The organism is Pseudoclavibacter caeni, assembly GCF_008831125.1.
In the GTDB taxonomy this organism is placed as follows: Bacteria; Actinomycetota; Actinomycetes; order Actinomycetales; family Microbacteriaceae; genus Pseudoclavibacter_A; species Pseudoclavibacter_A caeni.
Genome location: NZ_WBKA01000006.1, coordinates 1 through 113,282 on the forward strand (window position 1 = coordinate 1; position 113,282 = coordinate 113,282).

Annotated in this window: 110 protein-coding genes and 4 tRNA genes (1 of these 114 running past the window's edge); 28 read left to right on the plus strand and 86 right to left on the minus strand. The window is 69.3% G+C overall.

Annotated features, from left to right (window positions below; genetic code table 11):
• The 10 genes from F8O02_RS07445 to F8O02_RS09250 all read right to left on the minus strand — a co-directional run.
• Positions 1-434, minus strand: a 434-nt coding sequence (locus tag F8O02_RS07445; protein ID WP_158036626.1) for a transposase family protein, incomplete at its 3' end; no start/stop codon positions are given.
• A gap of 216 nt (positions 435-650) precedes the next feature.
• Complete coding sequence (locus F8O02_RS07450) at positions 651-1,868, minus strand: EpsG family protein (RefSeq protein ID WP_158036627.1); 1,218 nt, start codon at positions 1,866-1,868, stop codon at positions 651-653.
• A gap of 11 nt (positions 1,869-1,879) precedes the next feature.
• Positions 1,880-3,358 (minus strand): lipopolysaccharide biosynthesis protein, encoded by a 1,479-nt coding sequence (locus tag F8O02_RS07455; RefSeq protein ID WP_158036628.1) that lies wholly within the window; start codon positions 3,356-3,358, stop codon positions 1,880-1,882.
• Entirely contained in the window at positions 3,348-4,361 is a 1,014-nt protein-coding gene (locus F8O02_RS07460) for a polysaccharide pyruvyl transferase family protein (RefSeq protein ID WP_158036629.1), read from the minus strand. Before F8O02_RS07460 ends, F8O02_RS07455 begins: the two co-directional genes overlap by 11 nt.
• Before the next feature lie 83 nt (positions 4,362-4,444).
• On the minus strand, positions 4,445-5,476 hold the full coding sequence (locus F8O02_RS07465; RefSeq protein WP_179416376.1) for a glycosyltransferase: 1,032 nt from the start codon (positions 5,474-5,476) through the stop codon (positions 4,445-4,447).
• Between the two features lie 5 nt (positions 5,477-5,481).
• The gene (locus F8O02_RS07470) at positions 5,482-6,312 is read right to left on the minus strand and encodes a glycosyltransferase (protein WP_158036631.1); all 831 of its coding nucleotides are present in this window, start codon (positions 6,310-6,312) and stop codon (positions 5,482-5,484) included.
• A gap of 1 nt (position 6,313) precedes the next feature.
• Positions 6,314-7,693, minus strand: coding sequence for a sugar transferase (locus F8O02_RS07475; RefSeq protein ID WP_179416378.1), 1,380 nt, complete (start codon positions 7,691-7,693; stop codon positions 6,314-6,316).
• A 146-nt stretch (positions 7,694-7,839) separates the two neighbouring features.
• A complete protein-coding gene (gene manA / locus F8O02_RS07480) occupies positions 7,840-9,087 on the minus strand; it encodes a mannose-6-phosphate isomerase, class I (RefSeq protein WP_158036633.1) in 1,248 nt (415 codons plus the stop codon).
• 282 nt (positions 9,088-9,369) lie between these two features.
• Positions 9,370-10,926, minus strand: coding sequence for a hypothetical protein (locus F8O02_RS07485; RefSeq protein WP_158036634.1), 1,557 nt, complete (start codon positions 10,924-10,926; stop codon positions 9,370-9,372).
• Positions 10,927-11,371: 445 nt separating this feature from the next.
• Complete coding sequence (locus tag F8O02_RS09250) at positions 11,372-12,715, minus strand: C40 family peptidase (protein ID WP_218859613.1); 1,344 nt, start codon at positions 12,713-12,715, stop codon at positions 11,372-11,374.
• A gap of 517 nt (positions 12,716-13,232) precedes the next feature.
• On the opposite strand from F8O02_RS09250, the gene F8O02_RS07495 reads away from it, so the two are divergent.
• Positions 13,233-14,822: a bZIP transcription factor gene (locus F8O02_RS07495; protein WP_158036635.1), complete on the plus strand. Its 1,590-nt coding sequence runs from the start codon at positions 13,233-13,235 to the stop codon at positions 14,820-14,822.
• A gap of 135 nt (positions 14,823-14,957) precedes the next feature.
• Here F8O02_RS07495 and glmM read toward each other — a convergent pair whose 3' ends face one another.
• The 3 genes from glmM to rplM are packed head-to-tail and all read right to left on the minus strand — an operon-like array spanning position 14,958 to position 17,343.
• On the minus strand, positions 14,958-16,334 hold the full coding sequence (gene glmM / locus F8O02_RS07500) for a phosphoglucosamine mutase (protein WP_158036636.1): 1,377 nt from the start codon (positions 16,332-16,334) through the stop codon (positions 14,958-14,960).
• Between the two features lie 50 nt (positions 16,335-16,384).
• Complete coding sequence (rpsI, locus tag F8O02_RS07505) at positions 16,385-16,870, minus strand: 30S ribosomal protein S9 (protein WP_404821185.1); 486 nt, start codon at positions 16,868-16,870, stop codon at positions 16,385-16,387.
• Positions 16,871-16,896: 26 nt separating this feature from the next.
• Positions 16,897-17,343 (minus strand): 50S ribosomal protein L13, encoded by a 447-nt coding sequence (gene rplM / locus F8O02_RS07510; protein WP_158036637.1) that lies wholly within the window; start codon positions 17,341-17,343, stop codon positions 16,897-16,899.
• A 441-nt stretch (positions 17,344-17,784) separates the two neighbouring features.
• Here rplM and F8O02_RS07515 point away from each other — a divergent pair, with 441 nt between their 5' ends.
• Positions 17,785-20,121, plus strand: coding sequence for a carbon starvation CstA family protein (locus F8O02_RS07515; RefSeq protein ID WP_158036638.1), 2,337 nt, complete (start codon positions 17,785-17,787; stop codon positions 20,119-20,121).
• On the plus strand, positions 20,118-20,366 hold the full coding sequence (locus tag F8O02_RS07520) for a YbdD/YjiX family protein (protein WP_158036639.1): 249 nt from the start codon (positions 20,118-20,120) through the stop codon (positions 20,364-20,366). Before F8O02_RS07515 ends, F8O02_RS07520 begins: the two co-directional genes overlap by 4 nt.
• A gap of 104 nt (positions 20,367-20,470) precedes the next feature.
• On the opposite strand, the gene F8O02_RS07525 is transcribed toward F8O02_RS07520, so the two are convergent.
• From F8O02_RS07525 to F8O02_RS07720, 40 genes are all read right to left on the minus strand, one after another.
• The gene (locus tag F8O02_RS07525; RefSeq protein WP_218859615.1) at positions 20,471-21,427 is read right to left on the minus strand and encodes a tRNA pseudouridine synthase A; all 957 of its coding nucleotides are present in this window, start codon (positions 21,425-21,427) and stop codon (positions 20,471-20,473) included.
• Between the two features lie 187 nt (positions 21,428-21,614).
• Positions 21,615-22,220, minus strand: coding sequence for a 50S ribosomal protein L17 (gene rplQ, locus F8O02_RS07530; protein WP_158036640.1), 606 nt, complete (start codon positions 22,218-22,220; stop codon positions 21,615-21,617).
• A 38-nt stretch (positions 22,221-22,258) separates the two neighbouring features.
• On the minus strand, positions 22,259-23,251 hold the full coding sequence (locus tag F8O02_RS07535; protein ID WP_158036641.1) for a DNA-directed RNA polymerase subunit alpha: 993 nt from the start codon (positions 23,249-23,251) through the stop codon (positions 22,259-22,261).
• A 144-nt stretch (positions 23,252-23,395) separates the two neighbouring features.
• A complete protein-coding gene (rpsK, locus tag F8O02_RS07540; protein WP_158036642.1) occupies positions 23,396-23,797 on the minus strand; it encodes a 30S ribosomal protein S11 in 402 nt (133 codons plus the stop codon).
• 30 nt (positions 23,798-23,827) lie between these two features.
• Positions 23,828-24,196, minus strand: coding sequence for a 30S ribosomal protein S13 (rpsM, locus tag F8O02_RS07545; RefSeq protein ID WP_158036643.1), 369 nt, complete (start codon positions 24,194-24,196; stop codon positions 23,828-23,830).
• Between the two features lie 133 nt (positions 24,197-24,329).
• A complete protein-coding gene (gene infA / locus F8O02_RS07550; protein ID WP_013770189.1) occupies positions 24,330-24,551 on the minus strand; it encodes a translation initiation factor IF-1 in 222 nt (73 codons plus the stop codon).
• A 264-nt stretch (positions 24,552-24,815) separates the two neighbouring features.
• Positions 24,816-25,649 (minus strand): type I methionyl aminopeptidase, encoded by an 834-nt coding sequence (gene map / locus F8O02_RS07555; RefSeq protein ID WP_158036644.1) that lies wholly within the window; start codon positions 25,647-25,649, stop codon positions 24,816-24,818.
• Positions 25,649-26,221 (minus strand): adenylate kinase, encoded by a 573-nt coding sequence (locus F8O02_RS07560; RefSeq protein WP_158036645.1) that lies wholly within the window; start codon positions 26,219-26,221, stop codon positions 25,649-25,651. The genes map and F8O02_RS07560 overlap by 1 nt, the downstream gene beginning before the upstream one ends.
• Positions 26,218-27,534, minus strand: coding sequence for a preprotein translocase subunit SecY (gene secY, locus F8O02_RS07565; RefSeq protein ID WP_158036646.1), 1,317 nt, complete (start codon positions 27,532-27,534; stop codon positions 26,218-26,220). The genes F8O02_RS07560 and secY overlap by 4 nt, the downstream gene beginning before the upstream one ends.
• Positions 27,535-27,607: 73 nt before the next feature.
• Positions 27,608-28,078 carry a 50S ribosomal protein L15 gene (rplO, locus tag F8O02_RS07570; protein WP_158036647.1) on the minus strand — a complete coding sequence of 157 codons (471 nt, stop codon included), beginning with the start codon at positions 28,076-28,078 and terminating at the stop codon, positions 27,608-27,610.
• 2 nt (positions 28,079-28,080) lie between these two features.
• Entirely contained in the window at positions 28,081-28,263 is a 183-nt protein-coding gene (gene rpmD, locus F8O02_RS07575) for a 50S ribosomal protein L30 (RefSeq protein ID WP_158036648.1), read from the minus strand.
• Complete coding sequence (rpsE, locus tag F8O02_RS07580; RefSeq protein WP_404821183.1) at positions 28,263-28,949, minus strand: 30S ribosomal protein S5; 687 nt, start codon at positions 28,947-28,949, stop codon at positions 28,263-28,265. Before rpsE ends, rpmD begins: the two co-directional genes overlap by 1 nt.
• Positions 28,946-29,311: a 50S ribosomal protein L18 gene (gene rplR / locus F8O02_RS07585; protein WP_158036649.1), complete on the minus strand. Its 366-nt coding sequence runs from the start codon at positions 29,309-29,311 to the stop codon at positions 28,946-28,948. Before rplR ends, rpsE begins: the two co-directional genes overlap by 4 nt.
• 2 nt (positions 29,312-29,313) lie before the next feature.
• The gene (gene rplF, locus F8O02_RS07590; protein ID WP_158036650.1) at positions 29,314-29,850 is read right to left on the minus strand and encodes a 50S ribosomal protein L6; all 537 of its coding nucleotides are present in this window, start codon (positions 29,848-29,850) and stop codon (positions 29,314-29,316) included.
• A 6-nt stretch (positions 29,851-29,856) separates the two neighbouring features.
• A complete protein-coding gene (gene rpsH, locus F8O02_RS07595; protein ID WP_158036651.1) occupies positions 29,857-30,255 on the minus strand; it encodes a 30S ribosomal protein S8 in 399 nt (132 codons plus the stop codon).
• A 70-nt stretch (positions 30,256-30,325) separates the two neighbouring features.
• Positions 30,326-30,901 (minus strand): 50S ribosomal protein L5, encoded by a 576-nt coding sequence (gene rplE, locus F8O02_RS07600; RefSeq protein WP_158036652.1) that lies wholly within the window; start codon positions 30,899-30,901, stop codon positions 30,326-30,328.
• Positions 30,901-31,251 carry a 50S ribosomal protein L24 gene (gene rplX, locus F8O02_RS07605; protein WP_158036653.1) on the minus strand — a complete coding sequence of 117 codons (351 nt, stop codon included), beginning with the start codon at positions 31,249-31,251 and terminating at the stop codon, positions 30,901-30,903. The genes rplE and rplX overlap by 1 nt, the downstream gene beginning before the upstream one ends.
• Position 31,252: 1 nt before the next feature.
• Positions 31,253-31,621 carry a 50S ribosomal protein L14 gene (rplN, locus tag F8O02_RS07610; protein WP_158036654.1) on the minus strand — a complete coding sequence of 123 codons (369 nt, stop codon included), beginning with the start codon at positions 31,619-31,621 and terminating at the stop codon, positions 31,253-31,255.
• A 27-nt stretch (positions 31,622-31,648) separates the two neighbouring features.
• The gene (rpsQ, locus tag F8O02_RS07615; RefSeq protein WP_158036655.1) at positions 31,649-31,933 is read right to left on the minus strand and encodes a 30S ribosomal protein S17; all 285 of its coding nucleotides are present in this window, start codon (positions 31,931-31,933) and stop codon (positions 31,649-31,651) included.
• Positions 31,930-32,235 (minus strand): 50S ribosomal protein L29, encoded by a 306-nt coding sequence (rpmC, locus tag F8O02_RS07620; RefSeq protein ID WP_158036656.1) that lies wholly within the window; start codon positions 32,233-32,235, stop codon positions 31,930-31,932. The genes rpsQ and rpmC overlap by 4 nt, the downstream gene beginning before the upstream one ends.
• The gene (gene rplP / locus F8O02_RS07625) at positions 32,235-32,654 is read right to left on the minus strand and encodes a 50S ribosomal protein L16 (protein WP_158036657.1); all 420 of its coding nucleotides are present in this window, start codon (positions 32,652-32,654) and stop codon (positions 32,235-32,237) included. Before rplP ends, rpmC begins: the two co-directional genes overlap by 1 nt.
• A 2-nt stretch (positions 32,655-32,656) precedes the next feature.
• On the minus strand, positions 32,657-33,418 hold the full coding sequence (gene rpsC, locus F8O02_RS07630) for a 30S ribosomal protein S3 (RefSeq protein ID WP_158036658.1): 762 nt from the start codon (positions 33,416-33,418) through the stop codon (positions 32,657-32,659).
• Positions 33,418-33,819 carry a 50S ribosomal protein L22 gene (gene rplV, locus F8O02_RS07635; RefSeq protein ID WP_158036727.1) on the minus strand — a complete coding sequence of 134 codons (402 nt, stop codon included), beginning with the start codon at positions 33,817-33,819 and terminating at the stop codon, positions 33,418-33,420. The genes rpsC and rplV overlap by 1 nt, the downstream gene beginning before the upstream one ends.
• 31 nt (positions 33,820-33,850) lie before the next feature.
• On the minus strand, positions 33,851-34,132 hold the full coding sequence (rpsS, locus tag F8O02_RS07640; RefSeq protein ID WP_158036659.1) for a 30S ribosomal protein S19: 282 nt from the start codon (positions 34,130-34,132) through the stop codon (positions 33,851-33,853).
• A gap of 12 nt (positions 34,133-34,144) precedes the next feature.
• Positions 34,145-34,984 carry a 50S ribosomal protein L2 gene (rplB, locus tag F8O02_RS07645; protein ID WP_158036660.1) on the minus strand — a complete coding sequence of 280 codons (840 nt, stop codon included), beginning with the start codon at positions 34,982-34,984 and terminating at the stop codon, positions 34,145-34,147.
• Between the two features lie 22 nt (positions 34,985-35,006).
• Positions 35,007-35,306, minus strand: a complete 300-nt coding sequence (gene rplW, locus F8O02_RS07650) for a 50S ribosomal protein L23 (RefSeq protein ID WP_158036661.1) — start codon at positions 35,304-35,306, stop codon at positions 35,007-35,009.
• On the minus strand, positions 35,303-35,953 hold the full coding sequence (gene rplD / locus F8O02_RS07655; RefSeq protein ID WP_158036662.1) for a 50S ribosomal protein L4: 651 nt from the start codon (positions 35,951-35,953) through the stop codon (positions 35,303-35,305). Before rplD ends, rplW begins: the two co-directional genes overlap by 4 nt.
• Positions 35,954-35,955: 2 nt before the next feature.
• The gene (rplC, locus tag F8O02_RS07660) at positions 35,956-36,609 is read right to left on the minus strand and encodes a 50S ribosomal protein L3 (RefSeq protein WP_158036663.1); all 654 of its coding nucleotides are present in this window, start codon (positions 36,607-36,609) and stop codon (positions 35,956-35,958) included.
• Positions 36,610-36,638: 29 nt separating this feature from the next.
• The gene (rpsJ, locus tag F8O02_RS07665) at positions 36,639-36,947 is read right to left on the minus strand and encodes a 30S ribosomal protein S10 (protein ID WP_010156393.1); all 309 of its coding nucleotides are present in this window, start codon (positions 36,945-36,947) and stop codon (positions 36,639-36,641) included.
• Positions 36,948-37,400: 453 nt separating this feature from the next.
• Positions 37,401-38,159 carry a hydrogen peroxide-dependent heme synthase gene (gene hemQ / locus F8O02_RS07670; protein WP_158036664.1) on the minus strand — a complete coding sequence of 253 codons (759 nt, stop codon included), beginning with the start codon at positions 38,157-38,159 and terminating at the stop codon, positions 37,401-37,403.
• Between the two features lie 145 nt (positions 38,160-38,304).
• Positions 38,305-39,429, minus strand: a complete 1,125-nt coding sequence (locus tag F8O02_RS07675) for a ferrochelatase (protein WP_225734216.1) — start codon at positions 39,427-39,429, stop codon at positions 38,305-38,307.
• A 328-nt stretch (positions 39,430-39,757) separates the two neighbouring features.
• Positions 39,758-40,948: an elongation factor Tu gene (gene tuf, locus F8O02_RS07680; protein WP_158036666.1), complete on the minus strand. Its 1,191-nt coding sequence runs from the start codon at positions 40,946-40,948 to the stop codon at positions 39,758-39,760.
• A gap of 141 nt (positions 40,949-41,089) precedes the next feature.
• Entirely contained in the window at positions 41,090-43,192 is a 2,103-nt protein-coding gene (gene fusA / locus F8O02_RS07685; RefSeq protein ID WP_158036667.1) for an elongation factor G, read from the minus strand.
• Between the two features lie 95 nt (positions 43,193-43,287).
• Positions 43,288-43,758 (minus strand): 30S ribosomal protein S7, encoded by a 471-nt coding sequence (rpsG, locus tag F8O02_RS07690; RefSeq protein WP_158036668.1) that lies wholly within the window; start codon positions 43,756-43,758, stop codon positions 43,288-43,290.
• The gene (gene rpsL / locus F8O02_RS07695; protein ID WP_158036669.1) at positions 43,758-44,132 is read right to left on the minus strand and encodes a 30S ribosomal protein S12; all 375 of its coding nucleotides are present in this window, start codon (positions 44,130-44,132) and stop codon (positions 43,758-43,760) included. Before rpsL ends, rpsG begins: the two co-directional genes overlap by 1 nt.
• 242 nt (positions 44,133-44,374) lie before the next feature.
• Positions 44,375-45,235, minus strand: a complete 861-nt coding sequence (ppk2, locus tag F8O02_RS07700) for a polyphosphate kinase 2 (RefSeq protein ID WP_158036670.1) — start codon at positions 45,233-45,235, stop codon at positions 44,375-44,377.
• Positions 45,236-45,406: 171 nt separating this feature from the next.
• Complete coding sequence (locus F8O02_RS07705; protein ID WP_179416379.1) at positions 45,407-47,314, minus strand: acyltransferase family protein; 1,908 nt, start codon at positions 47,312-47,314, stop codon at positions 45,407-45,409.
• A gap of 123 nt (positions 47,315-47,437) precedes the next feature.
• Complete coding sequence (locus tag F8O02_RS07710) at positions 47,438-51,310, minus strand: DNA-directed RNA polymerase subunit beta' (RefSeq protein ID WP_158036672.1); 3,873 nt, start codon at positions 51,308-51,310, stop codon at positions 47,438-47,440.
• 43 nt (positions 51,311-51,353) lie between these two features.
• Positions 51,354-54,848, minus strand: a complete 3,495-nt coding sequence (gene rpoB / locus F8O02_RS07715) for a DNA-directed RNA polymerase subunit beta (RefSeq protein ID WP_158036673.1) — start codon at positions 54,846-54,848, stop codon at positions 51,354-51,356.
• Between the two features lie 438 nt (positions 54,849-55,286).
• The gene (locus F8O02_RS07720; protein WP_158036674.1) at positions 55,287-55,868 is read right to left on the minus strand and encodes a DUF4916 domain-containing protein; all 582 of its coding nucleotides are present in this window, start codon (positions 55,866-55,868) and stop codon (positions 55,287-55,289) included.
• A gap of 101 nt (positions 55,869-55,969) precedes the next feature.
• On the opposite strand from F8O02_RS07720, the gene F8O02_RS07725 reads away from it, so the two are divergent.
• Positions 55,970-56,737, plus strand: coding sequence for a queuosine precursor transporter (locus tag F8O02_RS07725; protein ID WP_158036675.1), 768 nt, complete (start codon positions 55,970-55,972; stop codon positions 56,735-56,737).
• A gap of 16 nt (positions 56,738-56,753) precedes the next feature.
• Here the strand turns inward: F8O02_RS07725 and tgt are convergent, their stop codons facing one another.
• Positions 56,754-58,043 (minus strand): tRNA guanosine(34) transglycosylase Tgt, encoded by a 1,290-nt coding sequence (gene tgt / locus F8O02_RS07730; RefSeq protein ID WP_158036676.1) that lies wholly within the window; start codon positions 58,041-58,043, stop codon positions 56,754-56,756.
• Positions 58,044-58,271: 228 nt separating this feature from the next.
• On the opposite strand from tgt, the gene F8O02_RS07735 reads away from it, so the two are divergent.
• The 9 genes from F8O02_RS07735 to F8O02_RS07775 all read left to right on the plus strand — a co-directional run bounded on the left by F8O02_RS07735 (position 58,272) and on the right by F8O02_RS07775 (position 67,279).
• On the plus strand, positions 58,272-59,003 hold the full coding sequence (locus tag F8O02_RS07735; protein ID WP_158036677.1) for a glutamine amidotransferase: 732 nt from the start codon (positions 58,272-58,274) through the stop codon (positions 59,001-59,003).
• A gap of 210 nt (positions 59,004-59,213) precedes the next feature.
• The gene (locus tag F8O02_RS09030) at positions 59,214-59,669 is read left to right on the plus strand and encodes a hypothetical protein (RefSeq protein ID WP_179416380.1); all 456 of its coding nucleotides are present in this window, start codon (positions 59,214-59,216) and stop codon (positions 59,667-59,669) included.
• Complete coding sequence (locus tag F8O02_RS07745; RefSeq protein ID WP_158036678.1) at positions 59,669-61,045, plus strand: tripartite tricarboxylate transporter permease; 1,377 nt, start codon at positions 59,669-59,671, stop codon at positions 61,043-61,045. Before F8O02_RS09030 ends, F8O02_RS07745 begins: the two co-directional genes overlap by 1 nt.
• 58 nt (positions 61,046-61,103) lie before the next feature.
• Positions 61,104-62,081 carry a mevalonate kinase gene (gene mvk, locus F8O02_RS07750; RefSeq protein ID WP_218859617.1) on the plus strand — a complete coding sequence of 326 codons (978 nt, stop codon included), beginning with the start codon at positions 61,104-61,106 and terminating at the stop codon, positions 62,079-62,081.
• On the plus strand, positions 62,078-63,109 hold the full coding sequence (gene mvaD, locus F8O02_RS07755) for a diphosphomevalonate decarboxylase (RefSeq protein ID WP_158036679.1): 1,032 nt from the start codon (positions 62,078-62,080) through the stop codon (positions 63,107-63,109). The genes mvk and mvaD overlap by 4 nt, the downstream gene beginning before the upstream one ends.
• Positions 63,109-64,230: a phosphomevalonate kinase gene (locus tag F8O02_RS07760; RefSeq protein WP_158036680.1), complete on the plus strand. Its 1,122-nt coding sequence runs from the start codon at positions 63,109-63,111 to the stop codon at positions 64,228-64,230. The genes mvaD and F8O02_RS07760 overlap by 1 nt, the downstream gene beginning before the upstream one ends.
• 22 nt (positions 64,231-64,252) lie before the next feature.
• Positions 64,253-65,380, plus strand: coding sequence for a type 2 isopentenyl-diphosphate Delta-isomerase (gene fni, locus F8O02_RS07765; protein ID WP_158036681.1), 1,128 nt, complete (start codon positions 64,253-64,255; stop codon positions 65,378-65,380).
• Positions 65,377-66,654 carry an MFS transporter gene (locus F8O02_RS07770; RefSeq protein ID WP_158036682.1) on the plus strand — a complete coding sequence of 426 codons (1,278 nt, stop codon included), beginning with the start codon at positions 65,377-65,379 and terminating at the stop codon, positions 66,652-66,654. The genes fni and F8O02_RS07770 overlap by 4 nt, the downstream gene beginning before the upstream one ends.
• Positions 66,655-66,802: 148 nt before the next feature.
• A complete protein-coding gene (locus F8O02_RS07775) occupies positions 66,803-67,279 on the plus strand; it encodes a MarR family winged helix-turn-helix transcriptional regulator (RefSeq protein WP_158036683.1) in 477 nt (158 codons plus the stop codon).
• A gap of 126 nt (positions 67,280-67,405) precedes the next feature.
• Here F8O02_RS07775 and F8O02_RS07780 read toward each other — a convergent pair whose 3' ends face one another.
• The 4 genes from F8O02_RS07780 to F8O02_RS07795 all read right to left on the minus strand — a co-directional run bounded on the left by F8O02_RS07780 (position 67,406) and on the right by F8O02_RS07795 (position 71,559).
• Positions 67,406-68,260 carry a universal stress protein gene (locus tag F8O02_RS07780; protein WP_158036684.1) on the minus strand — a complete coding sequence of 285 codons (855 nt, stop codon included), beginning with the start codon at positions 68,258-68,260 and terminating at the stop codon, positions 67,406-67,408.
• 186 nt (positions 68,261-68,446) lie between these two features.
• Positions 68,447-68,668 carry a hypothetical protein gene (locus F8O02_RS07785; protein WP_158036685.1) on the minus strand — a complete coding sequence of 74 codons (222 nt, stop codon included), beginning with the start codon at positions 68,666-68,668 and terminating at the stop codon, positions 68,447-68,449.
• Positions 68,669-68,690: 22 nt separating this feature from the next.
• Positions 68,691-69,827 carry an inorganic phosphate transporter gene (locus F8O02_RS07790; protein ID WP_158036686.1) on the minus strand — a complete coding sequence of 379 codons (1,137 nt, stop codon included), beginning with the start codon at positions 69,825-69,827 and terminating at the stop codon, positions 68,691-68,693.
• Between the two features lie 160 nt (positions 69,828-69,987).
• Positions 69,988-71,559, minus strand: a complete 1,572-nt coding sequence (locus F8O02_RS07795; RefSeq protein WP_158036687.1) for an MFS transporter — start codon at positions 71,557-71,559, stop codon at positions 69,988-69,990.
• A gap of 143 nt (positions 71,560-71,702) precedes the next feature.
• Here F8O02_RS07795 and F8O02_RS07800 point away from each other — a divergent pair, with 143 nt between their 5' ends.
• Positions 71,703-72,314 (plus strand): TetR/AcrR family transcriptional regulator, encoded by a 612-nt coding sequence (locus F8O02_RS07800; protein ID WP_218859619.1) that lies wholly within the window; start codon positions 71,703-71,705, stop codon positions 72,312-72,314.
• Between the two features lie 411 nt (positions 72,315-72,725).
• Here F8O02_RS07800 and F8O02_RS07805 read toward each other — a convergent pair.
• A tRNA-Ser gene (locus F8O02_RS07805) sits at positions 72,726-72,813 on the minus strand.
• Positions 72,814-72,899: 86 nt separating this feature from the next.
• Between F8O02_RS07805 and radA the strand changes: the two genes are divergently transcribed.
• Positions 72,900-74,270, plus strand: coding sequence for a DNA repair protein RadA (radA, locus tag F8O02_RS07810; RefSeq protein WP_158036688.1), 1,371 nt, complete (start codon positions 72,900-72,902; stop codon positions 74,268-74,270).
• 21 nt (positions 74,271-74,291) lie between these two features.
• On the opposite strand, the gene F8O02_RS07815 is transcribed toward radA, so the two are convergent.
• From F8O02_RS07815 to tilS, 14 genes are all read right to left on the minus strand, one after another.
• On the minus strand, positions 74,292-74,927 hold the full coding sequence (locus F8O02_RS07815; RefSeq protein ID WP_158036689.1) for a hypothetical protein: 636 nt from the start codon (positions 74,925-74,927) through the stop codon (positions 74,292-74,294).
• 19 nt (positions 74,928-74,946) lie between these two features.
• Complete coding sequence (locus F8O02_RS07820; protein WP_158036690.1) at positions 74,947-75,498, minus strand: amino-acid N-acetyltransferase; 552 nt, start codon at positions 75,496-75,498, stop codon at positions 74,947-74,949.
• 86 nt (positions 75,499-75,584) lie between these two features.
• A complete protein-coding gene (locus F8O02_RS07825; RefSeq protein WP_158036691.1) occupies positions 75,585-78,083 on the minus strand; it encodes an ATP-dependent Clp protease ATP-binding subunit in 2,499 nt (832 codons plus the stop codon).
• A gap of 84 nt (positions 78,084-78,167) precedes the next feature.
• Positions 78,168-78,452 (minus strand): hypothetical protein, encoded by a 285-nt coding sequence (locus F8O02_RS07830; RefSeq protein ID WP_158036692.1) that lies wholly within the window; start codon positions 78,450-78,452, stop codon positions 78,168-78,170.
• Positions 78,453-78,462: 10 nt separating this feature from the next.
• Positions 78,463-80,028 carry a lysine--tRNA ligase gene (lysS, locus tag F8O02_RS07835; protein ID WP_158036693.1) on the minus strand — a complete coding sequence of 522 codons (1,566 nt, stop codon included), beginning with the start codon at positions 80,026-80,028 and terminating at the stop codon, positions 78,463-78,465.
• Between the two features lie 74 nt (positions 80,029-80,102).
• Positions 80,103-80,798: a DUF2520 domain-containing protein gene (locus tag F8O02_RS07840; protein WP_158036694.1), complete on the minus strand. Its 696-nt coding sequence runs from the start codon at positions 80,796-80,798 to the stop codon at positions 80,103-80,105.
• Complete coding sequence (locus F8O02_RS07845) at positions 80,795-81,403, minus strand: DUF3180 domain-containing protein (protein WP_158036695.1); 609 nt, start codon at positions 81,401-81,403, stop codon at positions 80,795-80,797. The genes F8O02_RS07840 and F8O02_RS07845 overlap by 4 nt, the downstream gene beginning before the upstream one ends.
• A complete protein-coding gene (gene folK, locus F8O02_RS07850) occupies positions 81,400-81,966 on the minus strand; it encodes a 2-amino-4-hydroxy-6-hydroxymethyldihydropteridine diphosphokinase (RefSeq protein ID WP_225734218.1) in 567 nt (188 codons plus the stop codon). The genes F8O02_RS07845 and folK overlap by 4 nt, the downstream gene beginning before the upstream one ends.
• Entirely contained in the window at positions 81,963-82,361 is a 399-nt protein-coding gene (gene folB / locus F8O02_RS07855; RefSeq protein WP_158036697.1) for a dihydroneopterin aldolase, read from the minus strand. The genes folK and folB overlap by 4 nt, the downstream gene beginning before the upstream one ends.
• Positions 82,358-83,263: a dihydropteroate synthase gene (gene folP / locus F8O02_RS07860; RefSeq protein WP_218859621.1), complete on the minus strand. Its 906-nt coding sequence runs from the start codon at positions 83,261-83,263 to the stop codon at positions 82,358-82,360. The genes folB and folP overlap by 4 nt, the downstream gene beginning before the upstream one ends.
• Positions 83,260-83,958, minus strand: a complete 699-nt coding sequence (folE, locus tag F8O02_RS07865; RefSeq protein WP_158036698.1) for a GTP cyclohydrolase I — start codon at positions 83,956-83,958, stop codon at positions 83,260-83,262. Before folE ends, folP begins: the two co-directional genes overlap by 4 nt.
• Positions 83,958-85,961 (minus strand): ATP-dependent zinc metalloprotease FtsH, encoded by a 2,004-nt coding sequence (gene ftsH / locus F8O02_RS07870; RefSeq protein ID WP_158036699.1) that lies wholly within the window; start codon positions 85,959-85,961, stop codon positions 83,958-83,960. The genes folE and ftsH overlap by 1 nt, the downstream gene beginning before the upstream one ends.
• Before the next feature lie 102 nt (positions 85,962-86,063).
• Complete coding sequence (hpt, locus tag F8O02_RS07875; protein ID WP_158036700.1) at positions 86,064-86,615, minus strand: hypoxanthine phosphoribosyltransferase; 552 nt, start codon at positions 86,613-86,615, stop codon at positions 86,064-86,066.
• Complete coding sequence (gene tilS, locus F8O02_RS07880) at positions 86,515-87,657, minus strand: tRNA lysidine(34) synthetase TilS (protein WP_158036701.1); 1,143 nt, start codon at positions 87,655-87,657, stop codon at positions 86,515-86,517. Before tilS ends, hpt begins: the two co-directional genes overlap by 101 nt.
• A 114-nt stretch (positions 87,658-87,771) precedes the next feature.
• Between tilS and F8O02_RS07885 the strand changes: the two genes are divergently transcribed.
• Positions 87,772-88,260, plus strand: coding sequence for an inorganic diphosphatase (locus tag F8O02_RS07885; RefSeq protein ID WP_158036702.1), 489 nt, complete (start codon positions 87,772-87,774; stop codon positions 88,258-88,260).
• A 186-nt stretch (positions 88,261-88,446) separates the two neighbouring features.
• Here F8O02_RS07885 and F8O02_RS07890 read toward each other — a convergent pair whose 3' ends face one another.
• Positions 88,447-89,769 (minus strand): M23 family metallopeptidase, encoded by a 1,323-nt coding sequence (locus F8O02_RS07890; protein ID WP_158036703.1) that lies wholly within the window; start codon positions 89,767-89,769, stop codon positions 88,447-88,449.
• 135 nt (positions 89,770-89,904) lie between these two features.
• Between F8O02_RS07890 and F8O02_RS07895 the strand changes: the two genes are divergently transcribed.
• From F8O02_RS07895 to F8O02_RS07915, 5 genes are all read left to right on the plus strand, one after another.
• Positions 89,905-90,702 carry a FadR/GntR family transcriptional regulator gene (locus F8O02_RS07895; RefSeq protein ID WP_158036704.1) on the plus strand — a complete coding sequence of 266 codons (798 nt, stop codon included), beginning with the start codon at positions 89,905-89,907 and terminating at the stop codon, positions 90,700-90,702.
• A gap of 94 nt (positions 90,703-90,796) precedes the next feature.
• Positions 90,797-90,869: transfer RNA gene (locus F8O02_RS07900), tRNA-Glu, on the plus strand.
• 38 nt (positions 90,870-90,907) lie between these two features.
• Positions 90,908-90,981: transfer RNA gene (locus F8O02_RS07905), tRNA-Asp, on the plus strand.
• A 58-nt stretch (positions 90,982-91,039) separates the two neighbouring features.
• Positions 91,040-91,112: transfer RNA gene (locus F8O02_RS07910), tRNA-Phe, on the plus strand.
• Positions 91,113-91,288: 176 nt separating this feature from the next.
• Positions 91,289-91,786, plus strand: coding sequence for a MarR family winged helix-turn-helix transcriptional regulator (locus F8O02_RS07915; RefSeq protein ID WP_179416381.1), 498 nt, complete (start codon positions 91,289-91,291; stop codon positions 91,784-91,786).
• 170 nt (positions 91,787-91,956) lie between these two features.
• Here F8O02_RS07915 and F8O02_RS07920 read toward each other — a convergent pair whose 3' ends face one another.
• The 3 genes from F8O02_RS07920 to F8O02_RS07930 all read right to left on the minus strand — a co-directional run bounded on the left by F8O02_RS07920 (position 91,957) and on the right by F8O02_RS07930 (position 96,729).
• Positions 91,957-92,160 carry a cold-shock protein gene (locus F8O02_RS07920; protein WP_158036706.1) on the minus strand — a complete coding sequence of 68 codons (204 nt, stop codon included), beginning with the start codon at positions 92,158-92,160 and terminating at the stop codon, positions 91,957-91,959.
• 206 nt (positions 92,161-92,366) lie between these two features.
• Positions 92,367-93,404, minus strand: coding sequence for an MsnO8 family LLM class oxidoreductase (locus F8O02_RS07925; protein ID WP_218859623.1), 1,038 nt, complete (start codon positions 93,402-93,404; stop codon positions 92,367-92,369).
• A gap of 49 nt (positions 93,405-93,453) precedes the next feature.
• Complete coding sequence (locus F8O02_RS07930) at positions 93,454-96,729, minus strand: efflux RND transporter permease subunit (protein WP_158036707.1); 3,276 nt, start codon at positions 96,727-96,729, stop codon at positions 93,454-93,456.
• Between the two features lie 226 nt (positions 96,730-96,955).
• Between F8O02_RS07930 and F8O02_RS07935 the strand changes: the two genes are divergently transcribed.
• Positions 96,956-97,147: a DUF3073 domain-containing protein gene (locus F8O02_RS07935; protein WP_158036708.1), complete on the plus strand. Its 192-nt coding sequence runs from the start codon at positions 96,956-96,958 to the stop codon at positions 97,145-97,147.
• A gap of 56 nt (positions 97,148-97,203) precedes the next feature.
• Here the strand turns inward: F8O02_RS07935 and purM are convergent, their stop codons facing one another.
• The 4 genes from purM to F8O02_RS07955 form a co-directional block, all read right to left on the minus strand.
• The gene (gene purM, locus F8O02_RS07940; protein ID WP_158036732.1) at positions 97,204-98,331 is read right to left on the minus strand and encodes a phosphoribosylformylglycinamidine cyclo-ligase; all 1,128 of its coding nucleotides are present in this window, start codon (positions 98,329-98,331) and stop codon (positions 97,204-97,206) included.
• Positions 98,332-98,399: 68 nt separating this feature from the next.
• The gene (gene purF / locus F8O02_RS07945) at positions 98,400-99,968 is read right to left on the minus strand and encodes an amidophosphoribosyltransferase (RefSeq protein ID WP_404821184.1); all 1,569 of its coding nucleotides are present in this window, start codon (positions 99,966-99,968) and stop codon (positions 98,400-98,402) included.
• Positions 99,955-100,422, minus strand: a complete 468-nt coding sequence (locus F8O02_RS07950; protein WP_158036709.1) for a hypothetical protein — start codon at positions 100,420-100,422, stop codon at positions 99,955-99,957. Before F8O02_RS07950 ends, purF begins: the two co-directional genes overlap by 14 nt.
• A gap of 30 nt (positions 100,423-100,452) precedes the next feature.
• A complete protein-coding gene (locus F8O02_RS07955) occupies positions 100,453-100,830 on the minus strand; it encodes a sterol carrier family protein (RefSeq protein ID WP_158036710.1) in 378 nt (125 codons plus the stop codon).
• A gap of 114 nt (positions 100,831-100,944) precedes the next feature.
• Here F8O02_RS07955 and purD point away from each other — a divergent pair, with 114 nt between their 5' ends.
• The 6 genes from purD (at position 100,945) to F8O02_RS07985 (ending at position 107,215) form a co-directional block, all read left to right on the plus strand.
• Positions 100,945-102,219 (plus strand): phosphoribosylamine--glycine ligase, encoded by a 1,275-nt coding sequence (gene purD, locus F8O02_RS07960; RefSeq protein ID WP_158036711.1) that lies wholly within the window; start codon positions 100,945-100,947, stop codon positions 102,217-102,219.
• 57 nt (positions 102,220-102,276) lie between these two features.
• Complete coding sequence (locus F8O02_RS07965; protein WP_158036712.1) at positions 102,277-103,155, plus strand: phosphoribosylaminoimidazolesuccinocarboxamide synthase; 879 nt, start codon at positions 102,277-102,279, stop codon at positions 103,153-103,155.
• Between the two features lie 105 nt (positions 103,156-103,260).
• Positions 103,261-103,512, plus strand: a complete 252-nt coding sequence (gene purS / locus F8O02_RS07970) for a phosphoribosylformylglycinamidine synthase subunit PurS (protein ID WP_158036713.1) — start codon at positions 103,261-103,263, stop codon at positions 103,510-103,512.
• A gap of 2 nt (positions 103,513-103,514) precedes the next feature.
• The gene (purQ, locus tag F8O02_RS07975) at positions 103,515-104,300 is read left to right on the plus strand and encodes a phosphoribosylformylglycinamidine synthase subunit PurQ (protein ID WP_158036714.1); all 786 of its coding nucleotides are present in this window, start codon (positions 103,515-103,517) and stop codon (positions 104,298-104,300) included.
• A 23-nt stretch (positions 104,301-104,323) separates the two neighbouring features.
• Entirely contained in the window at positions 104,324-106,633 is a 2,310-nt protein-coding gene (purL, locus tag F8O02_RS07980; RefSeq protein ID WP_158036715.1) for a phosphoribosylformylglycinamidine synthase subunit PurL, read from the plus strand.
• Positions 106,634-106,798: 165 nt separating this feature from the next.
• Positions 106,799-107,215 carry a GNAT family N-acetyltransferase gene (locus F8O02_RS07985; protein WP_158036716.1) on the plus strand — a complete coding sequence of 139 codons (417 nt, stop codon included), beginning with the start codon at positions 106,799-106,801 and terminating at the stop codon, positions 107,213-107,215.
• Between the two features lie 148 nt (positions 107,216-107,363).
• Here F8O02_RS07985 and F8O02_RS07990 read toward each other — a convergent pair whose 3' ends face one another.
• From F8O02_RS07990 to F8O02_RS08010, 5 genes are all read right to left on the minus strand, one after another.
• A complete protein-coding gene (locus F8O02_RS07990) occupies positions 107,364-107,714 on the minus strand; it encodes a hypothetical protein (protein ID WP_158036717.1) in 351 nt (116 codons plus the stop codon).
• A 92-nt stretch (positions 107,715-107,806) separates the two neighbouring features.
• Positions 107,807-108,472: an endonuclease III gene (gene nth, locus F8O02_RS07995; RefSeq protein ID WP_158036718.1), complete on the minus strand. Its 666-nt coding sequence runs from the start codon at positions 108,470-108,472 to the stop codon at positions 107,807-107,809.
• A gap of 45 nt (positions 108,473-108,517) precedes the next feature.
• Positions 108,518-109,807, minus strand: a complete 1,290-nt coding sequence (locus F8O02_RS08000) for an adenylosuccinate synthase (RefSeq protein WP_158036719.1) — start codon at positions 109,805-109,807, stop codon at positions 108,518-108,520.
• 108 nt (positions 109,808-109,915) lie between these two features.
• Entirely contained in the window at positions 109,916-111,703 is a 1,788-nt protein-coding gene (locus tag F8O02_RS08005) for a variant leucine-rich repeat-containing protein (RefSeq protein WP_158036720.1), read from the minus strand.
• A gap of 200 nt (positions 111,704-111,903) precedes the next feature.
• Positions 111,904-113,282 carry the 3' portion of a phosphoenolpyruvate carboxykinase (GTP) gene (locus tag F8O02_RS08010; protein WP_158036721.1) on the minus strand. It continues 439 nt past the right edge of the window, so 1,379 of the gene's 1,818 nt are visible here — the last part of the coding sequence; the start codon falls outside the window, past its right edge; it ends in the stop codon at positions 111,904-111,906.

A 113,282-nucleotide genomic window follows, 5' to 3' on the forward strand; every position in this document is an offset into this window, starting at 1 on the left:
GCGAGGATCGCGGTGTTCGCGGTATGCCACGACACCCCAAGACCTGCCGCGGCGCGGGACACGGTGAGATGGTCGACCACGATCGCCGTCAGCGCCCACCCGAGACCACCGCGGGAGATCTTCGCCCTCGGCGCCGCCGCCTTCGAAGTGTCCTGCCGCCAGATGCGGCGGCATTGCGCGCACCGGTACCGGCGCACCCGCACCAACAGCGTCGTCGGCCGATGCCCGAACGGCTCATGCGCCAGCGGACGCGTCACAGTGTCCCGCGGCACGCCCTCCGCGCCGCACTTTCGGCACCACGGGTCGTCGTCGAGGACACGACACTCCAACACAGCCCGATCAGGCTCGAGCAGCTGCCCAACGGCTTGAAGGCCGAGCTCGTCGAGGCGGCAGAACGTGGTCAGGTCAGGGGTCGCGAACGTAGGGTGGTGCATGTCGAGGTCTTCCGGCGGATGGGCAGCGTAGGAACTTCCATTCTGGAAGACCTCGACCTCTAACTGCGAACCGGCCGACGCCCCTCGCCTACACCTTCAACTGCGAAGAGCCTGGATACTTACGCCACGTCGCCCGCAGACTCACCAACAACAACTACCAACTCCACAAGCTCCTCGCGGCTCACGGCCCGCCCAACGCGAAATATGCAAAGGCATTTATATGGAGACGCTAATAATTGATGACAGAATATCTGAATGATATTGCAGGTCTGTCTGACCAAAGACTAAAAGATTTAAATACAAAAAATCGAAAACTAGTATTAAAAGAGGGAATATATTCAGTTTGTCTTTAAAACGCTTCGCAATAAAGGAGTAAGAAAAGGGTCTGAAGAACCCAAAGTAAAGTGGAATCCTATACAAAGGGTAGCTGATTAGACGGATTGGAAGTAAGATAGCCTCTATCAGGGAAATAACTAAAAATATTAAAGCCATTATGCGAGTCCCAACGTTCGAAGAAGAGGATTTAACATTTTGAAATTCTCCGAGCGAATCGGAGAATTGCAAATTTGCAAAAGGTTGTATTGGGCGTTTTGAGCGCATTGATAAGTATAAAAGAACAACAAACGGAATCCTATAAAGAGCGCCAAGACCTAAGGAGCGTCCTACTCCATAACTAGAGCTAGTATAGACCTGATATTTTGATTCTTCAAAGAAAGAAGAAAAGTTTTGAAATATTGTACCAAAACTAACAGACAATATGATAGAACCAATAACAACAACTAGAGCTACACGATGTTTGCGTTTCGACTTAATTAGCAAAAGAGCAATCAGCCATATTAGCAGACCGATAACTGCCGTCGCGTGAAAGAATATAGCCGAAATAACAATAAGCAAGGAAACAATCTTGCGCTTTGGATTTGCCAGCAATACGGAAACTGCCAGGAGAATCATCGCCATAGATATACTCTGACGGAGCAGGTTGAAAGTTTCAAAGTATATCGTAAGAAGATATGTTGACCAAAATATAAATGGAGAAAGATTCTTACGGATTAGATACCCGGCAGAAAAAATCAGCGAAGATATGGAGAAGGACAACAGACCATAGTATACATGTGGGTTGTCCGTAAAACGAGAAACAAGATAATTGATTAACAGATACCCTGATTCGATATCTAGATTATAGCCCTGAACTTGATTTACGAACTCTCCGTATGTTGAAGAGTTTGCAGCAAAGTCGAAAATGGGATTACCGTATACCAAGACATCAGTGCCGCCTGAGACATCAAGATTGCGGACTCCAGCGATAACTGAGACGATAGCAATAGCAATAAGGCCACAAAAGAACTTAAATACATAAGATGAAGCTATACGGTCCGAGAAAGAACAAGAGACGAGTATTGCAGAGATTGCAAAAGCAAGATATACGATATACATAATTCAGTCGCCTAGAAGCGCAAGTGACGTTTTGCTAATCCAAAACGGTGAATCAACCGTAGGAATAGCATAAAAGAAAGCAAAAGCCATAACGCTGAAAACGCAAACACTCCGACTAACTCATTGCCGAAGATATCAAATATATTAACAATTTGAGCTGCAAGGAACAATACGATGCCAATTAGAAACCATGAAAATGGAATTAAGATGTCATACAGGAAAACATCGCGGTAGGGTAAATGCAAAAAGCGCATAGCTATGAAAAGATATATGGGTTCAAGAACAATAATGGGAATAATAACCCCAAGCGCTACACCCGCCATGGATTCGAGTCGTTGGGCTAAGAGCCACGAAAGAGTTAATGCCGAAATCATCCAAATTGAGTGAAGAACCGCATAGGGGCGAGTTTGGCCGGTAGCAGTCAAAAGCGGAATGGCTATTAAATGCATACCATTAACAATTAATGATACAATGAGAATCTGAGCGGGTAAAACTGCTTCATGATAGGAGTCTCCGACCCATAACGATATCCAAGTCGACATGAACCCAATTGCTAAAACTGCAACGCTGTTCATAAGTAAATTTCCGATACCGGTAAATGCGATATAGATAATGCCATTAGAGCGTACATCACCATGTCCGATATTTTGGGCTGCATCAGGTAAGACGACAAATCCCAAAGAGTTTGTTACTTCTTTTACAAAGGTATAGACTTTTTGTGCAATATTGTACTGGCCTGCCGCTTGTGCACCGAATATAGATCCCGATATTAGACTTCCAGATTGCACGATAAGTGAGCCACTCACTTGTATAACTACGAGATTTATACTTGTAGTAAATAGCTCAGGAAGTATTTTGGATTCAAAGCCCCAGCATCTAGCCAAAGGGTAACGCTTATGGACCATAATGACGACCGAGGCTAAGTACAGAATGGAGACCAGAGCCTCAGCAACGCCAACCCCTAAAAGCCCATAGCCTGAAACTAAAGCATATACCATCAAAGAAATTCTAAAGACGTTTTGAGCTATCTGTAATAGATTTGAAGCTATTAGACTCCCCAAACCGATTAGTATTTGCCTGTAAGCTGAAACAACAAAAGAAACAATAACAACTATCGCATACAACGCAGAAAGTTGATATATTTGTTTATCTAGCAGATCATGGATTCCGAAGTTGTTTGAGAAAAAACTTAATATACAATAGTAGACGATTCCAGCCGTCAAGCCAAGTGAAGCAAATATAGATTTGGTCGTCTTGGCAACTGAACGTATAAGATCAGACTTGCCTGCTCCTTGTGCAATCCCCAGCAAGCGAATTGAGGAATTAGTCATCCCCATGTCTTGTTGGAGCATGACTGCCACAGTAGAAAAGATCACATAGAACCCGTAAACCTGAAGATCAGTTGACCATATAAACAGGGGAGCAATCGCAAGATTGACAACGAGCGCGACGAATCTCACGCTATAAGTTGATAACACTTTATTCAGCATGATGACGCAGCCTGTGCTTCACTTTATATTTAAATGTGTTCCAACTGTTCGTTATCATGAATGTTGATTCAATACGGTTGAAATAATCTGCTATTTCACGTCGATCATAAATATCTATCAAAAAATCGTTGACATCAGCGTATGGCCGTGGCTGGTTTCCAGTAAAACCTCTTACTCGTTCTATTAAATCATTCCGCAGTTTGATGTGTTGTACCGGATTAGTAAATTTGTCCAGATTTAGTTTTCCACTATGTATATCGCCCAGGAACGTTTGTGCACTTATATAAGTGTGACTCAAGTCAGTAAGCCCCTCAAGTCTTTTAGGTTCGAACATATTCCCACGTGGCACAAAAACCACAGGTGTACCGAGCGCAAGACATGGAAGCATGACGTGAATACGACTGGTTACAACGAACGATGCTGATTGATAAATCCCTAATAAGGTTCTAGCTATCCGCATCCTCCGCTGAGTATTTTTCATTGCAGGGACATTAGCCGATAAACGAATTACATCTTTTGAAGCACTTTGTGATATTGCATTTGCAACATCTTTGTCGACATCAACTGTTACGCCGAAGGGCTGCTTACGAAGCGTAGAAATCCTTTGCAGGGTCAAGGTCAAACATCCAGAGAAATATGCATTGAGCCCCAAACTCCGTAAATATTTTAGAGTAGATAGGTCTCTCGCTCCAAGCGCGCCTATACCTTTCACGTATTTTAAGCTTTGCTCTTTTTCAAATCGCTTTCGAACAATCGAATTCCCGTATTCAATATGCATTGCAATCGGTAAAAAATCATACTGTTGTGCAGGTGGCCAGCTGAACCTCTTTCCTCCATACCATGCGTTGCCTATCAATTTAATCTTATCCATATCAGATGACCAACCACCATCATTAGCGATTTCATCTCGATAAACGTATGTTTTTCCTGTACCCTCGGGGAGATATGCTTCAGCGGCGACGCTTTGAACGTCATCGCCTATATTTGTCGTATTGTATGCCATCACAGCAAAACTAGTCACAAGAGACCTATCTTCCTATTACGCACAGGGGGTTGTACACCCCCTAAACCCCTGGGATAGCTCCTTCAGATATTCACATACCTGAGTTTCTTTACTGTATCCACCCAAGAAACGAATTCTACTTCCTTGCGGCTTTCTTGACCCTTCGTGATAGCAGTGTTAATTGCCTTTCCTATATCCGCAGGTTCCACTTTTGCCACAACTGCTCTCGGGAATATGTTCAGGACACCGATGTCTTCTGTTACAACAGCAGGAATAGCAAAATACTCGGCTTCAGCGATAGGCAGCCCAAAACCTTCGTCACTCGAGGCTAGGACTATACAACTTGCCCATTTAACTAGTGAATGGTACTCGTCATCACTAACAAAGCCGGGGAAAATTACCCTATCGTGCACCCCCGCAACGGAAGCATACTTCTCCAAATATTTTAGATACTCACCTCGTGCACCGAGCACAACCAAGTTAAATTCTTTCGGGACACCTTTCCACGCATCAATCACAAGCTCAGGTCGCTTATTATTATGATGCCCATATGTAACTACATAATTCGGCCCAATTCCAGACAGGAAACTGTCGTCAAAATCCCACCGGCGTGCGTGATCCCAACCATTCGGGACAATCTTAGTTTTAGCTCCAGGCGCTATTTGATGAGTTTCATACTCCGCTTTTGACGAGATGCATGCGTTCAGCCCAGCCGTACGCGCTGAGAGTACCCACAGCTTCCGATACAACTTCTGCGAGGTTGAGAACTCCTCCGGCCGCCGGATGTGGCGCCAGTCGTGCTGAAAACAGATGCTTCGTGACTTCGGCACCAGGGGGGAGACGATAGGACTCAGCGAGATCACACGATCAGCACGTTGAAGCAGACCAATGAGAGGACTAACGAATAACTGCCCGACTGACCTTCCTGCAACGTGTTCATTGTTCCATACTATGAATTTGATGTCTGGAACTGATACCAGCTTCTGCTGCAGCGCTCTCCCCCCGACCACAGTCATCCTATCGGCAGGAAACTCTTCACGCCAGGTCCGGATGATCTCCATGGCGTGCAGCATCATCCCGCCAGAGAACCGTGTCGCCCCCAGCGCGTCAATCACTACTCTCATCTGACAGCCATTCCCCGTCTCCGTGCCTCCGGCCAAGGGCTTGTGAACACGAGCCGGGGATATCTCGCGTAAAACTTCACCATCGATGTGAACTCGCGCTTCCACGGCAGGAAACGGAACCCCGTCGTCTCTCGTGCCCATTCATGCACCCACCTGACGTCTCCCAGCACGACAGTGGGTATCCCCTTCGCGCGTGCCCGCAGACACACGTCCGAGTCCTCGTAATACAGGAAGAAGTGATCGTCCCACGGTCCATGAAGCTCATCAAATGTGCTTCGTTGCCCCAGAACAACAGCCCCAGTAGCCCAGACCACCTGCCGCAGTTCCCCGGGCTTGGCATACAGCCGGTAACGAGACGCCACAGCGCGAGGCAAGACTCTGTGCAGTATCTTGTCTGTCAGGAAGGGCCACCCTCGCCCGTTCGGCTGGAGCGAACTGTCCATGTTGACCAGTTGTGGGGCAGCTAGCACCCGTGGATGCCCATCCAGAAACTCAGCCATTCTGGCGAGGTCCTCGACCATGATCTCAACATCAGGGTTGACGAACGCAACGTGAGTCCCTCGGGATTCTCGATACCCGAGGTTATTCGCTGCACTGAAACCTTGGTTTACACGGTTCGCCACGACCTTCGCTCCGAGAGACTTCGCGACCTCGACAGTGTCATCTGTCGATGCATTGTCCACGACAATCCACTCGACATCACTTCTGTTGCCGAAATCTCCTGCCCAGTGCTTCTTGATTGCATCCGAACTGTTGTAAGTGACAGTGATCAGCGACCACATGGCTTTCTCCTTTGAGGGGAGCTCGCCCCCATCTTGTTCGACCAAGTCAATACGCCCCCTCAGGTTTGAACAGCACTTTCACCGTGCGGAAGAGGATCTGCATGTCGCCGATGAACGACCAGTTCTCCACGTAGTACAGATCAAGACGGATCGCCTGCTCCCATTCGAGATCAGACCGCCCACTGACCTGCCAGATGCCTGTGACACCGGGGCGCACGTTGAGGCGCCTGGCCGCAGCGTCGTCGTAGAGATCGACCTCCGCCTGCACCTGCGGTCTGGGCCCGACGAGGCTCATGTCGCCCCGCAGCACGTTGATGAACTGCGGCAGCTCGTCGAGTGAGTACATGCGGATGACGTGTCCGACCTTTGTGATGCGCGGGTCGTTCTCGATCTTGAACAGCGGCTTGTCCGTGGTGCCTTGCTTCTCAAGCAGCGACTTGAGCTCCTGATCGGCGTTCTGCCGCATCGAACGGAACTTGAACATCTCGAACGGCTCACCATCTTTGCCGATGCGCTTGTGTCTGAACAGCACCGGGCCCGGTGATGTCGTCTTCACGGCGATGGCCACAGCGAGCATCACGGGTGAGAGCACGATCAATGCCACCCCTGACGCCACGATGTCGAACGTGCGCTTGATCAGCAGCGTGCGGCCGTCGAACCGTGGGGTCTCCACATGGATGAGCGGCAGGTTCGCCACTGGACGGCTGTGGATGCGGGGGCCGGCCACGTCGACGAGACTTGGCGCCAAGACCAGGTGCCGCCGGCCGGGCTCCAGCGACCAGCTGAGCCGCCGCACCCGCTTCGGGGTCATGTGCCGTGACGCGGTGACGATGACGGTGTCGATGTCGTGTTCGGCGATGAGTCGTTTCGCGTCGTCAAGCCCACCGAGCACGGGCACCCCGGTGTCGCCGAGCATCTGCCCGGTCACTGAGTTCGCCGTGCATGCGCCCACGAGTGCGAACTCGGTATCGCCCCGACGGGTGAGCTCACGGGCGATCGCCGTGGCCGTGTCTGACCCGCCCACGATGAGCGCCGGCACCTTGAACCGCCCGAACGTGCGCTGCCGGTTGAGCCACCGCCGCCACAACCACCGTTCGATCAGCAGCAGAAGCAATCCCACCGGCAGCGCGATCAGGAAGTACCCACGAGCGAACTGCACCTTGAGCAGGTAGCTGCCGATCGCGAGCACCCCAAAATACACCAAGGTTGCTCCAGCCACCCGCTTGTACTCATCGGTGCCCGATCCCAGCCGGCTCTCGTCATAGGTGTGGTACGCGCCGAGCAGCAGCAGCCAAGCGAGGCCGCCCAGAATCGAGAACGGCAGGTAGCTGAGCGGCACCTGGCTGAACGCGCCGAAGACCGTCACGTCCTGATCCGCCGGACCGAAACGCACCAGGTGGGCGACGACCATGGCCAAGGTGATCACAGCCGCATCGGACCAGAACAGCGCGTGCACGTAATGGTGCAGGGCGCGGCGGGTGGTCGCCCGCTGTCGAGTCTCACACTGGCCAGCGACAGACGCTGTCTCGGGCGCCGCGGCCGGAGCATCCGGCTGTGAATGCACAGTGCCGCTCATGCCACGACCTCGGTAGCGCCGGCGACAAGCACCATCCCGTGCCCCTCGGCGTCGTCGGCGAACTCGGCACGGGCGACATCCACGAGCAGCGCCGCCTGCCCGGTGCCGAGGTGCTGCACGGTGCCATCGGTGTTCACGAGCGTGAGCGCGCCGCGCAGCACGTAGGCGATGTCGCCGTCGTGGAACGGCACGTCGATCGCCCCCTGTGCGTGTGCACGGGTGAAGGCGAGACGCAGGCCGGCGCCGGCGGCGTGGAAGACCGTCATCGGCCCCTTGTGATACTCGAACAGGCGCTCGGGCCCCTCGGCGTCGAAGTCGAGCACGCGCAGCAGCTCGGCGGCGTCCACGTGTTTCGAAGTGAGCCCCGCACGCAGCACGTTGTCACTCGGCCCCATGAGCTCCACGCCCACACCGCTGATGTAGAAGTGGGGAGTGCGGGGCCGCAGGTATGCGGCCTGGCCGCGCTGCAGCCGCTGGTGGTGCAGCAGCAGGCTGAACGCGGTGCCCGGGTCACCGGGGTACGTCTCGAGCAGCCGGGCCAGCAACGCGCCCCGCGTCTCATCGGGCAGGGCACCGGTGAGCCGACCCGCATCATGCAGGTGCTGCAGACGGGCTGTGGCCCGCCGGGCGCCAGCCCGGTCGGCGTCGAGCAGCCGGTGCGCGGCCGCCTCGATCGGCGCCTCGTCCGCGAGCGCGGCAAGCAGGCCAGACCAGGCTGGGTCGGTGTCGAGCGCGGCAAGTACCTCGACATCCGCGGCGATCTCCTCCGCAGGTCGGAACCCGGCGCACAGCTCGAACACATCACTCAGCACGAAGATCATCTCGGGCTTCGCATTGGGGTCGCGGTACTCGCGCTGTGGGGCGTCGATCGGCACCCCTGCGGCCTCCTCCCGGGCGAACCCGGCCCGGGCCTGAACGGCATCCGGGTGCACCTGCACGCTCAGCGGCCGCTCGATCGCCAGCAGCTTCAGCAGGAACCCCACGTCGACCGGCCGGCCCTCCGCCGCGAGCGCCGTGGGCAGCGACTGCCCGGCACGCGGCCCCTCCGCGACGACCGACGGCCAGGCCGGGTGCGTGCCCAGCCACAGCTCCGCCTCCGGGGCGTCTGCATCCGTGACCGGGAACACGCCGTCGATCGACGTGCCCGTGTGGAAGGCCCGGGAGACACTCCCGCGCAGCCTGCCGAGCGCCCCCGGCGCGCCCCAATCGTACGCGCGCGGCTCGTTGTCAATGACGAACGCCATGTCTCCCCTTGTCCCCGGTCACCGCCTGCCGGCACCGGCCGGACGTTCTCCCCACGATGACCCCACGAAAGTCTAGGGCATCCGTATGACACACAAAGTGTGGAACTCTAAACGGTCATCACAGCCGGCGTCGTGATTCACCCCCGGCTCGCCCTCAGGTCACCCGCCACGCTGGGATGAATCCCATGGGCCTGCCCAGCACCAGCGACGTCATGTGCCCCTTTGAGCCGCCCGGCACATGGGCTCATGCCCGATGTGTTCCGCCCGTTTCGGGCCAGGCGCCTAGAACTGCCCGAACTCGAGCTGCGGTGTGCCGTTCGCACCGACCGTGACGGCGACGACCGTGTGCCCGGAGAAGACGTTGTCGTCCACCGCGGTGTCACTCATCCAGTCCTGTTCCTCGGTGACCCGCCACTTGTAGTCGATGTGCAGGTCGCCACCGGAGACGACGACCGAACCGGTCAAACCGTTCTGTGCCAGATCCTCATCCGCCCACGCGTTCGACGAGCCGCTCCCGAAGCTGAACGATCCGGAGTTCGACGATGATGCGGTGTCCGCGCCATCCTTGAACGTCACCGTCGGGGCGCTCGACCACGTACGGGTGATGCCGGTGACGGCATAGCCGGGGTCATTCATCTTGAGATGTTTGCAACCGTCCGGCTCGAAATGGTCCGAGGCCAGACATCCACTGATGCGCTGGTTGACCGCGTTGACCGCGTATTGACGCCCCGCCTCTGTCCAGGACTGGCCGAACGCGACCGCCTGTGTGTCCGTGTCGCCGGGCACCACACTGATTGTGACCGGGTCGCCGAAGGTGATGTACTGGCTCGTCTTCTGCGGGGTGAAGGTGTACTTCCCCGGCAGCACCGGCATCTCGTCACCGCTGGAGAGCGAGACCGCGACGCCGTTGACGGTCGTGACCGATTCCGGAGACGCCACCTGGACGGAGCCGAGCCCGCCGTCCGTCAGCTGCCATGCGTCGAAGATCACGTCGGCGGTGCCGGTCTTGTGCAGGGTCAGTGTCATCGGGTACGACTTGCCGTCGAGGGTGACCGAGGCAGACACCGTCGCATCCGCGCCGGAGACGACGGTGTCATCGATCGAGAAGTCGCTCGGCCGCTTCGCCGACGCGGCGTAGATATCTTTGTTCAGCAGGGCGCGCGCGGCATTCGTGACATTCGGTGCCGCCATCGACACGACCGTGTCGACGTCACCATCCACCACCGCCTGCAGGTACTCTCGGGCCTTCGCCTCGGGCCCGTAGGTGGAGGTGTTCTTCACCGCACGGAAGATGAACCCGCCGCCCACGAGCAGCCCGAGCATCACGACGATCACGAGGGCGATGATCCACCCGCGCTTCGCCTGCGACTTCTGCGGCGTAGCGGCCTCCCACCCGAACATGTCACCAGGCGCTGTGCCGTACGGTGGCTGCCCGCCCGCGGGCGGCATCGGGATGTCGGCAGGCGGGTACGCCCCGGGCTGCGGAACCTGGCCTGAGTACACATCGGGCTGTGGGTACTGGGCATGTGCGGCCAGGCGTGAATTCGCATCAGGCTGCGGGATCTGGGCAGGGGCTGTCTGAGCCGGGTATGCATCCGGCTGCGGGATCTGGTCGGGTATCGCGTGTTGCGAGAAGACGCCTGCGGCTGCGTCCGAGCCGTTCACCGGGGCCTTGCTCGCCGCGGCCGACGACACCGGAGGCATGCCCTTGAACATGTTGGGAAACCCTGCGGGTGCGTTCTGACCGACCGACGTCGAATCCACCGACACCGCGTCGACGCGCTCCGGGTGCGACGACGCCCCAGCGTTCGACGTCCCGTTCGAGTCCTGCTCACTCATCGACTCATCCCTCCCCCTGAAGCGACCAGGACAAGGGTACCCTGACCGTCGCCGGACCAGCATGGGGAGAAACCCCCGAGCATGCCGGGTGGGAATCGAACATGAAAGTGCCCGGAGCTCCAGTCAGGGGGGGAAGACGCGGAACTCCGGGCAGTCACCAACAATAGCGACATTCATCGAGGAATGCATCCCCCGGATGCGACACGCCGCAGCGCACATGGAACACACAGCCGGTGACCTCGATCGGCAGGCGCCGAAGCGCCCGCGCCGAGGTCAGATCATCCGGCACTGAGCTGCCAGAGCAACTGGCTGGGAGCAGCGAGGTCGCACGAGGCCGCGGTCATCACGGCCGGCGCGGCAGGCACCCCTGCGGCGCCGGAGCATCCGCCATCGCAGTGACCATGACGCCGATCTACAGGAGGCCGGACATCACCAGGCCGCGAGGTCAGAACACGCGGCGCACGCCGTGGCTCGACCAGACGCTCAGCGGGGTGATCTTCACCACGTCGCCGGGCTTGGGCGAGTGGATAACCAGACCGCCGCCAATGTAGATGCCCACGTGGCCGCCGCCACTCATCCAGACGAGATCGCCCGGCTGCGCGGCAGAGTCGCTCACTGCGTACCCGACGTTCATCTGCGACTGCGAGACCCTGGGCAACGAGATGCCATTGTGTGCATAGACGTAGCTGGTGAACCCACTGCAGTCGAAGCCCGCCGGCGTGGTGCCACCCCACACATAGGGCGTGCCGATGAACTGCCTGGCATACGCGACGATCGCGGCGCCCCTGCTGCCGGTCGAGGCACTGCTGGAGCTGCTCGACGACGACGAGGAGGAGCTGTTCGAGGCCGGCTTCGACGTGGATGCCGCGGGCTTCGACGCGGAGCTGCTGCTCGACGACTGGGAGCTGTTCGAGGCCGCCCTCGACGAGCTCGTCGAGGGCGTGGCGACCACCGTCGGCGCCGCCTGCTGCACGGCAGGCACCGCGCCGGTCTGGTCGTCGGCCTCGTCGCCCGCCGAGACCGGCGCGATCTGCTGGGCCTGCTGCGTCCGCTCGGTCTGTGCCTGCTGCTTCGCCTGCTCGACGTCGCCGCCCTGCAGCTGCGCGAGCTGGGCCTTGAGCTGCACCACCTCGTCCGTCTGGCTCGTGAACAGGTCGTACGCCTGCTGCACCTTCGACTCCGCGTCCTGCGTCCGCTGGTCGTACTCGTCGGCGAGCTGCTGCAGCGCATCCTGCTGCTGCTGCATCTGGTCGCGCAACGAGGTGAGCGTGTTCGCATCCGCGATCGCCGCGTCCACCTGGGCACCGAGGTCGCCGCCGAGCTTGCCGAGCGAGCTCAGCCGGCTGAGCGCCTCGTCCGCCGACTCGACCCCCGCGACAGACGCGAGCTGCGCGCTGGTCGCCGAGCCGCCGCCGCGGCTGAGCTGGGCGGCGACCTGGCCGGCCCTCTTCTTCGAGGCGTCCGCCTGCGTCTGGGCGTCGTTGACCTGCTGCTGGAGATCGAGGAACGAGCCGATCGCATCGGTGAGCTGCTGCTGGACGCTCGCGCTCTGCGTCCTGGCGTCATCGCGAGCGCTCGCCGCCTGCTCGTACTTGCTCTCGAGGTCGTCGAGTGCGGCCTGCACGCGGTTGACGAGGGCGTCACGCTGGGTGGGGTCGTTGGCGGCGGCGTTGATCTCGTCCCACGAGGGCTCGTCGACCGGATCGGCCACCGCCGGCACTCCGCTCCACAGCACTGCCGCGAGCGTGAGCCCGATGGCACTGGCACCTGGAATGACGCGTGACTTCACAGTTCCTCCTCGTGCGTGACGTGGGCGACCCGGACTGCGGGCGACCGTGTCGGGGCGGGCCAGCGGCCTCGCCCCATCGACGCTGCGCTTTCGGAACCGGATCTCCATTAGTTTAAGTCGCAGCCGCGGCCAATCAGCATCGCGGCGTGTCTGAAAACTCAAGCTCAACTTGAAGCTGAATCGGGGGTGCGGGGGCTGCTGGCGGCCGGTTCGCACGCTCCGTGGAGGGCTACTCACCGTGGCGCGAGCGGGAAGTGGCTGAGGTGGCACGGGCGGGAGGGCATGGAGGTGTGCACACAGGGATGGCGTCGGGGCGGGAGTGAAGCCCGGTGATGCCACTGGCTACGTTGTGTGCTCGGCATCGCACGGGCGGGGATGCGGCTGACGGGACGCCTTAGCGTGACGCCCTCCGGCATCAACATGGCGCCGACCACCCACCGGGCGGCGTGCAGCATCCCTGCGGAGCCGGGCCACCGGGGCGGCCGGCTGTCGCACGCTCCGGGTACAGTTGAACGCGATGAGACCGCAGAAGACGAAGCCAGCCGACCCGAACGTGGTGTGCTACACCGATGCCTCGTTCGACCCGCGTGCGAAGCGCGGCGTGTACGGCTGGCTGCGGCCTTGCGCCGACGACGAGACCCCCGAGCACTGGATCGGCATGCGCAAGGCGCCCTCGGTCAACCAGCTCGAGGTGCTCGCCGCGATCGCCGCCGTGCTCGCCCATCGCGACGCCGAGCACATCGTGCTGCACACCGACAGCCACGCGGTGATCGTCGCGTTCGACAACGCCCGCCGGGGCGAGCCGGTCACCGGCATCCCCAGCGCCCGCGTGGCCGAACTGCACGACGTGCTCACCCGCGTCGACGTCGAGGTCAACAAGGTCGCCGCCCACCGCACCACCTACTGGAACAACGTCATCGACCGGGTCGTGCGCGCCGTGATGCGCCGGCTCGAGGAGAACGCCGGGCAGGTGCACCTGCCGAAGAAGGACGTCGTGCGCGCCGCTCTCGAGGAGGCCCGCCGCACCTCGACGCAGACCGCCCGGCAGGCCGAGCGGCTTGCCGCGGAGGAGGCCGCACACGCCGCCGCGAGCGAGGCCGAGGCGCACGAGAACGCCAAGCGCGAGCTCGGCACCATGGTGACCGACCTGCCTGCGCCTCGCTTCCCCGCGCTGGTGGGACTCGCGTCCTCGGCTGGTGGGGCTGACGGGGCTCGGTTCGGCGAGGCCGGGTCAGGGCGCCCATGGGGCGACGAGACTGAGTCGGGGCAGACCGAGTTCGACGAGACCGGGGTCGGCGAGCCCGGGTCAGGGCGGCCGGAGTCCGACGAGGCCGGGTTCAGCCAGCCCGGATCCGGCGGACCCGTATTCGGCCCGGCGGGGGCAGGCGAGCCGCTGTCACATGGTCACGTCGAGGTGCCCTTCGCTCCGCCGGCCCTGCCGGTGGACTCCCCGCTCGCGCCGACGTTCGGGATCGGGGCGCCGGCCGGGCAGACCGGAGCAGACATCATCTCGACCGAGGCCGCCGCGGGTGACCGTGGGGCCGGAGCTGACCGTGGGGCTGAGGCCGGAGTCATGGCCGGGGCTGGGGCTGCCGGGTTCGGGGCCAGTCTCGACGCGCACGTCGAAACGCCTCACCCGCTCACGCCATGGGATCTTCTCGCGACCGCCTCTGCCGTGGAACAGCCCGCCGTGCCGTTCGCGACGGCTGGCACCGCACCGTTCACGGGGGCAGACGCAGAGTCCCCGGCGGCCGGCGCAGATGAGACCACCGCCGATCTTGTGGCTCCTGCGGCAGGGCCGTCTGCAGCGTCCCCCACCACTGACCAGCTGTCCGGTGTGACGAGCGACCTCACCTTCGGCGCTGCAGATGCCATCGCCGTCACGCCGCGGATCGTCCCACCGGGAGGCGATGCGCTCTTCGGCCAGACGGAGGCCGCTCGACCGGCTCAGGTGGAGTCGGCAAAGAGCCGGCAGACGGCCGAGCAGCACTCCCTCGACGCGCTCACCGCCGAAAACGCCCGGCTGCGTCGGGAGATCTCTCGCCTGCAACACGAGCAGGAGGTGCTGCGCGAGGCGCTGGCGATCATGATGCGCGGAGCCCACTGAGCGACCATGCCCCGCTGAGCAGCGGAAGCGCTGCCAGCCAGTCGGGCCTGTGGCAGGTGGCCGCCGCACGCGCGGGCCGCTCGACCACCACCTCGGGTGAGGCCGCTCAACCCACGAGCACAGACGCGGCGAGCGTCACGCCACCGGCTCGAGCGCCGGCAGGCTCTCGCGCACCACGTCGGCGAGCCGTTCAGCCCACTCGCGAGCGGTGGTCTCGTCGCTCGCCTCGACCATCACGCGCACGAGCGGCTCGGTGCCGCTGGGGCGCAGCAGCACGCGGCCCTGGTCGCCGAGGGCATCCTCGGCCGTGGCGACGGCCGACTTGATCGTGGGGTCGCCGGCAAGCTTCGTCTTGTCCACCCCACGCACGTTGATGAGTGTCTGCGGGTAGACGGACATCGCCTCGTCGGCGAGCTGCGAGAGAGGCTTGCCGGTCGCCGCCATGACGCTCAGCAGCTGCAGACCGGTGAGAATACCGTCGCCGGTGGTGGCGAAGCGGCGGAAGATGACGTGCCCGGACTGCTCGCCGCCGAAGCCGAGTCCCGAGCGGTTGAGCTCCTCGAGCACGTACCGGTCGCCGACAGAGGTCTGTCGCACCTCGATGCCGGCGCGCTCCATCGCTCGGTGCAGGCCGAGATTGCTCATCACGGTGCACACGAGCGTGTCGCCGGGCAGCTGACCCCGTTCGTGCAGCGAGAGCGCGAGGATCGCCATGATCTGATCCCCGTCGATGATGCGGCCGTTCTCGTCGATCGCCTGGCAGCGGTCGGCGTCACCATCGTGCGCGATGCCGACCTGCGCGTGGTTGGCGACGACCGCGGCCTGCAGCCGCTCGAGGTGCGTCGACCCCACGCCGTCATTGATGTTCAGCCCGTCGGGGTCGGCGCCGATCAGCTCGACCACCTTCGCCCCCGCGTCGGTGAACGCCTGCGGCGACACTCCGGAGGAGGCCCCGTTGGCGCAGTCGAGCACCATGCGAATGCCGCCCAGCGCCGGTGCGGCCGGAGGCAGCGTGCTCAACAGGTGCAGCAGGTAGCGGTCCTCCGCATCGGCGAAGGCGCTGATGCGGCCGACCTCCCCGGCGATCGGGGCGAGCTTGGGCTGGTCGAGCTCGACCTCGATGGCGTCCTCCACCGCGTCGGGAAGCTTGAGCCCGCCGCGGGCGAAGAACTTGATGCCGTTGTCCGGCGCCGGGTTGTGCGACGCCGAGATCATCACGCCGAAGTCAGCGTCCGAGTCAGCGACGAGGAACGCGGTCGCGGGCGTCGGGATGACGCCGGCGTCCTGCACGTCGACGCCGCCGCTGGCGAGGCCTGCGGCGACGGCGGCGCCCAAGAACTGCCCGGAGATCCGAGGGTCACGCCCCAACACTGCACGGGGTCTGCGCCCCGCGGACCGTGCCTCCGCGCCGAGGACACGCGCACCCGCCTGAGCGAGGTGCAGCGCGAGATCGGCCGTAAGGTCGCGATTCGCGAGGCCGCGAACACCGTCGGTGCCGAAGAGTCGAGGCAAAGCAGCTCCAGTCCCTGGATTCCGTGTGAACGATTCCGGGTGGGCCGGGATCAGCGCTTCGAGTACTGCGGAGCCTTGCGGGCCTTCTTGAGACCGGCCTTCTTGCGCTCGACGGCGCGGTCGTCACGACGCAGGAACCCGGCCTTCTTCAGCTCGGGTCGGTTGTTGTCGCGGTCGATCTCGTTGAGGGCGCGAGCGATCGCGAGCCGCAGCGCGCCGGCCTGCCCCGAGGGGCCGCCGCCGTTGATGCGGGCGCTGATGTCGTACGCGGTCTCGAGGCCGAGCAGCGTCAGCGGATCCTTGATCAGCTGCTGGTGCAGCTTGTTCGGGAAGTACTCGTCGAGGGCACGGCCGTTGACCGTGAACTCGCCGCTGCCCGGGACGAGCCGCACGCGGGCGATGGCCTCCTTGCGGCGGCCGACGCCGGCGCCGGGCACGCTCATGTCGCGCGGGGCCCGCTCGACGGTCTCCTCGCCCTGGGTCTCCGGGGTCGACGTGCTGTACGAGGTGAGGGTTTCGGTGTTCTCTGCCACGATGTTCTCCTGAAGTCTCTCGGCGCCGCTCACTGGGCGATCTGGTCGAAGGTGTACGGAACCGGCTTCTGCGCGGCGTGCGGGTGCTCGGCGCCACGGTAGACCTTCAGCTTGGTGAACTGCTGCCGGCCCAGACGGTTCTTCGGGAGCATGCCGCGCACGGCCTTCTCGATGGCGCGCTCGGGGTTCTCCGCGAGCAGGTCGGTGTACTGCACCCCCCTGATGCCGCCCGGGTAGTTGGAGTGCCGCCAGGCGATCTTCTTCTGCGCCTTGCCATGCGCGAGCGCGACCTTCTCTGCGTTGATCACGATGACATAGTCGCCCGTGTCGATGTGGGGGGCGAACGTCGGCTTGTTCTTGCCGCGCAGGAGGTTGGCGACGTGGCTGGCCAGACGGCCGAGCACCACATCGGTGGCGTCGACGATGACCCAGTTGCGCTTGATTTCGCCGGCCTTCGGCGAGTACGTGCGTGTCACTAGCTGTCTCTCTCTCGATTTGAGGTGGTCGTGAATCCCGCTCCGATGCGATTCCCGTGAGTGAGGCCGCGGGGTCGACGCTCATGCGTCGGCCATCCGACCTGGCGGCATCCGCCGCCGACCGGACGACTCCGCAGCCGCTCCCCATGTGAATACAGACGGTGGAGGGCTCAAGTCGGGCAGCACGATCAGCCTGCGACGCCCAACCGCTCGACGCCGGCACACAGTCCGCGCATACCAACGCACAACTCTACCTGTTCCGCCATGACCGGGTCAATCCCGATCCCGCCCGCACCGCATCCTGCGCGCCGCAGCATGGCAGTCGTTGCTCCCGGGAATCAGGTGTGCCTACCATGATTCCCACCGCCGCCTCGCCGGCGCACGACCCATCCGTGCGAGGCCACGACGACGGCACGACCCGACATTCGAAGGAGAATGTGCATGTCAACGACGACATCCTCGGCCGCCGCGTCCGCAGCGAGACCCGAGACCCCGCCCACGGAGTGGGATGAGTCACAGCTCGTCTCCGACCCGAAGCTGCCGCCCACCGCGGTCGCCCCCGAACCGCTCGGCCACCCGCGCTGGACGGTTGGCAAGATCATCCTCTGGATCGCGATCGGTCTGATCGGCGCACTCGGCTGGTCGGTCATCGCGCTCAGCCGCGGCGAGTCCATCAACGGCATCTGGTTCGTGTTCGCGGGCATCGCCTCATACCTCATCGCCTACCGCTTCTACTCGAAGTACATCGAGCGGCACCTGCTGCGTCCGAACGACCGCCGCGCGACGCCGGCCGAGTACGCGGCCAACGGCCGTGACTTCGTCGCCACCGACCGGCGCGTCCTGTTCGGACACCACTTCGCGGCCATCGCCGGCGCCGGCCCGCTGGTCGGCCCCGTGCTCGCCGCCCAGATGGGCTACCTGCCCGGCACGCTGTGGATCATCCTCGGCGTCATCTTCGCCGGCGCGGTGCAGGACTACGTGGTCCTGTTCATCTCGATGCGGCGCGGCGGACGCTCCCTCGGCCAGATCGCCCGCGACGACCTGGGCCGTGTGGGCGGCGCGGCCGCCATCCTCGCGACGCTGTCGATCATGGTGATCATCGTCGCCATCCTCGCGCTCGTCGTGGTCAACGCGCTCAGCCAGAGCGCGTGGGGCGTGTTCAGCGTCGGCATGACGATCCCGATCGCCCTGTTCATGGGCGTGTACCTGCGCTATCTGCGGCCGGGACGCATCCTCGAGACCTCGATCATCGGATTCGTGCTACTGCTGGCGGCGATCGTGCTCGGCGGCCCCATCTCGACCTCGTCGTTCGGCCAGCAGTTCCTGCACCTGGACGGCGTCACCCTCGCCTGGGCGATCATCATCTACGGCTTCGTCGCCGCGATCCTGCCCGTGTGGCTGCTGCTGACCCCGCGCGACTACCTGTCGACGTTCATGAAGGTGGGCGTGATCCTGCTGCTCGCGGTCGCGATCGTCCTGGTGCGCCCGGATCTGCACGTGCCCGCGCTCAGCGAGTTCGCATCCCGCTCCGACGGGCCGGTGTTCAGCGGGCCGCTGTTCCCGTTCCTGTTCATCACGATCGCGTGCGGCGCCCTCTCCGGGTTCCACGCGCTCATCTCGTCGGGGACCACACCAAAGATGGTGCACAAGGAGCGCCAGACCCGCTTCATCGGTTACGGCGGCATGCTCATGGAATCGCTCGTCGCGCTGATGGCGTTCGTCGCAGCGCTCTCCATCGACCGGGGCATCTACTTCGCGATGAACTCCTCGGCCGCGGCCACAGGCGGCACCGTCGAGGGGGCGGCGGCCTTCGTCAACTCGCTGGGACTCACCGGCGTGCACGTCGAAGGCAGCGCGCTGCAGCAGGTCGCCGAGGGTGTGGGCGAGACCACCGTCGTCTCCCGCACCGGAGGCGCACCGACGCTGGCCGTCGGCATCTCCGAGATCATGCACAGCCTCACCCCGGGGTTCAAGGCGTTCTGGTACCACTTCGCGATCATGTTCGAGGCGCTGTTCATCCTCACCGCGGTGGACGCAGGAACACGCGTCGCCCGGTTCCAGCTGCAGGAGGCCGTGGGCAACCTCTGGCCCCGGTTCCACGACAGCAACTGGAAGCCCGGCATCTGGGTCTCCACCGCGATCATGGTCGCTGCGTGGGGGTACATCCTCGTGCTCGGCGTCACCGACCCGCTGGGTGGCATCAACACGTTCTACCCGCTGTTCGGCGTGGCCAACCAGCTTCTCGCCGCGGTGGCCCTGGCGGTGAGCGCCGCGGTGCTCGCCAAGCGGGGGCGGAAGATCTTCCGCTACCTGTGGATCGTCGTGGTTCCGCTGCTGTTCGACCTCGTGGTGACGCTCACCGGCTCCTGGTACAAGATCTTCAGCAGCGACCCGAAGATCGGCTACTGGGCGAACCACCTCGCCGCCCAGGCGAAGCTCGACGAGCTGCGCTCCTCCGGCACGGTCGCCGGCACGGCGATCGCCGATGACAAGATCGCCGCGCAGATCACCACGTTCGAGGCGACGATCCGCAACACCGCCGTGCAGGGCACGCTGTCGATCCTGTTCGCGCTGCTGACGATCACCGTCGTGGTGGCCGCGCTGGTGAAGATCGTGCAGGCCTGGCGGCACGACGGCCTGCCGACGACCGAGCCGCAGCCGGTGGCGAGCGAGACGTACGCGCCCAGCGGGCTCGTCCCCACGCCGGAGGAGCGCGCGCTCGAGAAGGCCTGGGCGAAGGTTCCGCCGGAGGATCTGAAAGTACAGGTCAGCGGATGAGCGGGAGGGGCTCACCAGCCGCCGGGGCCGCCGGCCATCACGACGGCCCGGTGCTCGACCGGTTGCGCGCTCTGGCCGCCTGGGTGCCCCGGATGCTGCGCGGCATGCTCGGCGCGAACGCGTACGAGAGCTACGTGGCGCATGAGCGGGCGCATCATCCGGGTCGCCCCGTCATGACCGAGCGCGAGTTCTGGCGGTGGCAGGCCGACGAGGAGGATCGCCACCCGAGCGCGCGCTGCTGCTGAGAGGGGTGCGGGCGGCGGCATCGCCCGCTGTGCAGTGCGGCCACCCGCTCTCGAGCGGACTCGACCTCGGAGAGCCCCTCGAGCCCCGGCCGTCTCGGCCCGGGTCAGTCCTCGAGCCCCGGCCGTCTCGCCCGTGTCTGCACCGCCCGTTCGGCGAGCCGCTCGGCCGGGGGATACCCCACCCCGGTCAGCACGAGCCCGGTGCCCGCGACCATCGCGTAGCTGTGCCCGCGCGGCCGCCCGTCGCGCATGGCCACGAGATCGGCGGCGGCGAGCCGCCCCTCCCCCACCGCGATCGTCGCGCCGACCAGACAGCGCACCATGTGGTGGCAGAACGCGTCGGCGCGCACGGTGGCGACGAGCGTGCCGTCCGCCTCCCTCCGCCACGTGAACCGGTGCAGCTGCCGGATCGTCGTCGCGCCCTCCCGTGGTCGGCAGTACGCGCGCCAGTCGTGCAGGCCCGGCAGCAGTCCGGCCGCCTCGTCCATCGCCTGCCCGTCCAGCGGACGCGGCCACAGCAGCACATGCCGCCGCAGCAGCGGGTTCCACGCCGCACGGTCGTCGCACACGCGGTAGGAGTACTCACGCCACAGCGGCGAGAACCGCGCGTCGAACCCCGGCGGCGCGATTGTGACGTGGTGCACGGCGAGATCCGGCGTGCGACCGAGCGCGTTGCGCAGCCGGGAGCCCAGCCGCTCGGCCGCCTCGCCCAGCTCGCCCGCCATGTCGTCCGGCGCTGCTGCGGCAGGATGCTGCGGTCGCTCCCGTCTCGCCGCGCCGCCACGGTGCGATGGCCGGTTCCGCAGCAGGTCGCGCAGTCGCCCGGCGGGCACGTCCGCGTGCACGACCTGCCCGGTCGCGTGCACGCCGGCGTCGGTGCGACCGGCGACCACCGTGCGCACGGGTACGCGCAGCACGAGCGCCAGGGCGTCCTCGAGGGTCCCCTGCACCGACCGGCGACCTGGCTGCCGAGCCCAGCCGGCGAAGTCGGTGCCGTCGTAGGCGAGGTCGATGCGCAGCCGCACCGCGGCGGTGTCAGCCTCATGCTCGATGCCCGTCATCCGTCCTCTTCTCCGTCGTCGTCATCGTGTGTGCGCCCGGCCGTGCCGGGCCGGCATCCCCGGCCACCCCTACGCGGGCGGCCGGCACGCCGTCCGGCGACCGGCCCCGGACAGCACGAACGGGCGGCCCGCCAGCGCGGACCGCCCGTTCATCGTCACCGGGAGCACCCGGAGTGTCAGCCTCGACTCACTTGTCGGACGTCTTCTCCTCGGCCTTGATCTCCTCATCGACCTGCTCGGCGGCGTCGGCGACCTCGGCCTCCGCCTCGGCCTCCGCCTCGATCTGCGTCTCCGAGCCCGCAGACTCGGTGTCGGGCTCGAGGGCGACGGTCTCGTCCTTGATCTCCTCGGCGACCTCGTCGGCGGGCTCGACGGCCTCATGCTCAGCAGCGGCCTTCGCCGCGGCAGCGGCGCCGGCAGGGGCCTTCTTCTGCACGGGCTCGAGCACAAGCTCGATGCGCGCCAGCGGCGCGTTGTCGCCCTTGCGGAACCCAAGCTTGATGATGCGGGTGTAGCCGCCCTCGCGGTCGGCCACCTGCGGGGCGATCTCGGCGAACAGCTTGTGCACGACGGACTTGTCACGGATGACGCGCTGGACGCGACGACGCGCGTGCAGGTCACCGCGCTTGGCGAACGTCACCAGACGCTCGGCGAACGGACGCAGGCGCTTCGCACGGGTCTCGGTGGTGGTGATCGCCTCGTGCTCGAACAGCTGCGTCGCGAGATTCGCGAGGATCAGCCGCTGATGCGCCGGGCTGCCTCCGAGACGCGGACCTTTTGCAGGCTTCGGCATGGTAGTGAGCTCCTTCTTCGGTCAGAGAGTGTGTGTGATCAGGCCTGGGTGTCGTCTTCGAAGCCCGTGTAGAAGTGGGCGCCGTCGAAGCCGGGCACCGAGTCCTTCAACGAGAGTCCGAGCTCCTCGAGCTTGTCCTTGACCTCGTCGACGGACTTCTGGCCGATGTTGCGGATGTTCATCAGCTGCTGCTCGCTCAGCGCGACCAGCTCGTTGACGTAGTTGATGTTCTCGCGCTTGAGGCAGTTGTACGAGCGGACCGAGAGATCGAGCTCCTCGATCGGCGTCGCCAGCTCGGTGGGCGCGGCCGCCTCGACCGGCGCGGGGCCGATCTCGATGCCCTCGGCCTCGTTGTTGAGGTCGCGGGCCAGACCGAACAGCTCGACGAGCGTGCTGCCCGCCGACGCCACCGCGTCACGCGGGGTGATGGACGGCTTGGTCTCCACGTCGATGACGAGGCGATCGAAGTCGGTACGCTCACCGGCGCGCGTGGCCTCCACCCGGTACGACACCTTGAGCACCGGCGAGTAGATCGAGTCGATCGGGATCTGCCCGACCTCCGCGTACTCGCTGCGGTTCTGCTGGGCGGTGACGTAGCCGCGACCGCGCTCGATGACGAGCTCGATGTCGAGCTTCGCGCTGTCGTTGAGCGTGGCGATGACCAGGTCGGGGTTGTACACCTCGACACCGGCCGGCACGGTGATGTCGGCGGCGGTCACCTCTCCGGCGCCCTGCTTGCGCAGGAACGCGGTGATCGGCTCGTCATGCTCGCTCGAGACCACGAGCTCCTTGATGTTCAGGATGATGTCCGAGACGTCCTCGACCACGCCGGGGACGGTCGTGAACTCGTGCAGCACGCCGTCGATGCGGATGCTGGTGACCGCCGCGCCGGGGATCGACGACAGCAGCGTGCGACGGAGCGAGTTGCCGAGCGTGTAGCCGAAGCCCGGCTCCAGGGGCTCGATGATGAACCGCGAGCGGTTCTCGGCGACGACTTCTTCAGAGAGTGTGGGTCGCTGTGCAATCAGCACGTGTGGTTCCTTTCGGCGAGACGACCGCCATATGACGCCTCGCGTGTTCTGGGTGGTCTCCCAGGACCTGGGTTCGAGTGGGATGACGCGACGCCGCCGGCAGCCCTAGGGCGCGAGCCGCCGGCGGGGCGAGCGTGCGATGATTCAGACCCGGCGACGCTTCGGCGGACGGCAGCCGTTGTGCGTCTGCGGGGTCACATCGTTGATCGACCCGACCTCGAGACCGGCGGCCTGCAGCGACCGGATGGCCGTCTCACGACCCGACCCGGGGCCCTTGACGAACACGTCGACCTTCTTCAGGCCGTGCTCCTGGGCGCGCTTGGCGGCCTGCTCGGCGGCCTGCTGGGCCGCGAACGGGGTCGACTTGCGGCTGCCCTTGTACCCGACCTCGCCGGCGGAGGCCCACGAGATGACCGCGCCGTTCTGATCGGTGATGGTGATGATGGTGTTGTTGAACGTCGACTTGATGTGCGCCTGGCCGACGGCGATGTTCTTGCGATCCTTGCGGCGCGGCTTGCGCGTCGCGGCTGCCTTGGGTGCTGCCATTTCTGTGCTCTGTCTCCTGAATCCTGTGGACTACTTCTTCTTGCCGGCGACGGTGCGCTTCGGACCCTTGCGCGTGCGCGCGTTGGTCTTGGTGCGCTGACCGTGCACGGGCAGCCCACGGCGATGACGGAGACCCTGGTAGCTGCCGATCTCGACCTTGCGGCGGATGTCGGCCGCGATCTCGCGGCGGAGGTCACCCTCGGTCTTGTAGTTGTGCTCGATGTGGTCGCGGAGGGCGACCAGCTGGTCATCGGTGAGATCCTTCACGCGGATGTCACCGGAGATCCCAGTGTCGGCCAGGATCTTGAGCGCGCTCGTGCGCCCGATGCCGAAGATGTAGGTGAGTGCGATCTCCACGCGCTTGTCGCGGGGAAGGTCGACGCCTGCCAGACGTGCCATGCGGCTTGCTCCTTATTGGGGTGCTGCGGAGGTTTCGGGCGGCGTCGCCCGGGCTCACGCCCGGCCCCGGCCTCCGTGTCCGGGGGTTTCAGGCCGTGTGACCGGCCCGATGACGCCACTTGGCTGTGTGGGTCTACTTATAGCGGTAGACGATGCGACCGCGGCTGAGATCGTAGGGGCTCAGCTCCACGACGACGCGGTCCTCTGGCAGGATGCGGATGTAGTGCTGACGCATCTTGCCCGAGATGTGCGCGAGAACCTTGTGACCATTAGTCAGCTCCACGCGGAACATGGCGTTCGGGAGAGCCTCGACGACAGATCCCTCGATCTCGATGACTCCGTCTTTCTTCGCCATGTACGCTGTACCGCCTCGTTCTCGGAATTCGGACACACCGGTGCCACAAGACACCAACTGAAGACTATAGAGCACACGCGGACGCTTGTACAGTCGGGCGTGTCGCATACGGCCGGGCCGCCCCGGCGTCCGCCCTGACCCGACGTCTCGGCGCGGGGCCAGGCCGGGCCGGCTCGGCCGGCGAGGCGGGCCCCGTGCGGTGGCCTGCCGTCGTCAGGGACGATCGGCACAGCCTGCTGCGGGACCAGCCCCGCCGACCACGGCTCAGGCCGCGACGGGCGCCGGGGTGATGCCGAACGGGGCCAGGCCGGCCGCGCCGCCGTCCTCGAGACTCAGCACCCAGATGCCACCCTCGGTCACCGCGACCTCGAGCTCCCAGTGGGCGCCGTCAGAGCCGTCCGCGGTCGAGACCGCCCAGCCGTCAGGCGCCTCGACCGTCTCCTCCGTGCCGTTGGTGAGCATCGGCTCGATGCAGATGACGAGCCCGGGCCGCACCTTCGCGCCCCGACCGGGGATGTGATAGTTGAACACGGGTGGGTCCTCGTGCATGCTGCGGCCAATGCCGTGGCCGACGTACTCGCGCAGGATGCCGAACTGCCCCTGGCTGAGCACGTAGTCCTCGATGGCCGTGCCGACCTCGTTGACGTGCGTGGCCGTGGCGAGGGCGGCGATGCCGGCCCACATCGACTGCTCGGTGACCGCGCTGAGCTCCTCGCGCCGGCGCCGGCGACGGTCGTCGCCGCCGGGCACCACGATCGAGACCGCGGAGTCGCCGTTCCAGCCGTGGAGCATCACACCGGCGTCGACCGACACCAGGTCGCCCGGCTCGATCACACGATCGCCGGGGATGCCGTGCACGATCTGCTCGTTGATCGACACACACAGCGCGTCGTCATAGTCATCCTCGAGTGCGAAGTTCGGCACCCCGCCGTCCGCCCGGGTGACCTCGACGGCGATGTCGTCGAGCTCACGGGTGGTCACGCCGGGGCGCACGGCGGCCGAGACCGCGTCGAGCACATGCCGGGTGGACATGCCCGCGGCCCGGAGCTTCAGGATCTGCTCGGGGGTCTTGTAGGAGAACGTGGGACGCCGGAACATCACTTGACGCCGAGGCCGGCGAGGATGCGCTCAGTCACCTCGTCCACAGCGCCGAGGCCGTCGACGGACACGAGCAGACCGCGATCACGGTAGATGTCGATCAGAGGCGCGGTCTGCTCCGCATACACCTCGAGGCGATGGCGGATGACGTCCTCGGTGTCGTCGGAGCGGCCCTGCTCCACCGCGCGGCGGTGGAGGCGGGCGACGAGCTCGTCGTGGTCGGCCTCGATGAGCACAACCGCGTCGAGCTGTGTGCCGGCGTCGGCGAGGATGCCGTCGAGCTCGACGACCTGATCCTTCGTGCGCGGGTAGCCGTCGAGCATGAACCCCTCGGCGGCGTCCGGCTCGCTCAGGCGCGAGCGCACGAGGGCGTTGGTGAGCTCGTCGGGCACGTACTCGCCGGCGTCCATGTACCGCTTGGCCTCCTTGCCCAGCGGCGTCTGGTTCTTCACGTTCTCGCGGAAGATGTCTCCCGTCGAGATCGCGGGGATGCCCAGCCGCTCGGTCAGACGAGCCGCCTGGGTGCCCTTGCCGGCCCCCGGCGGGCCGATGAGAAGCAGTCTCTTGCTCATTTCAGTAGCCCTTCATAGTGACGTTGCTGCAACTGCGAGTCTATCTGCTTGACGGTCTCGAGCCCGACACCGACCACGATGAGGATCGACGTGCCGCCGAAGGCGAAGTTCTGACTGACACTGAGCAGGCTGAGCACGATGAGCGGCAGCAACGCGACGATGCCCAGGTACAGCGAACCCGGGAAGGTGATGCGGGTCAGCACGTAGGTCAGGAAGTCGGCGGTGGGCCGACCGGCACGGATGCCCGGGATGAACCCGCCGTACTGCTTGAGGTTGTCGGCCTGCTCCTCCGGGTTGAACGTGATCGCCACGTAGAAGTAGGTGAAGCCGACGATGAGGAGGAAGTACAGCGCCATATACAGCGGGTGATCGCCGCGCGTCAGGTAGTTCGAGATGAACTGCACCCAGGCCGGCGGCTCGGTGGAGCCATCGCCCTGGTTGAACTGGGCGATGAGCGCCGGCAGGTACAGCAGCGACGAGGCGAAGATGACGGGTACGACGCCGGCCATGTTCACCTTGATGGGGATGTACGTCGTGTTGCCACCGTACGTGCGCCGCCCCACGACGCGCTTGGCGTACTGGACGGGGATGCGACGCTGCGACTGCTCGACGAACACGACCGCGACGACGAGCACGATCGCGAGCACCAGCACGAGCAGGAAGTTGCGCGGCCCGTTCGTGCCCTTCCAGATGGCGCCCATCTGGCTGGGGAACTGGGCGGCGATGGAGGTGAAGATGAGCAGCGACATGCCGTTGCCGACTCCGCGCTCGGTGATGAGCTCGCCGAGCCACATGATCAGGCCCGTTCCGGCGGTCATCGTGATGATCATCAGAACGACGGTGTACCAGTTGTCGTCCGCGAGCAGACTGCCCGTGCAGGCGGTGCCGTAGAGGGCACCGGTGCGGGCGACGGTGATGAGCGTGGTGGCCTGGAGCAGGCCGAGCCCGAGGGTCAGGTACCGGGTGTACTGGGTGAGCTTGGCCCGACCTGCCTCACCCTCCTTGTGCAGCGTCTCGAAGCGCGGGATGACCACACGCAGCAGCTGCACGATGATGGAGGCGGTGATGTAAGGCATGATGCCCATCGCGAAGACGGACAGCTGCAGAAGCGCGCCGCCGCTGAAGAGGTTCACCAACTCGTAGAGCCCCGAGGTCTCGGAGGTCTGGTTGATGCACTGCTTGACGTTCGTGTAGTCCACATAGGGGGCCGGCACGAACGAGCCGAGGCGGAACAGCACGATGATGAACAGCGTGAAGCCGATCTTGCGGCGAAGATCGGGGGTCTTCATGATGCGGACGACGGCGTTCGACAAACCTCAGGCTCCTGTCAGATGGATGCGCTCGGCCGCAGGGGACGATCCCCGCGGCCGAGCGCGTTCGACGTTGCTACTTTACCGACCCGCCGGCGGCGAGGACCTTCTCGCGTGCCGACACTGAGATGCGATCGACCTGGATGTCCAGCTTCACGCTGATCTCGCCGGTGCCGAGCACCTTGACCGGCTCGCCGGCGCGCACGACGCCCTTGGCGACCAGGTCGTCGACCGTCACCGTGCCGCCCTGAGGGTACAGGGCCGCCAGCCGCTCGAGGTTGACGACCTGGTACTCCACCCGCGCCGGGTTCTTGAACCCACGCAGCTTCGGCAGTCGCATGTGCAGCGGCATCTGGCCGCCCTCGAAGCCGGGCCGCACCTGGTAGCGGGCCTTGGTGCCCTTGGTGCCGCGGCCGGCGGTCTTGCCCTTGGACGCCTCACCGCGACCCACCCGGGTGCGGTCCTTCTTGGCGCCGGGAGCGGGCCGCAGGTGGTGGACCCTGAGCAGGTTCACCTTCTCCTCGGCGCCCTCGTTCGTCTCTGGCATGTTCAGATCTCCTCAACCTCGACCAGGTGACGCACGGCATGCACATAGCCGCGGTTCACCGGGTTGTCGTCCCTGACGACCGTCTGTCCGATGCGGTGCAGGCCCAGCGAGCGCAGCGTGGCGCGCTGCTCGGGACGAGCGCCGTACCGGCTGCGGACCTGGGTGACCTTCAGCTGGCTGGCCATCACTCGCTCACCTTCTCCTCGGCCGCGCGCAGCAGATGCGCGGGCGCGACCTCGTCGAGGGCGAGGCCACGACGCGCGGCCACGGCCTGCGGCTCCTCGAGTTGCTTGAGTGCGGTCACGGTGGCCCGCACGATGTTCAGGGTGTTCGACGAGCCGAGCGACTTACTCAGCACGTCGTGCACGCCGGCGCACTCGAGGACGGCGCGCACCGGCCCGCCCGCGATGACACCGGTGCCGGCGGCGGCCGGACGCAGCAGCACCACACCGGCCGAGTCCTCGCCCTGCACTGGATGCGGGATCGTCTTGCGCACGCGCGGCACGCGGAAGAAGTTCCGCTTGGCGTCCTCGACGCCCTTGGCGATCGCCGCGGGCACCTCCTTCGCCTTGCCATAGCCCACGCCGACGAGGCCGTCCCCGTCGCCCACGACGACGAGCGCCGTGAAGCTGAAGCGACGACCGCCCTTGACCACCTTGGCCACGCGGTTGATGTTCACCACGCGCTCGAGGAAGGGGCTCTCCTTGTCGCGGCCGCCGCGGCGGTCACGACCGCCCTGACGGTCACGGGAGCCGCGACGCCGATCACGCTCATTCGAGTCCGTGCCGTGCTGGCCCTTAGCCTGCCCCTCGGCTGCGGTTGCGCTCACCTGCTGCTCCTTCGATGCCTCGGTCTTGCTCTGCTCGCTCACAGTGACAGCCCGCCTTCCCGCGCACCGTCGGCCACGGCCGCGACACGTCCAGCGTACGCGTTCCCGCCGCGGTCGAACACGACCGTGTTCACCCCGGCCGCCTGGGCACGCTGTGCGACGAGCTCGCCGACCCGACGGGCCTTGGCGGTCTTGTCACCCTCCGCGACCCGCAGATCGGGCTCCATGGTCGACGCGCTCGCCACGGTCACGCCGCGGGTGTCGTCGACGACCTGCACGAAGATGTGACGGGCCGAACGGGTGACGACGAGACGAGGCCGCTCGGCGGTGCCGGTGATGTGCTTGCGGACCCGGGCGTGACGACGCTGACGCGCCGCCTGCCTGCTGTTGTTGCGTGAAGCCATGATTACTTACCAGCCTTTCCAGCCTTGCGACGCACCTGCTCGCCCTCGTAGCGCACACCCTTGCCCTTGTAGGGCTCGGGGAGACGCAGCTTGCGCAGCTTGGCGGCCACCTCGCCGACGGCCTGCTTGTCGATGCCCTGGACGATGACCTTGTTCTGGCCCTCGACCACGAAGGTGATGCCCTCCGGCGGCTCGACGGTGATGGTGTGGGAGTAGCCGAGCGAGAACTCGACCGCACTGCCCTTGGCAACGGCGCGGTAGCCAGTGCCGACGATCTGCAGGGCCTTGCTGTAACCCTTCGTCACGCCCTCGATGTCGTTGGCGATGAGCGTGCGGGTGAGCCCGTGGAGGGAGCGCGACGTGCGCTCGTCATCGGGCCGCGAGACGACGACCTGGTCACCGTCCACGGCGGCGGTGATCGGGGCGGCGACGGTCAGCTCGAGCTGACCCTTCGGGCCCTTCACCGTGACCTGCTGACCGTCGACGAGAACCTCCACGCCGGCGGGGATCTGAATGGGAAGCTTGCCGATTCGTGACATGTTCGATCACCACACGTAGGCGAGGACTTCCCCACCCACGCCCTTCGCCTTGGCCTCACGGTCGGTCAGCATGCCGGAGGATGTGGACAGGATCGCGATGCCCAGACCACCGAGCACGCTGGGCAGCTCGGTCGACTTCGCGTAGACGCGCAGACCGGGCTTTGAGACGCGCTTGATCCCCTGGATCGCGCGCTCGCGCTGCGGGCCGTACTTCAGGTCGATGACCAGGTTCTTGCCCACGCGTGCGGGCTCCTCCCCGACCTCGGCCACGTAGCCCTCGCGCTTGAGGATATCGGCGATCGCACGCTTCAGCTTGCTGTACGGGGCGACGACGCGAGCCTTGTGAGCGCTGTTCGCGTTGCGCACCCTCGTCAGCAGGTCGGCGACCGGATCTGACATTGTCATGGTGTGTGCTTCCTGTTCTTGCCCGGTATCCGCGTCCCGTTCACGGGACGCGGACCGGCGGCAATCGGTGTTACTTGGTGGTCTTGGTCTTGAACGGGAACCCGAGCGCCCGCAGCAGGGCCCGACCCTCATCATCGGTCTCGGCGGTGGTTACGACAGTGATGTCGAAGCCGCGCACGTGGTCGACCTTGTCCTGGTCGATCTCGTGGAAGACCGACTGCTCGGTGAGACCGAACGTGTAGTTGCCGTGACCGTCGAACTGGCGATCGCTCAGCCCGCGGAAGTCGCGGATGCGCGGCAGCGCCAGGCTGATCAGGCGGTCGAGGAACTCCCAGGCGCGGTCACCGCGGAGCGTGACGTTCGCACCGATCGCCTGCCCCTCGCGCAGCTTGAACTGCGCGATGGACTTGCGGGAGTGGTTGACCCGGGGCTTCTGCCCGGTGATCAGGGCCAGGTCGTGCACGGCGCCCTCGATGAGCTTGCCGTCACGGGCCGCCTCGCCGACGCCGGAGTTGACGACGACCTTGACGATCCGGGGCACCTGGTGGGCGTTCGTGTAACCGAACTGCTTCTCCAGGGCGGGGATGATCTCCTCGGCGTACTTCGTCTTCAGCCGCGGCTGGATCTTCTCAGCGGTCTCAGTCATCAGATGTCCTTACCCGACCTCTTTGCGTAGCGCACGCGGACCGTGCGCTTCACGCCGTTGGTCTCCACTTCCTCGACGCGGAATCCGACGCGGGTCGGCTTCTGCGTCTCGGGGTCGACGATGGCCACGTTCGACACGTGGATCGGCGCCTCCTCCTCGACGATGCCCCCGGGCTGGCCGTTGGCGCCCGCCCGACGATGCCGCTTGACAATGTTGACGCCCTCGACGACCACGCGGTCGCGCTCCGGGATCACACGGAGCACATGCCCCTGCCTGCCGCGGTCGCCGCCACGCTCCTGGCTGGCGCCGGTGATCACCTCGACGAGGTCTCCCTTGCGGATCTTCGCCATCTCAAATCACCTCCGGTGCCAGTGAAACGATCTTCATGAACTTCCTGTCGCGCAGCTCACGGCCGATGGGGCCGAAGATGCGGGTGCCACGGGGCTCGCCCTCCTTGGTCAGGATGACGGCGGCGTTCTCGTCGAACTTGATGTACGAGCCGTCCGAGCGCCGGGTCTCCTTGACGGTGCGGACGATGACGGCCTTGACGACCTCGCCCTTCTTCACCGCGCCGCCGGGGATGGCGTCCTTCACCGTCGCCACGATGGTGTCGCCCAGGCCCGCGTAGCGACGGTTGGAGCCGCCGAGCACGCGAATCGTCAGCAACTCCTTGGCGCCGGTGTTGTCGGCCACCTTCAGTCGCGATTCGTTCTGAATCATGTCAATACTCCTCGGGTCGGATCAGGCCTACTTGGCCTTCTCCAGAATCTCAACCAGGCGCCAGCGCTTGGTGGCGGAAAGCGGACGGGTCTCGGCGATCCGGACGAGGTCGCCCACGCCGGCCGTGTTCTCGGCGTCGTGGACGCGGACCTTCGAGGAGCGACGCATCACCTTGCCGTACAGCGGGTGCTTGACACGATCCTCGACGAGCACCGTGATGGTCTTGTCGCCCTTGTCGCTGACCACGTAGCCCTGACGGACCTTGCGGTACCCGCGCACCTGGACGGGCGACTCCTGCCTGTTCTCACTCATGCCTGAGCCTCCTCGTCAGCCTTGACGGCCTTCTTCTTCGACTTCGACGCCTTCGGAGCGGCGGACTCCTCCGCGTCGTGCTGGGTCCGGATGCCAAGCTCGCGCTCGCGGATGATCGTGTAGATCCGTGCGATGTCGCGCTTGACGGCGCGGACGCGGGCGTTCGAGGCGAGCTGGCCGGTGGCCGACTGGAAGCGCAGGTTGAACAGCTCCTCCTTGGCCTTCTTCAGCTCGGCGGTCAGGGCCGAGTCCTCAAGTTTCTCGAGCTTCTCGATGGCGAGGTCCTTGGATCCGATCGGCATTATGCGTCACCCTCCTCGCGCTTGATGATGCGCGCCTTGACGGGAAGTTTGTAGATGGCACGGGTCAGCGCCTCGTTGGCGATGTCGTCGGACACGCCGCTCAGCTCGAACAGCACACGCCCCGGCTTGACGTTCGCGACCCAGAACTCGGGCGAGCCCTTGCCGGATCCCATTCGGGTGCCGATGGGCTTCTGCGAGAGCGGACGGTCCGGGAAGATATTGATCCAGACCTTGCCGCCGCGCTTGATGTAGCGGGTCATCGCGATGCGGGCGGACTCGATCTGCCGGTTCGTGATGTACGCCGACGTCAGCGCCTGGACGCCGTACTCACCGAAGGCGAGCTCTGTGCCGCCCTTGGCGGCGCCACGACGCTTCGGGTGGTGCTGTTTGCGGTACTTGACCTTGCGTGGAATCAGCATGCTTACGCCTCCGCTCCTGCTGTGGCGGGCGCCGCCTGGGCCGGCTGGCCATGGTGGCCCCGACCGCCGCGACGCGCGCGATCACCGCGACCCGGCCGCGACGCTTCGAGCGACGCGAGCTCGCGATCGGTGATCTCGCCCTTGTAGATCCAGACCTTCACGCCGATGCGGCCGAAGGTCGTGCGTGCCTCATAGAAGCCGTAATCGATGTTCGCGCGGAGCGTGTGCAGCGGCACCCGGCCCTCGCGGTAGAACTCAGACCGGCTCATCTCAGCGCCGCCGAGACGCCCGGCGACCTGGATGCGCACGCCCTTGGCTCCGGCGCGCATGGCGCCCTGCAGGCCCTTGCGCATCGCGCGGCGGAAGGCCACGCGGGCGGCGAGCTGCTCGGCCACGCCCTGGGCGACCAGCTGAGCCGACGCGTCGGGGTTCTTCACCTCGAGGATGTTCAGCTGGATCTGCTTGCCGGTGAGCTTCTCGAGATCGGCGCGGATGCGCTCAGCCTCGGCGCCGCGGCGGCCGATCACGATGCCCGGACGGGCCGTGTGGATGTCCACGCGGACGCGGTCCTTCGTGCGCTCGAGGTTGATGCGGGCGATGCCGGCGCGGTCCAGGCTGTTCTGCAGGAAGCGGCGGATGCGCACATCCTCGGCCACGTAGTCCTTGTAGCGCTGGCCCGGCTTGTTCGAGTCGGAGAACCACCGCGACACGTGGTCAGTGGTGATCCCCAGACGGAAGCCGTACGGGTTTACTTTCTGACCCATCAGTTGCTCTCCTTCCTAGCTGATGCGGTGCTCGCCTCATCGGCCTCGTCGGCCGGGGTGGCGACGACCACGGTGATGTGACTGGTGCGCTTCAGCACGCGATACGCGCGGCCCTGGGCCCGCGGCCGGATGCGCTTGAGCGTCGGGCCCTCGTCGACGTACGCCTCTGCGATGTACAGCTCGTCCTCGTCAAGGTAGCTGTTGGCGGCCTCGGCCTTGACCCGGGCGTTGGCCACCGCGGATGCGACGAGCTTGTACACGGGCTCGGCCGCGCCCTGCGGGGCGAATTTCAGGATGCCCAGCGCCTCGTTGGCCTGCCTGCCGCGGATCAGGTTGACGACGCGACGGGCCTTCTGGGGCGTGATGCGGATATGACGCAGACGCGCGGTTGCTTCTACCATCATGACCTCTCTTCTCGGAGTCGTCGGCGCGTCAGCGCCGACGACCCTTCTTGTCGTCCTTCTCGTGACCGCGGAAGGTGCGCGTCGGCGCGAACTCGCCGAGCTTGTGGCCGACGAGCGACTCGGTGATGAAGACCGGGACGTGCTTGCGGCCGTCGTGGACGGCGATCGTGTGGCCGATGAAGGCGGGAACGATCAGCGAACGGCGAGACCAGGTCTTGATCACGTTCTTGGTGCCGGCCTCGTTCTGCGCGAGAACTTTGCGAAGCAGGTGCTCGTCGACGAAGGGGCCCTTTTTCAGACTGCGTGGCATGTGTCTTCTCTCCTACTTGCGCTTCTTGCCGGACGGGCGACGGCGGACGATGAGCCTATCGCTCGCCTTCTTCGGCTTGCGGGTGCGGCCCTCCGGCTGACCCCACGGGCTGACCGGGTGACGGCCACCCGAGGTGCGCCCCTCGCCACCACCGTGCGGGTGGTCGACGGGGTTCATCACCACGCCGCGGACGGTCGGGCGGATGCCGCGCCAGCGGTTGCGCCCGGCCTTGCCCCAGCTGATGTTCGACTGCTCTGCGTTGCCGACCTCGCCGACGGTGGCGCGGCAGCGCGCGTCGACGTTGCGGATCTCGCCGCTGGGCAGACGCAGCTGCGCATAGGGGCCGTCCTTGGCGACCAGGCGCACGCTCGCGCCAGCCGAGCGGGCCAGCTTCGCGCCGCCGCCGGGCCGCAGCTCGATCGCGTGCACCACGGTGCCGGTCGGGATGCTGCGCAGCGGCAGATTGTTGCCGGGCTTGATGTCGGCTTCGGCGCCGGACTCGAGCACGTCTCCCTGCTTCACCTTGTTCGGCGCCAGGATGTAGCGTTTCGTGCCGTCGGCGTAGTGCAGCAGCGCGATGCGCGCGGTGCGGTTGGGGTCGTACTCGATGTGCGCGACGCGGGCGAGCACGCCGTCCTTGTCGGCGCGACGGAAGTCGATCACGCGGTACTGGCGCTTGTGACCGCCGCCGTGATGGCGGGTCGTGATGCGACCGCTCGCGTTGCGACCGCCGGTCTTCGACAGCGGACGCAGCAGCGACTTCTCCGGCGTCGACCGGGTGATCTCGGCGAAATCAGCGACCGAGGAGCCGCGACGGCCCGGGGTCGTGGGCTTGTACTTGCGAATAGCCATGATGCTCTAGCCTTTCCCCGACTCAGTTCGCGGCCGAGAAGATGTCGATGGAGCCCGACTTCAGCGAGACGATGGCACGCTTGGTGTCCTTGCGCTTGCCGGTTCCGAAACGAGTGCGGCGGGTCTTGCCCTGACGGTTCAGCGTGCGGACCTTGTCGACCTGGACGTCGAAGATCGCCTCGACCGCCTGCTTGATCTCGGTCTTGTTGGCGTCGGTGGCCACCTCGAAGGTGTACTTGCCCTGGTCGATGAGCCCGTAGCTCTTCTCCGAGACGACGGGCTTGATCACCACGTCATGCGGATGCTTGTTCAGCTCGGTCATTCTGCGTCACCTTTCCGGACAGCGCGGCCGACGAACCCGTCGAAGGCCTCCTGCGTGAACACGACGTCGTCGGCGACCAGCACGTCATAGGCATTGAGCTGGCCGGGATCGATGACGTGCACCTCGGGGAGGTTGCGCACGCTCTTGATCGTGAGCTCGTCGGTGCGATCGACGACGAGGAGGACGCCGGCGCCCTGCGCGACCTGCGCGAGCGCGGCCTTCGCGGCCTTGGTCGAGGGAGCCTCGCCCGAGACCAGCCCGCTGACGACATGCAGCCGGCCGTTGCGAGCGCGATCGCTCAGCGCGCCGCGGAGCGCAGCCGCGATCATCTTCTTCGGGGTGCGCTGCGCGTAGCTGCGCGGCACCGGCCCGTGGACGACACCGCCGCCGGTCATGTGCGGGGCACGGATCGAGCCCTGACGCGCGTTGCCGGTGCCCTTCTGCTTGAAGGGCTTGCGGCCGGCGCCAGAGACCTCGCCACGGTTCTTCGCCTTGGCGCTGCCCTGCCGCGCGGCGGCGAGCTGCGCAACGACGACCTGGTGGATGAGCGGTATGTTCGGCTGGACGTCGAAGAGATCGGCGGGCAGCTCCACGCTGCCTGCGGCCTGACCCTCGGCGTTCAGCACATCGATCTTCGTGGCAGCCATCGTCAGGCCCCCTTCACAGCGTTGCGGACGAACACGACCTGACCCTTGGGGCCGGGGATCGCGCCCTTGATGAGCAGCAGGTTCTTCTCGGCGTCGACAGCCTGCACGCGGAGGTTCTGGGCGCTCACTCGGTTGTGACCCATGCGGCCGGCCATCTTCAGACCCTTGTAGACGCGCGACGGGGTCGAGGCCTCGCCGATCGAGCCGGGCTTGCGGTGGTTGCGGTGCGCGCCGTGCGAGGCGCTGACGCCCTGGAAGTTGTGCAGCTTCATGACACCCGCGAGGCCCTTGCCCTTGCTCGTGCCGACGACGTCGACGAGCTGGCCGGCCTCGAACTGCTCGACGGTGAGCTCCTGGCCGACCGTGTACTGATCGGCGTCATCGGTGCGCACCTCGGCGAGGTGACGACGCGGGGTGACCCCGGCCTTGGCGAAGTGCCCGGCGGCGGGACGGTTCACCTTCCGCGGGTCGATCTGGCCGTAGGCGATCTGCACGGCCTGGTAGCCGTCGCGCTCGAGGTCGCGGATCTGGGTCACGACGTTCGCCGTGGCCTCGACGACGGTGACGGGCACGAGGTTGTTGTCCTCGTCCCACACCTGGGTCATGCCGAGCTTGATGCCCAGCAGACCCCTGCGGGTCTTGGTCTGTGTAGTCATTCTCTCGTGTTCCTCTAGCTCTCTGCGGCTCAGAGCTTGATCTCGATGTTCACGTCGGCGGGGAGATCCAGACGCATCAGCGAGTCGACAGCCTTCGGCGTCGGATCGACGATGTCGATGAGACGCTTGTGGGTGCGCTTCTCGAAGTGCTCGCGGCTGTCCTTGTACTTGTGCGGCGAACGGATCACAGCGATCACGTTCTTCTCGGTCGGCAGCGGCACCGGGCCGATCACCGTGGCACCGGCACGGGTCACCGTGTCGACGATCTTGCGTGCCGAGGAATCGATCACCTCGTGGTCATACGACTTCAGTCGAATGCGGATCTTCTGTCCCGCCATCGCTGTCTCGCTTTCTTCATCGTTTCGGCATTGCTGCCGACCTTGCTTCCGAGGCCATCGTCCCAGACGTCTCCGCCAGGGGCGTTGACTCCGTCAGGACGCTCGTGAGCTCCCGCCCACCTCACGCACCGCTGTTCTTCTGTCAAAGCCTGTTCACTGCCGAGTGAACCCCGCGTACGATCCCCGCCCGGGCACGCGAATGCCCGAGACGCTGATCGATTGTTGTGTCGCGACCGACGCTCGCATCGACCCGATGCGATGATCGCGATGTCCGGCTGCCAGTGGCGGAGGCACTCCGCACAACCTGGCAGTGACCCGCGCGGGCGCGGGATTTGTGGAACTGGATCATCTTGCCACACGTCCGGGCATCCGTGCAACCCGGGCGTGTCGCGTCCGTCGCGGGCCGGCGACGGGGGTCAGAGGGGCGCCCTCGGGCCCACCGCCCGGGACGACTCAGCGCCCGGTGGCCACCAGGCGCGCCCAGTCGTGCAGGTCGACCCGCGGGCCAGTGAAGAACGGGGTCTCCTCGCGCACGTGCAGCCGGGCCTTCGTGCCGCGCATGTGCCGCATCAGGTCGACGATGCGATGCAGCTCGTCGGCCTCGAAAGCGAGGATCCACTCATAGTCGCCGAGCGCGAACGACGCGATCGTGTTCGCCCGCACATCCGGGTAGTCGACCGCGTACTGGCCGTGCTCGCGCAGGATCGCCGAGCGCTCCTCCGGCGGCAGCAGGTACCACTCGTAGGAGCGCACGAACGGGTACACGCACAGGTAGTCGTGCGCCCGCTCCCCGGCCAGGAACGCAGGGATGTGCCGCGGGTTGAACTCGGCCTGACGGTGCAGGGCCACATTCGACCAGTATGGGCGCAGATGCCGCCCCAGCCGGGTCGCCAGCAGCCGGTGGTAGGCCAGCTGCACGGTCTCCGGGCGTTCCGCGTACCACCAGGCCATCAGATCGGCCTCGGCCCGGAAGCCCGAGACATCGTAGAAGCCGCGGACGTTCAGCCCCTCGATCTCCGACAGCGCGGTGATCGCCTCGTCGACGATCGCGTCCCGCTCGGCGTCGTCGACCGGCAGATCGCGATCCACGGTGAACACCGCCCAGTGGCTGTAGGCGATCATCGCGTTGACCCGCGCCGCCTTCTCGTCAAAGCTCTCCGGCCGCTGGACGCTCGCCGCGGCCTGCCCCGTCGTCTCACCCTGCTCATTCATCCGTCCGACTCCTCCTCCATCTGCTGCTCGCCAGCCCGGTGGGCGACGAGTCCGACGCATCCGCGCCGGTCGATCCTGTCTGTCGCGGCCGTCGCGAGAGCTCGCGCCGCCCGCCGCCGCGGTGTTCCCGGCCCCGGGCCAGCGGTCAGTCCCGGTCACCGGCGGTCACGGGGATGCCGGTGACCACGCCATCCCGCTGCCGGCAGCTGCCCGCCGGGGCGACATCCGGGGCCATCGGCTGGTCGCCGACGACCGGCCGGCGCGGGGCTGCGGGATCGCGCTCCACCGCGGCCCGCTCGAGCACGAGCCCGGCCAGCGCGTCGATGAACTCGGGCCGATGCCCCGCCGTCGTCGCGCGGGCCACGGCGAGCCCCAGCTCGCGGGCATGGGCGCTCGCCTCGGTGTCGAGGTCGAAGGCGACCTCCATGTGGTCGGCGATGAAGCCAATCGGCGCTAGCACCACCGCGCGCTGCCCGGACGAGGCGAGCTCGTCGAGCCGTTCGTTCACATCCGGCTCGAGCCAGGGCTGGCGCGGGCTGCCGGAGCGGGAGCAGAACGACAGGGTCGTGCCGCTCAGCCGCTCGCCGAACCGGGCGCGCAGGCGCCGGTCGAGCTCCGCGGCGATGAGCCGATGCTGCTCGAGGTAAGTCGGGCCGGTCGCCCCGCTGGCGTCGTTCATCGTCTCGGGGATGCTGTGTGTGACGAACGCCACGTGGACGGGCCGGCCCTGCGGCAGCTCGGCCACGGCGTCGAGGATCGCCTGCTCGTTGGCGTCGATGAAGCCCGGATCGTTGTAGAAGGCGCGAAGCACGTCGACCTGCAGGCGCACCCCGGTCTCCGCAGCGAGGGCGTCCAGGACCGCGGCGAGGTGCTCGCGATACTGCCGCGAGCCGGAATAGGAGAGATAGGCCGCCGTGATCACGACGAGCACCCGGCGGCCGCCGTACGCGATCACGTCGCGCAGCGTGTCGACAGTGTGCGGATGCCAGTGCCGGTTCGCGAGCAGCACCGGGACGTCGGAGCCGCGTTCGTGGAGCGCCCGGCGCAGGTCGCGCGCGAGGGCGAGGTTCTCGTCGTTGATCGGGCTGCGCCCGCCGAAGAGCCGGTAGTGCGCCCCCACCACCTCGAGCCGCTCGTCCGGAACGCCCTTGCCCTCAACGACGTCGCGGAGGAAGGGCAGCACGTCCTGCTGTCTGTACGGGCCTCCATAGGAGAGGAGGACGATCGCGTCATAGGGCGCGGCTGGGGTTGCGGACAAGGAGACGGTCACGCGCTCGATCATATCATCAGACGTTCGTCATCATCCCCCATCCGGCCCCTCCGGGGCACAACCCCACGGACGTCCGCCCTGGTCCACGAGTCGATTGCCCGGCCTGACACGCTGGTGCCCGGCTGCGCCCGCCGCCAACGGGCTCGGCGTCGTCCCCGGGTGACCGGGTGTCTGACGACGATGCCGACGTGCTGCCCGCGTCGAACGGGCTCCCCAGACACGCAGAAAGGCCCCGGAGCGGATGCTCCGGGGCCCTCTCTGCTGTCCTGAGGATCGTCAGCAGTCGTGGACGTCAGCCGGCGTCATGCCGGCACCTCGTGCGACGTGACTACTTGATGACCTTCGTGACCGTGCCGGCGCCGACCGTGCGGCCACCCTCACGGATGGCGAAGCGGAGGCCGACCTCCATGGCGACGGGCTGGATCAGCTCAACGTGCAGCTCGGTGGTGTCACCGGGCATGACCATCTCGGTGCCCTCCGGCAGCGTGATGACGCCGGTGACATCCGTGGTGCGGAAGTAGAACTGCGGACGGTAGTTCGAGTAGAAGGGGTTGTGACGACCACCCTCGTCCTTGGTCAGGACGTAGACGTTGCCCTCGAACTCGGTGTGCGGGGTGACCGTGCCGGGCTTGGCCACGACCTGGCCGCGCTCGACCTCCTCGCGCTTCAGGCCACGCAGGAGCAGACCGACGTTCTCGCCGGCGCGCCCCTCGTCGAGCAGCTTGCGGAACATCTCGATGCCGGTGACCGTCGACTTCTCGATCTCCGGGCGGATGCCGACGATCTCGACGTCCTCGTTCATGTGGATGATGCCGCGCTCGATGCGTCCGGTGACGACCGTGCCACGGCCGGTGATCGTGAACACGTCCTCGATCGGCATCAGGAACGGCTTGTCGGTGTCACGAACCGGATCGGGGATGTACTCGTCGACCTTGTCCATGAGGTCCTCGACCGTCTTGGCCCACTTCTCGTCGCCCTCGAGCGCCTTCAGCGCCGAGACGCGCACGACGGGGGCGTCGCGGTCGTAGTCCTGGCTCTCGAGGAGGTCGCGGACCTCCTCCTCCACCAGCTCGAGGATCTCCTCGTCATCGACCATGTCGGTCTTGTTCAGCGCGACCAGGATCGACGGCACGCCCACCTGGCGGGCGAGCAGCACGTGCTCGCGGGTCTGGGGCATGGGGCCGTCGGTGGCGGCGACCACGAGGATCGCGCCGTCCATCTGCGCCGCACCGGTGATCATGTTCTTGATGTAGTCAGCGTGCCCCGGAGCGTCCACGTGGGCGTAGTGCCGCTTCTCGGTCTGATACTCGACATGCGAGATGTTGATCGTGATGCCGCGCTGACGCTCCTCGGGAGCGTTGTCGATCTGGTCGAACGGGGTGAACGGGTTCAGATCCGGGTACTTGTCGTGCAGCACCTTCGTGATCGCCGCGGTCAACGTGGTCTTGCCATGGTCGACGTGACCAAGGGTACCGATGTTGACGTGGGGCTTGGTCCGCTCGAACTTTGCCTTCGCCACTGTGGGTCCTCCTCAGGACTCTCATGTAGTTGGCTCGACCCGATTCTGACTCGGTGAGTTGCCTACGTGTTTGTTTCTTGCGTACTTATCTATCTTACAGCGCCGACGGGCGGCGATGAAACCGCCCATCGACGCCCCAAGTCACTCGCCCTTGGCCTTCTGGATGATCTCGTCGGCCACGGCGCGTGGCACCTCCGCGTACGTCTCGAAGCGCATCGAGTACATCGCACGCCCCTGGGTCTTCGACCGCAGGTCGCCCACGTACCCGAACATCTCCGACAGCGGGACGTTCGCCTTGATCACCTTCACGCCGGTCGCGTCCTCCATCGACTGGATCTGGCCGCGACGAGAGTTGAGATCGCCGATGACGTCGCCCATGTACTCCTCGGGCGTGCGCACCTCGACCGCCATGACCGGCTCCAGGAGCACGGGCTTGGCGAGCTTCGCCGCCTCGCGGAAGGCCATCGACCCGGCGATCTTGAAGGCCATCTCCGAGGAGTCGACCTCGTGATACTGACCGTCGAGCAGCGTCGCCCGCACACCGACCACGGGGTAGCCGGCGAGGATGCCGGACTCCATGGCGTCCTTGATACCCGCGTTGACCGAGGGGATGTACTCGCGCGGCACGCGGCCGCCGGTGACGGCGTCCACGAACTCGTACGTCTCATCACCCTCGACCGCCATCGGCTCGAGGCCGATGACGACCTTCGCGAACTGGCCGGAGCCGCCGGTCTGCTTCTTGTGCGTGTACTCGTACTTCGCGACGGGCTTGCGGATCGTCTCGCGGTACGCGACCTGGGGCGCGCCCACGTTCGCCTCGACCTTGAACTCCCGCTTCATGCGGTCGACCATGACGTCGAGGTGGAGCTCGCCCATGCCGCCGATCTCAGTCTGGCCCGTCTCCGGGTTGTTAGTGACGGTGAAGGTCGGATCCTCCTCGGCGAGCTTCTGGATCGCGATGCCGAGCTTCTCCTGGTCGGCCTTCGTCTTCGGCTCGATTGCCACGAAGATCACCGGATCCGGGAACGTCGTCGACTCGAAGGTGATCGGGTGGTCGATGTCGCACAGAGTATCACCGGTCGTGGTGTCCTTCAGCCCGATGGCCGCGTAGATGTGCCCCGCGGTGATCGAGTCGACCGGGTTCTCCTTGTTGGCGTGCATCTGGAAGAGCTTGCCGATGCGCTCCTTCTTGCCCTTCGTGGAGTTGAGCACCTGGGTGCCCGACTCGACGTGACCGGAGTACACGCGGATGTAGGTCAGCTTGCCGTAGAAGGGGTGCGATACCACCTTGAAGGCCAACGCCGCGAACGGCTCGTCGCGCGACGCGTGCCGCTCGAGCTTCTCGTCCTCGTGGCCGGGCACGTGGCCCTCCACCGCGGGCACGTCGAGCGGGCTCGGCAGGTAGTCGACGACGGCGTCGAGCAGGGGCTGCACACCCTTGTTCTTGAAGGCCGAGCCGGCGAGCACCGGGTAGGCCTCGCTGTTGACCGTCATGTGCCGGATGCCGGCCTTGATCTCGTCGACCGTGAGCTCCTCGCCGCCCAGGTACTTCTCGAGCAGCGCGTCATCGGTCTCGGCCACGGCCTCGACGAGCTCCTGACGGTACTGGGCCGCCTTCTCCTTGAGGTCGTCCGGGATCTCCTCGACCTCGTAGTGCGAGCCCATCTCGACATCGCCGCGCCAGGTCAGCGCCCGGTTCTCGACGAGGTCGACGACGCCCTCGAAGGTGCTCTCCGCGCCGATCGGCAGCTGGATGACGAGCGGCCGCGCGCCGAGGCGATCCTTGATCGTCTTCACCGAGAAGTAGAAGTCGGCGCCGAGCTTGTCCATCTTGTTGATGAAGCAGATGCGCGGCACGTCGTACTTGTCGGCCTGACGCCACACGGTCTCAGACTGCGGCTCCACGCCCTCCTTGCCGTCGAACACCGCGACGGCGCCATCGAGCACGCGCAGGGAGCGCTCCACCTCGACGGTGAAGTCGACGTGCCCGGGGGTGTCGATGATGTTGATCTGGTTGCCCTTCCAGAAGCACGTGGTGGCAGCCGAGGTGATGGTGATCCCGCGCTCCTGCTCCTGGGCCATCCAGTCCATCTGCGAGGCGCCGTCATGCGTCTCGCCGATCTTGTGGGTAATGCCCGTGTAGTACAGGATGCGTTCGGTCGTCGTGGTCTTGCCGGCATCGATGTGCGCCATGATGCCGATGTTGCGAACCTTCGTGAGATCCGTGAGCACTTCGTGCGCCACGTGGGTTCCTTCCGAGAGAGTGTCAGTGATGAGTTCGAGAGCGCGGACGCCGAGCGCGGACGCCCCGGCTCAGACCGGGGCGACCGCGGGGACGATCACCAGCGGTAGTGCGCGAAGGCCTTGTTCGACTCGGCCATCTTGTGCGTGTCCTCACGACGCTTCACCGCGGCGCCGAGGCCGTTGGACGCGTCGAGGATCTCATTCGTCAGCCGCTCCGTGATGGTCTTCTCACGACGCTGACGCGCGTACGTCACCAGCCAGCGCAGCGCGAGCGTGTTGGCGCGGTGCGGCTTGACCTCGACCGGCACCTGGTAGGTGGAGCCGCCGACGCGACGGGAACGCACCTCGAGCGACGGGCGGACGTTGTCCAGCGCCTTCTTCAGCGTCGCGACCGGATCCTCGCCGGTCTTCTCGCGCGCCCCCTCGAGGGCACCGTAGACGATGGTCTCCGCGAGGCTCTTCTTGCCATCGAGCAGGACCTTGTTGATGAGCTGGGTGACGACCGGCGCGCCGTACACGGGGTCGGCGACGACGGGGCGCTTGGGAGCGGGGCCCTTGCGTGGCATTACTTCTTCTCCTTCTTCGCGCCGTAGCGGCTGCGAGCCTGCTGGCGGTCCTTGACCGCCTGGGTGTCGAGCGCGCCGCGGACGATCTTGTAGCGCACGCCCGGGAGGTCCTTCACACGACCGCCACGGACGAGCACCATCGAGTGCTCCTGGAGGTTGTGGCCCTCGCCCGGGATGTACGCGGTGACCTCGATGCCGTTGCTGAGCTTCACGCGGGCCACCTTGCGCAGGGCCGAGTTCGGCTTCTTCGGGGTCGTCGTGTACACGCGGGTGCACACGCCGCGACGCTGGGGGTTGGACTTCAGCGCGGGGGCCTTGGTCTTCGTGACCTTCGGCTTGCGCCCCTTGCGAACCAACTGCTGGATTGTTGGCACAGCTTCTCCTTGTTTCTGCTCTGCGTTGAAGCGCCCGAGGGCGCGAACTCTGTCGAGTCGACATCACGGCGATGTCGCGAGTCCGGCATTTCACCGCAGACCTGCGCGAACATCGAACTCTCACGGCACACCACTAATGCGCCAAAGAGTAAGAATAGTCAATCACCCCGGACGCCGCAAATGCCCGTGTCACCCGCCGCCGAGCCGATCCACGGCCGGGCCGCCCGGGCGCGTCGACGCCGTCAGGCGTCCTGCCGTTTCGCCTTCGCCTTGCCGGACCGGCGCGACGCCTCCCGCTCGACGATCGTCTGCGCGTAGTCCGGCACGTAGATGTTCTCCTCCCGCGGCGGCCGCTCGTACCCCGAGCGGGCGGGCCGCTCCGGGATCGCGATCTCCGGCTGCTCCTGCACCCCGTAGGGGATGTGCGTGAGCAGGTGGTGGATCACGTTCAGCCGCGACCGCTTCTTATCCTCACTCTCGACGGTGTACCAGTGCGCCTCGGGGATGTCAGTGTGCACGAACATCTCGTCCTTCGCCCGCGAGTAGTCCTCCCAGCGGGTGATCGACTGCAGGTCCATGTCCGACAGCTTCCACCGCCGCATCGGGTCATTCAGCCGCGAGCGGAAGCGCCGCTCCTGCTCGACGTCGCTGACCGAGAACCAGTACTTGAACAGCAGGATGCCGTCCTCCACCAGCAGCCGCTCGAAGATGGGCGCCTGATGCAGGAACCGGCGGTACTCCTCCGGCGTGCAGAATCCCATGACCCGCTCCACACCGGCCCGGTTGTACCAGGAGCGGTCGAACAGCACGATCTCACCGGCGGCCGGCAGATGGGCGACGTAGCGCTGGAAGTACCACTGCGTGCGCTCGCGGGGGCTGGGCGCCGGCAGCGCGACGACCCGCGCCCAGCGCGGGTTGAGGTACTCCGTGATCCGCTTGATCGCCGATCCCTTGCCGGCGGCATCGCGCCCCTCGAAGAGGATGAGGACCCGCGCCCCGGTGTTGCGCACCCACTGCTGCAGGTTCACCAACTCCGCCTGCAGTCGGCGCAGCTCGGCTTCGTAGGCCTTCTTCGGCAGCTTCTGCGGATCGCCCTTACTCATCGTTCCCCTTGCTCCAGCTCGTCTCATGCCGGTGCGACGCCCGGTCGCGCGTCGGGGCGCGCCCGACCCGTCGACCGACCACGTCATCGGCGCACCCACCAGTATCCCACGCCGGAGCGGTCAGGGCCCGTCCCGCCCACGCGCACCGCTCAGTGGACGCCGCAAGCGGGATCAGCCGACGACCGTCACGCCGAGGCCGGCGAGCGCCTCGTCGACGGCCTGTACGTACCGCGCGGCCGCAGCGTCACCCGGGTGGATGCGATCCTGCGCCAGCTCATCGATGTGGTCCTGGATCGCGGCATGCCACTGCGCCACCGCGACGGTGTCGGGATGCTCGGCGGCGACCGCCGCGATCGCCTCGTTGTCCGCCTGCTCCCAGCGCCGCTCGGCGAACACGTCGACGATCACAACCCGGCGCGAGGGCCCCGCGTACGCGATGAGATTCTCCAGCGCCGGGGTGTCCATCGTCCCGTTCGTGCCCGCATGCAGCACGAGCACGCGGCGCTCGGGGTGCTCGGCCAGCAGCTGGCGGGCCGCGGCGAACGTGGCCGTGCTCTGTCGGGCCACCTGCGCGTCGATCAGGATGCCCGGGTGGCTCTGCGCGAGCCGAGCTGCGCTCGCCTGCATCACGGAGTCACCCGCGGCGAGCATGTCGGCCCCGCTGACCCGGCTGATCTCGGTGTCATCCGGCAGCAGCGGCTGAGGCGCGGGCGCGCCGGACGGCGGGGCGCCGACGGTGAGCCCCGGCGTCGTCGTCCCGGCCGCGACGGTGTAGGCGCTGCCGGCGGCCACGTACGACTCGGCCGTGCTGTGCTCCGGGGCGCTCAGAACCGAGATCAGGCACAGCACGCTCACCATGCCGCCGACGGCCAGCTGCGTCGCCCGCATCGGGAAGCGGCGGGTCAACAGCTGCCGGGAGAAGGCCCGTGCCGCGCCGAGGAACCCCAGCCGCATGATCGGCCGCTCGATCCAGCGGCTGCTGGCCGCAGCGGCGCCCAGGGAGATCACCACCACGAGGGCGGCCTCCAACGGCATCGCCCACGGCTCGTCGACGCCGCCGAGCCGGGTGGCGACGATCGCCGTGACCGGCCAGTGCCACAGATAGATGCCATACGAGAGCCGGCCGAGCCACCGCAGCGGGCGAGTGGAGAGCAGCCGGGTGATCAGCGAGCGACGGTCGCCGAGCGTCGCGATGCCCACGGTGGTCATCACCGCGACGAGCAGCATGCCGCCGCGGTAGGTGACCGTCAGCTGATCACCGAGCAGCGCGAAGCCGACCCCGACCAGGGCGAGGGCCCCGATGGCCACGACGTTCACGCCGACCGGGCCGAGCCGCGACCACCGCGGCAGGCCACGCCCGTACAACGGCGCGAGGAAGGCCAGCGCGGCACCGAGCATGAGCCCGAAGACGTGGGTGAAGGTGCCGAAGTAGACGGCGCTCGGATCGGCGCCCGGCACGTAGAGCAGCCCCATGGCGCCCGCCGACGCCAGGGCGAGCGCGACCGCCGTCACGGCGCGCCCCGCCCGGGGCAGCCGCAGCACCACGAACAGCAGCAGCGGCCACACCAGGTAGAACTGCTCCTCGATCGCCAGCGACCACAGGTGCACGAACACGATCGGGGTGCCCTCGGCGAAGTACGAGTCGTCGGCCATGATCGACAGCCAGTTGCTGGTCCAGGTGAACGCGCCGAGCAGCTGGCGGCCGAGCCCGGCGCGCAGATCCGAGGGCATCAGCGAGAGCGCGGCGGTGATCACGAGCGTCATCGTCCACAAGGCGGGGACGAGTCGGCGCAGCCGGCGCAGCCAGAAACGGCCGAGCCGGATGCCGTCACGGTCGTCGTGGTCGCGCACGAGCCCCGAGGTGATGAGATACCCGCTCAGCACGAAGAAGACGTCGACCCCGAGATACCCGCCCGGCAGCCAGGTGGGATCGAGGTGGTAGGCGACCACGGCCGCGACGGCGATCGCCCGCAGCCCGTCGAGAGCACCCACATGCCGCCGCGGGGCGCGCGGGGCAGCGGCGCCCTGGCTCGCCTCCGGCGTGGCGCCCGGTTCGGTCTGCACGGTCATCTGCGTCATGGTGGATCGCCTCAACGATAATCGCGCCCGCCGACATCCCGCCGACGCCACGCGCGGACGCCGCGAGGCCGCCATCCCCGATGAGGGGATGACGGCCTCGCCCAGACCGACCGGATGGCCGACCTAGTTGTACGTGCCCGGCTCGAAGTCGCCGAAGTCGTCCATGTCGGCGAACCCGAGGCCGCCCTGGCTGAAGTCGACGGAGTCGTTGAACAGGCGGTTCGGGTACCGCTCGGCCCGCGCCTCCTCGGTCGGCTCCACCTTGACGTTGCGGTAGACGTCGAGCCCGGTGCCGGCCGGGATCAGCTTGCCGATGATCACGTTCTCCTTCAGGCCCACCAGCGGATCGGCCTTGCCGTCCAACGCCGCCTGCGTGAGCACGCGGGTCGTCTCCTGGAACGACGCGGCCGACAGCCACGAGTCCGTCGCCAGCGAGGCCTTGGTGATGCCCATGACCTCGCGCCGACCGGTGGCCGGCTTCTTCTTCTGCGCCACGGTCTCGCGGTTGACCCGGTTGTACTGGTCCACGTCGACGACCTCGCCCGGCAGGAACGTGGTGTCGCCGTGGTCGACGACAGTCACCTTGCGCAGCATCTGCCGCACGATGACCTCGATGTGCTTGTCGTGGATCGGCACGCCCTGCGACCGGTACACGCCCTGCACACCCTCGACGAGCAGCCGCTGCACGGCCCGGATGCCGCTGACGCGCAGCACCTCCTTCGGGTCGAGCGCACCGGCCTGCAGCTGTTGTCCGAGCGAGACGTGCTGCCCCTCCTCGACGAGCAGGTTCGCGCGCTTGAGCACCGGGTAGACGAACTCCTCATCGCCGTTGTCGGGCGTGACGATGACCCGCCGGCCCTTCTCTGTGTCCTCGATGCGCACCCGGCCGTCGGCCTCGGAGATCGGCGAGGCGTTCTTCGGCGTGCGCGCCTCGAACAGCTCGGTGACACGGGGCAGACCCTGCGTGATGTCGTCCGACCCGGCGGTGCCGCCGGTGTGGAACGTGCGCATGGTCAGCTGGGTGCCGGGCTCGCCGATCGACTGCGCGGCGATGATGCCCACGGCCTCGCCGATGTCCGCGCGCTTGCCGCTGGCCAGCGAGCGCCCGTAGCAGGCCTGGCACACGCCGACCGCGGAGGCGCAGGTGAGCACCGAGCGCACCTTCACCCTCGTGATACCCGCGGCGATCAGCCGGTCGATCACCACGTCGCCGACGTCGTCGCCACGCCGGGCGACCACGGTGCCGTCGGCCGCCACCGCGTCCTCGGCCAGCGTGCGCGAGTACACCGAGTTCTCGACGTTCTCGTCACGGATGAGCTCGCCGTCGACCTCCTGGGCGATGACGACGTCGATGCCCTTCGTCGTCCCGCAGTCGGCCTCGCGGATGATGACGTCCTGCGCCACGTCGACCAGACGACGGGTCAGGTACCCCGAGTCGGCCGTGCGCAGCGCAGTGTCGGCCAGCCCCTTCCTGGCGCCGTGCGTGGCGATGAAGTACTCGAGATTCGACAGCCCCTCGCGGTAGCTCGAGATGATCGGCAGCGGGAAGATGTCGCCCTTCGCGTCGTTGACCAGACCGCGGATGCCCGTGATGTTGCGGATCTGCAGCCAGTTGCCACGGGCGCCCGAGGTGACCATGCGGAAGATGTTGTTCTCGCGCGGGAACGACTTCTTCATCGCGTCGGCCACCTTGTCGGTCGCCTCCGTCCAGACCTTGATGAGATCCTGACGGCGCTCGAGATCGGTCGTCAGACCCAGGTCGTACTGCTCCTGGACCTCGTCGGCCTTCTTCTGGTACTCCGCGATGATCGCGGGCTTCTCGGACGGCGTGACCATGTCGCTCATCGCGATCGTCACACCCGACCAGGTCGCCCAGTGGAAGCCGGCGTCCTTGATCGCATCGAGCGTCTCCGCCACGGTGACCTTCGGGTACCGCTCGGCGAGCGTGTTGACGATGTCGCCGAGCTCACCCTTGCCGGTCTGCGCCTCCACCCAGGGGTAGTCGGCCGGCAGCAACGTGTTGAACAGCGCGCGGCCGAGCGTCGTCTCCTTCAGGAACGGCTTCCCGGCCTCGTAGCCCTCCGGCGCCTTCCCCTCCTCGAAGACCACGCCGTCGAGACGGATGCGCACCTTCGCGTGCAGGTCCAGATCACCGGCGTCGTGCGCCATGATCGCCTCGGCGATCGACGAGTAGCTGCTGCCCTCGCCCTTCGCCCCCTCGATCAGGTCGGTCAGGCTGAACAGCCCCGTGATCATGTCCTTCGAGGGCAGGGTCACCGGGCGGCCGTCCGACGGCTTCAGGATGTTGTTGCTCGAGAGCATCAGCACCCGCGCCTCCGCCTGCGCCTCCACGCTCAGCGGCAGGTGCACGGCCATCTGGTCACCATCGAAGTCGGCGTTGAACGCCGCGCACACGAGCGGGTGCAGCTGGATCGCCTTGCCCTCGACGAGCAGCGGCTCGAACGCCTGGATGCCCAGACGGTGCAGCGTGGGCGCGCGGTTGAGCAGCACCGGGCGATCCTTGATGACCTCCTCGAGCACCCCCCACACGTCCGGGCTCGACCGCTCGACCTTGCGCTTGGCCGCCTTGATGTTCTGGGCGTAGCCGAGCTCGATGAGCCGCTTGATCACGAACGGCTTGAACAGCTCCAGCGCCATCTGCTTCGGCAGACCGCACTGGTGCAGCCGCAGCTGCGGACCGACCACGATGACCGAGCGGCCCGAGTAGTCGACGCGCTTGCCGAGCAGGTTCTGCCGGAAACGGCCCTGCTTGCCCTTGAGCATGTCGGACAGCGACTTGAGCGCCCGGTTGCCGGTGCCCGTGACGGGACGACCGCGGCGCCCGTTGTCGAACAACGCATCGACGGCCTCCTGCAGCATCCGCTTCTCGTTGTTCACGATGATCTCGGGAGCCCCGAGGTCGAGCAGACGCCGCAGCCGGTTGTTGCGGTTGATCACGCGCCGGTACAGGTCGTTCAGATCGCTGGTGGCGAAGCGGCCGCCATCGAGCTGCACCATCGGGCGCAGCTCCGGCGGGATCACCGGCACCACATCGAGCACCATCGCCGCCGGGGAGACCCCGGTGTGCAGGAAGGAGCTGACGACCTTCAGCCGCTTGATCGCGCGGATCTTCTTCTGGCCGCGCCCCTCCTCGATCTGCTGGCGCAGCTTCTCGGCCTCGCCCTCCAGATCGAACTCCTGGAGCCGGCGCTGCAGCGCCTCGGCGCCCATCCGCCCCTCGAAGTACTCGCCGAAGCGATCCTCGAGCTCATGGTAGACGGCGTCCTCCGGCAGCAGCTGGCCGACCTTGAGGGTGCGGAACACCTCCCAGGTCTGGTCGAGCCGCGACAGCTGGTCGTCATACGACTTGCGGATGCGGCCCAGATCCTTCTCGCCCGCGTCCTGCGTGCGACGGCGCGCGTCGGCCTTCGCCCCGGCCTCCTCCTGCGCGGCGAGATCCTGCTCCAGCTGCTGCTGGCGCTGCGCGAGCTCGGCGTCGCGCGCCTGCTCGATCTCCTGCGCCTCCAGCCGCACCTCGGCCTCGAGAGTGGCCAGGTCGTCGTGCCGGCCCTCCTCGTCGACCGAGATGATCATGTACGCGGCGAAGTAGATGACCTTCTCGAGGTCCTTCGGCGCCATGTCGAGCAGGTAGCCGAGCCGGCTCGGCACGCCCTTGAAGTACCAGATGTGCGTCACGGGGGCGGCGAGCTCGATGTGCCCCATGCGCTCGCGGCGCACGGAGCTCTTGGTCACCTCGACGCCGCAGCGCTCGCACACGACGCCCTTGTAGCGGATGCGCTTGTACTTGCCGCAGGCGCACTCGTAGTCCTTGGTCGGGCCGAAGATCCGCTCGCAGAACAGGCCGTCCTTCTCGGGCTTGAGCGTGCGGTAGTTGATCGTCTCGGGCTTCTTCACCTCGCCGTGGGACCAGTGGCGGATGTCATCGGAGGTCGCCAGGCCGATCTTGAGCTTGTCGAACTGCGTGGATTCGAGCACTTTCTCTCTCTCTCTGGAAGTCGTCTGTCGTCGATCAGCCGGGTCAGATCTCGTCGGTGGGGCCGCTCTCGAACTGCTTCGAGATGTTGATGCCGAGCTCCTCGACCGCGTCGTAGGCGTCCTCGTCGCTGTCACGCAGGCTCACCGGCCGGCCGTCGGCGCCGAGCACCTCGACGTTCAGGCACAGCGACTGCATCTCCTTGATGAGCACCTTGAACGACTCCGGCACGCCGGGCTCCTGGATGTTCTCGCCCTTGACGATCGCCTCGTACGCCTTCACGCGGCCGTTGACGTCGTCGGATTTGATCGTGAGCAGCTCCTGCAGCGCGTGCGCGGCGCCGTAGGCGTACAGCGCCCAGACCTCCATCTCGCCGAAGCGCTGGCCGCCGAACTGCGCCTTGCCGCCCAGCGGCTGCTGGGTGATCATCGAGTACGGGCCGGTCGAGCGGGCGTGGATCTTGTCGTCGACCAGGTGGTGCAGCTTCAGGATGTACATGTAACCGACCGAGACCGGGTCCGGGAACGGCTCGCCGCTGCGCCCGTCGAACAGCTGCACCTTGCCGGTGTGATCGATGAGCCGGTCGCCGTCGCGGTTCGGCAGCGTCGAGTCGAGCAGACCGGCGATCTCCTCCTCCGAGGCGCCGTCGAACACCGGGGTGGCCACCTTCGTGTTCGGCTCGGCCTGACGCGCCACGTCGGGCAGCTCGCGCGCCCACTCGGGATCGCCCTCGACCTTCCAGCCCTGCTTCGCCGCCCAGCCGAGGTGCAGCTCGAGCACCTGGCCGAAGTTCATGCGGCCAGGCACGCCCAGAGGGTTGAGGATGATGTCGACCGGGGTGCCGTCCGGCAGGAACGGCATGTCCTCGGCGGGCACGATCTTCGAGATGACGCCCTTGTTGCCGTGCCGGCCGGAGAGCTTGTCGCCCTCGGTGATCTTGCGCTTCTGGGCGATGTAGACGACCACGCGCTGGTTCACGCCGTTGCCGAGCTCGTCGTCGCCCTCCTCCGCGTCGAACACCTTCACGCCGATGACGGTGCCCTGCTCGCCGTGCGGCACCTTCAGCGACGTGTCGCGCACCTCGCGGCTCTTCTCGTTGAAGATCGCGCGCAGCAGGCGCTCCTCGGCCGAGAGCTCGGTCTCGCCCTTCGGCGTGACCTTGCCGACGAGGATGTCACCGGGACGCACCTCGGCGCCGATGCGGACGATGCCGCGCTCGTCGAGATCGGCGAGCATGTCCTGTGAGACGTTCGGCAGGTCGCGGGTGATCTCCTCCTTGCCGAGCTTCGTGTCGCGGGCGTCCACGTCGTACTCCTCGATGTGGATCGAGGTGAGCGTGTCGTTCTTGACGATGTTCTGGTTGAGGATGATCGCATCCTCGTAGTTCAGGCCCTCCCACGGCATGAAGGCGACCAGCAGGTTCTTGCCGAGTGCGAGCTCGCCGTTCTCGGTCGCCGGGCCGTCGGCGATGACCTGGCCGGCCTCGACCCGGTCGCCCTGGTGGACGATCACGCGGTTGTTGTAGCAGGTGCCCTGGTTGGCGCGCTCGAACTTGCGCGTCGGGTAGGTGTCCAGCTCCCCCTCGTCGTTCTCGACGACGATGAGGTCGGCCGACACCTCGGTGACCACGCCGCCGACACGGGCGACGATCGTGTCACCAGAGTCGACCGCGGTGTACGCCTCGAGACCGGTGCCGACGAGCGGGCTGTCGCTGCGCAGCAGCGGCACGGCCTGGCGCTGCATGTTCGCGCCCATGAGCGCGCGGTGCGCGTCGTCATGCTCGAGGAACGGGATGAGCGAGGTGCCCACCGAGACCATCTGCCGGGGCGAGACGTCGATGAAGTCGACCTGGTCGGCCGGGACCATCTCGACGTCGCCGCCCTTGAGGCGCACGAGCACGCGGTCCTGCGTGAAGTGGCCGTCGGCGTCGAGGTCGGCAGTGGCCTGCGCGACCACGTACTCGTCCTCGTCCGAGGCGGTCAGGTAGACGATCTCGTCGGTGACCCGGCCATCCACGACCCGACGGTACGGGGTCTCGATGAACCCGAACGAGTTGATCCGGGCGTACTGGGCCAGCGAGCCGATCAGACCGATGTTCGGCCCCTCAGGCGTCTCGATCGGGCACATGCGGCCGTAGTGCGAGGGGTGCACGTCGCGCACCTCGACGCCGGCGCGCTCGCGTGACAGGCCGCCGGGGCCCAGCGCGGAGAGGCGGCGCTTGTGCGTCACACCCGCCAGCGGGTTGTTCTGGTCCATGAACTGGGAGAGCTGGCTGGTGCCGAAGAACTCCTTGATCGCGGCGACGACCGGGCGGACGTTGATCAGCGTCTGCGGCGTGATCGCCTCGATGTCCTGGGTCGTCATGCGCTCGCGCACCACCCGCTCCATGCGGCTGAGGCCCGTGCGCACCTGGTTCTGGATGAGCTCGCCGACGGTGCGGATGCGGCGGTTGCCGAAGTGGTCGATGTCGTCGACGTCGACCGGCACCTCGATCGCCTGGCCGTCGCGCACGCCCTCGACCGTGGCCTCGCCCGCGTGCAGCGCGCAGAGGTACTTGATCGTCTTGACGATGTCCTCGACCGTCAGCGTCGACTGGGTGATCGGGGCGTCGAGACCGAGCTTGCGGTCGATCTTGTACCGGCCGACCTTCGCCAGGTCGTATCGCTTGTCATTGAAGTAGAAGTTCTCGAGCAGGGCGCGGGCGGCCTCGGCGGCCACCTGCTCGCCCGGGCGCAGCTTGCGGTAGATGTCGCGCAGGGCCTCGTCCTTGGTGACGATCGTGTCCTTCTCGAGCATCGCGAGCACCGACTCGTAGTCGGCGAACTCCGCCTGGATGTCCTCAGTGGTCAGGCCCAGCGCCTTGAGGAAGACCGTCACCGACTGCTTGCGCTTGCGGTCGATGCGCACGCCCACCTGGTCGCGCTTGTCGATCTCGAACTCGAGCCACGCGCCGCGGCTCGGGATCACACGGGCCGAGAAGACCTCCTTGTCGGAGTTCTTCTCGAACTGGCGCTCGAAGTACACACCCGGCGAGCGGACGAGCTGCGAGACGACGACGCGCTCGGAGCCGTTGACGATGAACGTGCCCTTCTCGGTCATCATCGGGAAGTTGCCCATGAAGACCGTCTGCGTCTTGATCTCGCCGGTCTCGTAGTTCATGAACTCGGCCTCGACGTACAGCGGGGCCTCGTAGGTCTTGCCGCGCTCCTTGCACTCGTCGATCGTGTAGCGCACGGGCTCGAGCGTGGGGTTGGCGAAGCTCAGATGCATCTTCTCGAGGTTGTCCTCGATCGGCGAGATCTCCTCGAACACGGCCTGCAGGCCGCTCTGCTCGGGCACGTCGTGGCGGCCGGCCGCGCGGTCGGCCTCGAGCCGGGCCCGCCAGGCGTCGGCGCCGATGAGCCAGTCGAAGCTCTCGGTCTGCAGCGCCAGCAGGTCGGGCACGCTGATGGGCTCGTGGATCTTGGCGAAGGAGAGGCGCTTGTAGTCGCGACCCTCGGTGTGGACGGTGGTGTTGGATGCGTTGCGCGCAGCAGCCAAGAGGTTCCTCCGGTCATGTGGCTCGTCGTTTCGGTGGATTCGACCGCGACCCGCCGGCGTCCAACACGATCCGACCTCGCCCGCCGGGCTACACTCGGCCCTCGGGCGACGTCGGATCCCACTGTGTGACCGCCATATGACACACCACCTGCCCACCGCCATATGCGGGCATGAGAAAACACCGACGAGCGCAAACATTCAGCATAGCGCCCATACCATGACCTGTCCACCCCTGCAAGCGGATGCCGCGGGACGAGGCCGGCCGGATGCCCAGGAACGACCGCAGCCCGGACTGCCCGACGTCAGGACCGGCCGGGCAGCCCGCCCAGGTCCACGACCGGGCGACGCCGGTTCCGGAGCCGGACCTCGGGCGCCCCACCGAACACCGCATCCCCGCTGTGCGAAGCGCCGCGAGCCGCAGCGCGGAAATCGCCACGCTCAGACACCGACCGCGGCGAGCAGCCGCTCGACGAGCACGCCCCGGTTGCCCTCGAGGTCGGCCAGCGTCCCGGGGCGACGCACCTGCTCCGGCGTCAGCCAGGTCAGCTCGAGCGCGTCCTGCCGCGGCTGGCAGGTGCCGGTGACGGGCACGACGTACGCGAGCGAGACGGCGTGCTGCCGCCCGTCGAACAGCTCCGCGGGGCTCGACGGCACCGGGAAGTACTCGCCGACCGCCAGCGGCAGCGGCGAAGCCGGCAGCTGCGGGAACGCGATCGGCCCCAGGTCGTTCTCGAGATGCCGCAGCAGCGCCTCGCGAAGGCTCTCGCCGAACCGCACCCGGCCCGAGACGATCGTGCGGGTGATCGACGCGGCGTCGCTCACCCGCAGCAGCAGGCCGACCTCAGTGACGCGTCCTCCCGACCCCACGCGCACGGGCAGCGCCTCGACGTACACCATCGGCACCTTGCGCCGGGCGAGGTCGAGCTCGACGTCGGTCAGCCACCCCGAGTCAGCCCCGCCGGACTGGCTGAGGACGTCGTCGTCGGGGTCCTGCGGATCCGGCGTGCCCACGATGCTCATGTCGAGCATTATCGCACCCGCCCCTGGTCAGCGACCCCGGCCGGGCCGGCCGCCGCCCCGGCCGGACGCCCGCGCGCCGACGCGCGGTAGAATCCCGGCACATGAGCCAGCCGCAGACCGATCCGCACGCCCCGAGCCGCCACGACGCCGCCGAGCCGTACGCCGACGGCCCGGCCCGCACCGCGTCCGCCACCCCCGTGGAGCGGCCGAGCTACCGCTTCTACCCCGTGATCGTGGCCGTGTTCGCCTCGCTGCTGCTCATCTCGAACATCGCGGCCACGCAAGGGGTCGTGTTCGGGCCGATCGCCGGGTTCCCGATCAACACCGACGGGGGCTTCCTGCTCTTCCCGCTCGCGTACGTGCTCGGCGACGTGCTCAGCGAGGTCTACGGGTTCCGGCGCACGCGGCTGGCGACGGTCATCGGGTTCGGCATCGCCCTGGGCGCGATGGTCTACTTCCAGTTCGTCATCGCGCTGCCGAAGTCGGAGGGCACGGACGCCGCCTCGTTCGACGCGCTGCTCGGGCTCAGCGCGCCGCAGATCCTGCTCGGGTCGCTGCTCGGCTTCCTCGTCGGGCAGACCCTCAACGCCTGGGTCGTCGTCGCGATGAAACGCCGCCGCCGCGACGAGCGCCAGCTCTGGGCGCGGCTGCTCGGGTCGACCGTGGCCGGCGAGCTCGCCGACACGCTCGTGTTCTGCCTGATCGCCGCCCCGGTGCTCGGCTTCACCTCGCTGAGCGACTTCGTGATCTACACCGTGCTCGGGTTCGTGTACAAGACCGCGGTCGAGGCGGTGCTGCTGCCCTTCACCTACCGCGTCATCGCCTGGGTGAAGCGGCACGAGCCCGACTACCGCCCGGTCGGCGCCTGAGGCATCCGCCCGCCGCTCAGCGCGCCGAGCCGTAGTACGCGCCCAGCACGTCCTCGCGGTATGCGTCGAAGTCGCCCGCCTCGATCGCCTGCCGGGCGTCGTCGACGAGCCGCACGATGAACCGCTCGTTGTGGATGCTGCAGAGCGTCGCCGCGTTCATCTCGTGCGCCTTGAAGAGATGGTGCAGGTACGCCCGCGTGTAGTGGGTGCAGGTGTGGCAGTCGCAGCCGGGGTCGATCGGGCCGAGGTCCATGCGGAAGCGGGCCTGCTTGAGGTTGTAACGGCCGTGTCGGGAGTACACCGCCGAGCTGCGCGCCACCCGTGTAGGCGACACGCAGTCGAACGTGTCCACGCCCGCCTCGATCGCGGCGAGGAGGTCGTCCGGCTCGCTGATGCCGAGCAGGTGGCGAGGACGGTCCTCCGGCAGCTCGTCGACCATCCACCCGATAATCTCGGCCATCCGGCTCTTCTCCAGCGCACCACCGAGCCCGAACCCGTCGAAGCGGCGCCCGTCGACCTCCATCGCGCCGAGGTCACGGGCCGCCTTGCGCCGCAGATCCTCGTGGTTGGCGCCCTGCAGCACGCCGAACAGCGCCTGGGGCGGCCGGTCGGCGCGCGCCTCGGCGAGGCGACCATGCTCGGCGAGGCAGCGCTCGGCCCAGCGTCGGGTGCGCTCCAGCGAGCGCTCCTGGTAGCCGCGGGTGTTCATGAGCGTGGTCAGCTCGTCGAAGGCGAACATCACATCGGCGCCGAGCTGATGCTGGATGCGCATCGACACCTCGGGTGTGAACCGGTGCATCGATCCGTCCAGGTGCGACTTGAACGTCACCCCGTCGTCGTCGACGTGTGCGAGCCGCTCCCTGCCAGGTGCGACCACCTCGTCCGACCGACGCCCCGCCATGTCCATCGCGAGCACCTTCTTGAACCCGACGCCGAGGCTCATCACCTGGAACCCGCCCGAGTCGGTGAACGTCGGCCCGGACCAGTTCATGAACCGGCCGAGCCCGCCGGCCGCGTCGAGCACCTCGGGGCCGGGCTGCAGGTACAGGTGGTATGCGTTGGCGAGCAGCGCCTGGGCGCCGAGGTCCGCCATCGCCTCCGGCAGCACAGCCTTCACCGCGGCCTGGGTTGCGACCGGGATGAACGCGGGCGTGCGGATGTCGCCATGCGGGGTGTGGATGACCCCGGTGCGGCCGCCCCGCCCGCCGCGCGCCCGTCCGGCGGACGCCGCCCGGGCACCGCCGGCCGCGTCGCCTCCCCCGCGGCGCGGTTCCAGTCTGGTCCTGATCTCGAAGCCGAAGGTCATCCGACCATCATGCCACCGGAACCCGGGCCAGGCACGGGGCCCGAGCGGTCAGGGCGCTGCCCGGCCACCGACACAGATTCAGCATCCCGACCCCGTCACAGCAGAGAATCCGCCCCACCCGCCGAATCCCCGCCGAGACGCTGACCGCATCACGGCATCCGCACCCAGACGCCGTCACACGTCGTCATCCGCGAGCGCCCGGGCCACGGGCTCGCCTAGGGTGAGTTCATGCGACCGTTCCTGCATCTGAGCGTGCGCGACGATGACCTCGCCACCGCCGAGGAGCACGCCGCGCTGCTGCGCTTCACCGGGCTCGCCGATGACGAGCTCGCCCATCGCCGCGTCGAGCGGGCGAGCCTCGCCGGGCTCGACCCGGCCGCGTTCTCCGGCATCATCCTGGGCGGCAGCCCGTACGACTGGACGGCGCCGGAGGCGGAGAAGGACGCCCTCCAGCGGCGCATCGAGACGGAGCTGACCGAGCTCGTGCGCCGGGTGATCGACGCCGACCTGCCCTTCCTCGGACTGTGCTACGGCGTCGGCGCGGTCGCGGCCGCCTGCGACGTGCCACTCACCCGCGCGCATCCCGAGGACGCTCGTCTCGCCCGCGTGGCCGTCACCCCGGCCGGCCGCGACGACCCGCTGCTGGCGGACGCGCCCGAACTGCTGCACGCGTTCGTCGGCCACCACGAGGGACTCGCCGCGACGCCGCGTGACGCCGCGCTGCTGGCCGTCGGCGACGTCGCCCCGGTGCAGATGCTGCGCGTGGGCAGCCGCGTCTACGCCACCCAGTTCCACCCGGAGCTCGACCAGTCGGGCTTCATCCGCCGCGCCGCCCGCTACGACGGCCACGGCTACTACCCGGACGGCCACCTCGACCGGGTGGACGAGGCCACCCGCGACGTCGACACGTCCGCCGCCCACGCCCTGCTGCGCCGGTTCACCGAGGTCGCCCGGCGGTGAGCGGCGCGGCGCGGCGATCCGCGTCAAGGCGGCCGCGAGCGCGCCGCTGACCGAGACGATCGTCTCCCGCCCGCGGGCTCGTCCGAGCCAGCCGCGTCGTCTGCCCCACGGCCCCACGCAGCCGCGGGCCAGGCGGCGGGGCTGGTCAGGCGGCGGGGCGTGCCAGCCGGCTCTTCCGCGCCATGACCGCACCGTCTACGATCGTTGGTCATGGATTCCACTGATCATCAGACGGATGATCGGAAGTACATCGAGGTGTGGAACGACCTGGTCTCGCCCAGAGACCTGACCTGGTCGCTCGTCATCTGCGGCGGCACCACCGCCGCCGCGCTTCTGATCTCGCAGGCTCTCGGACAGAGCGCCTTCTTCTGGGGCCTCGGCGGCTCCGTCGTCGGCTTCATCGTCACGACCCTGCTCATCACCCCGAAGCGGGTCGTCCGCCTGGTCGACGGGCCCTCCCGCGGCGTGGCCGGCCCGGCCGCCGCATCGGACGATCCTGACGCATCCGCGGGCACCGTGTCCCGCGCGGCGACGGACGCGGCCGGGGCGCCGAGCGGGCAGGGGCCAGGCCACGCGACGGTCGCGCCCTCTCCCGCGACCGATCACCGGGACGCCGCGGGCACCGCCGCACCCGGCACCACCGCCCCGGACGAGGAGGCCCGCTGATGGACGCCGCACTCCTGCTGCAGATGCTCGTCGCCGCGATCGGCGCGATCCTGCTGTACACGTTCATCGGGTTCATCCCGGGCACCGACGAGACGAGCGTGCTCGTGCCGGTCACCCTGGCCCTCGTGCTCGCCGGGGTGGCCCCCGCCGTGGTGCTCACGTTCTTCATCGCCGCGATCGTGACGCTCAATCTCACCAACGCGATCCCGACGGCCCTCGTGGGCCTGCCCGGCGGGGTGATGTCCACACCGATGATGGACCACGCCCTGCTGCTCAAGCGCCGCGGCCGGGCGGCCGAGACGATCCGGAAGATGGCCGCCGGCAGCGCGGTGGGCACCATCATCGCGATCCCCGTCAGCCTCGCGATCGCCACGGCGATCATGCCGCTGGCCGACCAGCTGCGCGCGTACGGCTCGCTGCTGTTCGTCATCGGCGCCGTGGTGCTCGCGCTGCTCGGCCGCAACCGTCTGCTGTCGCTCATCGCGATCATCCCGATGGCGCTGCTGTTCCAGGGCCTGCTCGCCCTGTACCGCCAGCAGGGCGTGCTGCCCGAGGGGAAGAGCGTGTCGGTGTCGTTCTTCCTCGGCATCACGATCGGCCCGCTGCTGGTGTCGCTGCTCGACCTGCTCAACCGCCGCCACCGTGACGCGCTGCCGCGCCGGGCACCGGCGCGGATCGACCTGTCGCGGCACGACCTGCGCGGCGGCTCGCTCGCCCCCAGCCGCATCCTCACGCGTGACGAGCTGGCCCGCACGAGCCTGTGGTCGCTCGTGACCACCCCGCTGTTCTTCCTCAGCCCGGTGGCACTGACCTTCCTGCTCGGCGAGACGGCCGCCGGCCCGGCCCGACGCTCCGCCGGCGAGCAGGGCGAGATCATCCGCGCGAACCGCGCCGTGAGCGCGATGAACGGCATCGCCCACGCTAGCTACCTCTCCGGCACGATCATCCCGCTGCTGGCGATCGGCCTGCCGCTGTCGCCGGTCGCGATCGGCCCCGCCCAGGCGCTGTTCAACGCCCCACCGGTGTTCACCACCGACCCGATGGTCAACATCCACACGCTGCTCGGCACCGGAGAGTTCATCGCCGCGGTCGTCGTGGGCGCCCTGCTGGCGCTCGTGCTCATGTACGTGATCGCCGTGCGGTACTCGTATGCGATCACCGACTTCGTGATGCGCCGCATCCCCCACGAGGCGGTGCTCGGGCTGTTCATCGCGTTCGTGCTGCTGCTGGCGTACCTGGACGCGGGCGTCGCCAACATCGCCGGCGTCCTGCTCGTCGGCGTCGCCTGCGGTACCCTGAACAGGATCGGCGTGAGCTATGGCGTGCAGTTCATGACGCTGTACGCCTCGCCATGGATCGTGCAGAACCTGCTCTGAACCCCCGTCCGAGCGACTCTGCGTCGGCGCCGTCGCGCCGGGAAAGGCTTCATCGATCGTGCAGGTCAGCGACCACTCCCCCGCGGATGCGCCCGCCCACACCGGCATGGGACAGACCGTCGCGAAGGTCATCCTCTTCGGCGAGCACTCAGTCGTCTACGGCTATCCCGCCATCGCGCTGCCCCTGGCGGGGCTGCGCATGACCGCCCGTGTCGAGCCCGCCGACGGCCCGGCGACGCTCACCTGCCTCGGGTGGTCGGGCCCGCTGCGGCAGGCGCCTGCACGCCTCGCGAGCGTCGTGCGCGCGGTGGACGCCGCCCTCGAGCACGTCGGCCGCCCCGACGCCCGCCTGCACGTCACCACCGTCGCCGACTTCCCGCCCGAGCGGGGCCTCGGTTCGTCGGCCGCGGCCGCCGGCGCCGTCATCCGAGCCGTGCTCGACGCGTTCGACACGCCCGCCGATGCCGAGGACCTCTTCGAGCTGACGCAGGCCGCCGAGCGGGTGGCCCACGGGCATCCGTCCGGTCTCGACGCCACCGCCACGGCTTCCACCGCGCCGATCCGCTTCGAGGCGGGCCGCACCGAGCCGATCGCGATCGACGTGCCCGCCTGGCTCGTCGTCGCTGACTCCGGCGTGCACGGCAGCACCCGCGAGACCGTCGGGCACATCCGCGAGCGCCACGAGATCGACCCGCAGGGCACCGACCCGCTGCTGGCCGACCTCGGCCGCATCGCCCGAGACGCCGAGACCGCCCTGCGCGACGGGGACGCCGCCGCGATCGGCGAGCTCATGGACGCGGCCCACGCGCGACTGGCCGCGCTCGGCGTGAGCGACACACACCTCGACGCGCTCGTGGCGACCGCCCGCGACGCCGGCGCGCTCGGCGCCAAGCTCACCGGCGGCGGCCGCGGCGGCTGCGTGATCGCGCTGGCCGAGAGCCGTCCCGCGGCGGAGCGGATCGCGCAGGCGCTGGAGGGCGCAGGCGCCCGACGCTCCTGGGTGCACGCCCCGCAGGCCCGGGAGGCTGCCGCATGAGCGCCGAGCCACTGCGCGAGCGCACCCGGACGGCGGCGACCGCCGTCGCCCACGCGAACATCGCGCTGATCAAGTACTGGGGCAAGGCCGACGAGGGGCTCATCATCCCGCACACATCGAGCCTGTCGCTCACCCTCGACGACCTGCACACGACGACCTCGGTCGTCTTCGACGAGGCCCTCGACACCGACGAGGCCGCGCTCGACGGCCGCCGACTCGCCGGCCGGGCGCTCGCCCGGGTGCGGGTCATGCTCGACCTCGTGCGCGCGCGGGCCGGGCTCGACGGGGTGTCCGCGCGCGTCCGCTCCCGCAACACCGTGCCCACCGCGGCGGGGCTCGCCAGCTCCGCGTCCGGGCTCGCCGCCCTCGCCGGCGCGGCCGCCGCGGCGGCGGGGCTCGACCTCGACGACCGGGATCTCTCCCGGCTCGCCCGCCGTGGGTCGGGGTCGGCGGCCCGCTCCGTGTTCGGCGGCCTCGCCCTGTGGCACGCCGGCCATGACGACGCCAGCTCGTATGCGGAGCCCGTGTCGAGTCCGCTGCGCCTCGCGATCGTGGTGATCGTCATCGACGCCGGCCCGAAGCCCGTCTCCAGCCGCGAGGCGATGCGCCGCACCGTCGCCACCTCGCCCGACTACCCCGCCTGGGTGCGCCGCAGCGCCGGTGACCTCGCCGAGGCGCTCGACGCCGTGCGCACCGGCGACCTGCCCCGGCTCGGGGACGTCGCCGAGGCGAACGCGTTCGGCATGCACGGCACGATGCTCTCGGCCACGCCCCCGGTGCGCTATCTCACCCCGGCCAGCCTCGCCGCCCTGCGCACGGTGTGGCGGGCCCGCCGCGACGGTCTGCCCGTCTGGGCGACGATGGACGCCGGCCCGAACGTCAAGGCGATCACGTCCGCCGCCGACGCGGAGGCCGTCGCCCGCCGGCTGCGCGCCGACCTGGCCGGGGTGGTGCCCGAGACGAATGTCATCGTGGCGCATGCCGGTCCGGGCATACAGGTGCGCCGGCATCCCGCGGAGGCCCGCTGATGGCGGTCGTCGCCCGGGCACCCGGCAAGCTCTACATCGCCGGTGAGTACGCGGTGGTCGAGCCCGGCCGCCCGGCCGTGCTCGTCGCCGTCGACCGGTACGTCACGGTCACCGTGACCCCGACGGAGGGCACCGGCCACATCATCTCCGACCAGACCGCACCCCGGGCGCTCGCCTGGCACCGGGTGGGCGACGACCTCGTCGTCGACCCAGAGCAGTCCCCCTCGCGCTTCGTACTCGCCGCGATCCAGACCGTCGAGGAGGTCGCCCGGTCACTCGGGGCGCCGCTCGGCGTGTACGACCTGCGCATCGACAGCGAGCTCGACGACGACTCGGGGCGCAAGTTCGGCCTCGGCTCCTCTGCGGCGGTGACGGTCGCGACCGTGCGCGCCCTGTGCGCGTTCCACCGGCTCGACCTGACCCGGATGGAACAGTTCAAGCTCGCCCTGCTCGCCACCCTGGCCGTGGAGCGCTCCGGCTCCGGCGGCGACGTCGCCGCCAGCCAGTTCGGCGGCTGGATCCGCTACACCGCGTTCGATCGCGAGCGCTTGCGTGCCGAGCGCGTCGCCCGCCCCGCCGTCGAGCTGCTGCGCGAGCCGTGGCCGGGGCTCGGTGTGGCCCGGGTCGTCCCGCCCGACCGGCTGCGCCTGCTGGTGGGCTGGACGGGATCGCCGGCGTCGACCGCCCGGCTCGTGGACGGCGTCCAGGCCCGCAAGCGCGACCGCGACGTGCGCTACCTGGCGTTCCTCGACGACAGCACGGCGTGCGTGGATGCCCTGGTGGCCGCGCTGGAGGCCGACGACGCGAGTGGCGTGCGCCGCGCCGTCCGCCGCAACCGCGAGCTGCTGCGCGGGCTCGGCGAGCACGCCGGCATCACGATCGAGACACCCGCGCTCACCCGGCTGATCGAGACAGCCGAGGCGTCCGGGGGCGCGGCGAAGACGAGCGGGGCCGGCGGCGGCGACTGCGGCATCGCGCTCATCGACCGTGACCGTGACATCGAGGCACTGCTGGCGGCCTGGGAGCGGGCCGACATCCGCCGGCTGAGCCTGCGCGTGCACCCGCCGGAGGGCGTCATCGACGACGCGGGCGACGCGACCGCCGGAGGAAGCCTGGCATGAACGACGGAGAGGTGAAGCGGGCATGAGCAGCGAGCGCAAGGACGAGCACGTCCGGCTGGCCGAGGAGCTGCACGACGAGTCCCGGCGGGGCGGCTTCGACGACGTGCGGTTCCTGCACCGGTCGTTCCCCGGGCTGGCCGTCGCCGACGTGTCGACCGGCACCCGGATCGCCGGGCGGGACTGGACGGCGCCCTTCTACATCAACGCGATGACGGGTGGCAGCGAGCGCACCGGCCGACTCAACGCGCAGCTCGCCCGCGCGGCGGCGGAGGCGGGGGTTGCGATAGCCAGCGGGTCGGTGAGCGCGGCGCTGCGCGAGCCGGCGCTCGAGCCGACGTTCCGGGTGATCCGCGAGCAGGCGCCCGAGGCGTTCGTGCTCGCGAACGTGAGCCCCGAGGCGACCCCGGAGCAGGCGCGGCACGCCGTCGCCCTGCTCAGCGCCGACGCCCTGCAGATCCACGTGAACGTGGCCCAGGAGCTCGTGATGCCCGAGGGCGACCGGGACTTCACCGGCTGGCTCGACCGCATCGCGGCGATCGTGGCCGCCAGCGACGTGCCAGTGGTGGTCAAGGAGGTCGGGTTCGGACTCGGCCGGGAGGCCGTCACCGCCCTCGTCGAGCACGGCGTGACCGCGGTGGACGTCTCCGGCCGGGGCGGCACCGACTTCATCGCGATCGAGAACCACCGACGGCTGCGCAGCGAGTACGGGTATCTGACCGGCTGGGGACAGACCGCCGTGGAGTGCCTGCTCGACGTGCTGCACCGCGCGCCCGAGCACGGCGGCCCGGTCGAGGGGGTCACCGTGCTCGCCTCCGGCGGCGTGCGCACGCCCCTCGACGTGCTGCGCGCCCTCGCCCTCGGCGCCCGCGCCGTGGGGGTCAGCGGGCACTTCCTGCACGTGCTCGTCTCGTCGGGGCTCGAGGCCCTGATCGCCGAGCTCGTCTCGTGGCGGCAGCAGCTGCGCACCCTGTTCGCCCTGGTCGGCGCCCGCGACCTCGCGGCGCTGCAGGAGGCGGACCTGCTCGTGACCGGCCCGACCGGCGAATTCGCCCGGCTGCGCGGCATCGATCTCGCCGCCCTCGCCACCCGGCGGGAGCGGGCCGCCCGGATAGCCCGGACGGCCCAGACCGGTCGGACCGGCGCGGCGTGACCGGGCCGGAGGCGACGACGCCCGGACAGCCCTCGAGCCGACGGGCCGCCGCCGTGTGGCTCGTGGGCCTCGCCGCCTACATCGTCGCGGTGTGCAACCGGTCGAGCCTCGGCGCCGTCACCCCGGACGCCGCCGACCGGTTCGTCGTGAGCGCCGGGCTGCTCGGCGGGTTCGCCGCGCTGCAGATGGGTGTGTATGCGGCCGGGCAGATCCCCGCCGGCCTCGCGCTCGACCGCTTCGGCGCCCGCCGCGTCCTCGTGGTCGGCATGACCTTGATGGCCGCCGGGCAGACCCTGTTGGCGCTGTCGACGGACATCGCGGCGGTCTTCACCGCCCGCGCGCTCGTCGGGCTCGGCGATGCCGGGGTGTTCATCTCGGTGCTGCGGGTGCTGCCGGAGTGGTTCCCCGCACGCCACGTGCCGATGGTCACCCAGCTGACCAGCATCCTCGGCCAGCTCGGCCAGATCATCAGCGCCGTGCCGTTCGTGCTGCTGCTGCACGCGGCAGGGTGGACGCCCGCGTTCCTGTCGTTCGCGGCGCTGAGCGTGCTCGCCCTCGTGCTCGTGGCCGTGCTGTTCGCCGACGCGCCCCATCCCCGCCGGCGCCCGCCGGCCACGGGGCTGCGGACGATGCTCGGCGACGTGGCCCGTACGTTCGCCATCCCCTCGACGCGACTGGGCATGTGGGTGCACGGCGCGACGCTCGGCGGAGTGAACGCGTTCGCGCTGATGTGGGGCGTGCCGTATCTCGTCGCCCTCGGCCACACCCGCGCCGAGGCGAGCGCCGCGCTCGTCGTCGTGACGCTCGCGGGCATCGCCGTGGGCCCCGTGATCGGGGCGCTGACCGCCTCGTTCCTGCACGGGCGGGTCATGCTCGTGCTCGGCGCCGTGGCGCTGGAGCTCGCCGGCTGGGCGCTGCTCGTGCTGCCACCCGCGGCGTCGCTGCTGACGATGGTGCCGGGTGTGGCACTCGTCGGTGTCGGCGGCCCGGCCAGCTCGATCGGCTTCGAGATCGTGCGGGCCGGCAACCCGCCCGAGCGGCAGGGGCTCGCGAGCGGGTTCGTCAACGTCGGCGGCTTCACCATGGCGCTCGTGCTGATGCTCGGCACGGGGCTCCTCCTCGACGAGCTCGCCCGGGTCACGGGGCGGCCGCTCTACGACCCCGCGTCGTTCCGGCTCGCGATGCTGCTCATGCCCGCGGGGATGCTGCTCGGCACGCTCGCCATGCTGCGTGCCCGGGCCCTCGAACGGCGGCAGGAGTCACCCGCGGCGTGACGCTCGGGTGGCCCAGGGCGGCAGCCGGGCAGGTCCCCGCCCACACCCCGCGAGGACCGTCGCGTGACCGGCCGCCGGGTGACGATCTCGCAACGATTCGTGACGCCGCTTGACTTCGCCGGGCGGAGGGGATTCACTGAGGAGCACCATGACCTCCCCTGACGAGACCGCCGTCCAGCCGCACATCGATGACCTGTGCTTCCGGCTGCACCAGGCCGCGACCCTCGTGGACCGTCTCGTCGACACCTGGCTGCGCGAGCACTGGGCGCTGCCCGCCGGGCAGTTCTGGACACTCGTCGCCGTGGGCCTGCGCGAGGAGAGCCCCAGCCAGCGCGAGATCGCCCGCGAGCTCGGCGTCTCCCGTGCCGCGGTGACCGCCCGCGTCCGCGCGCTCTCCCGCGCCGGACTCGTCACCGTCCACCACGCCCCCGGCGATCGGCGCACACAGCGGGTCGCGCTCACCGAGCGCGGCGCCCGGAGGCTCGCCGAGGCCTGGCAGGGGCTCGTCGCCTACCAGAACACGCTGCTGAGCGGCATCGACCAGCATGCGCTGGGCACCCGCATCGACCTGCTGGTGGACAACGCCGAGAGCGCCGAGCGGGCCCGGGCGGCCACGCGCGGCTGAGGTCGTCTCCTCCCGCCCGCACCGGCGGGGAGGCTCCACGCGACCGACACCGCGAGCTGAAACCGCGTCCCTCCGAGCCACACGACCGCGCCCGGGCGCCACTGGCCCACGCGCCAGGGCGCCGACTCAGGGCTGGGGGACGACGACGGTGGGCGTGTCCAGCTCGAGCAGCACCCCGTGGGTCACCGACCCGAACAACGCCCGGCCGAGCACCGTGCGCGAGTGCGTGCCGAGCACGAGCAGCCGGTGCCCGCGCGCCGCGGCGACGATCCCCGCGGCGGGCGAGGCGGCCTCCACGGCACGCCCGCGGACGTCGAGGCCCGGATGCGCGTCGTGCAACAGACGGACGCGCTCGTCGAGCCGGCTCTGGAACTCCACGCCGACGGGGGCCAGCCCGCCGCCCATCGCCTCGGCGGGACGGGAGAGCAGCGGCGGCAGCCCCCACGCTGAGACGAGCTCGAGCCGCTCGCCGGTCGCGAGCGCCTCGCCCACACCGAACGCGATCGCGTTCTCGCTGACCTGGTCGGGGCCGACCCCGACGACGATGCCGCTGCCCGGCCGGTCGGCATCCCAGTCCACAGGGACCACCACTGTCGGCACGGTCGTGGACACCGAGACGCGCAGGCCCTTCGCCCCGCCAACGGTCTCGCGCAGCGAGGCGCCGTGGTGTGAGCCGAGCACGATCAGGTCGTGACCCTCGGCGGCGTCGACCACCGCATCCACGATGCCGCCGGTGGCGATGCGGGTCGTCGCCTCGATCTGCGGGAACGCCACGGCGAGCTCGCGGGTGACGGCCTTCAGCAGGTTGTGCGCCGCGGTGTAGGCGACCTGCTCGGTCGCCCCGCTCTCCCGGGCCGCCCGGGGATCGATCACGGTCAGCAGCGTGAGCGTCGCGCCATCGCGCACCGCCCGCCGCGCCGCCCAGGCGAGCGCCCGCTCGCCTCTCGTGCTGCCATCGATGCCGACGAGGATGCTGGTCATCGTGCGTGCTCCTTCCGCCTGTGCGGCGTCTCGTGTCTGGATGTCATGCTCGGGATGCGGGGATGAGGGCAGGTGGCCCGTGACGACCGGTCGGTATCGTCGGCGACGCACCGAGGCGGGACGACGCCCCGATCACAGTGCGGGCGGCGCGACGATCCGGGCGGAGCGGACGCCGCGGCGCGCCGGTCAGTGGAACTGCGGGATCATGAGCCACAGCGCGAACAGCACGATCGCGACGCATGCGCTGAAGCACAGCACCGAGCCGGTGCGGGCCAGGAGGTTCGCGTTGCCGCGACTGTCCACCTCGCCGACCGCCCACAGGCGCAGCGCCGTCGCGTAGAGCGTGCTGACCGTCGCCGCGACTCCCACGGCGACCACGAGCACCAGGGTCAGATTCATGAGATTCATGCGCGTTGCCTCCCTCTGCCGTTCAGGCCGCCGCCACCGGGGCGGGGGCCGGCGTCGCGTTGACGTTTGCGGCGGTGACCGGGTTCCGCTTCGAGAGCCGGTAGATGCCCCAGATGATGGCCGCGGCGATGAGCGCGACCCCGAGCGTGCCCCAGATGTTGATCTTCGCGAGCGCGCAGGCCGCGGCGCCGACGACCCCCGCGGCGGGGAAGGTCACGATCCAGCCGACGACCATGCGCCCGGCGACGCCCCAGCGCACCGGCGAGCCCTTGCGGCCCAGGCCCGCGCCGACGATCGAGCCGGAGCACACCTGCGTCGTCGACAGGGCGAAGCCCAGATGCGATGAGACGAGGATCGTCGTCGCCGAGCTCACCTCGGAGGCGAACCCCTGCGGGGTGGTGATCTCGGTCAGCCCCTTGCCGAGCGTGCGGATGACCCGCCAGCCGCCGGAGTAGGTGCCGAGCGCGATCGCGAGCCCGCATGCGGCGACGACCCACAGCTCCGGGCCGGAGCCTGACTCCTGCATCCCCGCGGTGATGAGCGTGAGCGTGATGATACCCATCGTCTTCTGGGCGTCGTTGGTGCCGTGCGAGAGGGCGACGAGCAGGGCGGTGATCGTCTGCCCGTGGCGGAAGCCGTCCTCGACGCGCTTCCGGGACATCCCGCGGACGATCCAGAGGACGAGCCGCACCGCCAGCCAGGCGGCCAGACCGGCGACGAACGGCGAGATGAGCGCGGGCAGCAGCACCTTGTCGAGCACGGCCAGGAAGTTCACGCCGGAGAAGCCGGCACCCACGACGACCGCGCCGACCAGGCCGCCGAACAGCGCGTGCGAGGAGCTGGACGGCAGCCCCACGAGCCAGGTGAGCATGTTCCACACGATCGCGCCGATCAGCCCGGCGAAGATGAACTCGGGGCCGATGTGCACGGCGTCCTCGTTGATGATGCCGCCCGAGATGGTCTTGGCGACCTCGGTCGACAGGAACGCGCCGACGAGGTTCAGCGCGCCGGCGGCGATGACCGCGGTCTTCGGCTTCAGCGCGCCGGTGGCGATCGAGGTCGCCATCGCGTTCGCCGTGTCGTGGAATCCGTTCGTGAAGTCGAACGTCAGCGCGGTGGCGATGACGAGGACGACGATGACGATGGTGGTGGCGTCCATGCGCTGTGATGCGGTCCCTTCTGCGCGGCACATCCGATCCCACGGCCGTGGGGCAGGTTCTGACTCGCCGTCGTCCCCTTGCCCACACAGTGTGAGCCGGCAAGGTTACGAGAAGGCGAACGCCTGCTGTGGCTCCACCCGCACGTCGACCATGCACCACTCATTCTAGCCGTGCCCGGCGACGGTGGTCACTCCCGTCGGGCAGCACCCGCCAGGCGATCGCCGCCGCCGTCGCCATGAGCGCCGCGCCGATGGACGCGGTAACGACGACCCCGCCCTCGAACGCGTTCGTAGCCGCCTCCCACAGCGCCGCCCCTGTCTCCGGCGGCAGACCGAGCGCGGCCTCGCCGGCGCCGGCGAGGGTCTCGCGCGCCCGGGCCGCGGCGTCGGCGGGCACCCCGTCGGGGACCACGAGCGCGATGCGGTGGTGCGCCGTGAGCAGCCCGCCGAGCAGCGCCGTGCCGAGCACCGCGCCGACTTCGTAGGCGGTCTCGGAAATCGCGGAGGCCGCCCCGGCCCGCTCGGGCGGAGCGGCGGAGAGGATCAGGTCGTTCGACATCGTGTCTGCCGCGCCCACCCCGGCGCCGAGCAGGCAGAAGGCGACCGCGGTCAGCGTCCACCCGGACCCCGCGCCGGCGACCGCGACCAGGGCGTAGGCCGCCGCCGAGCACAGCAGCGCGCCCGCCATCAGTCCGCGCACCGACCGGGTGGCCGCCGGGCGGACGATCGCGAGCCCGGCGACGATCGACAGCAGGATGCCGGGCAGGAGCACCAGCGCCGCGTCGAGCGCGTCGAGCCCGAGCACGAGCTGCAGATGCTGGCTGGCGAAGTACAGGAAGCCCACCAGCGCGGTCACGCTGAGCAGGTTGATCACGACACTGCCGGCGAACCGGGGGTCGTGCAGCAGCGCGAGGTCGAGCAGCGGCCGCGTCGCCCGCCGCATCCGGCGCACGAACCACCACCCGGCCAGGCCGCTCGTCGCGATCGCGGCGACCGCGGGCACGACCGCCCCGCCCGCGGCGAGCTCCTTGACGCCGAGCACGAACCCGCCCAGGGTGGCCATCGAGGCGAGCATGCCCGGCACGTCCACCGGCCCGGGACGCGGGTCGCGCGACTCGGGCACGAGCAGCGGGGCGAGCGCGAGCAGCGGCACCAGCATCGGCACCGCGATGAGGAACACCGATCCCCAGGGCAGCCGCTCGAGCAGCAGCCCGCCGACCAGCGGCCCGGCAGCGGTGCCGGCCGAGAAACAGGCCGCCCATACCGCCACGGCGACGCGTCGACGCTCGCGGTCGGGGAACAGGTCGCGGATGAGCGCGAGCGTGGCGGGCATGAGCGTCGCCCCGAACACCCCGGTCGCCGCGCGCAGGGCGATGAGCCACCCGGCCGACGGGGCGAACGCGCTGGCGACCGAGCAGGCGGCGAACCCCACCGCCCCGACGAGCAGCAGCCGGCGGCGGCCGATGCGGTCGCCGAGTCCGCCCATGGTGACCAGCAGCCCGGCGAGGACGACCGAGTACGCGTCGAGGATCCACAGCTGCTGGGCGGCGTCCGGATGCAGGCTCCGCGCGATGTGCGGCAGCGCGAGGCTCAGCACGGTGGCGTCGATCGAGACGAGCAGCACCGGCAGCATGAGCACCGCGAGCGCCACCCACGCGCGGGCGGACGGCGTGGCGGCATGGACGCGCTCCGGAGCCCGTGCGGTGATGCTCGCTCGCCGCTCGACAGTCATGATGGCCCCGGTCCTCTCCGCTCGTGTCGTCCGGCCGCCGCGGCCTCCGCGCGCCGGCGGCGCCGCGGCACCGGCACAGCGCCGACCACACCGACTGTACCGTCTGGACGGTTCAGTCGCCACCCCGCGGATAGACTGGCCGCATGCCCGACGTCACCGCCCCCGCCGCTCGCCCCGCCCGCGAGCGCGTGCTCGACGCGTACACCGACCTGCTCGAGCGCCGGGGCGAGCGAGCGGCGACCCTCGACGCGGTGGCCCGCGCGGCCGGGGTCTCCAAGGGCGGCCTGCTCTACCACTTCGCCACGAAACATGCGCTGGAGGCCGGTCTGCTCGCCCGACTCGACACGCTCGTCACCGCCGATCTCGCCGCCATGCGCACCGCACCCGAGGGGCCGGTCGAGCACTTCCTGCGCTCGTCGGCCAGCGACGACACCCCGTTTGACCGCACGCTGCGCGCCGTCGCCCGACTGTCCCAGAGCAGCGACGCCGCCCGGCAGGCGCTCGCCGACGTCAACACCCGCTGGCTCGCCCAGATCCGCGACGCCGTGGGCGACGACGACCTCGCACGCACGATCCTGCTGATCAGCGACGGCATCTACTACGGCTCCGCCCTGCTGCGCGAGCAGGGGGACCCGACGGCCGGGCCCGGCGCGCGCGAGATCGACGCGGCCGTGCGCGTCATCCGTCGGCTTGCCGGCAACGAGGGAGACGGCGCCGACGGATCCCGGGGATCGCTCGCCGCCCGGGCCGACTGACACGGACGCGCTCCAGACCTGTTGGCACCGGCCGCGCACCAGATGATGGCAGGGAGCCTCAGGGCCTCACGAATCGCTCACTCCCCGGCCCCTCAGCAGTCCCCACGGCTCAGAGACGGCAGCGCCCGGTCTCCACGGCTTCCCGCTTCTGCGCGATGACATCACGCACCCGCTGATGGAGCACGCACCCGCTGATGGAGAAGGATATACGCGGCCCGGCCCGTGTCCATCCATGCCGCCATCCACTCGATACGGGCGAGATGCCCTTCCACGTCAGGACTCAACAGCTCGGCAGCTCATCCGGCCCTGGTCCAACGGTCAGACCGCCACCGACGTCGTCCTGAGCCCTGATGCAGAGACGACGAGAGCCCCGCTCCCCAGTGGACACATGGGGACCAGGGCCCTCGATCATGGCGGTGACGGCGGGATTTGAACCCGCGGTAGGTTGCCCTACACATCATTTCGAGTGATGCACTTTCGGCCGCTCAGACACGTCACCGGGAGAAGACAATACCCGATCCACCCGGGATGCGCAAAGCGGCTCCGGCCCGCGATCATGTCGGCGGCCGGCGCTACAGTGGCCGCATGGCACGAACCCCGAGCGCCCTCTACCACTGCACCGAGTGCGGCTACCAGTCGCCCAAGTGGGTCGGCCGCTGCCCCGAGTGCCAGGCGTGGGGCACCGTGGTCGAGGCAGGCACCCCGACCGGCATCGTGCCGGGCCGCTCCGGGCGGGGCGTGCGGATGGTCGAGCAGGCCCCGAGCGTCCCGACGCTGCCCGACGAGCGGCTCGCCCGTCCCATCACCGAGCTCGACGGCGATGCGAGCGACCACATGCCCACCGGCATCGGCGAGCTCGACCGGGTGCTCGGCGGGGGCATCGTGCCGGGGGCGGCGATCCTGCTCAGCGGCGAGCCCGGCGTGGGCAAGTCGACGCTGCTGCTCGAGGTCGCCGCGCGCTGGGCGGCCGCCGGGCGCACCGTCCTGTACCTCACCGCCGAGGAGTCCGCCGGCCAGGTCCGCCTGCGCGCGGAGCGCACGGGCGCCCTGCAGGAGCGGCTGCTGCTCGCGGCCGAGACCGACCTGACGGCCGCGCTCGCGCAGATCGCCCAGACCCGGCCGTCCCTGGTGATCGTCGACTCGGTGCAGACACTCACCGACGCCGGCACGGAGGGCATCCCGGGCGGCACCGCACAGGTGCGCACGGTCGCCCACGCCCTCACCCGCGCGGCGAAGCAGTGGGGCGTGCCGCTGCTGCTCGTCGGGCACGTCACCAAGGACGGCGCGATCGCCGGCCCCAGGCTGCTCGAGCACTTGGTGGACGTCGTCTGCCAGTTCGAGGGCGACCCGCAGACCGCCCTGCGGTTCCTGCGCGCCCGCAAGAACCGGTTCGGGTCGGTCGACGAGGTCGGCTGCTTCGAGATGGGCGCGAGCGGCATCGTCGAGGTGCCCGACCCATCCGGCCTGTTCCTCAGCCGCACCGCGAACGTGCCGGGCACCGCTGTGACGGTCGCCATGGAGGGCCGGCGCGCCCTGCCGGTCGAGATCCAGGCGCTCGTGGTCGACACCTCCGCGCCCCAGCCGCGGCGGGTGACCAGTGGGCTCGACCCGGCTCGGGTGGCGATGCTCATCGCCGTGCTCGCCCGCCGCGCGGGCATCGCGGTGACGAACCGCGAGGTGTACGTCTCGACGGTCGGCGGGGTGCGGGTGGACGACCCGGCGGCGGATCTGCCCATCGCCCTGGCGATCGCCTCGGCGGCGACGGGCCGCCCCGTCGTGCCGCACACCGTCGCGTTCGGCGAGATCAGCCTCGCCGGGCAGGTGCGCCGCGCCGCCCAGGCCGACCAGCGCCGCGAGGAGGGCCGCCGGCTCGGCTACGCGGACCACATCGACGACACCACCGCGCAGTCCCTGCACGAGGCGCTCGCCCTCGCGCTGCGTCGCCCCGCCCGCTGAGCACAGCCCCCGCACCGCCCGCTACTGCAGCACGAAACGGTACTGGTCGGAGGAGCGGTCCCCGATCGACGCCTGCACCCAGTAGGTGCCCTTCGTGCTGACGTGACGATCCTTGCTGCAGGTCGTCCCGTCGTTCATCGCGAGGTCCCAGGTGACCTTGCCACTGCGTGGCTGCCCCGGCTCGAGCACCACCGTCTGATCGGTCGGATTCTCCACACACGGGGTCGACTTCCACACCTCGGCCTGCCCCGACCCGACGACGACCTGCTGCTGGGTCGTGCCGACGTTGAGCGAGCAGGCCACCGAGGCCGTGCTCGTCACCTGATAGACGAACACCGGCTGCTGCGTGAACGAGTACTGCCCGGACTCGGTCTTCACCGAGACGGTGAACTCCCCCGGCTGGCAGGCCGACACCTGGTCGGGGTCAAGTGACGCAGACGGCGACGCGGACGCCGGCGCGGCGTCGGTCGAGTCGGCGGAGTCCGCCACGTCCGTGGCGACATCCGCGCCGGTGGTCTCCGTGGCGTCCCCGCCCCCGGTCGCGCAGCTGACCGCCCAGACGATCAGGGCGACGATGATCGCCAGCAGCAGGAGCACGGCGAGTCGACGACGCCGGTAGACCGCTGGAGAGTGACGACGACGGGGTGACGCGGACATGCCCCGATTGTAGCCGCGGTCAGACCTCCTCGGGACGCGCCGGGGCGTCGGTGACGAACGGGTCGTCAGCGTGGTCCAGGTGCAGGATCATCCGGGTGTTGCCCAGCGTGTTCTGCTTGACCCGCTGCAGCTCCAGGAACTCAGCGACGCCCTCGTCGGGCGAGCGGACCAGCTCGGCGTACGTGTCGCGATCCACCCCCGGATCGTGCATGACCGTGAACCCGTTGCGCTCAAAGAACGCCACCTCGAACGTCAGACAGAAGATCCGCCACACCCCCAGCCGGCGGCCGCGCTCGACGAGCGCCTGGACGAGCCGCCCGCCGACCCCGTGCCCCTGCGCCTCGGGGGAGACGACGAGCGTGCGGACCTCGGCGAGGTCCTCCCAGAAGACGTGCAGGGCGCCGGCGCCGACGACCCGCCCGTCGAGCTCGGCGACGAGGAACTCCTGCGTCGCCTCATACAGCACGACGAGCTCCTTGCCGAGCAGCACGCGCCGCTCCACATAGGGCTCGATGAGCGCGCTGATCGCGCGGATGTCCGGAGTGCGGGCGGGACGGACGACAAGGGGCATGCCCACCAGCGTACCGCTCGGGCGGGCATGCCCCTCTGCCGTGTCGGCCGTGACGCGTCGTCGGCGTCACGGCCCGGTCTCTCGGGTCACAGCACCTGCGTGGCCTCCACCTTCCCCTGCTCCGGCTGCGGGCCCTCACCGTCGATCACCGTGAACGTGAAGTGCCCGTCGTCGTCGACGTCGACCGAGATGCGCTGACCCGCCGTGACCTCGCCGCGCAGGATGCGCTCGGAGAGCTGGTCCTCGATCTCCACCGAGATCGCGCGCCGCAGCGGCCGGGCGCCGAGCGTCGGATCGTAGCCGATCTCGATGAGCTTTTCCTTGGCCGGCACACTCAGCTCGATGCTGAGATCCCGGTCGCCGAGCCGGTCGTTGAGCCGCCCGATGAACAGGTCGACGATCTGCAGCAGCTCCTCCTTCTTCAGCTGCGGGAACACGATGATGTCGTCGACACGGTTGAGGAACTCGGGCTTGAAGTGCTTCTTGAGCTCCTCGTTGACCTTGCCCTTCATCATGCCGTAACCGACCTCGGCGTTGTCCTCGACCTGGAAGCCGATCGGCCCGCCGGAGATCTGCTTCGACCCCAGGTTCGTCGTCATGATGATGACGGTGTTCTTGAAGTCGACCAGTCGCCCCTGCCCGTCGGTAAGCCGGCCCTCCTCGAGGATCTGCAGCAGCGAGTTGAAGATGTCCGGGTGGGCCTTCTCGATCTCGTCGAAGAGCACGACGCTGAACGGGTGCCGGCGCACCTTCTCGGTCAGCTGCCCGCCCTCCTCGAAGCCGACGAAGCCCGGAGGAGCACCAAACAGCCGCGAGACGGTGTGCTTCTCGCCGAACTCGCTCATGTCGAGCGAGATGAGCGCGTCCTCATCGTCGAACAGGAACTGGGCGAGCGCCTTGGCCAGCTCGGTCTTGCCGACGCCGGTCGGGCCGGCGAAGATGAACGACCCGCTCGGCCGCTTCGGATCCTTCAGCCCCGCCCGCGTGCGGCGGATGCTGCGGGAGAGCGCCTTGATGGCCTCCTTCTGCCCGATGACCCGCTGCCCGAGCTCCTCCTCCATGAACAGCAGCCGCGAGGACTCCTCCTCGGTCAGCTTGAACACGGGGATGCCGGTCGCCTGGGCGAGCACCTCCGCGATCAGCCCCTCGTCGACCTCGGCGTGCACCTCCTTGTCGCCCTTGCGCCACTCCTTCTCGGCGCGCAGACGCTCGCCGAGCAGCTTCTTCTCCTCGTCGCGCAGGCTGGCCGCCCTCTCGAAGTCCTGATCCTCGATCGCCTGCTCCTTCGCGGCGCGGACGGTGGTGATCCGGTCATCGAACTCGCGCAGCTCCGGCGGAGCCGAGAGCACGCTCAGCCGCAGCCGGGCCCCGGCCTCGTCGATCAGGTCGATCGCCTTGTCCGGCAGGTGCCGATCCTGGATGTACCGGGCCGAGAGGTTCACCGCCGCGACGATCGCCCCGTCGGTGATCTTCACCTTGTGGTGCTTCTCGTAGCGCTCCCGCAGCCCCTTGAGGATCTGGATGGAGTGCTGGATGCTGGGCTCGCGCACCTCGACCGCCTGGAACCGACGCGCCAGAGCGGCGTCCTTCTCGAAGTGCTTGCGGAACTCGTCGGTCGTCGTCGCGCCGATCGTCTGCAGCTCGCCGCGCGCGAGCATCGGCTTGAGGATGCTGGCCGCGTCGATCGCGCCCTCGGCCGCGCCCGCCCCGACGAGCGTGTGGATCTCGTCGATGAAGATGATGATGTCGCCGCGGTTCTTGATCTCCTTGAGCACCTTGCGCAGGCGCTCCTCGAAGTCGCCGCGGTAGCGGGAGCCGGCGATGAGCGCCGAGAGGTCGAGCGTGTACAGCTGCTTGTCCTTGAGCGTCTCGGGCACCTGGTCGGCGACGATCGCCTCGGCGAGCCCCTCGACGACCGAGGTCTTGCCGACCCCCGGCTCGCCGATGAGCACCGGGTTGTTCTTCGTGCGCCGGCTGAGCACCTGCATCACGCGCTCGATCTCGCGCTCGCGTCCGATGACCGGGTCGAGCCTGCCGTCGCGTGCCTTCTGCGTGAGGTTCTCGCCGAACTGGTCGAGCACCTGCGAGCCCTTCGTGCGGCCGCCGCCCTCGGCGCCGACGCCGGCAAGCTCGGCCTCCTTGCCGTTCTGGTAACCAGCCAGCTGCTGCACGACAATCTGCCGCAGCTGGCCGAGATCCACCCCGAGCTTGACGAGTACCTGCACGGCGACGCCCTCGCCCTCGCGGATGAGCCCGAGCAGGATGTGCTCGGTGCCCACATAGTTGTGGCCGAGCTGCAGCGCCTCGCGGAACGACAGCTCGAGCACCTTCTTGCCCCGTGGTGTGAAGGGGATGTGCCCGGTGGGCGGCTGCTGACCGACCCCGATGATGTCCTCGACCTGCTCGCGGGCCTCCTCGAGGGTCACGCCGACCTGCTCGAGCGACTTCGCGGCGACACCCTCACCCTCGTGCAGCAGCCCGAGCAGCAGGTGCTCCGAACCGATGTAGTTGTGGTTGAGCATCTTGGCCTCTTCCTGGGCCAGCACCACCACACGACGGGCTCGGTCGGTGAAACGTTCGAACATGGCACTCCTCCACGGTCAGCCGATGGTTCCATCAAAGCAGAGTCGGCGGCCGTGTCGGCCGGTGTTCGCCGTGGGCGGAGCCACTCAGACCAGGCGATGCGCGCCGTCGGGCCGGTCAGCGGGCGCATCCCCGGCCCCGTCGCCACGGGCGGACGCATCGGCACGGGCGGACGCGTCAGCGCTGTGGGGCGCCGAGCCGTACTCGCGCTCGAACCGGGCGCGCTCGACGGCCTCGGCCTCGGCGCGGGCGTGCCGCTCGCTGCGGTCAGCGCGCAGCACCGCCCGGAACACGAACACGAAGATCACGCCGACGAGCAGGGTGGGCGTGATCGCCCAGATCGCCGCGGTCATCCACTCCTGCGTCGTCATGACTCTCCTCTCACCGCACCAGCGGGAACAGCACCGTCTCACGGATGCCGAGACCGGTGAGCGCCATGAGCAGACGGTCGATGCCCATGCCCATGCCGCCGGCCGGGGGCATCCCGTACTCCATGGTCGTCAGGAAGTCCTCGTCGACCTGCATGGCCTCCGGGTCACCCTTCGCCGCGAGCAGCGACTGCTCCACGAATCGCTGCCGCTGGATGACCGGGTCGGCAAGCTCTGAGTAGCCGGTGGCCAGCTCGAAGCCGCGCACGTACAGGTCCCACTTCTCCACGAGACCCAGCCGGGAGCGGTGCGGGCGGGTCAGCGGCGAGGTGTCCTCCGGGAAGTCCATCACGAAGGTCGGCCGGGTGAGCCCCGGCTTCACGCACGCCTCCCACAGCTCCTCGACGTACTTGCCGTGCGTCGCGGTGGCCGGGTCGAGGGCGATGCCGTGCCTCTCGGCGAGCGGGGCGAGCTCGGCCACCGACGTCTCGACGGTGATCACGGGCGCGCGGCCGGGGCCGTCCCACGTGGCGGCGAGCGCCTCGTTGAGCGAGCCGTACAGGTCGATGCGGTCCCAGTCGCCGGAGAAGTCGTGCACGGTGCCGTCGGCCCACACCGCGGTCAGATCGCCGGTCGGGCTCGTCGCCCGCACCGCGTTCTGGATGAGCTCCCGGGTGAGGTCGGCGATGGTGTGGTAGTCACCGTACGCCTCGTAGGCCTCGAGCATCGCGAACTCGGGGCTGTGCGTGGAGTCGGCACCCTCGTTGCGGAAGTTGCGGTTGATCTCGAACACCCGGTCGATGCCGCCGACGAGCGCCCGCTTGAGGAACAGCTCGGGAGCGATGCGCAAGTAGAGGTCCCTGTCGAACGCGTTCGAGCGCGTCACGAACGGCCGGGCCGACGCCCCGCCATGCACCGTCTGCAGCATCGGGGTCTCGATCTCGACGAACCCATGCTCGGCGAACGTGCGCCGCAGCGAGGCGTTCGTGCGCGCGCGGGTGAGCACCATGTCCCGCGCACCCTGGCGCTGGATGAGGTCGAGAGCACGGTTGCGTACCCGGAACTCCTCGCTGAGCGGGCTGTGCATGTTCGGCAGCGGCCGGATCGCCTTCGCCGCGATGCGCCAGTCGTCGGCGAACACCGACAGCTCGCCGCGACGGGAGGCGATGACCCGCCCGTGCACGAAGAGCTGGTCGCCCAGATCGACAAGCTCCTTGAAGCGCTGCAGCGACTCGGCGCCGACCTCCTTCTGACTGAGCATCGCCTGCAGCTGAGTGCCGTCGCCGGCCTGCAGCATCACGAAGCACAGCCGCCCCGTGTTGCGCAGGTGCACGACCCGGCCGGCGACACCGACGACGTCGTCGGTCTCCTCGCCGGGCTGCAGATCGGCGTGCGCGGCACGCACCGACTGGATCGTCGTGGTCACAGGCACCGACACCGGGTAGGCCTCGCCCTCGGCGACGAGCCGCTCCCGCTTGGCCAGGCGGACGTCTCGCTGCTCGTTCGTCTCGGTCGCGAGCTGCTGCTCCGCGGTCGGCGTCGGCTCCGCCGCGTCGTCCTGGGGGGCCTGATCGGTCATGCGTTCTCCTTCGGGTCAGCCCGGATGCGACTCGCGAACCGCCGCGTCCCTCGCGGGGCGCCGGCCGGGTCCGCTCAGCCCGCCCGCTCGGCGCGATCGAGCGCCGCGTCGATCGAGGTGTGCAGCACCGGGCGCAGCAGCGCGGCGGGATCGTCCACGCCGATGCCGCGCAGCAGACCGGCCGACCGCTCGACGATGGCGTCAGCGTGCTCGGCGGCGGCCGCACGGGCTTCAGCATACACCGGCCGATCGGCGTCCCCGATCACCACCGGGTCGCCGCCCATCTCGATCACGAGCGCCTGCGCGATGGGCAGCACGGCCGGCGGGGCGGAGACCGCGAAGCGCGCCTCGCGCAGCCGGCCGGCATCGAGCCCGGTGCCCGTCGCGACGATCGCCGGGCTGATCGCCAGGGGGATCACGCCGATCGCGGCGAGCGGGTCGAGCACGCGCTCCCCGAAGCCCGGCGCGGTGTGCACGGCGAGCTGGCCGGGGCGCCACACGCCGGCCCGGGCGGTGCCGGCCGCGAACCCGGGCAGATCAGTCTCGGGGATGGCCAGCACGACGAGCTGCGCGCTGGCGATCACCTGCGCCTCGTCGACGATGGGGACCCCGGGCAGGGCCGCCTCGACCCGCTCGCGATGCACGGCGTCTGCGGTGGACACGGCGCGGATGCGATGCCCGGCCCCGGCGAGCGCGAGGGCGACCGCGGTGCCGATGGCGCCCGCGCCGACGACGCCGACGTCGAGGCGGGGCCGGCCGGCGACGCTCATCGTCCGCCCCGATCCGCGCCGCGGCCCGACGCCGTCTCGCGCCGTGCCGGACGGACGCTGCGGGCGGCGCCGCCCTCGGCCGTGGCGTCGCCGGTGTTCGCGGGGCCCGCTCCGCTCCCGGCGGGGGCCTGCCCGTCGTCGCTCGGGGGCACGCGGCACCACAGCTCGGCGACGAGCCCGCACACGCCGAGCACGATCGCCGCGACGAGCGATCCGCCCTCCGGGGCGATGACCGCCTGCACCGGCGTCGCCGGGGGCAGCAGCGCGTGGACGAGCAGGCCGAGCACCGTGCCGGCGAGCACCGCCGCGGTCACGCTGCTCGCCTTCGCCAGCAGCAGCACGCGGGTGGCGAAGAACGGGTCGACCGGCTCGGTCTCGGCCCGGCCGTGCTCGCGCCGCTCTCGGTCACGGCGATGCGTGCGGCTGCGCACCCGCCAGGCGAGCGCGAGCACGATCACGCCGATCGCGACGAGCACGCCGGCGAACGTCCACGGCGGCACGATGGCCGGCGCGCCGAGCCGGGCGAGCGTCGCCTGCAGTGCCCAGCCGACCCCGGTGAACAGCAGCACGATGACGACGAGCGCGGGGATGCGGGTGCGACTCATCGGCCGGTCTCCCGGTCTGCGGCGGGCGACGCCGGGTCGGCCAGGGCGGCCGCACCTGCCGAGCCCGCCGAGACGGCGAGCGTGCGGGCGGCGTCGGGCAGCGCGTCCAGCAGCCGACGCAGCGGCACGCCGCCGAGCGTCGCGGCCGGGTCGGCCTCGAGCCACGGCACGAGCACGAAGTCGCGCTCGGCGGCGCGGGGATGCGGCACGACGAGGCGCGGGGTGTCGAGCACGACGCCCGGGATGTCCACGATGTCAAGGTCGAGCGTGCGGTCGCCCCAGCGCCGGTCGCGGCGGCGCCGGTGCTGCTGCTCGATCGCCTGCAGCGCGTCCAGCAGCGGCACCGGGTCGAGCGTGGTGTCGACGAGCACGACGGTGTTCGCGAACCGGGGGCGATCCCGGTCGAGCCCGTCGAGCGAGACGGCGATCGTCTCGTGCACGGGGGCGACCTGCACGACGGTGACGCCCGGGGTCGCCGCGAGATCCGCGACCGCGGCCCGCAGCGTCCCCCGGGTGTCGCCGAGATTCGACCCCAGCGCGATGACCGCCCGCCGCGCGCTCACCGGGATCCGCCTCCCGCGCCCGACTCGGCCGCCCGCTCCCGCCGGATCGTGACGGACACGTCGGCGAACGGCACCTCGATCGGGGCCTCGGGCTTGTGCACGACGACCTCGACAGCGTCGACGCGCGGCAGGGCGAGCAGGTCGGCGGCGATGAGCCCGGCGAGCCGCTCGATGAGGTCGACCGGATCGCCGGCGATGCGGTCGACGATGCGGCGGGCGGCCTGCGCATAGTCGACCGTGGCGGAGAGATCGTCGGTGCGGGCGGCCGCACGGGTGTCGAGCTCGAGGGTCGCGTCAACGACAAAGCGCTGCCCGTCGCGGCGCTCGTGGGCGAGCACCCCATGGTGGCCGCGGGCGGTGACCCCGGTCAGGCGGATGCGATCCGGCGTCGTCATGCCCGCTCCCCCGTGCGCCCCGCCGGCTCGTGCCCGGCCGCCGCGGCCTCCCGGGCCCGTCGTGCCTCGGCGAGCCGCCGGCCCACCTCGAGCGCCGCCCGGGCCGCGGCGGCGTCATGGACGCGGAAGCCCCACACCCCGCTCTCCGCCAGCAGCGCGGCGATCGCGGCCGTCGCGGCATCCCGCGCGTGCAGGGCCGTCTCGGCCCGGGCCTCCGCGGCGCGCAGCGCACTGGGCAGCGTCTCGGCGATGAAGCGCTTGCGGCTGGTGCCGAGCAGCACGGGCAGCCCGAAGGAGCGCAGCCGATCGACCGCGGCCAGCAGCGCCCAGTTGTGTCCCCCGTTCTTGCTGAAGCCGAGTCCGGGGTCGACGACGAGCCGCTCGTCGCCGATGCCGGCGGCGCGGGCGGCGTCGAGGCGCTGGCCGATCTCGGAGACGACCTCCTCGACCACGTCGTCGTAACGGGCCGGCGGACTGTCCGGGGTGAGCAGCCCGCGCCAGTGCGAGACGATGAACACGGCGTCGCCGTCGGCGACGGTGTCGAGCATGTCGGGGTCGGCGAGGCCGGCGGAGACGTCGTTGACGTACCGGGCGCCCAGCTCGACCGTGCGCCGGGCGGTGTCGGCGTTCATCGTGTCGATGCTCAGCACGACGCCCTCGCCCGCGAGGCGCTCGACGACGGGCAGGATGCGCCGCTGCTCCTCCGCCATCGGCACGCGGACGCTGCCGGGCCGGGTCGACTCCCCGCCGACGTCGACGAGATCGGCCCCGTCGACGACGAGGTCCAGGCCGTGCCGCACCGCGGCGTCGTGGTCGTGCCAGCGTCCCCCGTCGCTGAACGAGTCGGGGGTGACGTTGAGCACACCCATGACGAGCGGACGGGCGGACGAGTCGGTGGTCATGCGGTCTCCTCTCCTGCCGACGCGGGGCGCGGCCGGGGCGCGGCCGGGGTCGGGACGCCGGCCCCCGCGTCACGTGACGCGGCGCCGGCCGGCCGGTCGACGGGGCATGATGGCGCGACGGCATCCGGCCCGCCGGCCGCGTCGGGCCAGATGCCCGCCGGATCGACCCCGACACCGGCGGGGCCCGCGAGCGACCCCCGGGCGGAGATGCTCGTCGTGCGGGCGTCGTCCTGCCGCGCGCCGCGCGCGCTCACGCAGTCCTGGTGCAGGCGCAGCCGCACGATCGCGCCGCGGGCACCGAGCCCGACCATGAGCGCGTCGGCGATCTGGGCGGCGAGCCGCTCCTGCAGCTGAGGCCGCGCGGCGAGCACGCCGACGAGCCGGGGCAGGGCGCCGAGCCCGGCGATCCGCTCCCCCGGGACGTAGGCGAGGTCTGCGGTGCCGTAGACGGGCAGCAGGTGGTGGGCGCACAGCGAGCGCACCCGGATGCCGGACATGGCGACCAGGTCGTGCGCGGGCGCGGGCAACGTCTCGCCGAGCACCTCGAGCGGGTCGCTCCCCACACCGGCGAACAGCTCGCGCGCGGCGTCGGCCACCCGCGCCGGGGTGTCGACGAGCTCCGTGTCGTCGGGGTCGAGCCCGCAGGCGACGAGGAGCTCCCGCACGGCTGCCCGCACGGCCGGCACGTCGACCATCACTCGCCTTCCGAGGCGCCGTCCTCCGGCGTCCGGCCGGGGTCGCTCGTGCCACCGGCCTGTGCCTCGGCGGTCAGCTCCGTGTCGGCCTTCGCCTTCGGTGGCACCGGGACCGGCGGCTGGCTCGAGACGGGGCGGTCGACGCTGGAGAGCCACTGCGAGCGCTCCGGCAGCTTCGAGACGTCAGCGAAGATCTCGGCGATGTCTTTCTCGTTGAGCGTCTCGCGCTCGAGCAGTTCTGTGGCGAGCCGGTCGAGCACCGCGCGGTTCGTGGTGAGCGCCCGCCAGGCCTCGTCGTTGGCGGCGTCAAGCAATCGGCGCACCTCGAGGTCGATCTGCTCGGCGACGCCCTCGGAGTAGTCACGGCTCGAGCCCATGCCCGCGCCGAGGAACGGCTCACCCTCGTCGTCGCCGAGCTTCACGGTGCCGAGTCGGGAGCTCATGCCGTACTTGGTGACCATCTTCCGAGCCGTCTCGGTGGCCTTCTCGATGTCATTGGAGGCGCCGCTGGTGGGGTCGTGGAAGACGATCTCCTCGGCGACGCGTCCGCCCATCGCGTACGACAGCTGGTCGAGCAGCTCGTTGCGGGTCACAGAGTACTTGTCGTCGCTCGGCAGCACCATCGTGTAGCCGAGGGCCCGGCCGCGGGGCAGGATGGTGATCTTCGTCACCGGGTCGGTGTGGTTGAGCGACGCGGCGACGAGCGCGTGCCCGCCCTCGTGGTAGGCGGTGACGAGCCGCTCGTGGTCGCGCATCACGCGCGAGCGCTTCTGCGGCCCGGCGATGACCCGGTCGATCGCCTCGTCGAGGGCACGGTTGTCGATGATCTGCGCGTTCGAGCGGGCGGTGAGCAGCGCAGCCTCGTTGAGCACGTTCGCCAGGTCGGCACCCGTGAAGCCCGGCGTGCGCTTGGCCACGAGCCCCAGATCGACGTCGTCGGCCAGCGGCTTGTTGCGCGCGTGCACCTCGAGGATGCGCCTGCGGCCCTCGAGGTCGGGCGCGCCGACCTCCACCTGGCGGTCGAAGCGGCCGGGGCGCAGCAGCGCGGGGTCGAGGATGTCGGGCCGGTTCGTCGCGGCGATGAGGATAACGTTCGTGTTCGGGTCGAAGCCGTCCATCTCGACGAGCAACTGGTTGAGCGTCTGCTCGCGCTCGTCGTGCCCGCCGCCCATGCCGGCGCCGCGGTGGCGGCCGACCGCGTCGATCTCGTCGATGAAGATGATCGCCGGGGCATTCTCCTTCGCCTGCTCGAACAGGTCGCGCACGCGGGAGGCGCCGACGCCGACGAACATCTCGACGAAGTCCGACCCGGAGATCGAGAAGAACGGCACCCCGGCCTCGCCGGCCACGGCGCGGGCGAGCAGCGTCTTGCCGGTTCCGGGCGGGCCGTACAGCAGCACGCCCTTCGGGATGCGTGCGCCGACCCGGCGGAACTTCTCCGGCTCGCGCAGGAAGTCCTTGATCTCCTCCAGCTCGCCGAGCGCCTCGTCCACGCCCGCGACGTCCTTGAACGTCACCTGCGGATGGTCCTTGGTGATCATCTTCGCCTTGGACTTGCCGAAGTTCATCACCCCGCCGGCGCCGCCCTGCATGCGGCTGAGCAGGAACCAGAAGATCACGCCGATGAGGATGAACGGGATGAGCGTCACCAGCATGTTCGTGAACACGTTGGGCTGCGTGACCGTGTCGTCATAGCCGTCGCTGAGATCGGCGTCGTCGATCGCCTGGACGACGTCTCCGGCCCGGGCCGTGGCGTAGTAGAACTGCACCTGCCGCCCGTGCCCCTCGTAGTCCTCCGCGAGGGTGAGGTCCACCCGCTGGTCCGAGTCCTGGATGGTGGCCTCGGTCGCCTTCTTCTGCTGGATCAGCGACATGCCCTCGGCCGTGGTGACCTTCTGATAGCCGCCGAACATGCTGGCGACGTTCATGCCGATGAGGACGATGATGAGGGCGGCGATGATCCAGAAGATCGGCCCTTTGGTCACTCGTTTCAATGTGTTCATGAATGCAGGGGCGCGGCCCGAACCCTTTCGTGCGTGGTGGACAGTTCCTGATGCTACTGGAGGAGGCTGTGTCCTCCCTGCATGTTCGCTGTCAGCGGCAGGTCAGCTGTAGACCTCGGGCTTCAGGATGCCCACGCCGTCGACGTTGCGATAGCGCTCGTCATGGTCGAGCCCGTACCCGACGACGAAGTCGACGGGGATGTCGAAGCCGATGTAGCGCACGTCCAGATCGACGGCGAGCGCCTCAGGCTTGCGCAGCAGCGCGCAGATCTCCACCGAGCGCGCCCCGCGCGAGCGCAGGTTGCGCTGCAGCCACGAGAGGGTGAGCCCGGAGTCGATGACGTCCTCGACGATGAGCACGTCGCGGTCGTGGATGTCGGTGTCGAGATCCTTGAGGATGCGGACGACGCCCGACGAGCGGGTTCCGGACCCATAGGACGACACCGCCATGAAGTCCATCGTCACCGGCAGCGTGAGCGCCCGCGAGAGATCGGCCATCACCATGATCGCACCCTTGAGCACCCCGACGAGCAGCACATCACGGCCGGCGTAGTCATGCTCGATCGCCCGGGCGAGCTCCTGAATGCGGGTCTGGATCTGCTCGGGGGTGAGCAGGACCTCTTCGAGATCGTCCTTGATGTCGGCGAGTTTCATGGGGCGGCGGCTCCTCTGTGACCGGTTGCGCGGGAACCCTGCCAACTCTAGCGCGCCGCGGCCGACTCGGTGACGTCGCCGCCGCGACCCGGATCTCGTCGCCGACCCGGCGGGCCCGGCCGCCCGGCAGATCGATCGGCCCCTGGCCGTGCCAGGTGGTCGCGAGCCGCACGACGGCCTCGACATGCACCCGCTGCTGGGGCCGACCGAGCGCGGCCTCGACGACCCGCTTGACCGTGCGCGTCGCGAGCGGCCCCGGCAGGTCGCGCACGAGCGCGACGGGGAGCACCCCCGCCGCGCAGCTCGCCGCCCGCTCGGCGGCCATCGCGTCCAGCAGCGCCGTGTCCTCGCCCACGAGCGCCGCGGTGCGGGCCAGCGCCGCGGCGAACCCCGGGCCGAGCTCCCTCTCGAGCAGCGGCAGCACGCGGTCGCGCACCCGCACCCGGGCGAATCGGGGGTCGTGGTTCTGCGGGTCGTCCCAGACCGGGATGCCCCGGGCCCGGCACGACGCCCGGGTGACGCAGCGGCGCAGGCCCAGCAGCGGTCGGACGATCCGCCCGGCCACGGGGCGCATCCCGCCGACCGCCCGGGGCCCGGACCCGCGGGCGAGGCCGAGCAGCACCGTCTCCGCCTGGTCATCGAGGGTGTGCGCGAGCAGGACGAGATCGGCGCCCTGCGCGCACCGGGCCCGTTCCAGCGCGGCCAGGCGCGCCCGCCGGGCCGCCGCCTCCATGCCGCCGGACCCGGTGACCCGCACCCGCTCGACGGCGGCCGGGTCGGCGCCGAGCGCGGCGCAGCGCCGGGCTGCCGTCGCGGCGACCGCGGCGCTGCCAGCCTGCAGACCGTGGTCGACGGTGAGCGTCCCCCAGCCGATGCCGAGCCGGGGGGCCACGTGCGCGACCGCGGCGGCCAGGGCCAGCGAGTCGGCGCCGCCGCTGACACCCACGAGCACACGGCCCGGGCGCAGCGCCGCGAGACACTCGCGCACCGCGTGACGCACCGCCGCCGTGGCGGCGTCGAGCGACGGACGACGCTGGGACATGTGCACTAATCTAGTGCGCGGAGCGGGACCGCCCGCGGCGCGAGCCGCCGGTGGCGGCACGCCGCAGCACCCGGCCTGCGCGATCGCCAGGCCTGAACCAAGGAGAGAGAACACATGGCCATCCACGACGCAGTCATCGAGATCCCCGCGGGCTCGCGCAACAAGTACGAGGTCGACCACGAGACCGGTCGCGTCTTCCTCGATCGCGTCCTGTTCACGAACTTCGTCTACCCCACCGACTACGGCTTCTTCGAGAACACCCTCGGGCTCGACGGCGACCCGCTCGACGTGCTCGTGCTCACCGAGATCCCCGTGTTCCCGGGCGTGGGCGTGAAGGTGCGCCCGGTGGGCCTGCTCAACATGAAGGACGAGGCGGGCATCGACACGAAGATCGTCGCCGTGCCCGACGACCCGCGCTTCGATCGCATCCAGGACATCGACGACGTGCCCCAGGAGCTGCGCGACCGCATCGAGCACTTCTTCGCGCACTACAAGGATCTGGAGAAGGGCAAGGAGGTCGCTCTCGACGGCTGGGAGGGAGCCGAGGCCGCCGAGCAGCAGATCCAGGCCGCCGAGCAGCGGCTCGCCGACACGCAGGAGTGAGGCCCGACGCGGCCCGGCCGCGTCACATCGCGTCGATCGAGGGGCGCCGGGCCCGTCACCATGACGGGGTCGGCGCCCCTCGTCGTCCCCGGGGCCGGGCCCGGCCCCGCGATGGGACGGGCCGCCACGCGGGATGCGGCCGACGCGTCGGTCAGGACCTCGGCCGTCGGCGCACCGGCCGACGCGTCAGTGACTGGCCAGCCACACGGCGGGGTTGACCGTGTTGCCCGCAGTCTTCCACAGCGGGCTGCCGAACCCGACCGAGCCGATGTGGATCTCGAAGTGCAGGTGCGGCCCGGTTGCCGCCCCGGTGCTGCCGGACAGCCCGATCTGCTGCCCTTTCGACACCCGCTGCCCGACCGAGACCTGCAGCCGGGAGAGGTGCAGCGACCGGGACACTATCGTCTGTCCGTCGACCACGTGGCGGATCTCCACATAGTTGCCCGCGCTGGAGTCGTAGCCGCCGCCCACGACCGTGCCATCGGCGATGGCGAGCACGGGCGTCCCCGTCGGAACGACGTAGTCGGTGCCGTAGTGGAAGCGGTACTCATGATGGATGGGATGGAACCGCATCCCGTACCCGCTGGAGGAGGTCAGATACGGCAGCGGATAGCCGACCGCGCCACCGCTCGGCGCCCTGGTCGTCGTCGAGGCGGAGGACGACGGCGCCCGGTAGGAGCCGTCGGAGTCGCTCGAGCCGGAACCGGAGCCAGAGCTCGCGGCCGCCGCCGCGGCAGCCAGCGCCTTCGCCCTCGCGTCGGCCTCGGCCTTGACCCCCGCGGCGCGCTGCGCCTGCAGCTCGGCGGTCTCCCCCTGCAGCGAGGAGAGCTGGGCCTCGAGGTCTGCGGCGTGCTGCTGCTGCTCCGACACCGCGTCCTGCGCGGCCTGCGCCGCCTGCTGCGCCTGCTGCGCCTTTCCCGCGGCCTCGTCGGCGATGCGGGTGAGCTCGGCGTAGGCCGCGTCCGCCTGGTCCTCGAGGGACTTCGCCGTGTTGGCGTCGGCGACGGCCGACCGGTAGGCCTCGTCGCTGCGCTCACCCACCCGACCCATCATGCCCAGCTGGTAGAGCACGGTCTGCGCCTGGTCACCCGAGAGATAGATGTTCATGCTCGCGCTCGCGCCGCCACTGCGGTACAGCTGCGCGATCGAGCTGCCGGCCGCCTCCCGCGACTGGTCGGCCCGGGCCTGCGCGTCGACCCGCTGCACGGTGAGCTGGTCGAAGACGGCCTGCTGGTCGGCCACCCGCTGCAGGGCGTCGTCCGCGGCCTGCTGCGCGTCCTGCGCGGCCTGCTGCGCCTGGGTGTACTGACTGTCGAGATCAGCCAGCAGCCCCTTGACCCGTTGGATCTCGGCCTGCTTGTCCTGCTCGTTCTGCCTGGCCCGTTCGATGTCATCCCACGAGGGGTAGTCCGCCGCCTGGGTCGCGGGGACCGGCGCCCAGACGCCCTGACCCGCCATGAGCGCCGCACTCAGGGCCACTCCGATGACGAGGCGTCGCGCTGCTCGCATGAGCTCTCCTTCCGTGCCGCGTGTCAGCCTACACAGGCCGGGGTCTCGCGGCCACGAGCGACACCGGGCGGATTCCGCGCCCGGCGAGGCCCGGTCGTAGACTGGGAAGCAGGGCACATCATCGCAAGGAGCAGCATGGCCACAACCGGTTCCAGACGCGCAGCCAGAGTGATCAGCTGGCTGCGGCACCAGGTGACGAGCGGGGCCTGGCCGGTCGGCACCAAGATCCCCACCGAGCCGGAGCTGACCGAGCAGCTGCACGTCGGCCGCAGCACCGTCCGCGAGGCGGTGCGATCTCTGGCGAGCCTGGGCATCCTCGAGACCGCACCGGGACGCGGCACCTTCGTCCGCTCGGTCAGCCCGGTCAGCACCGTCCTCAACGACTACCTGGGCGAGAAGGCGGTCGGCGACGTGCTGAGCGTCCGCCGCACGCTCGAGATCGAGGCCGCCCGCCGTGCGGCCCTGGAGCTCACCCCGGAGCACCATCAGGCGCTGCGCGAGGCCCTCGCCGAGGAGCGCCGCCAGGTCGAGGCCGGTGCTCACGAGGTGCTCGACCCGCCCGGCCCCTTCCACATCGCCCTGGTGCGCGCGAGCGGCAACCCGCTGCTCACCGAGCTGTACGCGGGCCTCGCCCAGGCCGTCCGGCAGGCGATCCGGGACGGCCGGGTGCGCTCCGCCTCGCCCGCCGAGAAACTGCAGGACCACGAACGCATCCTGGCGGCGATCGAGAAGCACGACCTCGTCGAGGCCGTCCACGCCGCCAACGATCACGGCGACCGCGATCTCGTGGTCGTGCCCGACGCGACCGCAGCCCCCGTCGTGCACCAGGGCGACCTGCAGCCGGACACGAAGGTCGTCTACCGCCGGGTAGAGTCCCCGCACGGCGACCAGCCCGCCCCGGTCCGGGTCTTCCGCATCTCCCACGACGACTGAGCGACACCCCGACACGCTCGCGATTTGCACTCGTCGACGTGGTTCCGTAAAGTGTCTCTTCGGTACAGCGGGTTCGGGAAGTCACCAAGCGTGCGGCCCCATCGTCTAGTGGCCCAGGACACCGCCCTTTCACGGCGGTAACACGGGTTCGAATCCCGTTGGGGTCACGAGATGGTAGAGTCTCCTCTCGGCTGTTGTACTGCAAGGCCCTGTGGCGCAGTTGGTTAGCGCGCCGCCCTGTCACGGCGGAGGTCGCGGGTTCAAGTCCCGTCAGGGTCGCTTCGGCGAGGAGCCCTTCCAATGGAGGGGCTCCTTCTCCGATCGGGCATCACGCCCCGGCTCTGTAGCTCAGTTGGTAGAGCGCACGACTGAAAATCGTGAGGTCAGCGGATCGATGCCGCTCGGAGCCACTTCACACCAGGATCATGCGGGACGGCTGGAGTTCTCAGACGGTCACTCCGCATCGACTCCGTGGACTCATCGCGCAACGCTGGCAGCGCCCGGGCCGCTTCACAGCTCCCCGCTGCCCGGCCAGGAGCGCGTTCCGCGCAATCGGCGGACCACCTCGGATGATAGAGTTCACCCCATGTGCTCCGCTGACGACGCCTGTCCGCTCTCCGATCGGGAGATGCGCGCCTGGGCTCGGCTCGAGGCCGTCGTCGAGCTGCTGCCCGGAGCCCTCGACTCGCAGCTGCAGCGTGACGCGCAGCTGACCCACTTCGACTACCTCGTGCTCGCCAAGCTCGCCGACCATGACGAGCACGCCATGCGCATGACCCAGCTCGCCTCCTCGACGAACGCGACGCTGCCCCGGCTCTCCCACGTCGTCACCCGGCTCGAGCACCGCGGATTCGTCGAGCGCACCACCTGCAGCTCCGACCGTCGCGTCACGATCGCCCGGCTGACCGATGACGGCCTCGCCAAGGTCGTCTCCTCGACCCCTGGACACGTGCGCAACGTGCGCGACATCGTCATCGACCAGCTCACCGCCGAGCAGGTCGGCCAGCTCTCCGAGATCTGCAACCGACTGCTCCACCGCCTCGACCCCGAGAACCGGCTCGAGGTCTGCCGCGGTCACGACTGACCGTCAGTCGCCACGTCTCGTCTGTGCCGTCCCGCCCCGCTGTCAGGCCGGGCCCGACCTCGCGCCGCCCCGAGCCGGGCCACAGCACTCCCTCGGATGACGGCCCCACAGACGGAGGCGGCCCCGCATCCTGGTGGATGCGGGGCCGCCTCGTGTCAGTGCGTCTGCACTCAGATCGCGCGGATGTTCTCCGCCTGCAGGCCCTTCGGGCCCTTCACGACGTCGAACTCCACACGCTGGTTCTCGTTCAGCGTGCGGAAGCCGTCGGCGACGATGTTCTTGTAATGGGCGAACACGTCCTCGCCGCCGTCCTCGGGCGAGATGAACCCGAAGCCCTTGTCGGAGCTGAACCACTTCACGGTACCGGTTGCCATCGTCTTGCTTCTTCCTACTGCTGCGCCGCGACTCTCACGACGACTTCTGTGTGCGGTGTCGCTTCGCACCCCGATCGAACGACGGAACCGAGCTCGGAAGCCCTGCTGCGTGTCTGCTGCGGCGAAAGTCACTTACCGTGGTGACAGTCTAGGCCCGGGAGCGCCCACGGCACCACCCGGTCGTCACGAGTCCACCCGACGGCGTGTCACCCGTCCTGCGGCAGCCGCTCCACGAGCAGCCGGAGCGTCCGCTCCCGCTGGGGCGCGGCGTCCAGCGGCTCCCCCTCGTGCGCGCCGGCGACCGGCTGGACGATCACCTCGCCGACCCCGTGCCGTGCGGCGAACGTGGTCAGCCGGTCGGCCACCTCGTCCGACGTGCCGATCGTCCAGGCGGCGGCCATGCGGTCAACGAGCGCCCGCTGCTCCGCGGTCAGCGTCATCCGGGCCGCCTCCTCCACGGTCAGCCGTGGCCCCACCCGGCCGACCAGATGCCGCTGCGCCATCCCGATCAGGGCCGGCAGGGCGAGCTCGCGCGCCTCCGCCGCGGTGTCGGCGACGACGACGTTGGCGGTCGTGATCACCGGTGCGCCCGCGCCGCGCTCCCGGCGGTACTCGGCGAGCGCCTCCGCCGTGCCCCGTCCGGTGAAGTGGCTGGCGAAGACGTAGTCGATCCCCAGCCGGCCGGCCAGCCGGGCCGAGTAGCGGGACGACCCCAGCAGCCACAGGTGCGGCCCCGGGCCCGCCGGGGCCGGCGTCGCCGCCACGGGCACCCGTCGCCCGTCGGCGAGCTCCACGGAGAACTCGCCGGCGAGCAGCTCGACGAGCTCCTCGACGCGCTCAGGATAGGCCGACTCCTGCTCGTGCGCGCTCTGGCCCGGTCGCAGCACGTAGGTCGTGACCGGGTCGGTGCCCGGCGCCCGTCCGATGCCGAGGTCGACCCGGCCGCCCAGCGCCGCGTCGAGCAGGGCGAACTGCTCGGCGACCACGATCGGCTGGTGGTTGAGCAGCATGACGCCGCCGGACCCCACCCGGATGCGCTCGGTGGCCGCACCGAGCAGGGCGACGAGCACCGGCGGCGCCGTCGACGCCACATCCCGCATGTTGTGGTGCTCGGCCACCCAGTACCGGTGCAGACCGAGCCGGTCGGCCAGCCTGGCCAGCCGCACCGTCGCCGCGACCGCCTGCGCCGTCGTCTGGCCGGTGCGCACCGGGATCAGGTCCAACACCGAGAGCCTCACGCCCATCTCCGCTCCTCACCTCTCCTGCCGCTCCCGCGGCACCTGGCCGTCCTCGTCACTCGGGGTCGGCCGTCCCCGTCTCCGCCGAGTCGACCGGGCCGGCGGACGCGGCGTGCCGGGCGGCCCGCCGCTCCGCATGCCCCTCGACGAGCCAGTACAGCGCCGGCAGCACCGCGAGCGTCAGCAGGGTCGACGAGACCAGACCGCCGATGACCACGAGCGCCAGCGGCTGCGAGATGAACCCGCCGTGGCCGGTGATGCCGAGCGCCATCGGCAGCAGCGCGAACACCGTGGCCGCCGCGGTCATCAGGATCGGCCGCAGTCGACGCGAGGCACCCTCCAGGAGCGCGGTGTGCACGGCCATCCCCCGGGCGCGGAACTGGTTGACCAGGTCGATGAGCACGATCGCGTTGGTCACCACGATGCCGACGAGCATGAGCAGGCCCACGAGCGAGGCCGCACCGAGCGGGGTGCCGGTGATCAGCAGGGCGGCCAGCGCCCCGGTCGCGGCGAACGGGATCGACACCAGCAGCAGCAGCGGCTGGCGCAGCGACCGGAACGTGGCCACCATGATGACGTACACGATCAGAATCGCGGCCAGCAGCGCGAGGCCCAGGCTGCGGAACGCGGAGCTCTGCTCGCTGAGCACCCCGCCCACAGCCGCGTCGGCCCCGGCAGGCAGCTCGGTCTCGTCGAGCACGCGGCTGACCCCGGCGGAGACGGTGTTGAGGCTCTCGCCCGCCGGGGTGATCGTGATCGTCGCCGACCGCCGCCCCCGCTCGCTGGAGATCGAGCGGGGCACCTGCTCCATCGTCACGTCGGCGAGCGTGTCGAGCCGCACGTCGCCGGTCGGGGTGGTGATCGTCAGCGCGCGCAGCGCGTCGACATCCTGCGGCTGGTCGGCCTCGCGCACGACGATCGAGACGTCCGTCGAGTCGATCTGCGCAGTCGCGGCCTGCTGGGGGTTCATCACCGCGGAGACGGCGCCGATGATCTGCGCCTCGGTCATGCCGTGCTCGGCGGCGACGTCGCGGCGCACCGCGACGTGCACCGTGTCGATGTCGCTGGCGAGGCTGCTCTCGATGCCGGCGACGTCGTCGACGTCCTGCAGCCCGGTCATGAGGACGTCGGTCGCCGCGGCGAGCCGCTCGTCATCCGGGGCGGTCACGTCGATCGTGACGTCGTTGGACACCCCGCTCGCGCCGGAGGTCGACAGACTCAGGTCGTCGGCGTCCGGCTGCGCGTTGAGCACGGCGCGCAGGTCCTGCTGCACCTGCTCCGCGTCGGCGTCGTCAGCGTAGGCGATCTGGAAGCTCGTCGAGTCGGCCCCACCGCCGCCCAGGAACGACGCGGCGGTCAGCCCGCCCGAGCTGCCGATCGTGGTGGCCACGGTCTCGACGCCCGCGACGTCGCGCAGGGCGCTCTCCAGCGGCTCAGCGCGGCGCTGGGCCGCCTCGAGGCTCGTGCCGGAGGGCAGCCGCTGAGTGACGGAGGCGGTGGTCTCGCCGCTGTCGCCGATGAAGTTCGTCTGCATGAGCGGGGTGAGAGCGAGGGTCGCGCCGAGCACAGCGACCGCGGCGATGACAGTGACCCACGGGTGCGCGAGCACCCCGCGCAGCACGGGCTCATACCCGCGCTGCAGCCGGGTGCGCTCCTCCCCGGCGAGCACGGCGGAATGGTCCCGCTCGCGGCGCGCGACCGGATCGGCGGATGCCGCCCGGCCCCCGGCGTCGGCCGCGACGGACGTGTCGTCGCCCCGGGCCCGCCCCGTGTCGGCCGCGTGGCGCCGCGCCCGCAGGAACCAGTAGGCAAGCACCGGCACGATCGTCAGGGCGACGAGCAGCGAGGCGAGCAGGGCGATGACCACGGTGAACGCGAACGGCCGGAACAGCTCGCCGACGACCCCGCCGACGAAGCCGACCGGCAAGAACACCGCCGCCGTGGTGAGCGTCGACGCGGTGATCGCGCCGGCCACCTCGCGCACGGCGCGCAGGATGACCCGGGCCCGGTCGCCATCCGGGTCGTGCTCCATGTGCCGGTTGATGTTCTCGATGACGACGATCGCGTCGTCGACGACGCGGCCGATCGCGATCGTGAGAGCACCCAGGGTGAGCACGTTGAGTGAGTAGCCGACCGCCTCGATGCCGATGAAGGTGATGAGCAGCGACAGCGGGATCGAGATCGCGGTGACGAGCGTCGAGCGCGCCGAGAGCAGGAAGACGAGGATGACGAGCACGGCGAAGACGAGGCCGAGCATGCCCTCCGTCGTCAGAGACGAGATCGACTGCTCGATCGAGGGCGCCTGGTCGTAGATGACCGACAGCGACACGTCGTCGCCCGCGTTCGCCTGCAACGTGGCCAGGTCGTCGGCGATCGCGCGCGAGACAGCGACGGTGTTGCCCTCCGCCTTCTTCGTCACCTGGATGGTGACGGCCGGCTCGCCGTCGACCCGGCTGATGCCCGTCTGGGGCGCCTGGACGAGCTCCACCGCGGCCACGTCACCGAGCCGCACGGGCGCCACGGCGGCGGATGTCGCGGTCGCCCCCGCCTGGGACACGCTCGACGCGCTCGTGGTCGCGCTCGTCGCGGCGGGCAGCAGCGGCAGGTCCGCCACGTCATCCGTGGAGGTGTAGCGGCTGCCGACACGCACGGAGAGGTCGAGGTCGCCATCGGTGACCTGGCCGGCGCCGGCGACCACGCCGTCTGCCTGCAGCGCCTGAGTGATCGAGGCCGCGGTGAGGCCGTGCGCCTGCAGCGCCTCGGGGTCCGGGGTGACACGGATCTCGCGGCTGCCGCCGCCCATCACCGTCGCCTGGGCCACCCCGTCGAGGCGCTCGATGTCGGCGGTGACGTTCTCGCGCACCCGGTCGGCGACGTCCACGGGGTCAAGCGTGGACGACGAGGCGGCGAGCATCACCACGGGCATGTCCGAGGTGGAGCCGCTGGCGATGACGGGGTCGAGCCCGTCCGGCAGCTGCGCGGAGATGCGGCTGACCGCCTGACGCACCTTCTGCTCGGCATCGACGCGGTCGGTGCCGAACGCGAACTCGACGGTGACCGTGGACGAACCGGTCGTGGAGGTCGAGGACGTGGACTCGATGCCCTCGACGCTCTGCACCGCCGTCTCGATCGGCGTGCTGATCTGGGTGTCGACCACATCCGGCGCGACCCCCGCCTCGGTCGACTGGACCACCACGATCGGCAGCTCGACGTCGGGCATGAGCTCCTGCCGGGCCCCGGTCATCGCCACGACGCCGAAGACCGCGGCGACGACGGTGATCAGGGCGATCAGCGCCCGGTTGCGCAGGCTCAGTCTGGTCAGTGCGGACATGGCGCTCCTCGCCTCTCACGGCTCGTGGCACGGCGCCCCGAGCAGTCTCGCCGACGTCCGCTCGACAGGCGGACGGAGATGACGCCATTCTTCCACAGCGCGGCGGGGCCGACCGACGGTTCCGGGACACATGCCACATGCGTGATAGACTGCCGCTCAGTCTGTGTCGGGTGCCCTCCGCGCCCGGGCACGCCAGCCGAGGAGATCATGACAGGAGGTCTCGTTCATGGGACGCGGCCGCCAGAAGGCGAAGCACACGAAAGTCGCCCGCCAGCTCAAGTACAACGTTCCCGCCACCGACTACGAGGCGCTGGAGCGCGAGCTGCGCAGCAGCGCGCATCACGACGAGTCGGCGGAGGAGGACTGGAACGCCTACCACTACCCCGCCGAGGATGATCGGGAGGACGACGAGCGCTGAGCGCCGCCCGTCCCGCGTGACGAACCGCCCCGCCTGAACCGCGGGGCGGTTTTCTCTCATTCCCCGGCGAACGTCCCGACCAGCCGCACGCCGCCCGCGTGCACGCCCTTCGCGCCGACGGTGAACCCGTCCGCGGCGAGATCCCGGGCCGCGTCCGACACCGTCCCCACTCGCCACGCGGGCACGCCCTGCGCGGTGAAGGCCGCGGCGACGGCGTCCGCGCGATCCGCGGCGACGACGGCGACCATGCCGATCCCGAGGTTCCAGGTGTCCTCGACCGCGCCAAGCTCGAACCCGCCGAGGTCGGCGAGCACCCGGAACACGACCGGCGGACACCACGTCGCCCGGTCGATCTCCACCCACGTGCCGGAGGGCAGCACGCGCGCCACGTTCGCCGCGATGCCGCCGCCGGTGATGTGGCTGAACATGTGGACCGCCCCCCGGGTCGCCGCGCCGTCGAGCACCCGCAGCACCGGGGTCGTGTACAGCCGGGTCGGCTCGAGCAGGGCCTCCCCGATCGGTCCGCCGAGCTCGTCGACCCGGTCACCGTAGCCCACACCCGCGTCTGCGAGCACGCGCCGCACGAGTGAGTAGCCGTTCGAGTGCAGGCCGCTGGAGGCCAGGGCGATCACCGCGTCCCCGGGCCGCACCCGGCTCGGGTCGAGTCGGGCGTCGAGATCCACCACGCCGGTCGCCGCACCAGCCACGTCGTAGTCGTCCGGGCCGAGCAGGTCAGGATGCTCCGCGACCTCGCCACCGACGAGCGCCGTGCCCGTCTCACCGCAGGCCCGGGCCACGCCGCCGACGATCTCGGCGATGCGCTCCGGCACCACGTGCCCGCAGGCGATGTAGTCGGTCATGAACAGCGGCCTGGCACCGATGACCACGATGTCGTCGACGACCATGCCGACGAGATCCTGGCCGATCGTGTCGTGCCGGTCGAGCGCCTGGGCGATCGCGACCTTCGTGCCCACGCCGTCCGTGGAGGTGGCGAGCACCGGGTGGTCGAGGCCCCTGAGCGCCGCGGCGTCGAACATGCCGGCGAAGCCGCCCACGCCTCCGATCACCTCGGGGCCGTGCGTGGCCTGCACCGCGGCCTTCATCAGCTCGACGGCGCGGTCGCCGGCGGCGGTGTCGACTCCGGACTCGGCGTACAGGCTCACGGGTTGTTCCTCGTCTCTCATGCTCATGCTGCTGTCTCGGGCGGACCGCCCGCCCGGCCACGCGCCGCGACGGCGCGCCGGTCGCCCCGTCATCGGCCCTCGGCCGCGGAGAGGCGGCCGTGGGTGATGCCGGGGCGGGCCCCGGCGGCGAGCCCGTCGAGCTCGGTGTCCGGCCCCGCCTGGCAGGCCGCGGGCGCCTCATGCTCGAGCAGGTCCTTGCCGAGCTCGTCCGAGGTCGGCAGCGGGATCGGGTACCGGCCGGTGAAGCACGCGGCGCACAGCTCGCCCTCCGGCTGCTCGGTCGCAGTGATCATCCCCTCGAGACTCAGGTACCCGAGGGTGTCGGCGCCGATCATGCGGCGGATCTCCTCGACGGTCGCGCCCGAGGCGATCAGCTCGGCCCGGGAGGCGAAGTCGATGCCGTAGAAGCACGGCCAGGTGATCGGCGGCGCGGAGATGCGCACGTGCACCTCGGCCGCGCCGGCCTCGCGCAGCATCGCCACGAGGGCACGCTGCGTGTTGCCGCGCACGATCGAGTCGTCGATGACGACGAGTCGCCGCCCGCGGATCACCTCGCGCAGCGGGTTGAGCTTCAGCCGGATGCCCTGCTGCCGGATCGTCTGCGACGGCTGGATGAACGTGCGGCCGACGTACGCGTTCTTCACGAGCCCCTGCCCGTACGGGATGCCCGACTCCTGCGAGTAGCCGATCGCCGCGGGGGTGCCGGACTCCGGTGTGGGGATGACGAGATCCGCGTCGACGGGGTACTCGCGGGCGAGGGCGCGGCCCATCTCAATGCGCGAGGCGTTGACCGAGCGGCCGTGGATCGTGGTGTCGGGCCGGGCCAGATAGACGTACTCGAACACGCAGCCGGCGCGGTGCGTCTCGGCGAAGCGCTGCGAGCGCACACCGTCCTCGTCGATCGCGATGAGCTCACCGGGCTCCACCTCGCGCACGAAGGACGCGCCGACGATGTCGAGCGCGGCAGTCTCACTGGCCACGACCCAACCGCGCTCGAGGCGGCCGAGCACGAGCGGGCGCACCCCCTGCGGGTCACGGGCCGCGTACAGCGTGTGCTCGTCCATGAACACGAGGCAGAACGCGCCGCGCACCTGCGGGAGGATCTCCATCGCGGTGGCCTCGAGCGTGTGGTCGGCGTCGCCGCTGAACAGAGCGGTGAGCACCGCCGTGTCGGTCGTGTTGCCGTGGGAGAGCTCGCCGAAGCGCTGGTCGGGGTGCAGCCGGTGCAGCAGCCGCACGAGCTCGGCGGTGTTGGTGAGGTTGCCGTTGTGTCCGAGGGCGACGGTGCCCTTGGCGGTGCGACCGAGCGTCGGCTGCGCGTTCGCCCAGGTGGAGCGCCCGGTCGTCGAGTAGCGGTTGTGGCCAACGGCGATGTGGCCGACGAGCGTGTTCAGCGACGACTCGTCGAACACCTGCGACACCAGGCCCATGTCCTTGTAGACCATGATCTGGTGCCCGTCGGAGGTGGCGATGCCCGCCGACTCCGTGCCACGGTGCTGCAGTGCGAACAGCCCGTAGTAGGTGAGCTTGGCGACCTCCTCGCCCGGCGCCCACACGCCGAACACGCCGCATTCGTCCTTCGGGGCGTGATCCGCCTCGAGACCGTCCGGGTCGAGCATGCGGTCACCGTACGTCACGGTCGCTCCTTGCGTCTTGGATGCGCTCGGGCGCGACGGCTCGAGGCCCTCGCACTCCCCTTGTCTCCAGTGTCTCACCGTGCGCCGCCTCGCGGCCAGCGCCGCCCTCGGCCGTCGCGGTGGCCCTGTCCGCGGGGGCGACCGGCGTCACCCGCTCGTGCACCGCGTCCACCAGGCGGGCCCGTCGGGCCGACACCCGGTCGATCACGAGCGCGATCACGAGCATCACGGCCACGCCCGCGAGCGCGAGCACGACGGCGAGCAGCCCGAAGGCCTGCATCGGGGAGAGCTGGCGGGTGGTCTGACTCTGGGCGTCATCAGCGGGCTGGGCCATCGCCACCAGCGACCACACGGCCGCCGCGACCACCCCGAGCACGGCGCCGAACACCGCGAACGGCAGCAGCTTCGGGGCCCGGCGCAGTCGCACCCGCACCTGTTCCGTCTGTCGCGTCACCCCGCCACCCTACCGCACACGGGGCGGGCCTCAGCGCCGCAGCCCGGGCACCGGCAGCATCCCGTCGAGATGCGCGCGCACGCCGGACGCGTCGATCGCACCCGCCGCGAGCGCGTCGGCCCAGCGCACCCGGCCGCTCGCAAGGCCGAGCCAGGTGACCGCGTCCGTCTCGATCACGTTCGGCGGGGTGCCGCGGGTGTGTCGGGGCCCGGCGATGCACTGCACCGCGCCGTATGGCGGCACCCGCACCTCGACCGCGTGGCCGGGATGCTCGTCGGCGAGCGCCTGCAGCGACCAGCGCACGGCCGTCGCGAGCACGGCCCGGGGCACGCCCTCCCCCGCCCGCTCCGCCGCGATCGCCGCGTCGAACGCGGCCAGACCCACCCGCTCGTCGATCCTGCGCACCATACCCGGGATCCTATCGCCGCGCCCGCGCCCCACCGCGCGGCGTTCACCGGACGGCCCGCGCGCCCCGGCCAGCTGCCCCGACCCGCGCCCGCCGCGTCCACTACGCTGGGGGCCGTGAAGATCCTCGTACTCGGCTCCGGCGCGCGCGAGCACGCCATCATCCGTCGCCTGCTCTCCGACCCCGTCGACCATGTGATCACGGCCGCGCCCGGCAACGCCGGCATCGCCCGCGACGTGCCGGTCGTCGACCTCGACCCGACCGACCCGGACGCGGTGGTCACGCAGGTCGAGCGGGATCACCCCGACCTCGTCGTGATCGGCCCCGAGGCGCCGCTCGTCGCGGGCGTCGCCGACGCGGTGCGCGCGGCGGGCGTGCCGGTGTTCGGCCCCGACCAGGCCGCGGCCCGCATCGAGGGCTCCAAGAGCTTCGCCAAGGACGTGATGGCCGCCGCCGGCGTGCCCACCGGCCGGGCCGTGCGCGCCGCCACGCTCGACGAGGCGGCCCGGGCGCTCGACGCGTTCGGCGCGCCCTACGTGGTCAAGGCCGACGGCCTCGCGGCCGGCAAGGGTGTGATCGTCACCGACGACCGGCGGGCCGCGCTCGCGCACGCCGAGCGGTTCATCGCACAGACCGTGCTCGTCGAGGAGTTCCTCTCCGGCCAGGAGGTCTCGCTGTTCTTCCTCGCCGACGGCGAGCGCGCGGTGCCGCTCAGCCCCGCGCAGGACTACAAGCGCATCGGCGACGGCGACACCGGGGCGAACACCGGCGGCATGGGCGCCTACTCCCCGCTGCCGTGGCTGTCGGAGGGGTTCGTCGCCGAGGTGCGCGACCGCGTCGCCCAGCCCACGGTCACCGAGCTCGCGCGCCGCGGCGCGCCCTTCCGCGGCCTGCTGTACTGCGGCCTCATCGTCACACCCGCGGGCGTGCGCGTGATCGAGTTCAACGCCCGCTTCGGCGACCCGGAGACGCAGGTGGTGCTGCCCCGGCTCGAGGACGATCTCTCCGCCCTGCTGCTCGCGGCCGCCGAGGGCCGGCTCGACACGGTGCCCGCGCCGGTGTTCGCCGACCGCTGCGCGATCACCGTCGTCGTCGCCAGCGAGGGCTACCCGGCGCACGCGATCACCGGCCGCGAGCTGACCGGGCTCGACGAGGCGGAGGCGCTGCCCGGCGTGAGCGTCATCCATGCGGCGACGGCGCGCGAGGGTGACCGGCTGGTGGCCACGGGCGGCCGCGTCGTGGACGTCGTGGCGGTGGCCGACGACTTCGAGGCGGCCCGGGCCGCGGCGTATGCTGGCATCGGGTGCATCCGCCTGGAGGGCTCCCAGCATCGCTCCGACATCGCCGACGCGAGCCGGACGCGACCGAATCTGCTGAGCGCGGCCCACTGACCGTCGCCGTCGCCGACGGTGCGCCCGCACGACGAACACCGACCGCGAAAGGTGATCATGTCCCCGACCTCCATCGACCTGCCCGGCTGGCACCACGTCTACTCCGGCAAGGTCCGCGATCTCTACGTCCCGATCAGCGCCGGGTCGCTCGACACCGCCGACCAGGTGCTCATGGTCGCCTCCGACCGGGTCAGCGCGTTCGACCACATGCTCGAGCCGCCGATCCCCGGCAAGGGCCGGCTGCTCAACCAGCTCGCCCTGTGGTGGTTCGACCGGCTCGACTTCCCCAACCACCTGCTGAGCACCGACGTGCCCGACCCGGTGGCCGGCCGGGCGATCATCGCCAAGCGCCTGCGCATGTACCCGCTCGAGGCGGTCGTGCGCGGCTATGTCGCCGGCTCCGCCTGGGCCGAGTACCGGGATCACGGGTCGATCTGCGGCGTGGCGCTGCCCGCCGGGCTCGCGTTCGGCGACCGGCTGCCTGAGCCGATCTACACGCCCGCGTTCAAGGCCCCGGCCGGCCAGCACGACGAGAACATCACCTTCGAGCAGACGGTCGACCTGATCGGCGCCGAGCCCGCCGCGCAGGTGCGCGACGCCGCCCTGACCCTGTACCGGCAGGGTGCCGGGATCGCCGAGGAGCGCGGCCTGATCATCGCCGACACGAAGTTCGAGTTCGGCGACGACCTGGGCCACCTCACCCTCGCCGACGAGGTGCTCACCTCCGACTCCTCCCGTTACTGGAGCCGCGAGGCCTGGGAGCAGGGGAAGCGCCACGAGAGCTTCGACAAGCAGATCGTGCGCGACTGGCTCACCGAGCACTGGGATCGCGCCGGCGAGCCGCCGACGCTGCCGGCCGAGATCGTCGACCGCACCGCGCAGCGCTACCGCGAGCTGTTCGAGCGGCTCACCGGCGAGCCCGCGCCGCGGGGCTGACCGCGCCGCGTCCGCCCCGACGGCCGAGCCACTAGACTTGAGGGCGTCGGGCGACGCGTCAGACACCGACACATCACTCATTCACGCACGATAGGGCGAGTCCAAGTGGCCAAGATCATTGTCGAAATCATGCCCAAGCCGGAGATCCTCGATCCCCAGGGCAAGGCGGTCGCCGGGGTGCTCCAGCGCCTCGGCCACGAGCGGATCACCGGTGTGCGCATCGGCAAGCGCTTCGAGGTCGAGGTCGACGGCGAGGTCGACGACGCGCTGCTCGCGTCGATCGCCGAGGTCGCCGCCGACGTGTTCTCGAACCCCGTGATCGAGGACGTCGTCAGCGTCCGCGCCGAGGAGGCGTGACGGTGACCGCCGCGCCCGACCGCGTCGCCCGCATCGGCGTCGTCACCTTCCCCGGTACCCTCGACGACGGGGACGCCCGCCGCGCCGTGCGCTTCGCCGGCGCCGACCCCGTGGCCCTGTGGCACGCCGACCCCGACCTGCACGACGTGGACGCGATCGTGCTGCCCGGCGGGTTCAGCTACGGCGACTACCTGCGCGCCGGCGCGCTCGCCACGCAGTCGCCCATCATGCGCTCGATCATCGCGGCGGCCGAGGACGGCCTGCCCGTGCTCGGCATCTGCAACGGCTTCCAGGTGCTCACCGAGTCGCACCTGCTGCCCGGGGCGCTCGTGCGCAACGAGGGCATGCGCTTCATCCGCCGCGACCAGCCGCTGCGCATCGAGGCGACCGAGACCGCGTGGACGGGCGGGTACCGTCCGGGCCAGGAGATCGTCATCCCGATCAAGAACGCCGAGGGACGCTACATCGCCGACGAGGCCACGCTCGACGAGCTCGAGGGCTCCGGCCGCGTCGTCGCCCGTTACCTGGGCAACCCGAACGGTTCGCTGCACGACATCGCCGGCATCGCCAACGCGGCCGGCAACGTCGTCGGGCTGATGCCGCATCCAGAGCACGCGATCGTGCCCGGGTTCGGCCCGGACATCCCGGAGCGGATGCGCTCGGGGTCGGATGGCCTGACGTTCTTCACCTCCGTGCTCGCCCGGCTGGGCATCGCCCCGGCCGCGGACCGCGTGCCCGTCGAGCACGCCCCAGACCACCACACCGCCGACAGCGGCATCCGCGAGTGAGCAGCGAAGGAAGCACCGGTCACATGAGCGCCGATCAGCAGACCACCACCCCGGCGGCCGTCCCCCAGCCCGACAGCGTCGAGCACGCGGCCGCCACCCCCGACATCGTCCAGCCGTATGACCAGCTCGGCCTCACCGACGACGAGTACCAGCGCATCCGCGACATCCTCGGCCGCCGCCCCACCTCGGGCGAGCTGGCCATGTACTCGGTGATGTGGAGCGAGCACTGCTCCTACAAGTCGAGCAAGCGATACCTGCGCCAGTTCGGCGACACCACGGCCGAGCAGCGCGAGCGGATGCTCGTCGGCATCGGCGAGAACGCGGGCGTCATCGACATCGGCGAGGGCTGGGCGGTGACGTTCAAGGTCGAGAGCCACAACCACCCCAGCTTCGTCGAGCCATTCCAGGGCGCGGCGACCGGCGTGGGCGGCATCGTTCGAGACATCATCGCGATGGGCGCGCGCCCCGTCGCCGTGATGGACCAGCTGCGCTTCGGCGACGTGGAGCACCCCGACACCCGCCGGGTCGTCGACGGCGTCGTGCGCGGCATCTCCACGTACGCGAACAGCCTTGGCCTGCCGAACATCGGCGGCGAGACCGTCTTCGACGCCACCTACCAGACCAACCCGCTCGTCAACGCGCTCGCGCTCGGCGTGCTGCGCCACGACGACCTGCACCTGGCCAGCGCCCGCGGCGCCGGCAACAAGGTGGTGCTCTTCGGGGCGCGCACCGGCGGCGACGGCATCGGCGGCGCGTCGATCCTCGCCTCCGACACGTTCACCGAGGGCGGCCCGACGAAGCGGCCCGCCGTGCAGGTAGGCGACCCGTTCGCCGAGAAGCTGCTGATCGAGATGTGCATGGAGCTGTTCCGCGACGGACTCGTCGAGGGCATCCAGGATCTCGGCGCGGCCGGCATCTCGTGCGCGACGAGCGAGCTGGCCGCCAACGGCGACGGGGGCATGCGCATCGAGCTCGACGACGTGCTGCTGCGCGATCCCACGCTCACCGCCGAGGAGATCCTCATGAGCGAGTCACAGGAGCGCATGATGGCGATCGTACGTCCCGACCGGCTCGACGCGTTCCTGGCCGTCGCCGACCGCTGGAACGTCGAGGCCTCGGTCATCGGCGAGGTCACCGACGGCGACCGGCTCGTGATCAGCTGGCGCGGCCAGACGATCGTCGACGTGCCGCCGCGCACCGTCGCCGTCGACGGGCCGGTCTACGACCGCCCGGTGCGCCGCCCAGAGTGGCTCGACGGCCTGCAGGCCGACACCGCGAACGGCCTCGAGCGCGACGACAGCGGCGAGGGGCTCGGTGACGCGCTGCTGGCGATCGTGGCCAGCCCGGACGAGGCCGACAAGTCGCTCATCACCGACCAGTACGACTACTACGTGCTCGGCAACACCGCGTTCTCGTTCCCCGAGGACGCCGGGATGATCCGCGTCGACGAGGCCTCCGGTCTGGGCGTCGCCCTGGCCACGGACGCGAACGGCCGCTACGCGCAGCTCGATCCGCGCGCCGGCGCCCAGCTCGCCCTCGCCGAGGCGTACCGCAACGTCGCCGTCACAGGCGCCGTGCCCGCCGCGGTGACCGACTGTCTGAACTTCGGCAGCCCCGAGAACCCCGAGGTGATGTGGCAGTTCGCCGAGGCCACCGCGGGGCTCGCGGCCGGCTGCCGGGAGCTCGGCATCCCCGTCACCGGCGGCAACGTGAGCTTCTACAACCAGACGGGCGTCACCCCGATCCACCCGACCCCAGTGGTCGGCGTGCTCGGCATCATCGACGACGTGGCCCGGCGCGTGCCGAGCGGCTGGCAGGACGAGGGCCACAACCTCTACCTGCTCGGCACCACGTACGACGAGCTCGACGGCTCCGCATGGGCCGCCGTGGTGCACGACCACCTCGGCGGCGTGCCCCCGACGGTCGATATGGCCCAGGAGCGGCAGCTCGCCGGCATCCTCGCCTCCCTCGCCCGCGAGGGGCTGGTCACGTCCGCCCACGACCTCAGTGAGGGCGGCCTCGGCCTCGCCCTGGCCGAGGGGGTGCTGCGCTTCGGCGTCGGCGCCCGAGTGTGGCTCGACGAGATCCTGGAGCGCGACGAGATCGACGCGACGGCGGCGCTGTTCTCCGAGTCCACCGGCCGCGTGCTGGTGTCGGTCGCCCGAGAGGACCAAGTGCGCTTCGAGGGGATGCTCGCCGCCCGCGACTACCCGTGCCTGCGCATCGGCGTGACCGACAGCACCGCCGGCCTCGACGTGCAGGGCCTGTTCAGCATCTCGGTGGAAGCGTTGCGCGCGACGAGCCGCGGGACGCTGCCCCGGTACTTCGACTGAGCAGCCGAGGTCGCCCCGCGCCGGGCTCCCGCCCCGCGCGTCAGGCGGCCCGCCGCGATCACACGTCCGCCCCGTCGGGTCGCCTCATCGTCTGAGGCCCCGGCGGGGCGGACGTTCGTATACGGCTGCTGGCTCGCCCCGCCGGCGCCCGGTAGGCTGCGGCGCATGACCAGCCAGCCCCCGCATCCGACCGACGCCCGCACGCAGCCCGGCAGCCGGACCCCGGAGCGTATCCCTGTCGCCGAGAGGCTCGTGATCGAGCACCGCCCCGACGAGGAGGCGTTCGTGCTGCTCGAGCTCGCCGCCGACCCGACCGCGCCGGCGACGGCGCCCCGCGAGGTCGGTCGCATCGACTACGCCCGCGACGGGAGCGGCTGGGATCTCCTCCACACCGAGGTCGCCGCGACGCATGGCGGCCGCGGGCTCGCCGGCCGGCTCGTGCGCGCGGCCGCGGACCACGTGCTCGCCGAGGCGACCGCAAGCGGTGAGCCCGCGCTGCTGATGGCCTCCTGCTCCTACGCGAGCGGCTGGCTCGCACGGCACCCGGACGACTACCGCGCCGTGCTCTCACCGGCCGCCTGATCCTGCGGGCAGGCCGGTCACGACTGGAGGCCGACCCATCGGGCTGCTGCGGCGTCCCCGGGGCGGGTCGGGCCCGATCAGGCTGCGAGCGACGCCTGCCGCCGAGGCCCGGCCAGGCCGGTCAGCGCCACGACGCCGGGCCCCGCGGTCACTGCCAGAGCGCGGCGACGCCGATGTTGACGAGTGCGAGCCCGCCGACGGCGTGGGCGATGCCGACCGGCACCTGCTCGTCGCGCACGGCCCGCCCGTATCCGACGAACGCGGCGCCCGCGACAGCCACGGCGAGCACGAGCTTCACGGTGATCTTCACGTAGTTCACCGTCTCGTGGGTCGCCCCGAGGATGCCGACCAGAGCGAGCCCTGTGACGAGCTGCACGATCGCTCCGGCCAGCTGCCAGACGGTCACCGTCGGCGTCCTGAACGTGGCGAACCAGCCGCCGACGAGCGCGGCAGCGCCGACCAGATGCAGGAACACGAGCAGTGACATGAGGAAGGTCATGCGCCCCACTGTATCGAGACCGTGGAGGCGATGACAGGGAAGCGACGCTCAACTTCGTCGGACCACCCGGCGGTGACCCGGCCCGCTTCCGGTCAGGCCTCGAACGACGGGCACAGCCGGGCGAGCGGGCAGATGCCGCATTCAGGCCGATGGGCGTGGCAGATGCGGCGACCGTGCCAGATGAGCTCGTGCGACAGTCGTGTCCAGTCGCGGCGTGGGAAGAGCGCGGCGACCGCGAACTCGACCTTGACCGGGTCCTTCTCGCGCGTCCACCCGAAGCGGCGCACGAGCCGGCCGAAGTGCGTGTCGACCGTGAGCCCCGGCACGCCGAACGCGTTGCCGAGCACGACGTTGGCCGTCTTCCGGCCGACCCCCGGCAGGGTCACCAGATCGTCGAGCGTGCGCGGGATCTCACCGCCGAACCTCTCGGTGACCGTCCGGGCCATGCCGATGAGGTTGCGGGCCTTCGCCCGGAAGAACCCGGTGGAGCGGATGATCGACTCCAGCTCGACGGGGTCAGCCGCGGCGAGCGCCTGCGGGGTCGGGTACCGGGCGAACAGCGCGGGGGTGACCCGGTTGACCCGGGCGTCCGTGCACTGCGCCGAGAGGATGGTGGCGGTGATGAGCTGATACGGCGAGCGGAAGTCGAGCTCGCAGTGCGCCTCCGGGTACGTCTCGGCGAGGATGCGCCCCATTCGCCGCGCCCGCCGGGTGCGCGCCAGTGGGCTCTCCCGCTCCACGTCAGCCCACGTGGTCATGGGCGCCGCGCCCCGTCCCGACTGGTCACTGCCCGCCCCGGCCCCTCACTCGTGCAGCAGACTGTGCCGCTGCACGATCGCGTCGCGGCCAGCACCGGTGCCGACCACCGAGATGCGCGCCCCGGAGAGCTCCTCGAGGTGCTCGACGTACGCGCGGGCGTTGGCAGGCAGCTCGTCGAACGAGCGGGCCTGCGAGATGTCCTCCGTCCAGCCGGGGAAGTACTCGTAGATCGGCTTCGCGTGGTGGAAGTCGGACTGGTTGACCGGCATCTCGTCGAACCGGCGGCCGTCGACGTCGTAGGCGACGCAGACGGGGATGCGCTCCAGCCCGGTGAGCACGTCGAGCTTGGTGAGCACGAAGTCGGTCACACCGTTGACCCGGGCTGCGTAGCGGGAGACGAGCGCATCGTACCAGCCGGTGCGGCGAGGGCGGCCGGTGGTCACGCCGAACTCGAAGCCGGCCTTGCGCAGGTAGTCGCCGCTCTCGTCGAACAGCTCGGTCGGGAACGGCCCGGCGCCCACGCGGGTGACGTACGCCTTCGCGACGGCGACGACGCGATCGATGCGGTTCGGCGCGACGCCGGAGCCGGTGCACGCGCCGCCGGCGGTCGCGTTCGACGAGGTCACGAACGGGTAGGTGCCGTGGTCGACGTCGAGCATCGTCGCCTGCCCGCCCTCGAACAGCAGGGTCTTGCCGGCGTCCAGCGCCTGGTTGAGCTCGAGGGACGTGTCGTGCACGAGCGGGCGCAGCCGGTCGGCGTAGCCGAGCAGCTCGTCGACGACCTCGTCCGGGTCGATCGCCCGTCGGTTGTACAGCTTGACGAGCATCTGGTTCTTGCGCTCGAGGGAGGCCTCGACCTTCTGCCGCAGGATGCTCTCGTCGAAGATGTCCTGGACGCGGATGCCGACCCGGTTGATCTTGTCGGCGTACGCGGGTCCGATGCCCCGGCCGGTCGTGCCGATCTGCCGCTTGCCGAGGAACCGCTCGGAGACCTTGTCGATCACGCGGTGGTACTTGGTGATCACGTGGGCGTTCGCGCTCACCCGCAGCTTCGACGCGTCGACACCACGCGCCTCGATGGCGTCGAGCTCCTGGAAGAGCACCTCGATGTCGACGACCACGCCGTTGGCGATGACCGGGATCGTACCCGGGGTGAGGATGCCGCTTGGCAGCAGGTGCAGCGCGTACTTCTCGTCGCCGATCACCACCGTGTGGCCGGCGTTGTTGCCGCCGTTGTACTTGACAACGTAGTCGACGTCGCCGCCGAGCAGGTCGGTGGCCTTGCCCTTCCCCTCGTCACCCCACTGCGCTCCGACCAGGACTATGGCGGGCATGCGGCACTCTCCTCTTGTCGTCTTCGGGTCACGGCGCGCGGACGGCCGACGTCGTCGGCTCTCGCTCCCGGGCGTCGCCCGGCGGGCCGGCTCTCGGCCCCGAACAGTTTAGTCGAACTCCCGGTCGACCTGCCGGCCGATCTCCTGCACGTACGCGGCAAGCACCTCTTCCAGGCGTCCCTGCCGGTCGAGATCGGTCAGGCGGTCGGTGAGCGTCCGCGTCATGACGGCCGCGGTAGACAGCGGGGAGACGTGCCAGCTGCCGTCCTCGCGCCGGGCCGCGAGCCCCACCTGGTCGAGGCCGAGGTCGGCGGCCTGAGACGGCGCGGTCAGGTCGAGGGTCCCCGTCTCCCCCGCCGCCTCGAAGGTGACGGCGAGCCCCTGGACGCGCACGGTGACCGAGTCGTCGGAATACCACGAGTCCGGCCGGATCGAGACCGCGTAGTCATCGAGGACCACCCGGGCGGTGTCACCGGAGGCCCTCGCCGACGCCTCGCTCGCGGTCAGGGTGACCTGGACGTCTGAGCGCCCGGTCGAGCGCTCCTGGTTGGACGGCATGAGGTACATGCTGTACAGCCGGCGCTCCGCAGCCGGCAGCTCCGCGGAGACCCCGGACCACTCACCGGTGTTCACCCCGGTCACGACGGCCTCGGCCAGCCCCTTGGTCGCCTCCTCCGGGGAGTCGTGCCGAGTCGCGTCCGTGACGAGCCGGCCGCGCTGCAGGTCGGAGTCGGACCGCTGCGCCTGGCTGAACAGCCCCTGTGCGACGGAGAGCATCGGCGAGATGAACCAGCCGCCCTCGTCGCGGACGCTGACGATGGGCAGCGGGTAGCCGTTCTTCTCGCGGAACTCGGCAAAGTCGAGCGAGTAGGGCATGCCGTCGACGAAGTCGCGCACCTCGTCCTCGTCACTGTCGGCGAGGCTCGTTCCCTCCGCCGCGGCCGCGGCACGGCCGAGGTCGAGGAGCGCGTCCTGCAACGCGTCCGGATCCCTCGCCTCGATGGACACTCGCCCCGAGTCGTAGGTGACGAGGGAGACCTCGTCACCGCCGATGGTCTCCGCCTGCGGCGCCGAGAGCCCATCGGTGGTGATCTGGACGCTGTCGACCGCCTTCCTGACCTGCGCGAACACCTGCGCGGCGCCGCCCGAGGAACCGGAGTCGGATCCGGAGCCCGAGGAGGTGCTGTCGACCTGTTCCGTCAGCGGGCTGATCACCTCCGCCTCGCTCGGCGAGATGCGCCCGACGAGGCTCAGTGGATCCTTGCCCTGCAGATCCTCCAACAGCCCCGTGGCCGCGGCCTCCGGTGTGCGCGACGGGTTGCTGCCGGGGCCGCCGGCATGGCGCAGGGACCACCACAGCACGCCGGTGCCGAGGCCGATCACGAGCGCCACGACCACGAGGATCGCGATCAGCTGGCGACGACGACGGTGGCGGGCGCCGGACGGGACGCCACCCGGGGGCGTCATCCCGGGGCCCATGGGCGCGCCCGGCTGACTGGGCTGCGACGCGGGCTGACCTGACCGCCTCGGCGGGACGGCCCCCAGTGGGGCCATCACCGCCGGTGCTGGCCGGGCCCCGCCTGCTACGGGCATGCCGGCGGCCGGGACAGGTGCGCCCCGGTCGCCGGGCAGTGGCGGTGGGCCAGCCAGTCGTGCCGCCTCCTGCTGGAGTCGGGCCGTCGCCGCCTGACGTGCGTCCGGCGTCCCATTCGCGGCGATCCAACGCACGAGCGCGGGGTAGGCCTGCGGATGACCCGCGACCATCGCCCCGAGTCGCGGCTCGGCGGCGGCGATCTCCGCCAGCCGCTGCGGCGACGTCGCCGGCGAACGCAGCTCGGCGCTCAGCGCGGCGAGCCGTCCCGCCCCGTCTGTGTTCGCCCCCGATGTGTCGGCCATGCCTCTCCCCCTCCGCGGCGCGCCGGTGATCGCCACCCAGGCAGCAGCCTACCGGCTGCGAGACATCTGCGACCCGGCCAGCGACGGCAGAGGAGCCGCCCACGCGCGGACGACCGTCGCTCCGGTGTCGGCGTGCCCGTCAGACCGCGATCGACGGGCGGGACCAGGCACGCGAGGCCCGATACGACCTGGACGGTTCGTCAGGCAGTGACCGACGCCGCGTCCGCGAGCCGGTCGCGCAGCTCGCCGAGACGCTCCCGCAGCGGCTCGGGCAGCCGATCACCGAACATGGCGAAGTAACGGGCCGCATCCTCGGTCTCGTCGAGCCAGGCGCGCGGATCGAGATCGAACAGCTGCCGCCAGTCGTCGTCCGTGACCTCGGTGCCCTCGAGCGCGAACTCCTCTTCGCGGGGGATGACGCCGAGCAGCGTCTGCTCGCCCTCGGCCTCGCCCTCGAGCCGCTTGGCGATCCAGTCGATCACCCGCGAGTTGTCACCGAAGCCCGGCCACAGGAACGACCCGTCGCTGCCGCGGCGGAACCAGTTGACCCCGTAGATACGCGGGGCGTTCTCGCCGAGCGTCTCACCGATCTCGAGCCAGTGGCCCCAGTAGTCGGCCATGTTGTAGCCACAGAACGGCAGCATCGCGAACGGGTCGCGGCGCAGTTTGCCGACCGTGCCCTCGGCGGCGGCGGTCTGCTCGCTGGCCATGGTCGCGCCGATGTACACGCCGTCGCGCCACGAGCGAGCCTCCATCACCAGCGGCGTGTTCGTGCGGCGGCGACCGCCGAAGAGGATCGCGTCGACAGGCACGCCCTCGGGCGCGTCCCAGTCGGGGGCGATCGACGGCGCCTGCTCGGCGCGCACGGTGAAGCGAGAGTTCGGGTGCGCGGCGGGCGTCGGGCTGTCCGGCGTCCAGTCGTCGCCCTGCCAGTCGATCAGGTGCTCGGGCACCTCGGGTGTGAGCCCCTCCCACCACACGTCGCCATCGTCGGTGAGCGCGACGTTCGTGAAGATCACGTTCTCTTTCAGTGCCTCGATGGCGTTCGGGTTCGTCTGCACCCCGGTGCCGGGCGCCACGCCGAAGAAGCCGTTCTCCGGGTTGATCGCGTACAGGCGGCCGTCGGCCTTGGGGCGCATCCACACGATGTCATCGCCAAGGGTCTCGACCTTCCAGCCGGCCAGGCGTGGCCGCATCATCGCGAAGTTCGTCTTGCCACAGGCGGATGGGAATGCGGCGGTGATGTGGTATGCGCGGCCCTGCGGGCTGGTCGCTCGGATGAGCAGCATGTGCTCGGCGAGCCAGCCCTGGTCGCGACCCATCGCCGAGGCGATGCGCAGCGCGTAGCACTTCTTGCCGAGCAGCGCGTTGCCGCCATAGCCCGAGCCGTACGACCAGATCTCGCGGGTCTCGGGGAACTGGACGATGTACTTGGTGCTGTTGCACGGCCACGGCACGTCGGAGCGGGTGTTCCCCTCAGCGTCGACCAGCGGGTACCCCACCGAGTGCACGGCCGGCACCCACTCGTCGCCGGCGGCGATCCGCTCGGCGGCCTTCGCGTCGTCCACGCGGGTCATCA

What these genes read in the sequence shown, in the direction of transcription:
- rplP (WP_158036657.1), bottom strand. Translation starts at nt 32,654, where the DNA reads ATGCTGATTCCACGCAAGGTCAAGTACCGCAAACAGCACCACCCGAAG.
- F8O02_RS07760 (WP_158036680.1), top strand. Translation starts at nt 63,109, where the DNA reads ATGGCGGTCGTCGCCCGGGCACCCGGCAAGCTCTACATCGCCGGTGAG.
- folP (WP_218859621.1), bottom strand. Translation starts at nt 83,263, where the DNA reads ATGACCACCGACTCGTCCGCCCGTCCGCTCGTCATGGGTGTGCTCAAC.
- rplD (WP_158036662.1), bottom strand. Translation starts at nt 35,953, where the DNA reads ATGGCTGCCACGAAGATCGATGTGCTGAACGCCGAGGGTCAGGCCGCA.
- F8O02_RS07925 (WP_218859623.1), bottom strand. Translation starts at nt 93,404, where the DNA reads ATGGGCGTGAGGCTCTCGGTGTTGGACCTGATCCCGGTGCGCACCGGC.
- F8O02_RS07800 (WP_218859619.1), top strand. Translation starts at nt 71,703, where the DNA reads ATGCCCGACGTCACCGCCCCCGCCGCTCGCCCCGCCCGCGAGCGCGTG.
- rplC (WP_158036663.1), bottom strand. Translation starts at nt 36,609, where the DNA reads ATGACTACACAGACCAAGACCCGCAGGGGTCTGCTGGGCATCAAGCTC.
- rplQ (WP_158036640.1), bottom strand. Translation starts at nt 22,220, where the DNA reads ATGCCGAAGCCTGCAAAAGGTCCGCGTCTCGGAGGCAGCCCGGCGCAT.
- F8O02_RS07830 (WP_158036692.1), bottom strand. Translation starts at nt 78,452, where the DNA reads ATGACGACGCAGGAGTGGATGACCGCGGCGATCTGGGCGATCACGCCC.
- F8O02_RS07705 (WP_179416379.1), bottom strand. Translation starts at nt 47,314, where the DNA reads ATGACGCAGATGACCGTGCAGACCGAACCGGGCGCCACGCCGGAGGCG.
- ftsH (WP_158036699.1), bottom strand. Translation starts at nt 85,961, where the DNA reads ATGAACACATTGAAACGAGTGACCAAAGGGCCGATCTTCTGGATCATC.
- rpsH (WP_158036651.1), bottom strand. Translation starts at nt 30,255, where the DNA reads ATGACAATGTCAGATCCGGTCGCCGACCTGCTGACGAGGGTGCGCAAC.
- F8O02_RS07935 (WP_158036708.1), top strand. Translation starts at nt 96,956, where the DNA reads ATGGGACGCGGCCGCCAGAAGGCGAAGCACACGAAAGTCGCCCGCCAG.
- rplX (WP_158036653.1), bottom strand. Translation starts at nt 31,251, where the DNA reads ATGGCGAAGATCCGCAAGGGAGACCTCGTCGAGGTGATCACCGGCGCC.
- rpsQ (WP_158036655.1), bottom strand. Translation starts at nt 31,933, where the DNA reads ATGAGTGAGAACAGGCAGGAGTCGCCCGTCCAGGTGCGCGGGTACCGC.
- infA (WP_013770189.1), bottom strand. Translation starts at nt 24,551, where the DNA reads ATGGCGAAGAAAGACGGAGTCATCGAGATCGAGGGATCTGTCGTCGAG.
- F8O02_RS07455 (WP_158036628.1), bottom strand. Translation starts at nt 3,358, where the DNA reads ATGCTGAATAAAGTGTTATCAACTTATAGCGTGAGATTCGTCGCGCTC.
- F8O02_RS07820 (WP_158036690.1), bottom strand. Translation starts at nt 75,498, where the DNA reads ATGCCCCTTGTCGTCCGTCCCGCCCGCACTCCGGACATCCGCGCGATC.
- F8O02_RS07890 (WP_158036703.1), bottom strand. Translation starts at nt 89,769, where the DNA reads ATGCGAGCAGCGCGACGCCTCGTCATCGGAGTGGCCCTGAGTGCGGCG.
- purL (WP_158036715.1), top strand. Translation starts at nt 104,324, where the DNA reads ATGAGCGCCGATCAGCAGACCACCACCCCGGCGGCCGTCCCCCAGCCC.
- mvaD (WP_158036679.1), top strand. Translation starts at nt 62,078, where the DNA reads ATGAGCGCCGAGCCACTGCGCGAGCGCACCCGGACGGCGGCGACCGCC.
- F8O02_RS07495 (WP_158036635.1), top strand. Translation starts at nt 13,233, where the DNA reads ATGAGACCGCAGAAGACGAAGCCAGCCGACCCGAACGTGGTGTGCTAC.
- rpsK (WP_158036642.1), bottom strand. Translation starts at nt 23,797, where the DNA reads ATGGCAGCACCCAAGGCAGCCGCGACGCGCAAGCCGCGCCGCAAGGAT.
- F8O02_RS07965 (WP_158036712.1), top strand. Translation starts at nt 102,277, where the DNA reads ATGTCCCCGACCTCCATCGACCTGCCCGGCTGGCACCACGTCTACTCC.
- F8O02_RS07560 (WP_158036645.1), bottom strand. Translation starts at nt 26,221, where the DNA reads ATGAGCAAGAGACTGCTTCTCATCGGCCCGCCGGGGGCCGGCAAGGGC.
- F8O02_RS09030 (WP_179416380.1), top strand. Translation starts at nt 59,214, where the DNA reads ATGGATTCCACTGATCATCAGACGGATGATCGGAAGTACATCGAGGTG.
- manA (WP_158036633.1), bottom strand. Translation starts at nt 9,087, where the DNA reads ATGGCGTTCGTCATTGACAACGAGCCGCGCGCGTACGATTGGGGCGCG.
- F8O02_RS07520 (WP_158036639.1), top strand. Translation starts at nt 20,118, where the DNA reads ATGAGCGGGAGGGGCTCACCAGCCGCCGGGGCCGCCGGCCATCACGAC.
- F8O02_RS07840 (WP_158036694.1), bottom strand. Translation starts at nt 80,798, where the DNA reads ATGAGCGTCGCCGGCCGGCCCCGCCTCGACGTCGGCGTCGTCGGCGCG.
- folB (WP_158036697.1), bottom strand. Translation starts at nt 82,361, where the DNA reads ATGACGACGCCGGATCGCATCCGCCTGACCGGGGTCACCGCCCGCGGC.
- F8O02_RS07450 (WP_158036627.1), bottom strand. Translation starts at nt 1,868, where the DNA reads ATGTATATCGTATATCTTGCTTTTGCAATCTCTGCAATACTCGTCTCT.
- F8O02_RS07895 (WP_158036704.1), top strand. Translation starts at nt 89,905, where the DNA reads ATGGCCACAACCGGTTCCAGACGCGCAGCCAGAGTGATCAGCTGGCTG.
- rpsM (WP_158036643.1), bottom strand. Translation starts at nt 24,196, where the DNA reads ATGGCACGTCTGGCAGGCGTCGACCTTCCCCGCGACAAGCGCGTGGAG.
- rplE (WP_158036652.1), bottom strand. Translation starts at nt 30,901, where the DNA reads ATGACTGAGACCGCTGAGAAGATCCAGCCGCGGCTGAAGACGAAGTAC.
- rpsJ (WP_010156393.1), bottom strand. Translation starts at nt 36,947, where the DNA reads ATGGCGGGACAGAAGATCCGCATTCGACTGAAGTCGTATGACCACGAG.
- F8O02_RS07845 (WP_158036695.1), bottom strand. Translation starts at nt 81,403, where the DNA reads ATGAGTCGCACCCGCATCCCCGCGCTCGTCGTCATCGTGCTGCTGTTC.
- rpmD (WP_158036648.1), bottom strand. Translation starts at nt 28,263, where the DNA reads ATGGCCAGCCAGCTGAAGGTCACCCAGGTCCGCAGCCGGTACGGCGCT.
- rplF (WP_158036650.1), bottom strand. Translation starts at nt 29,850, where the DNA reads ATGTCACGAATCGGCAAGCTTCCCATTCAGATCCCCGCCGGCGTGGAG.
- F8O02_RS07725 (WP_158036675.1), top strand. Translation starts at nt 55,970, where the DNA reads ATGAGCCAGCCGCAGACCGATCCGCACGCCCCGAGCCGCCACGACGCC.
- F8O02_RS07885 (WP_158036702.1), top strand. Translation starts at nt 87,772, where the DNA reads ATGGCCATCCACGACGCAGTCATCGAGATCCCCGCGGGCTCGCGCAAC.
- F8O02_RS07735 (WP_158036677.1), top strand. Translation starts at nt 58,272, where the DNA reads ATGCGACCGTTCCTGCATCTGAGCGTGCGCGACGATGACCTCGCCACC.
- rplB (WP_158036660.1), bottom strand. Translation starts at nt 34,984, where the DNA reads ATGGCTATTCGCAAGTACAAGCCCACGACCCCGGGCCGTCGCGGCTCC.
- F8O02_RS07780 (WP_158036684.1), bottom strand. Translation starts at nt 68,260, where the DNA reads ATGACCAGCATCCTCGTCGGCATCGATGGCAGCACGAGAGGCGAGCGG.
- F8O02_RS07485 (WP_158036634.1), bottom strand. Translation starts at nt 10,926, where the DNA reads ATGAGTGAGCAGGACTCGAACGGGACGTCGAACGCTGGGGCGTCGTCG.
- rpsG (WP_158036668.1), bottom strand. Translation starts at nt 43,758, where the DNA reads ATGCCACGCAAGGGCCCCGCTCCCAAGCGCCCCGTCGTCGCCGACCCC.
- F8O02_RS07515 (WP_158036638.1), top strand. Translation starts at nt 17,785, where the DNA reads ATGTCAACGACGACATCCTCGGCCGCCGCGTCCGCAGCGAGACCCGAG.
- F8O02_RS08005 (WP_158036720.1), bottom strand. Translation starts at nt 111,703, where the DNA reads ATGGCCGACACATCGGGGGCGAACACAGACGGGGCGGGACGGCTCGCC.
- hemQ (WP_158036664.1), bottom strand. Translation starts at nt 38,159, where the DNA reads ATGAATGAGCAGGGTGAGACGACGGGGCAGGCCGCGGCGAGCGTCCAG.
- F8O02_RS07990 (WP_158036717.1), bottom strand. Translation starts at nt 107,714, where the DNA reads ATGACCTTCCTCATGTCACTGCTCGTGTTCCTGCATCTGGTCGGCGCT.
- rplV (WP_158036727.1), bottom strand. Translation starts at nt 33,819, where the DNA reads ATGGTAGAAGCAACCGCGCGTCTGCGTCATATCCGCATCACGCCCCAG.
- F8O02_RS07815 (WP_158036689.1), bottom strand. Translation starts at nt 74,927, where the DNA reads ATGTCCGCGTCACCCCGTCGTCGTCACTCTCCAGCGGTCTACCGGCGT.
- F8O02_RS07955 (WP_158036710.1), bottom strand. Translation starts at nt 100,830, where the DNA reads ATGGTGCGCAGGATCGACGAGCGGGTGGGTCTGGCCGCGTTCGACGCG.
- rplO (WP_158036647.1), bottom strand. Translation starts at nt 28,078, where the DNA reads ATGCCAGAGACGAACGAGGGCGCCGAGGAGAAGGTGAACCTGCTCAGG.
- fni (WP_158036681.1), top strand. Translation starts at nt 64,253, where the DNA reads ATGAGCAGCGAGCGCAAGGACGAGCACGTCCGGCTGGCCGAGGAGCTG.
- folE (WP_158036698.1), bottom strand. Translation starts at nt 83,958, where the DNA reads ATGGTCGACGTGCCGGCCGTGCGGGCAGCCGTGCGGGAGCTCCTCGTC.
- F8O02_RS07795 (WP_158036687.1), bottom strand. Translation starts at nt 71,559, where the DNA reads ATGACTGTCGAGCGGCGAGCGAGCATCACCGCACGGGCTCCGGAGCGC.
- rplR (WP_158036649.1), bottom strand. Translation starts at nt 29,311, where the DNA reads ATGGCTTCACGCAACAACAGCAGGCAGGCGGCGCGTCAGCGTCGTCAC.
- F8O02_RS07920 (WP_158036706.1), bottom strand. Translation starts at nt 92,160, where the DNA reads ATGGCAACCGGTACCGTGAAGTGGTTCAGCTCCGACAAGGGCTTCGGG.
- F8O02_RS07915 (WP_179416381.1), top strand. Translation starts at nt 91,289, where the DNA reads ATGTGCTCCGCTGACGACGCCTGTCCGCTCTCCGATCGGGAGATGCGC.
- nth (WP_158036718.1), bottom strand. Translation starts at nt 108,472, where the DNA reads ATGACCACGTGGGCTGACGTGGAGCGGGAGAGCCCACTGGCGCGCACC.
- tilS (WP_158036701.1), bottom strand. Translation starts at nt 87,657, where the DNA reads ATGTCCCAGCGTCGTCCGTCGCTCGACGCCGCCACGGCGGCGGTGCGT.
- F8O02_RS07775 (WP_158036683.1), top strand. Translation starts at nt 66,803, where the DNA reads ATGACCTCCCCTGACGAGACCGCCGTCCAGCCGCACATCGATGACCTG.
- F8O02_RS07785 (WP_158036685.1), bottom strand. Translation starts at nt 68,668, where the DNA reads ATGAATCTCATGAATCTGACCCTGGTGCTCGTGGTCGCCGTGGGAGTC.
- rplW (WP_158036661.1), bottom strand. Translation starts at nt 35,306, where the DNA reads ATGACCGAGCTGAACAAGCATCCGCATGACGTGGTGATCAAGCCCGTC.
- F8O02_RS08000 (WP_158036719.1), bottom strand. Translation starts at nt 109,807, where the DNA reads ATGCCCGCCATAGTCCTGGTCGGAGCGCAGTGGGGTGACGAGGGGAAG.
- F8O02_RS07460 (WP_158036629.1), bottom strand. Translation starts at nt 4,361, where the DNA reads ATGGCATACAATACGACAAATATAGGCGATGACGTTCAAAGCGTCGCC.
- rpmC (WP_158036656.1), bottom strand. Translation starts at nt 32,235, where the DNA reads ATGCCGATCGGATCCAAGGACCTCGCCATCGAGAAGCTCGAGAAACTT.
- rplN (WP_158036654.1), bottom strand. Translation starts at nt 31,621, where the DNA reads ATGATTCAGAACGAATCGCGACTGAAGGTGGCCGACAACACCGGCGCC.
- ppk2 (WP_158036670.1), bottom strand. Translation starts at nt 45,235, where the DNA reads ATGAGTAAGGGCGATCCGCAGAAGCTGCCGAAGAAGGCCTACGAAGCC.
- F8O02_RS07825 (WP_158036691.1), bottom strand. Translation starts at nt 78,083, where the DNA reads ATGTTCGAACGTTTCACCGACCGAGCCCGTCGTGTGGTGGTGCTGGCC.
- F8O02_RS07790 (WP_158036686.1), bottom strand. Translation starts at nt 69,827, where the DNA reads ATGGACGCCACCACCATCGTCATCGTCGTCCTCGTCATCGCCACCGCG.
- purM (WP_158036732.1), bottom strand. Translation starts at nt 98,331, where the DNA reads ATGAGAGACGAGGAACAACCCGTGAGCCTGTACGCCGAGTCCGGAGTC.
- rpsC (WP_158036658.1), bottom strand. Translation starts at nt 33,418, where the DNA reads ATGGGTCAGAAAGTAAACCCGTACGGCTTCCGTCTGGGGATCACCACT.
- lysS (WP_158036693.1), bottom strand. Translation starts at nt 80,028, where the DNA reads ATGACCGATCAGGCCCCCCAGGACGACGCGGCGGAGCCGACGCCGACC.
- radA (WP_158036688.1), top strand. Translation starts at nt 72,900, where the DNA reads ATGGCACGAACCCCGAGCGCCCTCTACCACTGCACCGAGTGCGGCTAC.
- tgt (WP_158036676.1), bottom strand. Translation starts at nt 58,043, where the DNA reads ATGACCTTCGGCTTCGAGATCAGGACCAGACTGGAACCGCGCCGCGGG.
- F8O02_RS07525 (WP_218859615.1), bottom strand. Translation starts at nt 21,427, where the DNA reads ATGACGGGCATCGAGCATGAGGCTGACACCGCCGCGGTGCGGCTGCGC.
- rpsS (WP_158036659.1), bottom strand. Translation starts at nt 34,132, where the DNA reads ATGCCACGCAGTCTGAAAAAGGGCCCCTTCGTCGACGAGCACCTGCTT.
- hpt (WP_158036700.1), bottom strand. Translation starts at nt 86,615, where the DNA reads ATGAAACTCGCCGACATCAAGGACGATCTCGAAGAGGTCCTGCTCACC.
- F8O02_RS07745 (WP_158036678.1), top strand. Translation starts at nt 59,669, where the DNA reads ATGGACGCCGCACTCCTGCTGCAGATGCTCGTCGCCGCGATCGGCGCG.
- F8O02_RS07720 (WP_158036674.1), bottom strand. Translation starts at nt 55,868, where the DNA reads ATGAGCATCGTGGGCACGCCGGATCCGCAGGACCCCGACGACGACGTC.
- map (WP_158036644.1), bottom strand. Translation starts at nt 25,649, where the DNA reads ATGTTCCGGCGTCCCACGTTCTCCTACAAGACCCCCGAGCAGATCCTG.
- F8O02_RS07985 (WP_158036716.1), top strand. Translation starts at nt 106,799, where the DNA reads ATGACCAGCCAGCCCCCGCATCCGACCGACGCCCGCACGCAGCCCGGC.
- F8O02_RS07930 (WP_158036707.1), bottom strand. Translation starts at nt 96,729, where the DNA reads ATGTCCGCACTGACCAGACTGAGCCTGCGCAACCGGGCGCTGATCGCC.